The following is a 110,203-nucleotide window of genomic DNA, read 5'->3' on the forward strand; positions in this document are numbered from 1 at the left end:
AGGCCCTCGTACTGGGCGTACTCGGGGCTTCGGCCGGTGCGGCGAGAGGGCGTGCCGGGCGCCGTGGGCGCCGTGCGGGACTTTCGCAACACCCCCTAGGGCCGTCCTGCGGATCAGCGCCGGACGGGCGCCCGGCATCCGTTCCGTCCCGGCGCCCGCCCGAACGTCCGGTCCGCCCCCGGCCGTCCCCGGCGTCCCGAGCGCCCGGGTCCGTCCCCCGGGACGATCCGGGCGGACCGGGCGGCTCCGTAAACGGCTGGTCATGTTCGCGCCGAGAGCCTGGTCAAGCGGGCTGCCCGTACACAAGGATCACGCCACACCCCTGCCACCGTTCCCCGACGAGAGGACGTCCATGACCCGCCGCACCACCCGCGGCCTGCTCGCCGCGGCCACTGCCACCGTGGCTGTGTTCACCCTGGCCGGCCCTGCCTCCGCACGCCCCGTGGTCTCCGGAGGCTCCGGATCCGGGCAGCCGCAGGCCCGCGTCTTCATGGTCAACCCGGTGCAGGCCACCGGCGACCAGAACCTCACCGACGGCAAGGATTCGGCCACCGCCGTGCCCGCCTCGGCGTACGCCGTCGTCGCCCTGCGCAACCTGGACGGCAGCGGCGCCCTGTCCGGCAAGTGGGTCTCCGTACGCTCCGAGACCGGCGGCGCCGCGCAGCTGTCGAAGGCCACCTCGTACGACCGCGCCGACGACGAGTTCGAGCAGGTCATGGCCTACTTCTGGGTGGACCGGGCGCAGGGGTACCTGCAGAGCCTGGGCTTCGGCACCGAACTGCCCGGCGCGAACGACCGGGTCCAGCCGGTCCGGATCAACCAGTGGGGTGCGGACAACTCCTTCTTCACGGACAAGAAGGCGGAGATCCGCTTCGGCAAGGGCGAGGTGGACGACGCCGAGGACGCCGAGGTGGTCCTGCACGAGTACGGGCACGCGGTGCACCACGCCCAGGTGCCCGGCTTCGGCACGTCTCCGGAGGCGGGGGCGATCGGCGAGGCGTTCGGCGACTACCTGGCCGTGCAGGTCGGCAACCACGCGGCCGCCGCGTTCGGCTGGCCGGTGCGGGCGAACGAGGCCTGCGTGGCGGACTGGGACTCCGTGTCCTACAGCCCGGCCCCGCACTGCCTGCGGCGCATCGACGGCACCAAGACGTACGCGGACCGCACCGGGGAGGTGCACGCGGACGGCGAGATCTGGTCCCGTGCGCTCTTCGACATCCGCGGCGCCCTGGGGTCGCGCACCGCGGACCGGATCATCGTCAACGCGCAGTTCGGGTTCCGGCCGGACACCGACTTCCGGGACGCTGCGCTGACGACGATCGACACGGCGCAGCGCATGTACGGCGCGGCCGCGGCCGGTGCCGTGCGCGAGGCCTTCCGGGCGCGCGGGATTCCCGGCATCGCGTAGCGCCCGGCGGCGGGGGGCCCACTGCCCCGTACGCGCCGCCCCGACCCGCCGGGATGCCTCCGGTCGGACGGGGCGGCGCGTTCGTGTGATGGGATCCTGACCGGCCCGGCCTCGTACAGGAGGCCGGGGAACAGCGGATCAGGATCGGGGAACGGGCAAGATGCGCACAACGGTTGGCGCGGTGGCAGGGCTCGTGGCGGCGGCCGCGCTGCTGACGGGCTGCGGGAGCGACGGCGGCGACACCGGCACGTCGGGGGCCGGGCCGGCCGCGGAGTCGGGCCCCGAGGGAGGCTCGCAGTCCGGGTCGAAGGGCGGGGCGGCCTCGCGCGGCGCCGCGCACGAGGTGGTCCTGTCGGTCGAGGGCTCGGGCACGACCCAGGTCATGTACAACGCCGCCGACAGCGGCTTCTCGCAGCAGACGCTGCCGTGGAAGAAGACCGAGAAGGTCGAACTCACCGCGGCCGAACAGCGGGTGGGCTACCTGGTGTCGGTGATCCCGGGCAGCGTCGAGGGCCCGGACGGTCGGCTGGTGCAGGCGCCGTGCACCATCACGGTCGACGGCAGGCAGGTGGCCGACAACGACGGCGGGAAGAACCCGAAGGGCTGCTCCTACACGATCAAGTAGCGGCGGGCTCCTCCGGAGCGACCGGTGGGCACCGGCCAGGGTGGCCGAACCAGGGCCTGTGCCCGTCGGGCCACACCGGGCACACTGGGACGAAAGGGGTTTCCCGAGACCTGTGTGTCCCGTGGTGGAGGAGTGACTGTGGCCGTCCCGATCATCATCGACTGCGATCCCGGACACGACGACGCCCTTGCGATCATGCTGGCGGCCGGCGATCCGGCAGTCGACCTGCTGGCCATCACCACCGTGGCGGGCAACCAGACGCTGGAGAAGACCACCCTGAACGCCCGCCGGGTGTGCACGGTGGCGGGCATTGCCGGTGTCCCCGTCGCCGCCGGCTGCGACCGCCCGCTCCGGGGTCCGCAGCTGGTGGCCGCCGACGTGCACGGCGAATCCGGCCTGGACGGGCCGGAGTTCCCGGAGCCCACGGTGCCGGTGGCGGCCGAGCACGCCGTCGACCTGATCCACCGGATCCTGGCCGAGCACCCGGAGCCGGTGACGCTCGTGCCCACCGCCCCGCTCACCAACATCGCGCTGCTGCTGACGCGTTACCCCGAGGACGCCGCCCGGATCCGCGAGATCGTGCTGATGGGCGGCTCGACGGAACGCGGAAACCGCACTCCCGCCGCCGAGTTCAACATCTACGCGGACCCGGAGGCCGCCGACATCGTGTTCCGCAGCGGCGTCCCGATCACCATGTGCGGGCTGAACGTCACGCACCAGGCGCTCGCCACACCCGGTGTGCTGGCCCGCTTCGCCGCCCTCGACAGCGAACTCGGCCGGATCTGCCATGCGTTGATGACGTTCTTCGCGAGCACCTACCGGGAGCTGTGGGGCTTCGAAAGCCCGCCGGTCCACGATCCGGTGGCGGTGGCCCGGGTGCTCGACCCGAAGATCGTGCGGTGCGTCGACGCGAACGTGGTGGTGGAGCTCCACGGCGAGTACACCCGCGGGGCGACCGTGGTCGATCCGCACGGCTATCTGGACCGGCCGGTGAACGCGCAGGTGGCGGTGGCCCTGGACCAGGAGCTGTTCTGGTCCAGGCTGCTCGACGCGGTCACGGCCCTGGGCGCCCGGCGGGGGGCCGCGGGCTGACGCAGGCCGCCCGGGGTCCGGCTTCCGTATCGGGCCCTACAGCGGGTCGCCGAGCGGTCCGTGCTCCTCCTCCAGGTTCGCCGCCCAGTGCGCGGCGAAGTCCGGCCGGCTGCCGTCCGCGTCGGTGAACCCGTACTCCACGTACAGGCCCCAGGTGGCCAGCGCCCGGCCGGACTTGGCCATGACGCCGGGGTCCGCGGCCAGGGCGGCGACGGCCCGGCCCAGGTAGGCGGGCGTCTCGGAGTGGGAGAAGTTCGGGTCGACGGCCGCGCCGTCGCGCCAGGTCTCCTCGGTCACGCCGAAGTGCTCCAGCAGGGCTTCCGAGCGCAGGAAGCCGGGCGTGATCGCGACGGCCGCGACGCCGTGGGGCCTGAGTTCCGCGGCCTGTGCGACGGCCAGCCGGATCACGGAGGACTTCGCCAGGTCGTAGAAGAACGAGCCGCGGTAGCGGGCCGTGTTGCCGTCGGTGACCTCCACGACCAGCCCGCTGCGGCGGGCCACCATCAGCGGCAGCAGGAAGCGGCTGGTGATCACGTGGGTGTCGACGGCCCGGCGCAGCAGCCGGAAGCCGGTGTCGAGGTCCTGCTCCCAGAGCGGATGCTCCCAGTCGGTCAACGAGTCGCCGCCCCATACGCAGTTGACGAGCACGTCGAGCCGGCCGTCCTGCTCGGCGGCGATCCGGCCGGCCAGCGCCTGCACCTCCTGCGGGCTGCTGTGGTCGCACCGGACGGGGATGCCGAGGCCGCCGGCGGCCGTGACGCGGTCCGCGGTCTCCTCGATGGTCTCCGGGCGGTCGAGGTCGGAGCGGCCGGCGGAGCTGCTGCGGCCGGTGACGTAGACGGTGGCCCCGGCGGCGCCGAGTTCCACGGCGATGCCGCGGCCGCCGCCGCGGGTGCCGCCCGCCACCAGGGCGACCCGGCCGGCCAGGGGTGCGCGGCCGGGCGCCGTGGGCGTTGCGTCGGTGCTCATGCTTCCTCCGGGAGGTCGGTGAGGCCGGGGCGGGGGACGGTCCGGTGCGGCGCGAGGGCCTGTTCCAGTTCGTGGCCGACCCGGGCGGCGAGGCTGCCGTCGCGTTCCAGGGCCCAGGTCAGGCCGGCGCCGGCGGTCACGGCCTGCACGGTGCGGACGAGGGCCGCGGCATCGGTGCCGGGCCGCAGTTCGCCGTCGGCGACGGCCCGGGTGAGCAGTGCCGCGAGGGACCGCTGCCGGGCCCGGTGCACCGCCAGGGCCCGTGCGTACAGCTCGGGGTCGTTGAGGTCCAGGCAGAGGAAGGCCAGGTGGTGGGCGAAGCGCTGCGGCGTGTCCACGTCGGCCAGCGACTCGGCGACCAGGGCGGTGAGCGCGTCCAGGGCACTGCCGCCCGGCTCCCCGGCCGGGGCGGCGGCCGCGGCCCCGGCCTCGGCTTCCTGGACGGCCCGGTCGGCCAAGGCGAGGAACAGCCCCTTCTTGGAGCCGAACCGCTGCACGAGGGTGCCGGGCACCAGGCCCACTTCGCGCGCCACGGCGGCCAGCGTCAGCCCGGCGGGTCCCAGCCGCCCGATGACGTCGACCGCCGCACGCAGGATGGCCTCATCCGTGGTCCCCCGGGGACGTCCCACCGCTGCCGCTCCTCGCTCGACGGATTAATGAATGACTGTGCATTTATTAAAGCACACCGCAGCCGGGCGCGGGCAGTGCGGTCGCGGGATTGCCGGGCGGAAATCCGGGCACGCGCGGGGCATCGATCCGGGGAGTGGCCGATGACGAGCGCAGCGGACGGGACCGGCACGAAGTCGGGCCGGCGGGAGACACCCGACGAGCGGGCCGACCGGCAGTGGCAGGAGCTGATGCAGGAGATCCGCGTCGCCCAGACGGGCGTGCAGATCCTGCTGGGCTTCCTGCTCACGGTGGTGTTCACGCCGCGCTACGCGACGCTCGGCGGCACCGACAAGACGATCTACATCGTCACGGTCGTGCTGGGTTCGCTGGCCACCGGTGCGCTGATCGGGCCGGTGGCGTTCCACCGGATCGTGGCCGGGCGGCGGATCAAGCCGCAGGCGGTGGCCTGGGCCTCGCGGCTGACCTTCGCCGGGATCCTGCTGCTGCTCGCCACTCTGACCAGTGCGCTGCTGCTGATCCTGCGGGTGGCCACGCACGACGCCCTGGCGCCCGCGGTCGTCGCCGGGGTGCTCCTCTGGTACCTCCTGTGCTGGTTCGCGCTGCCGCTGTGGGCCCGCGGCCGGTACACCACGAAGGAGGAATGAGGCTGCGGCGGCGGGGGTAGCCGCGCGGTGGACTCCGAGGAGGCGCCCCATGGACGGATCCGGACTGTCGGACCGCGAGCGGCAGGAGCTGCGGGCCATCGAGACCGAGCTGGCCCACGACCGTACGCTCGCGCAGCTGATGCGCCGGCCGGACACCCGGCGCACGGTGTGGGCCCTGTGCGTCCTGGGACCGGTGAGCCTGGCGCTGTTCCTGGCAGCCTGCCTGACCGTGACCGAGCCGGTGATCTGGGCCTTCGCCGGTTCCTGGATGCTCACCGTGGCCGCCGCACTGCCCCTGGTGGGGCACTGGTGGCGCCGGCGCTGGCAGCGCCGGGCCCGGGCCGCCGGCGCCGGTACGCAGTGACGGAGCCCGGGGCGCACGACGCCCGGGGCGCACGTCGGCCGAGGCGCACGACGGCCGCCGGTACGGGATGACGGGCTACGGGGGCGACACGACGGTGAACAGTGCGCCGTCGGGGTCGCGCAGTTCGACGGATCGGCCGGTCGCGGACTCGCGCACGACGGAGGCGGTGCGGCCGCCGAGCCGGGTGGCGGTCTCGACGGCGGCCTCCAGGTCGGGGACGGCGAAGTGCACGTGCCAGCGCGGCCGCACCTGCGGGTCCGGGGCCGCTTCGACGGCCCCGCCGCTGATCCGGGCGACCGTGTCGGTCCCGCGGCGCACCACCACGCGGCCCTGCTCGTACGCGACGTCGCAGCATCCGGGCCGCTCGCAGGCCCAGTCGAGCACCTCGCCGTAGAAGACGGCGGCGGCGAAGGCGTCCCGGGTGCGGAGTTCGAGCCAGGCCGGGGCGGTGCCGCGGCCGACGGTCCAGTCAGGGATCACCTCCCCCTGCCAGAAGCCGAAGACCGCGCCGTCCGGGTCGGCGGCGAGCGCGGCCCGGCCGGTGCCGAAGGAGAGCGGCCCGACGGCCGTGGTGCCGCCCCGCTCGCGGATCCGCGCGGCGGTGCCGTCGGCGTCGTCGACGGCGAAGTACGGGGTCCAGGCCACCGGCACGCCCAGCTGTTCGGCGAGCGCGCCGATGCCGGCCACCGGGGCCCCGTCGCGGAAGGCGACGGAGAAGCCCTCGCCGAGACGGGTGCGGCGGAACAGCCAGCCGAGCACGGCGCCGTAGAACTGCTGCGAGGCGCCCAGGTCCCGGGCCATCAGACTGACCCAGCACGGGGCGCCGAACACCTCGTGACTTGACGTCGACACAGCCGCGACCTCCAGGCCTCGGAAGGCGTCCGAGCCCTAGAGCGCGTCCGGGCCCTTCTCGGTGAGCCGGCGTTCCTGCTCGCTCTGGCGGAGCAGCCGTTCGGCCTTGTCCTGGAGCCGGCGGCGCTCCTGCGGTTCGGTGGCGCGTTCGGCCGCGTCCTTCAGCTCCTGGGCCTTGGCCCTCAGCTGGTCGGGCCTGCTTCCGGGTTCACCTGCAGCCATGGCGGGTCGGCTCCTCGGCGTCGGTCGGCGGTGCTGACCCCTCCAGCCAACCATGATCACGGGCGCTGCGCATGCGGACCGCGCACCGGCCGTGACCGGCCCCGCACCGCCGGATTCACTTCACGGCGTAGTCCGCGAGCGGACCGGCCAGCAGGGCGAAGGTGCGGCGCGCGGACTCCGCGACGGTCTCCGCGATGCGGTCGTCGTCGAGGCCGTCGAGGGTGAGTTCCATGATCTGCTGGAACAGTACGCGGTGGGCGGCGCCGAGCTGGGCGGCCGCCGCCCGGGGGGTGATGTCGCCGGGGTCCGCGCCCGTTTCGGCGGCGAGCACGGCGGCGAGCGCGGCCTCGCGCAGGTCGTGGAGGTCGCGCAGCCGGGCCAGCAGGGTGGGGCTGTCCGCGATCATGCGGGCGAAGACGGGGCCGGAGAAGCCGATCACCGGGTCGCGCCGGTCCACGGCCGCGGAGAAGGCCCGAGCCAGCGCGGCGAGTGCGGACTCGCCGGGCGCACGGCCGGTGAAGCCGTCCGCGAGGCCCGCGACGAACTCCTCGTGCCGGTCGAGGGCCAGGTCCTCCTTGCGGGCGAAGTAGTTGGTCACGGTCTTCTTGGCCACCCGGGCCGCGGCGGCGATCTCGGCGATGGTCGTCGCCTCGAAGCCGCGGTCGAGGAAGAGCCTGGTCGCGTGGTCGGAGATGAGCCTTCTCGTCTCCTGCTTCTTGGACTCGCGCAGTCCCACCGGTGCCCCCGGTCCGTCGCTCATGAAGAAATCTTAGCCCCGACATAAGTTTTCTCTTGACGCATTGGAGTGGATCGACGTATTTTTATGTCGGGCGTAAGTTTGACTGCTCGCCGGCACCTGCCGGCGTGCTCCCCCGCGCCCCGTCCTGCCCCTCTGCGAAAGGCACCGATGCCCGCCTCCACCCCGCTGCCCGCCACTTCCGCCCCCACCGGGACCCCGGCCGCGTTCGATCCGGCCACGGAGTTCGACCGCCAGGTGCAGACCCTCGTCGACCTGGGCTACCCGGAGCTCGCCGGGCTCACCGAGGCCGCCTTCCGGGCGCTCCTCGGACCGCTGCGCGGACCGGTGACGGCACGGGCGGCGGACATGCAGCCGCCCACCGAGGGCCGGGTGCCGTTCCTCCTGGTGGTCACCCGGGCCCTGGTCCCCCTGGAGCGGTCGGTGCCGTTGACCACCCTCGCCGGGAAGAAGCTCCCCGGCGTCATCGAGCGCTTCTACGCCCCCGGTGAGCTGGAGCGGTTCGTCAACCTGGAGGAGCTCGGCCTCCCGGACGGCTCCGTGTACGCGGTCTTCGACGTCGACCGCGGCGAGGAGTTCTGCGACGTGGTGCCCCTCGACGCGATGGCCGCCGTCCAAAGCCGCGGCCGCACGCCGCTGACCATCGAGGAGGGCGTCGCGCTCGTCACCCTCCACCCGCAGTCCCTCGCCAAGAACAAGTGCTTCTCGCTGGCCGGCAGCCGGCTGGGCGACAAGCGCGTGCCCGCCCTGTGGATCAGCAAGAACGCCCCGAAGCTCGGCTGGTGCTGGGAGGGCAACCCGCACACCTGGCTGGGCCTGGCCTCGGCCGGCAGCCGGACGCCCTGACCCCGCCCCGACCCCACCGGTGCCCCGCCCCGCCCCGGCCCGCCCGGCCGGGCCGGGGCGCCGCCGTTTCACCGCGGGTCCGGTCTCATGGCGCGTCCCCCTGCCAGTCGAAGTGCGCCGGATCGTGCGGCCGCGGCTCGTACAGGGCCCGGCCGCCCGGTCCGTACCGCCCGATCTCGGTCATCAGCAGCGCCCCCTCGGCGCGGTCCCCGGCGCTCCAGCCGGTGACGTCCAGCAGCAGCCCGTCCAGCGGGCCGCCGACCAGTTCGACGTAACTGTGCCCCGGGCGCGGTCCCGGGTCCGGGTCGTCGTGGTCGGCGCCGTAGACCCGGCCGCGCATGATCTGCTCGTCCATACCGCCACCATGCCAGCGGCCACTGACAGAGGGCCCCCGGCCGTCCCCAAGGGCGCGCGTCGTGCGGCGACTTCCGGCCCGTGCGCCCGGGCGCCCCTTCCGGTCTGCCGCCGGTCCTGCCAGAGTGCCCGCACCGGCGGGCCGGCGTGGTTCCCGGCCCGAGCCACCACCCACCCCCACCTCCGAGGAGCGCACATGGCCGACGAGCAGCCGCTGGTGCTGGACCCGCAGGGCGCCGACCGGGAGCGCGAGCACGCCGAGCTGCGGCGCCGCGGCCCGCTGACCCGGGTCGACGTCCTGGGGGTGACGGCCTGGTCGGTCGCTGAACCGGCGCTGCTGAAAAGGCTCCTGACGGATCCCCGGCTGTCCAAGGACGCGGCCCGGCACTGGCCGCTGTTCCCCGACGAGATCGTGGGCAAGTGGCCGCTCGCGCACTGGGTGGGCGTCACCAACATGTTCACCGCCCACGGCACCGACCACCAGCGGCTGCGCCGCCTCGTCGCGCCCGCGTTCGCGGTCCGCCGGATGAACGCGCTCGCCCCGCGCATCGGGCAGATCACCGACGCGCTCCTCACCGGCCTCGCCGCCCTGCCCGCGGACCGGCCCGCGGACCTGCGCGAGATGTTCGCCTTCCCGCTGCCGATCCGCGTCATCGGCCTGCTGCTGGGGCTGCCCGAACGGATGCGGCACTCCTTCGGCGACCACGTGAACGCCGTCTTCGACACGACGCTCGACGCCGACCGGGCCGCCGCCAACATGGCGGAGCTGTACGAGGTGCTGGACGGTCTCGTCAAGAGCAAGCGGGCGGAACCGGCGGACGACCTGGCCTCGGCGCTGATCGCCACGCGCGACACCGAGGGCGACGGCAGCGCACTGACCGAGCAGGAACTCCTGGACACCCTGCTGCTGGTGATCAGCGCCGGCTACGAGACCACCGTCAACCTGCTCGACCAGGCCGTGACCGCCCTGCTCGGCCACCCGTACCAGCTGGAACTGCTGCGCTCCGGGCGGGCGTCCTGGGAGCGGGCGATCGAGGAGACCCTGCGCTTCCAGGCCCCGATCGCCCACGTCCCGATGTACTACGCCGTCGAGGACATCCCCGTCGGCGACGGCCTGCGGATCCGCGCCGGCGAGGCCGTGCTGCCGTCGTACGGGGCGGCCGGCCGGGACCCGGGCGTGCACGGGGAGACCGCCGACGCCTTCGACATCACCCGGGCCCGCACCGACCACCTGTCGTTCGGGCACGGCGCGCACTACTGCATCGGCGCGCACCTGGCGCGCCTGGAAGCGGGCACCGCCCTGCCGGCGCTGTTCGCCCGCTTCCCCGCGCTCAGGCTCGCCGAACCGGCCGGCGGCCTGCCGCCGCTGCCGTCGCTGATCGCCAACGGCCACCGGCGGCTTCCGGTGTTCCTGCACGGCTGACCGGCAGCCGCCCCGCCAGCCCGCTCCCCGGCTGCTCGGAACCGGGCTACTGCGCCGCTTCGTCCAGCAGCAGGCCCACCAGCGCCTGCGGTTCGGAGAACATCGGCCAGTGGCCCGCGTCGAGCTTGGCCAGCGACCAGTTCGGGCCGGCCACCAGTTCCAGGACGGCGTCGAACGGCTCGTACCCGTCGAGGGTGCACTTGACGTAGGTGGCCGGCAGGCCGCCCAACGGGCTCGCCATGACGGCCGGTTCGGTGAGGGTGGCGCCCGGGTGCGGGGTCGAGCGGGACACGATCTCGGCGATGTCCGCCTCGGCCAGGCCCTGGCCCTCGTAGTCCGCGGCGCCGAGCGGCGGCCAGAAACCGCTGTGCGCCTCGATCGCCGCCGCCACCGCGGCCCCGCCCCCGCCGGGCCACTGGGACACGAAGGACTCGCCCTCGCCGGGGATGTTGGAGTCGAGGAAGACCACCCGGGAGAGCCGGTCGCCGAGCCGGGCGGCGGCCTGGCCCACGGGTATGCCCGCGTAGCTGTGCCCGACGAGCACGACCTCGTGCAGGTCGTGCCGCAGCACCTCGTCGACGACGTCCTGGACGTGGGTCTGCTGCCCGGCCGGTTCGCCGGTCCGGTCGGCCAGGCCCGAGAGGGTGAGGGGGTACGCGCCGTGTCCGGCCTCACGGAGTCCGGGGACCACCCGGTCCCACGCCCACGAGCCGAGCCATGCGCCTGCCACGAGTACGTAGTTCGCCATGTCCCCACCGTAGTCGGGGGGTCTGACAACGGTCCCGGGACTACCGGCGGCCAACGGCGCGCGGGGGCGGGCCGGGGCGCGGGGGCGGCGGGTACGGGAGGTGCACGGCGGACGGGTCGTCCGCGCGGGTCACCGGCAGGCCGCCGCGGGCGAAGCAGTGGGCGAACTCGACGGGCTCGTCACATGCGAGCGTGGTCACGGGCTCGTCGCCGTACGGCGGGACCTGCGGGGCGATCCGGTAGCCGACCGAGGTGACGGTGCCGTCCCGGGTGCGGTCGGGGACGCCGGCGAACCCGTCCGAGCCGGCGGCCCACCGGCCCCGGATCAGCCAGGTGTTGAGCAGGACCAGCCGCCCGGGGCCCGGGCAGTGCCAGCGGAACCGGGTGACGGCCATTTCCGAGCCGATGCTCTCGAACCGGCTCCAGCCGGAGCCGTCCGGCAGGAACACCAGGTCACTGGTCTCCATGGCTCCGACGTCGTAGGGGGCGCTGTACCACGGCCCGGTCAGCCGTTCGTCGAGGAATGCCGTCACCTGCGCATTCTCCGACAGGGCGGGACCGCCACCGCAGGCGGGCCCGCGTGCACCGTGGTGTCATACAGGGAGGCAGGCCTCGCAGGCGGCGGCACGGACCCGGGCGGACCGATGGGCACTCCTGAGACGGGAGCCGCAGCCGGTACGCCGGCTGCGGCCGCACAGCACGGCGACCGGCACGCCAACTGGCTGGAGCTGTTCTTCGACCTGGTCTTCGTCGCGCTGGCCGCGCAGCTCTCGCACCAGTTGCACGGCGACCCGGGGGCCGCCGACTTCGCCGTGTTCTTCGCGCTGTACTTCCCTCCGTGGTGGCTGTGGGCCAACATCACGGTGTCGGCGAACCTGTTCGCGGACGACAGCGCCCGGCACCGGCTGCTGATGCTGTCGGGCATGCTCTGCCTGGCCGTCATGGCGGCCGCGGTGCCGGAGGCCGACGGCGACCGCGCGGCGGCCTACGCCCTCGGCTACGCCGGCACCCGGCTGGTGCTGCTGGGCCTGTGGTGGCCGGCGACCCGCGGGACGGGCCCGCGGCGGGTGCCCCGGTGGCGGCCGCTGACCTACTGCCTGGCCGCCGCCGTGCTGTGGGCGGTGTCCGCGGCGGTGCCCTCGCCGGGCCGGTACGTCATGTGGGCGGTGCTGATCGCCGCCGAAATGGTGCTGCTGCTGACGGCGCGCGGCACCGGCATGCCGCGCGACCTGCACACGGGCCACTTCATCGAGCGGGTGGGCCTGTTCGTCATCATCGTGCTGGGCGAGTCGGTGATCACCCTGGTGAGCGCCGCCGACCACACGTGGACCGTCCGGGCCGGGGTGACCGGCGTGCTGGGGTTCGTGCTGCTGGCCGTGCTGTGGTGGTCGTACTTCGATTTCGGTTCCGCGTCCGCGGAGATGGTGTTCGGGGCGGCCGACGGGCGGACCGCGTACTTCCTGGCCCGGGACATCGGCGGGTTCCTGCACTTCTTCGTGACGGCGGCCGTGCTGTGCATGGCCGGCGGGCTGGCCACCGCCGTCGAGGAGGCCGGCCACGGGCACCTGCCGCACGGCGCCCTGTGGGCGCTGGCGGGCGGGCTCGCGCTGTACCACGCGGCGCACGCGGCGATCGCCCTGCGCTACGGCCGGCCGATGCGGAGCGTGGCCGTGTGGGCCCTGCCCGGCATCGTGGTGCCGGCGCTCGTCATCCTGGCCGGCGACCACCTCGCGCCATGGCTGGTGGTGCTGGTGCTGACCGCCGAGGCGACCGCGCACCTGCTGTACGCGCGGTTCGTCGGGCGGCGCCGGGCGGCCCGGGGCACCCCCGCGGTCACTTAATCGGTTCGGTGCGGACCCGGAGGTCGGCACAATGTACGGGTGATCATCTACGGATCGACCGACCGAGAGCCCGGACCGGAGCGCTACGGGCGCCTGCGGGTGCAGACCGACGACCTCACCCCCGCCGCCTGGCTCACCGAGCGGCGGCCGGGCCACGGGGCCTTCGGCACCGTCGCCGGGGTGTCCGCCCCCGGCTTCCCCGCGTACGCGCGCGTCCTGCACCCGGCCCACCTCGACGAGCAGCCGGTGCGCTGGGAGACCGTCGGAGCCGCGTACCGGCGGAAACCGTCCGGCGGCACCTGCTGGCACGACCTGATCGGGGTCACGCGGGACGAGTCGTACGGGGACGTGTACCTGCCCGGCGTCTGGGACGAGGGGCCCGGTGAAGGGCCCACGCCGCCGGACGTGGCGCGCGCCCTGATCGCCGTACTGGCCCGGCACACCGGCACGCCCGACCGGTGCTGGTTCGCGCTGTGGGAGGGCTACGGGCGCTGGGAGTGGGGCGGCGTGCCCCGGTTCGAGACCCCGCACCGGGACAAGGTGCTGATGGCGGGGGCGCTGGCGGACGCGGACTCGCCGGAGTCGCTGGACCCGTTCGCGGAGCTGCCCGACCTGTGGTGGCCCGAGGACCGGGCCTGGTGCGTGGGCGGCGACACCGATCTGAAGAGCACGTACGTCGGCGGCTCGGAGGCCCTGATCGCGGACCTGGTCGCCGACCCCGCGCTGGAGGCCCACCGCGTGGCGGACACCGACCCGGTGGACTAGCCGACCCGGTGGACCAGCCGGACCGGTGGACCAGCCGACCCGGTGGACCAGCCGGACCGGTGGCCGCCGGGCGTCACCGCGGAGTCGTGACCTGCATGAGGTCCGGGCCGGGGGTTTCGCCCGGGTCCGGTGCACCCGTCGGGTCGGGCGCCGGTACGGCGGGATCCGGTACGGCGGGGGCGGCCGGGGCCGGGCGCAGCGGCGGGGTCGCGAGCGGGCTGCCGTCCCGTGCCAGCAGGGCGAGGAGGACCAGGGAGTCGGTCCAGCCCAGCGGGGCGACCTGGGACGGGAAGCCCTTGTCGGTGACGGTCTCGGGCAGTTCGCCGAGGTGGTTCTGGGTGCCGAGGACGTAGTCGAGGACGCGGTTGCCCTTGTCCCGCTGGCCGAGGTGCAGCCAGGCCAGCGCGAAGAACGACGTGCTGGCGGTCCAGGCCGAGTTGCTCCAGGCGTGGTCGGGGTCGTCGCCCGGACGGAGGCCGCCGTTCGGGAGCAGCAGCGCCTGCCAGGTCTCGTCGAGGGCGGCGGGCAGGTCCGGCGGCGCGGCGTTGAACGGCGGTGCCATGAACGCCGCCGCACTGTCGCGGCCGTGGGCGCCGTCGATGGTGCGCTGGTAACCGAGCGGGGCGAAGCGGTCGGCGATCCCCGCGGACAGCCGCCGGGCGGCCGCGGACCAGCGGTCGGCGTCGGCGGTGCGGCCGAGGACGAGGGCCAGGTCGGCGGCGGCGTTGAGGCCGGAGAGCAGGGGGGCCGCGGTGCCGATGGTGACGGTGGTGGCCATCAGCTCCCAGTAGTCCGGGGAGGCGGGCGGCAGGCCGTTCGCGTCGAGGGAGGCGGCCGCGTGGTCGGCGGCCTTGCCGATCATCGGGTAGAGGGCGGCGAGCCGGGTGTTCCGGGTGTCGGCGGGGGCGGTCCGGTACCACTGCCAGGTCGCCCACGGGAGCCAGCCGTTGGCGTCGAGCTGCCAGCGGCGGGCGTCGGGCGGGCCGGAGCCGTCGAGCTTGGTGCGTGCCTCCCAGGTGCCGTCGGCGCGCTGGGTGGTGGCGTTGTACCGGAGGATCCGGTAGGCCTCCTCGTCGTGGCCGGTGTGCGCGAAGGCGACGGCGGCGAAGCTGGAGTCCCGCGGCCAGGAGTACTCCCAGGGCGGTGACCAGCCGGCGGCGAACGAGCCGTTGGACTGGAGCAGGGCGCGCATGGCGAGCAGGGCGCGGGCGGCGGTCGCGCGGGCGGCTCCGCTGCCGGGGACGGTGCCGGCGGCGAGCCAGGCCCGGGAGGCGTCGATCTGCTGCCAGGCGGAGGGGTCGCCGGCGGGTACGACGACGGACTTGGCGGCGCCCGCGGGCAGGTAGCGCCAGCGGCCGGACGGCAGCCGCAGGACGTGGCTGCCCTCCAGGTAGACGGCGCCGACGGCGAACTGCGGCAGGACGCCCTCGGTGGCGGTGAGGTTGGAGAGCACGCCGGAGGTGCGGGCCTTGAGTGCGGTGGCGGGTACGAAGCACTGCTCGGTCTCGCCGCAGCGGGCGGCTCCGGCGGGGTTGATGTGGAAGGCGAGCCGGGAGTCGTAGGCGTGCCAGCCGCCCCAGTACGCCTTGTCGTAGTTCCACGCGGTCAGCGAGCCGGGGGTGGCGGCGAGGGTGCCGTACCAGCGGACCTGGGCGCCGGCCGGGGTGGTGGCGCGGGCGTGCAGGTAGTACCGGGTGCCGGGGCGGACGGCGGCGTTCAGCGCGAGTTCGAGCCAGCCGGTGCCGGCGCCGCCGAGTGCGGCGAGGTCGGCGGTGGCGGTGGCGACGGCGCTCGCGGACCGGTCCCGCTGGGTGCGGATCTGCACGGTGAGGGTGCCGGAGGCGGCGGCGCTGGAGAGGTAGAGGCCGACCCGGGTGATCTTCGTGTCGGCGGTGGTGAACTCCTGCGCCGCCGCGTTGTTGTCGGCGGTGATGCTGAACAGGGCGGTCTCGTGGTTCGCCTGCCGGTCGTAGACCGCGGCGGCGGCCCGCAGCGGTGCCGGTCCGGCGGCGGGCCGGGCGGGGCCGGCCGGATGCGCCGGCCGCAGTCCGGGGCCGGCCCCGAGCAAGGACGCGGCCAGCACGGCCGACAGGGTCGCGTACGCCGCGTAGGTGGCGCCGTGGTACGCGGAAACAGAGCGTGATACCGCTGAATGTGGCCGCATGCCTGCACTATGCGCCGGGTCGCGCACCGCGCGCGGCGGTCCGGCGACCGGCCCGGCGGTGCGGTCCCGCGCCCGGGTTGGGCGTACCCGGCTGGTTTCCGGATGCCGGCGTTGGGCCGAACGGGTCGCGGCCGTCCGGACCGCGGGGGCGGGCTGCCCGGGCCGGCCGGCAGCGGGCGTCGCGGAGGGTGACGAAGACCCTGCGCGCCGCCCGCTGCCGGGCGGCTGCCGGCGGGAGCCGGGCGTCAGGACCCGGCGGGCCAGCGGATCTGCGGGGAGCGGTGGTAGTTGATGCCGAGGGCCTTCCAGCGCGGGCCCTGGGCGGCGAGCCGCTCGTCGAAGGCGCCGACGTCGTGGGTGCTCCACGGGGACCAGCCCAGTTCGGCGAGGGCGGGCAGCCGCGGGAAGGCCATGTAGTCGATGTGGGCGGAGGTCACGAGGGTCTCGGACCACAGGGGGGCCTCGACCCCGGCGACGGAGGCCTCGCCGACACCGTCGAGCCGGGTGGCGGGGTTCCAGTCGTAGGCCTTGTTGACCTCGATGTAGCCGGCCCAGGACAGGCCGAGCGGGGTGTTCCGGTCGTACTTCATGTCGAGGTAGGCGACGTTGGCCGGGGACATGATCACCTTGGTGCCGCGGGCGGCCGCGGCGGCGGTGGCGGCGTGGGTGCGGCCGGTGCCCCAGTACTGGGCGACGGTGCCCGGCAGCAGGGTGGCGTTGGTGACGTCGTGCCAGCCGACGACGGTCTTGCCGTGCCGGGCGACGGTCTGCTGGGCGCGGCCGATGAACGTGCGGTAGTCGGCGGGGGTGGTGGAGGAGGCCTCGTCGCCGCCGATGTGGATCCAGGGGCCGGGGGTGAGGGCCGCGATCTCGCCGATGACGTCGTCGATGAAGTCGTACGTGACCTCCAGCGGCACGCACAGCGAGCTGAAGCCGACGTTGGTGCCGGTGTACAGCGGGGGTGCGACGCCGTTGCAGTTCAGGCGGGCATACGAGGCGAGGGCGGCGTTGGTGTGGCCGGGCATGTCGATCTCGGGGACGACGGTGATGTAACGGGCGGCTGCGTAGGCGACGATCGCGGAGTAGTCGGCCTTGGTGTAGTGGCCGCCGGGGCCGCCGCCGACCTGGGTGCTGCCGCCGTGGGCGGCGAGGTTGGGCCAGCTGTCGATGGCGATGCGCCAGCCCTGGTCGTCGGACAGGTGCAGGTGCAAGGCGTTGATCTTGTACAGGGCGAGCTGGTCGATGTACCGCTTGACCTGGGCGACCGTGAAGAAGTGGCGGGCGACGTCGAGCATCGCTCCGCGGTAGCCGAAGCGGGGGCGGTCGGTGACGATGCCGCCGGGCACGGCCCACGGGCCGGGCTGCGCGGTCTTGGCCATCACCTTCGCGGGCAGCAGCTGGAGCAGGGTCTGCACGCCGTGGAACAGGCCGGCGGGGTGGGTGGCGCGGATGACGACGCCGGTGGCGGTGGTGGTGAGCTGGTAGCCCTCGGCGCCGACGGTGGGCGGGGCGCCGCTGAGCAGCAGGGCGATGGTGCCGGAGGTGCCGCCGGTGGTGGCGACGGGGACGGGAAAGCCGGTGGACGTGCGCAGGATGCGGGCCAGGTGGTCGGCGACGGGTGTGCCGGCGGCGGTGTCGGTGGTGACGCCGGTGGCGGTGGTGAGGGTGAAGCCGGGGCCGGTGGCGACGGTGCTCGCAGGGGCGGGCACGACGGTGTTGGGCAGGGCTCCGGTGATCGAGGGCCGGGGGCCGCGGGCCGGGGCGGCGGGGGCCGGGGCCGCGGCGGCGGGCTGCGCGGTGCGGGCGTGGCCGGGGCCGGCCTGGGCGGGCCGGGCCTGGAGGGCGCTGCCGGCGAGCAGCAGGCCGAGCGCGGCCGCCGTGCTGACCAGGGCGTGTCGTAAGGGCATGGGTGCTCTTCCTCCTGGGCACTGCGGGGTCGTCGGCAGTCTCCCCTTCCGAGGGGCCCGGTACTCAGGCGGAGTTGAGTACGTACGCGCTCACGGCGGACCGGTCGGCGGCGGAGGGTGGGGGCATGGGGAAGCAGCTCACCGCATCCGAACTGGCCGCCGCGACACCGGACTCCCGCGACCGGTACGTCGATCTGCTGCGGGTCGCCTCGCTGGGGACGGTCGTCCTCGGGCACTGGCTGATGGCGGCGGTCACCGACGACGGCATCGGGAACCTGCTGGCCGTGGTGCCGCAACTCCAGCTGCTGACGTGGGTGTTGCAGGTGATGCCGGTGTTCTTCTTCGTGGGCGGTTTCTCGCATGCGCTGGCGTACCGGTCGCTGGCGCGCCGGCTGCCCGGGCCTGCGGTGTACGCGGTGTTCCTGCGGTCCCGGATGCGGCGGCTGCTGCGGCCCACGCTGGTGTTCGTGCTGGTGTGGGGGGCGGCCGCGCTGGTGGTGCAGCTCGCGGGCGGCGGGCGGGGCGGGCTGGGTGCGGCAGCGCTGCGGCTGGTCACGCAGCCGCTGTGGTTCATCGGGATCTACCTGGGGATGGCGGCGTTCACGCCGGTGCTGCTGCGGCTGCACGAGCGGTACGGGTGGGGGGCGTTCGGGGGTCTGGCCGCGGCGGCGGTCGCGGTGGACGTGCTGCGGTTCGCGGGCGGGGTGCCGTACGCGGAGTTCCTGAACTTCGCGTTCGTCTGGCTCGCGGTGCACCAGCTGGGGTTCCTGCGGGCGGACGGGCGGATCGGGCGGCCGGTGCTGCTCGCCGGGGCGGGGCTGGTGGCGGCGGTGCTGCTGGTGCGGTTCGGCCCGTACCCGCTGTCCATGGTGGGCATGCCGGGCGAGAAGGTGTCCAACATGGCGCCGCCGACTTCGGCGCTGCTGGCGCACGGGCTGTGGCTGGCCGGGGCGGTGGAGCTGCTGCGGGGGCCGGCGGGGCGGCTGCTGGCGCGGCCCGCGGTGTGGCGGCGGGTCGTGGCGGCGAACGGGCTGGCGATGACGGCGTTCCTGTGGCATCTGACGGGGATGCTCGGCGTGTACGGGATCCAGCTCGCGGCGGGGTTCGCGCTGCCGGTGCCGGCTTCGGGGGCGTGGTGGGGGCAGGTGCCGGTGCGGGTGGCGGGGGCGGTGGTCCTGACGGCGGTGCTGGTGGCCGTCTTCCACCGCTTCGACTCACCGTCGCCGGTGCCGGCGTCCGGCTCCCCGGCCCTTGCCACGGGCGGTGTGGTCCTGGCCGTGCTCGGCACCCTCGGCCTGTCCGCCACCGGCCTGGCCGGCCTCCTCGATTCCCACACGGCCACCGTCCTCGTCCTCCCCCTCACCGCCCCCGCCGCCACCGCGCTCCTCCTGACGGCCTGGACCACGACGTCCCGCCGCTGACGCCGGGCGGGCAGCGGGCCTCCCCTCCCGGCCCGGCCTGCCCACCGGGTGGGCCCATCCGCCTGCCGTGGCCGGCGGCCCATCGGGCGGGGCAAAATCCAGCCCCTCCGGCGTTTGAGGAGCGGGGTTTGGGGCGGAGCCCCAAGAACTGCAACCCGGCTGGCGCCGGGCACCGGGCCCTGCCCGGACCCGCTCCTCAAACACCGGAGGGGCTGGATTGGCCCGGCCCGGTCCGGAGGCCGCGCAGGGGGCCGGATTAGCCCGGTCCGGTCCGGACGGTCGCGCGGGGGCCGGAAGGGCCTGGTCCGGACGGTCGCGCGGGGCCCTAGGCCCGGCGGAGGGAGTCCGCGGCGGCCGTGGCGATGACGGCGGCGACCGTGGAGAGGGCCGGGGAGTCGAGTTTCCACTGCTGCCAGTAGAGGGGGACGTCGACGGGACCGGCCCCGGGGAGCGGCACGACGGCCCCCGCAGCAAGCATCGGCACGGCATGCGGCTCCGGCACCAGCCCCCACCCCAGCCCCGCCGCCACCGCCTCGCTGAAGCCCTGCGACGCGGGAATGAAGTGCCGCACCGGCCCGGCCCCGGCCGCAGACCCGGTGAGGTCCCGGACGAACGCGTCCTGGAGATCGTCCCGCCGGTCGAAGACGACGACCGGCGCCCGACGCAGGCACGACGCCAGGTCGCCGCCGAGGTACCGCGCGACGAACCCCGGTGCCGCCACCGGCAGGTACCGCGCGAGCCCCAGCCTCCGCACACTGCACCCCGCCACCGGATCCGGCGAGGAGGTCACCGCCGCCATGACCTGGCCCTCCCGCAGCAGCGAGGTCGTGTGCGATTCGTCCTCGCGGTGCAGCTCGAAGCAGATCGGCGGGTCCTGCGGCACCCGGCTCAGCGCCGGCAGGAACCACGTGGCGAGCGAATCCGCGTTGACGGCGATCGGCAGCCGCGCCGGCTCGCCCCGCCCGTCGGCGAGCCCGAGCTCGGCCCGCGCGTCCCGCTCCAGCCGGGCCAGCTGCCGCGCGTACCGGACGACGACCGCCCCGGACTCGGTGGCCCGCACCGGCTTGGTCCGCATCAGCAGGACCCGCCCGGTCCGCTGCTCCAGCGCCTTGACCCGCTGGCTGACGGCCGACGGCGTCACGTGCAGCACGGCGGCCGCCGCGTCGAAGGTGCCCTCGTCGACCACGGCGAGAAGGGTACGGACCTGGTCCAGCGGCAGCTCGTCCATCACGACAGCTAAGGATACGTAAGAATCTTTAGCTGTACTCACCTCCCGTGGCTCCATACGGTCAAGGCATGACCCAAGGCATCACCGCAGCAGCCCTCGCCGGTTTCGGCACCGGACTCTCCCTCATCGTCGCCATCGGCGCCCAGAACGCGTTCGTCCTGAGGCAGGGGGTCCGCCGGCACGCCGTGCTCGCGGTGGTCGCGATCTGCGCCGTGTCCGATGCCCTGCTCATCACCCTCGGGGTGGCCGGAGTCGGGGCCGCCGTCACCGCCTGGCCGGCCGCACTGACCGTGGTCGGTCTGGCGGGCGGCGCCTTCCTCGTCGGCTACGGCGTCCTGGCCGCGCGCCGGGCCCTGAAGCCGGCCCCGGACGGCGGCGGCCTCAGCACCGCCGGCAAGGCGGCCGGCTCCGCCCGCGCCGCGGTGCTGACCTGCCTGGCGATGACCTGGCTCAACCCGCACGTGTACCTGGACACCGTGCTGCTGGTCGGCACCCTGGCCTCGGACCGCGGCGACTTCCGCTGGGCGTTCGGCGTGGGCGCGGCCCTGGCCAGCCTGACCTGGTTCACCACCCTCGGCTACGGCGCCCGCCTCCTCAGCGGCGTCCTGTCGAAGCCGGCCGCCTGGCGGGTCCTGGACGGCCTGGTGGCCGCCACGATGCTCGCCATGGGCGGCATGCTCCTGGCCGGCGCCTGACCGGTCAGAGCTCCAGCAGGCCCGCCGCCGTGGGCCGGAACCCGCACTCCCGGTAGAACGCCTCCAGGTGCGGCTCGTAGTCGACGTGCAGCCACTGCGCCCCGGCCGCCCGCGCCCCGTCGGCGGCGGCCCGCACCAGCCGCACGCCGAGGCCGCGGCGGCGCTCGTCGGGGTGCACGGTCGGGTCGAGGACGAAGGCGTGTGCGCCACCGTCCCCGGCCACGTTCACGTACCCGACGAGCCGGCCGTCCCGCCGCGCCGTGACCCACAGCAGACTCCGCGCCAGCACCGGCGCGAACGAGGTGTCCCGGTGCCCCTCCCACGCAACCCCGAACAACCCGTTGAGCTCCCCGTCCGTCACCGCGCCCCGCACGTCCAGCACCACGCCACCACACGCCGCATCCACGACCACCATGCCCGGCACCCTCTCAGACAACCACCGGACGCCCCGCCTCCGCCGCGGACACCCGCAGGCAGCGGGGTGCGCAGGTGACCCTACGGCTCGTGCACGGTGATGGCGGTGACCGGGCAGGCTCGGGCGGCTTCGTGGAGGAGGGGGTGGCGGGGTGGGTGGGAGGCGCGGGGCAGGGGTTCGCTCAGGCCGTCGTCGTCCTGGGTGAACAGGGTGGGGGCGGTCAGGGCGCACTGGCCGGCGCCGATGCACCGGTCCCGGTCGACCTCGACCCGGATCCCGGCCGCGGTCGCCGTCCGGGCAGCCGCTTCCGGCTCCGCCGCCGTCCCGGCGCCCGCCGGCTCGTTCTCGTTCACGTCGGGCATGCCGTCCTCACCAGGTCACCGGGAGTTCGAGGAGGCCCTGGATGGTGTCGCCCGGTTTGAAGGGGACGGATTCCGGGGGGACGGCGAGGCGGAGGCCGGGGAGGCGGGTGAAGAGGGTGCCGAGGGCGATCTCCATCTCGGCGCGGGCCAGGTTCTGGCCCAGGCACTGGTGGATGCCGAAGCCGAAGGCGATGTGGTGGCGGGGCGAGCGCCGCCAGTCGAGGGCGTCCGGGTCCTCGTAGACGGCGGCGTCCCGGTTGATGACCGAGGTCGGGAAGACCAGGCCGTCCCCGGCCCGTACGGTGACGCCGGCGATCTCGATGTCGGCGACGGCCACCCGCAGCATGCCGTCGGCGATCGACAGGAAGCGCATCAGCTCCTCGACGGCGGTCGGCAGCAGCGCCGGCTCCGCCCGCAGCTGCGCCAGCTGCTCGGGATGGCCGAGGAGCGTGAAGGCGGCCAGCGCGATCATGTTGGCGGTGGTCTCGTGGCCCGCGACCAGCAGGATGGTGGCCAGGGCGACGAGTTCCTCCCGGTCGGTCTCCCCGGTGGCGAGCCGGTCGGCGATCAGCTCGTCGAGCAGTCCCTCCCCCGGCTCCCGCCGCTTGCGCTCGATGAGCTCGCCGAGGTACGCGTCCAGCCGGTCGAGCGCCTCCTGCACGTCCTCGGGCCCCGGACCGCGCAGCAGCCGCCGGGACTGCGCCTCGAAGAACTCGTGGTCCTCGTACGGCACTCCGAGCAGGGCGCAGATCACCATGGACGGCACCGGCAGGGCGAAGGCCCCGACGAGTTCGGCGCCCGGACCGGCGGCGACCATCTCGTCGAGGAGCCGGTCGACCGTCTGCTGGATCCGCGGCCGCAGCTCCGCGGTCCGCTTGAGGGTGAAGCTCGGGATCAGCATCCGCCGCTGGGCGTTGTGCTTGGGGTCGTCGACACCGAGCAGGGCGGCGGGGCGCCGCCTGATCTCCCGCGAGCGGGCGGCGGGGAAGGGGAAGCCGTCGCGGTCCGGGCTGGAGGAGAGCCGCGGGTCGGAGAGGAGTTCACGGGCGGCCGCGTGACCGGTGACCGCCCACACCGCACGGCCGTCGTAGAGGCTCATACGCGCCATCGGGCGTTCCTCACGGAGCGGCCGGTATGCGGTGGGCGGGTGGTAGGGGCAGCTGCGGTCCTGGGGGAAGGCGACGGGATCGGACATCTGTGTCATGAAATGCCTCGCTCACGTGGGTCCTTGGTACCACTCCCATTACATGCCTGGGGCACCTATGCCACGTACACCCATTTCGGCCAAACCACCCCACACGGCCCACCCCGCTCCTCCGAACGGATGTAATACGACAAACAGGACATGCCGCAACGACCCGGGCAACCAAGCCATATGAACACTTGATGCCATCGTCGCAGGAGCGGTCGGCCAAGCGGCCGCAGCCGAACCGACGATGGGGGAACGATGGCGTTCCGTTCGCGATCCACGCACTCCGCACAGCCCGGCCGCCCCGCCGACCCCGCGGCCCGGACGACCGGCACCCGCACGGCGAGCACCCGTACGACCGGGCGCCGGCTGGGCAGGCTCGCCGCCGTGCTCGGCGCCGGGGTGCTGGCCCTGCCGGCCGGCGCGGCGGGCGCCGACGAGACGCCGGCGGGCCGTCAGGTCCCCTACCGCGAGGTCGAGGTGACCGTGCCCCCGGACTGGCAGGTCGTCAGCTTCGACAAGACCCCGCACGCGTGCCTGCGCCTGGACAAACCGGCACTGTATCTCGGCCATGCCGGCGACCAGACCGACTGCGCTGCCTCCGCCGTCGCCCGCGACCGCGGCGACACCCTCCATCTGGAGCCGGCCGACGGCGCACCGGAACGCGCGGACATCCCCACGGTGACCGTGCACCCCGGCGAGCGGCTGCCGGACCGGCTGCCCGATGCGCCCAGCCGCGAGCTGCGCTTCGTCCTCGAACGGCAGGGCCTGGTCGCCACCGTCGGCTACGGCGCCTCCCCCGACCGGGTCGTCGGCATCGTGGCCGACGTCCTCGCGCAGGACCGGGAGTCCGGCGGCGACTGGCGCACGCCGCGCACCACCCGGCCGGCCGTCCGGGCCCCGGTGGTGCCGGGCGCGTTCCGCGGCCGGGCGTTCGACGCGTGCACGGCGCCCAGTCCGTCCCAGATGCGCGCGTGGCGCACCGGCTCCCCGTACCGCGGCATCGGGGTGTACATCGGCGGGCCGGCCCGGGCCTGCGCGCAGAACGAGCTGACCCCGGACTGGGTGAGCGCGCACTCCGCGGCCGGCTGGCACCTGATGCCGATCTGGGTGGGCCCGCAGCCGTGGTCCGGCTCGAGCGGCCTGTCCACGTCCGCCGCGACGGCCGCCGCGCAGGGCCGGACGGCGGCCGACGGGGCGGCGGCAGCGGCCGCCCGGCTGGGGCTGGGCAAGGGCACAGTGCTCTACAACGACGTGGAGAACTACAGCGACCGGGCCAAGTGGGACCGCCCGGTCCTCGCCTACCTCGACGCCTGGACCCGGCGGGTCCGCGAGCACGGCTACCGGTCGGGTGCGTACGTGGCCAAGTCCTCGGGGGTGCAGGCGCTCAGCGCCCAGTACACGAAGGGCACGTACGCCATGCCTGACGTGCTGTGGACGGCGTACTGGAACGGCTCGGCGGACACCGGCAACGCCTCCATGGGCCTGCCGGCCGGCAGCACGCAGTGGCCGGGGGCGCGGCGGGCGCACCAGTACGCGGGCAACGTGCCGGAGACGTACGGCGGGGTGCGGATCGCCATCGACCGCAACCAGCTGGACGTCGGCGGCCCCGCGGGCGTCCCCGACCCTGCCCTCTCTGTGAACGACCCGCGCCTGATGGCGTCCGTCGACCTCACCGGCGACGGCCGCGCCGACCTGGCCGCCGTCCACCCGGACGGCACCCTGCACTCGTACGTGGCGGACGCCGGCGGCAAGCTGACGTACGGGCAGCGACTGTGGCCCGACCGGACGTGGGGCAGCGTACGGCTGCTGGCCGGCGGCGACTTCACCGGCACCGGTGAGGCCCAGCTGGCGGCGGTGTGGGCGGACGGCTCCCTGCACCTGTACGCGGCGGGCGAGGACGGCGTGCTGCGGCACGTCCGGCAGATGTGGGCGGACCGGAGCTGGCGCAACATCCGCCGGCTGGCCACCTGGCACGGCGGGGACGGCCGGGACGGGCTGGCGGCGGTGTGGAACAACGGCACGCTGCACCGCTATCAGGGCCGGGCCGACGGAACCCTGGGCGGGCGGGTGCAGCTGGGGCACGACGGCACCTGGCGCAGCGTCCGGCACATCGCCACCGGCCGGTTCACGGCGTCCGGTGCCACCGACCTGGTCGCGGTGTGGTGGGACGGCTCGCTGCGGCTCTACCCGGGAAGCGCGGCGGGCACCGTGGGCGCCTCCCGGCCGATGTGGCCGGACCGGACCTGGGGCACCATGCGCACGGTGGTGGCCGGCGACTTCAACGGCAGCGGCACGTCCGACGTGATGGCCTACTGGCACAGCCGCAGCCTGCGACTGTACGCCGGGCCGGGCAACGGCACGCTCCGGACGGGCGTGGTCGCCGCCCGGTAGGTCTGTTTTCGGCCAGTCAACCGAGGGCATCGCGCGCCGGAACCCGTCCGGCGCGCGATCCCTTCCGAGGTGAAAGGCGTGGCAGCAGGATCATCACCCGGGGGACGGCGGCCGGATGCCGCGCGGGGCAGCGGCCCGGAGTATGGGATCCGGCCAGTTCCGGGGCGTCACAGAAGCGTCGCGCGTGGCACATTGGCCTCCCTGACCGGGTGCCTGCCAGAATCTCCGCGCCGTTGCGGACATGCGCTCCGCGGGGGCGCCGGCGCGGGTCCGCGCGCTGCCGGCGGCCGACACCCGGCAGGAAACCGCCCGACCCGTCCGACCCGTTCGTCACTTCCGACTCATGAAGGATCACCATGACCGCAGCAACCGACCCCGGCGCCCGGCGCCGCCGCCTGCGCGGTGCCGCCGTGGCCGTCCTGGCCCTGGCGCTCACCACCACCGCGTGCTCCTCGCTCGGCCGGACGGCCGTCGGGCCCGTGATGTACGAGTCGGCGGCCAAGCCGGCCACGCACGCGGAGGCGGACGCGCACGCCGAGGAGGGGCAGCAGGCCGAGGCGGCCGAGGAGGGCGGCGGGCACCTGGCCATCGCGGTCACCAGCCCGTCCGTGAAGGGGTGTCACCGCCTGGCCGGCGGTGCCAACCTGGTGCAGAACGGCACGTTGATCGACATGCGGCTGTACGAGAACGACGACTGCAAGGGCGCGTTCACGTACCTGGGCACGAGCCTGGAGGACCGGGTCGCACCGGACGCCCGGCCGTGGCGCAGCTACTCGTTCGTGCACTGACGCCGGACGTGCGCCGCCGGGGGTGCGCCCCGGCGGCGCGCGCACGTCCGTCCGGCGCCCGGACCGTCGTCGGACAGCCCGTCAGCGGGCGGCGCGTCCGACGGCGCGGGCCCACAGGACGAGGGGAACCTGGAGCGGCAGCCGGGCGAGGGCCAGCGCGGGGGCGGGGGCGGGGCGGTCGCGCCAGTCGTAGGCCATCTTGATGTTGGCGGGGAAGACACCGGCGAAGAAGAGGGCGGCGGCCCGGGCGCCGGCGCTGCGGGTCGCGGGGATCGCGACGGCGGCCGCGAGGGCGAGTTCGACCGCGCCGCTGGCGTGCGTCCAGGCCCGGGCGGAACCCGGCAGCGACTCGGGGACCAGGGCGTCGAACTGACGGGGCACCGCGAAGTGCGCCACGCCGGCCGTGGCGAGCAGCCCGGCGAGGGCCAGGGCGGAACGGGGCGAGCGGGGCGCGGCAGCGGGACGGGTGGCCATGGGACTCCTCGGAGCGCGGCGAAGACGGTACGGACAGACGGACGAACTGGCGGACGAGCAGCGGGCGCGAACAGCAGACCGAACCCGACCTACCAGCGGGTAGCATGCCGCAGCCGCCCGGCTTCGCGCCATGCCCCGCCCGGCGGCGATGACACCGCCCCGCGCGAGCGGGCGGTCCCCGGGCCCGCGGCCCCGGCTGAGCCCCTTGCACGCCGTACCTGAGTACGGGCACTCATGTCCCAGGCGGACGGGCGGGCGGAGACTGGGAGCATCCCGCTTCCGTCCGTCGAGAGGAGACCGCCGTGTTCGGTCCGCCCCCTCAGCCGCTGCCGGTGCCGGTGCCCACCGGGCCCGCCGACCGGGTCCTCGCCGCCGTGGCCGGTGTCCTGTGGGCGCTGACCTTCGGATCGGTGGGCCTGCTCGCGGTGTTCGTCCTGTTCGTGGCCGTCTGGGGCGCCTCGGCGGGCGAGGACGTCACGGTGCTGCTGGTGGTGCCCCCGCTGGTGATCGCCGGTGCGTGGGTGCTGCTCGCCCTCGTCTACCGGGCGCCGGGGATCCGGCGGCTGTCCAAGCCGGCCCGGTTCGCCCTCCTCGGCGCGCTGGCCTGCCCGGCTCCGCTGACGGCGCTGTTCGTGCTGTTCGGCCGCTGACGGCGGGCGCACGCGCGGGCGGCCGGAACCCGCCGGTGGCCTGCGTTCCTGCGCGCTCGGCCCCGGGCCCGGCCGCCGTGCGGCGGGACGCGTCGCTCCGGGGCGGTGGCCCGCACCGCCCGGAGGCGCCGGCTCAGGCCGGCTTCGCGTAGTTCCCGAATCCCGTCCAGTCGAGGGCCACCACGGGATCATCGCCGACGACCCACGCGTCGTGTCCGGGAGCCACCTCCATGAAGTCCCCGGCGGCGTACTCGCCTTCTTCCCCGTCGTCCATGACGACGTGTATCCGCCCGCTCACGACGTAGCCGGTGTGTGCGGACTGGCAGCTGTCGGTGCCAGCGATCGGCTTCACGTGCTCCGACCAGCGCCATCCCGGCTCGAACACGGCCCGGCCGACCGCGCCGCCGGACGTCTGCAGCAGGTCCAGCCTGCCCTTGTTGTCGCCGAACGGGCGGGTCTCGTCCGCGGCGTCGAAGCTCTTGCGCACCAGTCCGGTCATGCCGCATCACCCTCGCGGGGAGGAGTCACCCCGAGTACGAGATTATTTTACGCCGGGACCCCCGCTCCGGCGTTCTGCGCTTCTCCCTGACCCGGCGCGCCGGACGCCCCTAGGCTGGTCTGTCATCGTCACGACGACCCGCTGAGAGCCGCCCGTGTCTGAATCGAGCAATCCTCTCGCCCACCGCACCACGCTGACGCTCCCTCAGGGACAGGACGTACTGCGGCACATACGCCGGATCACCGGGGCGTGGCTGAACCGGAAGTTCGGCCGCGTGGTGCCCATGGCCTCCGGCCTCCACCACCTCGACGGCATACGGGTGCTGCTGTCGCAGGTCGCCTACCGGCCGGACGGCGCGGAGAGCGCCATGCGGCTCCAGTTACGCGAGGACACCACCGAGGCGACCTGGCGCACCACCGTCACGGCCGTGGAGGCCGACGACGGCGCCCCGGCCGCGGTCACGGTCGCCCTGGAGTGCTTCGCCAACCCCGGCCACCTGCCCGAGCCGGCCCGGCCCCGGCTGGTCGAGCAGCTGGTGGACGCGCTGCCCTGCACCGACGGCAGCACCCCGCTCACCCTGGATCCGCTGCGGATCCACGCCGGCGACGTGCCCCGGCTGATCGACGTGCTGTGCGACCCGGACCGGCGGCTGCCGGCGGTGGTGGCCGCCCGGCCGCTGCGCGAGGACCGGCTGTGGGCCGCCCGGCTGGCGAAGGCCATGCCGAAGTGCGCCGGGGACGCGTCGCTCTACCTGCTGGAGACGGTGCCCGCGATCGACGCCTTCCGGGCGGCCGCCGAACACCACCGGGTGGCGCCGGGCGCCGTCCGGACCTTCCTGCCGGAGGTGGACCCGGCCTGGCCGGCGGACGCGCCCCGGCACCGCTACTCGACGGTGGGCCGACTCGCCGACCGGCACGGCACCGCCTCCTGGGACACGATCGTGCGCATGGTCCAGCGGATCGCCACGGAGAACCCGCTGCCGGACGCGCTGCGGACCATCGGCTTCCCGGACGGCGAGCAGCAGCGCCGCGACCAGAGGCGGGCGGCGCTGCACACGGCGCACAGCGGGGAGGAGACGCTGACGCTGCGCGAGCAGGTGAAGGAGCTGACCGCCCTGCTGGAGATGGCCGACGAGGAGATCGAGCAGCGCCGCAGCTCCGAGGAGCTGGCGCTGCGGACCGTCGCCTCGCTGGAGCGGGTGCTGCGGGGCGGCCGGACGCTGTGGGAGCAGGACATGGAGGAGCACCTGCTGGCGCTGGAGGAGACCGAGCGGGCCCGCGCCGAGGCGGACGTGCTGCGCGCCCGGCTGGCCCGGACGGGGCGGGTGGCGGAGACGGTGATCGTGGAGCCGCTGCCGTCGCAGCCGACGAGCTTCGAGCAGCTCTGGGACCAGCGCGCCGTGTTCGAACACGTGGTGGTGACCGCGGAGCAGCAGCACGCACTCGCGCTGGACGAGTCGGACCGCAGCCGGGTGTGGGCGGCGAAGGTGTGGTCGGCGCTGCGGGCGCTGGACCGGTACGGCCGGGACGCGCACGAGGGCTTCCACGGCGGGTTCTACGAGCACTGCCAGTCGGACCGGTCGCAGTGGCCGGTCAAGAAGGTGGCCATGGCGGAGACGGGGGCGACGATGGCGAAGTACGGCGACCAGCGGACCCTGCCGGTGCCGACGGCGTACGCACCGTGCGGCCGGGCGCCGATGCAGCCCCATCTGAAGATCGACAACAAGGGTGAGTCACCACGGGTCCACTTCCTCGACGACACCAAGGGGGCCACCGGAAAGGTGATCGTCGGGTACATAGGCGCGCACCTCACCAACACCAAGACGAACTAGCGGTGGCCGTCGGCGGGCGGTGCGGGGCGCCCTGTCCGGGCCCATAGGATCGGGGCGGCCCGGGCGCTCAGGCCCGGTCCGCAGCACGTACGAACCTGGGGGGTTCGCATGGTCCGACAGGGCGCCGCAGACGGACGAGGGGACCGGCCGGAGGGGGCCGCACGGAGGTCCCGGAAGGTCCGGTGGGGGGCGGCGGGCGCGGTCCTGGCCGCCGGACTGGCCGCGGGGGTGCTGCTCCCGGCCGCGCAGGCGACCGCCCCGGACGGGGCGGCGGGCACGGCCGGGGCGGCGGCCCCGCGGGTGGTGCTCCCCCGCGGGAACGCCGCCTTCGACTACCAGATCGGCGGGGCGTACACCCCGGCCGCCGACGTCAAGGTGGTCTCACGGGACCGGTCGGACAAGCCCGCGAAGGGCCGGTACAACATCTGCTACGTCAACGGCTACCAGGCACAGCCGGAGGAGCTGCGCTGGTGGCAGAAGCGCCACCCGGACCTGCTGCTGAAGGACCGCGACGGGCGGTACGTCGTGGACGGGGCGTGGAACGAGGTGCTGCTCGACATCTCGTCGGCGGCCAAGCGGAAGCGGCTGGCCGCGATCGTCGGCGCGTGGTTCGACGGGTGTGCGCGCAGCGGCTACCGGGCGGTCGAGCCCGACAACCTGGATTCGTTCTCGCGGTCCAAGCGGTACCTGTCGAAGGCGGACAGCACGGCGTTCGCGGTACTGCTCGCCAAGCGGGCGCACGCCGCCGGGCTGGCCATCGGACAGAAGAACACTCCCGAGATGCTGGCGGACCGGGGGCGCATCGGCTTCGACTTCGCGGTGGCCGAGGAGTGCGGCCGCTACGCCGAGTGCGGGGCGTACCGGGCGGTGTACGGCGGCCGGGTCTACGTGATCGAGTACCGGCACCGCGACTTCACGAAGGCGTGTGCGGCCTGGGCGCGGACGCTGTCCGTGGTCGAGCGCAACCGGGACGTCCGTACGCCGCGCAAGGCCGGGTACGTGCGCAACGCGTGCTGAGCGGTGCCGGCCAGCGGGTCAGGGGCGGGGGGACAGCTCGGCCATGGGGTTCCAGCCCTGGCCGGGCACCTCGACGTGGATGATCTCCGGGGTCGTGGCGATGGCTCCGGCCATGGTCTCCATGCCGGCGGCGAAGTGGTCGGAGGCCACGTGCACCCGGCCGGCCTCGGCGTCGGCGAAGCCCTCCAGGAGGGTGTAGCAGTTCGGGTCGTCGACGCTGCGCGACCAGTCGTAGAAGAGGTTGCCGGGCTCGTTGCGGGTGGCGCGGGTGAAGTCGTCCACGATCGTGAGCCAGTCGTCGCTGTGCTCGGGGCGGACCTGGAACCTGACGGCGATGAAGATCATGCGGCCAGCGTGCCGGGCGGGGCGGCCGGGGTGCACGCCGGCGCGGGCCGGATTCCGGCAGGGCCGGAAAACGGGGTCAGCCGGCCGGCAGCAGGGCGGCCGCGGCCCCGGTGACCGCGGCGGTGAGCGCGAGGCGGCGGCGCCGGAAGTCGGCGGTGGGCAGCGACACCGACAGGGCGTGCACGGCGCCGTCGTCGCGGGGCTGCGGGAGGGCCACGGCGAGGCAGGTGTACGCGGGGTCGGCCTCGCCGACGGAGACGGCGAAGCCCTGGGCGCGGACCGTGGCCAGTTCGGCTTCGAACCGGTCGGCGCTGGTGATGGTGCGGTCGGTGAGGCGGACCATGCCGTGGTCGGCCAGGTAGCGGCGGCGGGCCGGCCGGGGCAGCTCGGCCAGCAGCGCCTTGCCGTGGGCGGTGGCGTGGGCGCGCGCCTCCTGGCCCGGGGTGAACGGGTTGGCGGTGTCGGTGACCGGTGCGGTGGTGTCCACTACGGTGATCAGGCCGCCGCGGTAGGCGGTGTAGTAGGCCTCGGCGCCGGTGGCGCGGCGCAGCCGGGGCAGGACGTCGGCGATGCCGGGGGCGGGCCGCAGGTGGCGCTGGAACGAGCGCTGCAGTCCGGGGATCCGGGGGCCGAGCGCGTACCCCTGCGGGGTGCGGACGAGGTGGCCGCGGGCGGTCAGCGGACCCAGCAGGTGGTAGGCCGTGGACAGCGAGCAGCCGACCGTGCGGGCCAGCGCCTTGGCGGTGACCGGCCCCGGGGCCGCGGCGACGGCGTCGAGCAGGTCGAGCGCACGGTCGACGGACTGCGGGCCGGTGAGCGGCATGTCGGGGTTCCCGGGAGGTGGACGGCGGCGGACCTCCGAGGCTACCCGGCGCGGCGGCCGGCGACTCACGGCGTGGGGGCGCCGGGCCCCGGGCCGGGCGGGGCGGCGCCGGGCCGGGGAATCCGGGCGGGGCGGGGCCGGACTCGGGGCGGCTGCTCAGCGGGGGCGGTCCGGGGTGTGGTGGCGGCCGAGGAGTTCGGCCAGACCGCGGCGGGTGGCCGCGATGACGATGCGGTCGTCGGGTTTGAGGACGTAGTCGGGCGGCAGGGCCCAGACCAGTTCGGAGGTGGCGGCCGCGCCGGTGTGGCGCTGCGCCGAGGCGTCGCGGGCGATGACCCGCCAGGAGCCCGGGCGGAACGCCGCGGCGACGCTGCGGCCCGCCAGCAGCGGATGGCCGTCCACCTCCACGGCGGCGAACAGCAGGATCCGCCGCTCCACCGGGATCGCCCCGAGGATCTGCCGGCCCATCATGGCCCCGGCGAACTCGGGCGCCGCCATGAAGGTGACGCTGCGGCTGCGGGTCAGCGCGGTGGGGTGCGCGGCGCGCAGCGTGCGGTAGACGGCGGTGGCGAACTCGTCGTCGTACAGCCGCAGTACGGCCCGGATCCCGCCGTTGCCGGCGCGGGCGTAGAGGGCGGCCTCCAGGTTGGTGGTGTCGGAGCTGGTGAGTGCGAGGAGGGAGTGCGCGCGGTGCACGTTGGCGGCCTCCAGCACGCCTTCCTCGGTCACGTCGCCCAGCACCACCGGCACCCGCAGGCTGCGGGCCAGCGCCAGGCCGCGGGCCTCGGGGTCGCTCTCCACGCACACCACGGGGATCTTCAGCTCCCGCAGCCGGGCCAGCACCCGGGTGCCGATCTTGCCGAGGCCGAGCAGCACCACGTGGCCCGACTGTCCGCGCGGCGGGCGGCGCAGTGCGCTGGCGGTGCGGAACGCGCCGAGCGCTTCGAAGGCGGCGGCGACCAGGACGGGCAGCATCAGGAGGCCGACGAGCCCGGACAGGAGCTGGAGCACCTGGCGCTGGGTGGGCATCCCGATGGCGGGCTCGTTGATGGCGAAGATGTCGAGCAGCGTCACGTACGCGGCGTGCAGCGGGTGGTCGCCGGTGGTGAGCCAGGAGGTGAGGGCGAGGGCGGCGACCGCGCCGGCGAGTCCGCCCAGCGTCCAGCGGAGGCGGGGCGAGAACAGCGATCCCACCGGCAGCAGCGCAGGACGCAGCCGGCGGCCGCCCTCGTCGGCGCCCTGGTGGGTGACGGCCTCCAGGGCGACGATGCGGCGGCCGGCGGCAGCGGCCACCGCCCGGTCGTCGGGCAGCAGTTGCGGGCCGGTGTCCCCGCTGATCTCCGAACCGTCGGCGCCGGCCGGGTCGTTGGCGGTGGAGGACAGCAGGGCGAGGGTGCACAGGCCGGGGTCGGCGACGCGGCCCGGCTCGGCGGGGGTGCGTTCCACGGCGCGCAGCAGCAGGCCGTCGGCCTGGACGACCTTGCTGGTGCCGGCGACGGCACTGGCCGCGAGCGCGGGAGCGGCCGTGTCGGCTTCGGAGAGCACGGTGGTGACGGAACCCAGGCGCCGCGGGTCCAGTCCGGGTTCGGCGACGATCGCCGCCTGGTCGAGCAGGGCTTCCAGGTGCCGGCCCAGCTTGCGGTTGTAGAGGCGTACGACGAGCCGCAGGTGCGGGTTGAGGCGGCGGGCCAGCAGGGCGGCGCGGAGGTTGGTCTCGTCGTCCTCGTGGACGAGGGCGAGGGCGGCGGCGTCCGCGACGCCGGCGGACGTGAGCACGGCGTCGTCGGCCTCGTCGGCTTCCAGCAGGCGCAGTTCGGGCAGCCGGGGCGGGGCGGGTGCGGGCGTGCGGCTCCGGCCGAGCGGGTTGCGGCCCGGCAGCCCTGTGCCGGGGCGGGGTTGGCGGGTCTCGCGCGGCCGGGGTGCGCGGTCCGCGGGCATGACGAGGACGACCTGCTCCTCGTAGACGTACCGCAGTTCGGCGGCGAGCCGGCGGGCGAGTCCGTCGTCGCCGCAGACGATCATGTGCCCGGCGGGTGCCGGCTGCGCGTCCGGTAAGGGCTGGGAGGGTATCGGGGCCACGGGCCCAGCATGCCGTACGGGTCCGACGGAGCCGCGGTCACGGGGCACCCCCGGGCCGGTCAGGTGAGGCGCAGGTCGACGAACGGCACGGTGTCGCCGGGGAGTACGTACCGTTCCGTTTCGACGAAGCCGCGGGCCCGGGCGAAGGCCAGCCCGTCCTCGTTGGTGGCGAGGACGCAGGTGTCGACGTCCTCGGCGCCGAACCGGCGGGCGACGGCGAGGGCGTGGCCGTACAGCGCGGTGCCGAGGCCGCGGCGCCGGTGTCCGGGCAGGATGCGGGCGATGACGGTGGCCGCGGGCGAGCCGTCGGCGGGCGGCCGGACGGTGGCGCAGCCGACGAGTTCGCCGTCCAGGTACGCCACGTCGAGACGGTTGCGCCCGGCGCGTTCGCGGACCTCGTCGAGGGTGAGCGGGGCGGTGGGGATGACGGTGTTGTGCACGGTCTGCCAGTCCCGCAGGGCCGTTTCGTCCGTGCCGGCGGCCTGCTCGATACGAAGATCGCTCATCGCAGCAGGAAACCCGGCGGACCGCGGCCCGTCAACCGGTTACGGCGCGTGCGGTCCGGCGGGTCACCGGTCGACCGGCAGCCCCCGTGGTTCCTTGATCCGCTTCATGATGATCTGCGAGTTGACCTCGGTGACCCCGGCGAGGGTGGTGAGCCGTTCGATCCACAGGCGTTCGTACGCGGCGAGGTCGGCGACCGCGATGCGCAGCAGGCAGCCGGGGCTGCCGAACAGCCGGTACGCCTCGATGACGTCCGGGATGTCCTGGAGCGCCGCCTCGAAGGCCTCGACGGTCTCGCGGTCGCGGCGGACCTCGATGGAGACGAGGACTTCGAAGCCGCGGCCGACCGCCGCCGGGTCCACGACCGCGCGGTACCCCTGGATCACCCCGTCCTGTTCGAGCTGCCGGACCCGCCGCATGCACGGCGAGGCGCTGAGGCCGACGCGCTGGGCGAGTTCCTGGTTGCTCAGCCGGCCGTCCTGCTGCAGCTCGCGCAGGATGTGGAGGTCGATTCTGTCCATGCGCCCATGATGCCGTCCGCGGGTGCGGCGGCCGGGCCCCGCGGGCGCCGTGCGGGACTTTCGCAACACCCCCTACACCGGGCGGACGGTGCGCGGGCCGGCGCAGCGGGCGCCGGCCGCCTGGACGCGGGCGCGCAGGGCGCGGTCCGCGGTGACGACGACGCAGTCGCGGTCGGCGTGGCGGGCGGCGAGTTCGGCGATCAGGTCGTCGCCCTCGCCGGGCGCGTCCAGCACCTGTACGCCGGGTACGGAGGCCACGCCGCGGGCGGCGCCTTCGACGACGAGCAGGATCTCCTCACCCTGCTGCCGTTCGGCGAGCCGGTCGCGGAGCCGTTCGACGGCCGCCTTGCGGTCGCGCCACCAGCCGTCGGGGACCGATCCGACGACGTTGGCGCCGTCGACGACGAGCACGGTGGCGGGGCTGCCGGTCTCACTCTCTTGCTGCACGCGGGCCTCCCGGTTCCGCGGCCGTCAGCCGTGCAGCCGGGCGAGGAGGTCCCGGCCCGCGGGCCAGTCGCCCAGTCCGGAGGCCGAGTTGAGGTGTCCGTGGGCGCCGGCCACGACGAGCTGCGCGCCCCAGGCGGCCGCGAACTCCGCCGCGCGCCCGGCCGGGCACCACGGGTCGTCCGAACTGGCGACGACGAGGGCGGGGAACGGCAGCGGCCTGCGCGGGACCGGGCAGAAGCCGTCGAGGGCGGCCACGCCGGCGTTCTCGATGTCGGGGGGCGCGACCAGCAGCGCACCGGTCACGGTCCGCCCGGCCCGCCCGGCGCGCTCGACGGCCCAGTGGACGGCGAGGACGCAGCCCAGGCTGTGGGCGACCAGGACGACGGGGCCGTCGGGGGCGGCGGCGAGCGCCCCGTCGAGCGCGTCCAGCCAGTCCGGGAGCGCCGGGCGGTCCCAGTCGGCCTGCTCCACGCGCAGGAAGGCGGGGTCGGCGGCCTCCCAGCGGCTCTGCCAGTGCTCCGGCCCGGAACCCTCGTAGCCGGGCAGGACGAGGAAGTGCGGCGGTGCGCTCACGGTGCGGCCTCCAAGATCGTCGGACTCGCCGATGCTATCCGGCCACCGCGTACCGGTTCCGGTCGGGCGGTACGGCCCGGGGAGTGGCCGGGATCACAGCGCCGGGGCGGGCCGGGGCGGAATGCCGGGGCGCTCCCGGCGGCTGTCGCCTACTGCGCACGCGGCCCGGCCCGGGACGCGTGCCCGGTACCGCCCCCCACGCCCCGACATCCGGTTCCACAGAGGAGCACCCCTCGTGAGCGTCACTGCGCCCGCCGCCTCGCGCGCGGCCGAGATCCTGTCCCGCCCCCTCACCCTGAACGGGCTGACCGTCCCCAACCGCATCGCCATGGCGCCGATGACGCGCATGTTCTCGCCGGGCGGCGTCCCCGGCGAGGACGTGGCCGGCTACTACGCCCGCCGCGCCGCCGCCGGCGTGGGCCTCGTCGTCACCGAGGGCACGTACGTCGGTCACGCCTCGGCCGGGCAGAGCGACCGGGTGCCGCGGTTCCACGGCGAGGAGCAGCTGGCGGGATGGGCGAAGGTGGCCGAGGCCGTGCACGCGGCGGGCGGGACGATCGTTCCGCAGCTGTGGCACATCGGCATGGTCCGCGAGCAGGGCCAGCCGCCGTTCGCCGACGCCCCCGCGGTCGGTCCGTCGGGCCTGCGGCTGGACGGCACCGAGGGCGCCGGGCGGGCGATGACGCGCACCGACCTGGACGAGGTGATCGGGGCCTTCGCGGAGGCGGCTGCCGCGGCCGAGCGGATCGGGTTCGACGGGGTCGAGCTGCACGGTGCGCACGGCTACCTCATCGACCAGTTCCTGTGGTCGGGCACGAACCGCCGCACCGACGCGTACGGCGGCGACCCGGTGGCGCGGGCGGCGTTCGCGGCGGAGATCGTGGCGGCGGTCCGGGCGGCCGTGTCGCCGGAGTTCCCCGTCGTCTTCCGCTACTCGCAGTGGAAGCAGGAGGCGTACGACGCGCGGCTGGCGGAGAGTCCGCAGGAGCTGGAGTCGATCCTGGGCCCGCTTGCCGCCGCCGGTGTGGACGCCTTCCACGCGTCGACCCGGCGTTACTGGATACCGGAGTTCGAGGGGTCCGATCTGAACCTGGCGGGCTGGACGAAGAAGCTGACGGGCAAGCCGGCCATCACGGTCGGGTCGGTCGGCCTCGACGGGGACTTCATCCGCGCGTTCGCGGGCGAGGGCGCTCCGCTCAACGGGATCGACGAACTGCTCGACCGGATGGAGCGGGACGAGTTCGACATGGTCGCCGTCGGCCGGGCGCTGCTCCAGGACCCCCGGTGGGCGGCCAAGGTGCTCGCCGGCCGCTTCGAGGACCTGTCCCCGTACGACCCGCGGTCGCTGCGCACCCTGAGCTGAATCGGGCCCTCCGGCGGCCGGACGCGGGCGTCTGCCGGACCTGGGCTCGCGCGCCGGGTGTCCGTACCCCGGCGCGCGGGCCCGCCCGTTGCCCCGCGGTCCTGCCGGCCGGCGTCCCTGCCGGCCGGCGTCCCTGCGGGTCAGCAGTCGGCGAAGACGGAGCTCATGCGGTCGTTGTGGGCGGCGGCCAGGCCGCCCTGGAACCAGCCGGGGACCGTGCCCATGTAGCCGGTGTAGTTGCCGCCGCTGTAGATGTGGATGCGGGTGGGCGTGCGGTTCCACGCGGAGCTGGCGCGGTCGTCGAACCAGGACGGGACCACGTGGTGCCCGCAGCTGGGCACGATCCACAGCCAGCCCCCGCCGCCCGCGTTCTGGAAGAAGCACGAGCCGCCGCCGCAGTCCGAGTACGCCTTGGCCTCGAAGTCGCCGCCGCTGTACCAGCGGACGTCCGACGGGCCCGCCGTCCGGGTGACGGTGGTGGCCGCGCCCGAGGTGCGGCCGGCGGCGGTCGCGGTGGCCGTCGGGGCGGCCAGGCCGACCACGGCCGCGGCGGCCACGGCCAGGGCGGCAAGACGCTTGTTCATGATTCCTCCCCATTGCTTCCGGTTTGCTGTGGCTTCACTGTGCCGTGGGAGGGTGACGCCTGTCTTTGGCAGCGGGTGCACGCCTTCGGAGCGTCGGGCCTGATCTCGCGCGGGGCGGTCCCGTAGGCCCGCCGGAAGGCGCGGCTGAAGTCGGCCTGGTGCCGGAAGCCCCAGCGCAGGGCGGTCTCGCCGATGGTGCGGTGGCTCATCGCGGGGTCGGCCAGGTCGGCGCGGCAGTGCTCCAGGCGGCGGCGCCGGATGGTCGCGGCCACGGTGTCCGGAGCCCCGCGGAAGAGCAGGTGGAGGGCCCGCACGGACAGGTGGTGGTGGGCGGCGATGGCCGCCGGGCCCAGGTCCGGGTCGCCCAGGTGGCGGTCGATGTACGCGCTGATGCGGGTCAGCAGGACGGTCCGCGGATCCATGGCCGGCGGACGCACGGAGTCGGTCGGCAGCACGGCGGTTGCCCCCTCGGGTGGTGGATGCGTCGGTGCGGTCCACCCAACCGGCGGCCCCGGGCGCGGACGGGTCGGCGCCAGGTCGCCCCCGGGACGCGGCCCGGTCGGATCCTGGCGCCGGCCGTGCGTCAGCCGGCCGTGCGTCAGCCGGCCGTGCGTCAGCCGGCCGGTGCGGCCCGGTGCGCCCCGGGGGCGGCGGTGGCGCGGAGGACCGCCGGGGGGCGGTGGCCGGCTCGGGCGAAGGCCCCGGTCACCGCGCGGGTGACGGTCCCGGCCGCTTCGGCGGGGGTGAGGGCGATGACCGAGCCGCCGAAGCCGCCGCCGGTCATGCGGGCGCCCAGGGCGCCGGCGGCGAGGGCCGCGGACACTGCCAGGTCGGTTTCCGGGCAGGAGACCCGGTAGTCGTCGCGGAGCGAGGCGTGGCCGGCGGTGAGGACGGGGCCCAGGTCGGCGGCGCGGCCCGCGGACAGCAGGGCGACGGCTTCGCCGACGCGGGCGTTCTCCGTCACCACGTGCCGTACCAGGGGAACCAGTTCGGGCGGCAGTGCGCCGAGGGCCGGGGGCAGGTCGCCCGGCGGCAGGTCGCGCAGGGCGGGCAGCCCGAGGAGGCCGGCCGCGCGCTCGCATCCGGCCCGCAGTGCCGCGTACGCCCCGTCGCCGAGGTCGTGGCTGACGCGGGTGTCGATGACGAGCAGGCCGAGGCCCTCGGCGGCGAGGTCGAACGGCACCTGCCGCAGCGCGAGGCTGCGGCTGTCCAGGTGCAGGGCGGCCCCCTCCGTGCAGCAGAGGGACGCGATCTGGTCCATGATCCCGCAGGGCACGCCCGCGAAGGCGTTCTCCGCGCGCTGCGCCAGCCCGGCCAGCTCGGTCCGCGGCAGGCCGAGAGTGTGGAGATCGTCGCAGGCGAGGGCGACGGCGCATTCGAGGGCCGCGGAGGAGGACAGCCCGGCGCCGGCGGGCACGGTGCTGTCGACGTGCAGGTCGAGGCCGCCGACCGGATGGCCGGCCTCCCGCAGGGCCCACAGCACCCCGGCCGGATAGCGGGCCCAGCCGTCGGCCGCACCCGGTGCGAGTGCCTCCGTGTCGAGTACGGTGACGCGGCCGTCGCCACGGGTGCTGTGCAGGCGCAGCAGCCCGTCGGTGCGGGGCCGGACCGCCACCACGGTGGTCTGCGGCAGCGCCATCGGGAGGGCGAACCCGTCGTTGTAGTCGGTGTGTTCGCCGATGAGGTTGATCCGGCCGGGGGCGGCCCACACACCGGCCGGCGGCTCGCCGAAGACCTGCCGGAACGCGGCGCCGGTGGCGGCGGGCAGGCTCATGCGAGGGCCTCGCGCAGGCGGGCGGCGGCGGTCTCGGGGCTGATGTCGTTGATGAAGGCCTCCGCGCCGGACTCCGCGCCCGCCAGCACCTTCAGCTTGTCGGCGGCCCGCCGGACCGTGAACAGCTCCAGGTGCAGGGCGAGTTCCCCGCCGCCGTGGCGGGGCGCCTGGTGCCAGGCGGAGATGTACGGGGTGGGCCGGGCACCGGCAGCGGCGCCCGGTCCGGTGAACAGCCGGTCGAAGCGGCGCAGCAAGTCCAGGTAGAGGTGGGGGAATTCGGCCCGCTCGGCCTCGTTCAGACGGGTGAGGTCGGGGACCCGGCGGTGCGGGTACAGGTGGACCTCGTACGGCCAGCGGGCGGCGTACGGGACGAAGGCGGTCCAGTGCTCGCCGGCAGCCACGATGCGCTCGGGGGCGTTGCGGGCGGCGGCAAGCAGGTCTTCGAAGAGGTTGCCGCCGGTGGCGGCGCGGTGCGCGGCGGCCGCGGCGGTCATCTTGGCGGTGCGCGGGGTGACGAAGGGGAACGCGTAGACCTGGCCGTGCGGATGACTGAGCGTCACGCCGATCTCGGCGCCGCGGTTCTCGAAGCAGTAGACCTGCTCCACCCCCGGCAGCGCGCCGAGTTCGGCGGTGCGGTCGGTCCACGCGTCGAGCACGAGCCGGGCCCGCCCGGGGGTGAGGCCCGCGAAGCCGCCGTCGTGTTCGGGGGTGAAGCAGACCACCTCGCAGCGGCCGGCGGCCCCGGAGAGGGAGGGGAAGCGGTTCTCGAAGACGACGACCTCGTAGTCGGCGTCGGGGATCTCGCTGGGCCGTCCGGGCCGGGTGGGGCACAGCGGGCAGGCGTCGGCGGGCGGCAGGTGAGTACGGCCCTGCCGGTGCGAGGCGATGGTGATCCAGTCACCGGTGGCCTCGTCGCGGCGCAGCTCGGGGCTGCTGCGGACGGGGTCGAGGGGGCGCAGGTCGGGAGCGTTGCGTACGGCGTCCGCGGCGGAGTCGTAGTAGATCAGCTCACGACCGTCGGCGAGTTTCGTGATGCTCTTCTTCACCCGCCAAGAATAAACAACATCACATAGAATTCAACAGAATCGATCGTGTTAGGTTGAGGCGAACCCCAGGAGGCATCCGTGGCCGAGCAGCCGGCGCAACTGGCCCACCAGCGCAGGGCCTTCATCCTCGCGGCGGTCCGGCGCGACGGCGCGGTGCGGGTGGCGGAGCTGGTCGAGCAGCTGGGCGTCTCGGACATGACCGTCCGCCGCGACCTCGACGCGCTGGCCCGCCGCGGTGCGGTGGAGAAGGTCTACGGCGGTGCGGTCGCCACGGGATCCGCGGCCCGTGGCGAGGAGCCGGACTTCGAAGCCAAGTCGGGCCTCCAGGAGGACGCGAAGGCCGCGATCGCCGACGCGGCGGCGGCCCTGGTGGAGCCGGGCAGCGTGGTGGCGGTCTCGGCCGGCACCACCGCGCACGCGGTGGCCGCCAGGCTGCTGGCGGCAGGCGTACCGGACCTGACGATCGTGACCAACTCGCTGCCGGTCGCCGACCTGGTCCGCGGCGCCGCCCGCGAGCCCGGCACCGGAGCGCCCACCCTGCTGCTGACCGGAGGCTCCCCCACCCCCTCGGCCGCCCTCGTGGGCCCGCTGGCCGATCTGGTGATCGGCTCGCTCCACGCCGACCTGCTGGTCCTCGGCGCGCACGGCGTGTCGGAGCGGGCCGGGCTGACCACACCCAACCTCGCGGAGGCGCAGACCAACCGGGCCCTGGTCGCCTCGGCCCGCCGGACGGTCGTGGTGGCCGACCACAGCAAGTGGGGCGTGGTGGGCCTCAGCGGTTTCGCCGCGCTGACGGAGGCGGACTGGTTCGTGACGGACGAGGCCCTGCCCGAGACGGCCCGGGAGGTGCTGGCGGAGGCGGTGGGCGAACTGGTCGTCGCCCCGGCGACGACCAGGGCGGCGGCCCCGGCAGCACCCGTGGCCCCGGCGGCACCGTCGTCCCACTGACCGGGCGGCCTGCCGGGCCGCTCCGGCGATGTTGGATCTTGTTTGATTCGTGGTGCGGATACCGGAGCCTCAGCCCGCCGTGCCCGCCCCCACCGCGCTCGTCTCGCCGATCTCCCCGTCCCTCAGCTCCAGCACCCGGTCGGCCAGCCCCAGCAGCTGCGGATCGTGGGTGGCGACGAGCGCCGTGGTCCCCTCGCTGCGGACCACCGAGCGCAGCAGCTCCATGACCGCGAGCCCGGTCTGCGCGTCGAGCTGCCCGGTCGGCTCGTCGGCGATCAGCAGCTTGGGCCGGTTGGCGAGGGCGCGGGCGATGGCCACGCGCTGCTGCTGGCCGCCGGAGAGTTCGTCGGGCCGCTGCGCGGCGTGGTCACCGAGGCCGACCAACTCCAGCAGGAGCGCGACCCGTTCGTCGCGCTCCCGCGGATCGGCCTTGCGCAGCCGCAGCGGCACGCCGACGTTCTCGGCCGCGGTGAGGATGGGGATGAGGCCGAAGCCCTGGAAGATGAACCCGATCCGGTCCCGGCGCAGCGCCAGCAGTCCGTCCTCGCCGAGGCCGGTCAGCTCGGTGCCGTCGATCACGATCCGCCCGCTGTCCGCGGTGTCCAGCCCGCCGACCAGGTTGAGCAGCGTGGTCTTGCCGGAGCCCGAGCGGCCCTTGAGCGCGACCAGTTCGCCGCGTCCGATCTCGAACGAGACCCCGCGCAGTGCGTGCACCGCCGCCGGCCCGCTGCCGTACGAGCGGTGCAGGTCCGTCACCGTGACCATGGCGCTGCCGTCCGCGCCGCCGCGTCCCTCCGGGCCCGGCCCGGCCCCGTCCGCCGGGTCCGTGTGCATGTCCGGCCGGACCGTGTGCTCCGTCATCGCTGGTGCTCCCCCGTACGTCCCTCGGTCGGCGCCCAGTATGGGCAGGCGCCCGCGCCGGGGGCAACGATCCGGGCCTACAGGGTGACATTCCGGTTATCGGATGGGATGTTGCACAGAACGGATTCCTGATAGAAAGCCGTACCGAGCGGGGCATGGTACGGGGGCTGGTAGTTCGTGACGGGGTTCATCTTTCTGCGTGCGGGAGCGCACCGGCTGCTGCTCGCCGCCGCGCTGCTCGCCGTACTGCTGACGACGTGTGTGCTCGCGGCCCTGGCCGCCTTCTCCGGTTCCGTGGGCGACGCCGCGCTGCGCGAGACCCTGCGCGGCCGGGCCGCCGCCGCGGCGGCGCTGGTCGTCACCGCGGACGTCGCCGGGCCGCGCCGGGACGCGGCGCAGCAGGCCGCCGAGCGCGGCGCCCGGGAGACCTTCGCCGGACTGCCCGTCACGCTGCGGAAGATGGAGCGCTCGGGCCCGTACGCCCTGCCGCGCTCCCTGCGGGCCGCCTCCGACCGCACGGGCGACCCGGACCTGACGCACCTGGCCGCGCTCGACCGGTCCCGGGTCGTCCTGGTGGCGGGCGCGCTGCCCGGGCCGGCGCCGGCGGACCGCCGGCAGCCGGTGCCGGTGGCGCTGCCCGCGGTCGCCGCGGACCTGCTGAAGGTCCGGCCGGGCGCCCGGATCTCGCTCACCGACCGGCTCTCCGGCGGCCCCCTGACCGTCCAGGTCACCGGCGTCTACAAGGCGGCCGACACCGCCGATCCGTACTGGCAGCTGGATCCGGTCGGCGGGCGCGGCATGCGCAAGCTGGTGTTCACCACCTACGGGCCGCTGCTCGCCGATCCGTCGGCGCTGGCGCCGGGCCGGGTCGCGGAGGGCAGCACCGGCTGGCTGGCCACCGCCGACTTCGCGGGCCTGACCACCGACCGGATCGGCGCGCTGAAGGCCGCCGCGGTCCGCGGGCCGGAACGGCTCGACGCGGACCCCGCGTTCGCCGGCAAGTCGACGTCGGTCACCGGTCTGCCCGTGGTGCTGGAGCGCACCGAGCAGGCCCTGCTGGTGGCCCGTTCCACGCTGCTGATGGTGGCGGTGCAGCTGGTGCTGCTCGCCGGGTACGCACTGCTGCTGGTGGCGCGGCTGCTCAGCGTGGAACGGTCCGGCGAAACGAGTCTGCTGCGGGCCCGCGGGGCCTCGCGCGGGCGGATCGCGGGTCTGGCAGCGGTGGAGGCGCTGCTGCTGGCGGTGCCGGCGGCGGTCGTCGCCCCGCTGGCCGCGGGACCGCTGGCGGGCCGGTTCGCGCCCAGTGCCCTGGGTTCCGCATCCGGCCTCCGGCTGGGCGCGGTGCCGCCGTGGCCGGTGTGGCTGGTGGCCGCCGGCGTGGCCGCATGCTGTGCGGTGGCCGTGGTCTCGCCGGCGCTGGCCGCCGCCGGGGCGACGGTACGACTGCGGCGGATGCGCGGCGGCTCGCTGCCGGGGCCGGTCCGGGCCGGTGCCGATGTGGCGCTGCTCCTCGTCGCGGGCGTCGCCTACTGGCAGTTGCAGCGGCAGACCGGCAGCGGGGTGCTGAGCGGTGACCGCGAGGGCGACCTCGGGGTGGACCCGCTGCTGGTCGCGGCGCCCGCACTGGCGCTGCTGGCGGGCACGGTCGTGACGCTGCGGCTGCTGCCGCCGGCCGCCCGGCTGGCCGAGCGGCGGGCCGCCGGCGGCCGCGGGCTGGTGACGGCGCTGGCGGGCTGGCAGTTCAGCCGCCGCCCGCTGCGCGGCGCCGGCCCGGTGCTGCTGCTGGTGCTCGCCGTGTCGATGGGCATGCTGGCCATCGGGCAGGGCGCCTCGTGGGACCGTTCGCAGCGCGACCAGGCCGACTTCCGCACCGGCGCCTCGGTACGGGTCCTCGACGCGCGTCCCGGCGGTCTCGGCCGCGCCGGGGAGTACGCGGCCGCGCCGGGCGTGCGGGCCGTCGCGCCCGCCCACCGGGCGTCCGTCGGGCTGCCCGGCAGCCGCACCGGCACCGTCGTCGCCCTGGACACGGCGCACGCGCAGGAGGGTCTGCTGCTGCGCCCGGACCTGGCGGGCGGGCACCCGGACGCAGTGCTGCGGGCGGTCGCGCCCGACGCGCGGCAGGTCCGGCCGGTGCTGCCGCTGCCCGCCGGCACCCGGCAGCTGGCCGTCGACGTACGCCTGTCCGCCGACGGGAAGCCGGGCGGCCGGTCCCCGTCCGGGCTGGTGTCGGAGGTCGCCCTGCTGCTGACCGACGGGCACGGGCTGAGCCACCGGGTGGAGGCCGGGAGGGTACCGGTCGACGGACGCCCGCACCGGGTCACCGTCGACCTGGGCGCGGCCGGCGCGGGTGCCGGCCGGAAGGCCGGGCCGGGCACGCTGGAGCTGACCGGGCTGCGGCTGGCCTCCGCCGGCCCGGAGCAGGACACCGAGTTCCACCGGCTGCGCGTGGAGCGGCTGCTGGCCGCCGGACCGGCCGGCGGGCTCCGTCCGCTCACCGCCCTGCCGGGTCTGAAGTGGCAGGGCGTCGTCACGAGCAACGTCCTCGGCGAGGGCAGTGCCGAGCTCCGGCTGGAGCCGGGCGCCTCGTCCGCCGCGGCGCTGCTGGACATGGCGTACCAGACCGGTTCGGAACCGCGGACCGGCGCCCGGTTCGCGGTCCGCTTCGACCTGGAGCGGCCGGCCGGCGACGGACAGATCGCGGCCGTCGCCACCGATGCGTTCCTGCGGGCCTCCGGTGCCCGGCCGGGCCAGGACGTCGACGTCGAACTCGCCGGGCAGAGCCTGCGGGTCAAGGTCGTCCGCGCGGTCCGCGAGCTGCCCACCGGAGGTCTTGGCGCCACGGACTCCGCGGCCGCCCCGGCGGCGGCCGACGGCGGCGCGCTGCTGCTGGACCTGCGGGCCGTCAACGCCGCGCTGCTGCGCAAGGCGGGCACCCCGCTTCCGGCCACCGAGTGGTGGCTGAGCGCGGCGCCCGGCGCCTCCGCGGACCTCGCCGAGGTGCTGCGGGCCCGCCCCGGCACCGAGCCCGGTCAGGTGCTCGTCCGTGCGGAGACCGCCGCCGGTCTGCTGGGCGATCCGCTCGGCGCCGGACCGCGGGCCGCGCTGCTGGCCGTGGCGGTGGCCGCCGCGCTGCTGGCCGCGGTCGGGTTCGCGGTGAGCGCGGCCGGTTCACTGCGGGAACGTTCCGCCGAGATCGCCGTGCTGCGGGCGCTGGGCGCGCCGCAGCGGGGCCTGGCCCGGATGGTGGCCGCCGAGCAGGGCGTGCTGATCGCGCTCGGACTGCTGGCCGGCACGGCGCTGGGCACCGCGCTGGCCCGGGCGGTGGTCCCGCTGGTGGTGCTGACCGCACAGGCGGCCGCGCCGGTGCCCGAGGTCCTCGTCGAACTGCCGGTGTCCCAGGTGGCGCTGCTCCTGGCGGGGGTCGCGGCGGTGCCGCTGCTGCTCACCGCCGCCGTCGCGGTCCGCCGCACCGATCCGGCGGTGTCGCTCCGCCACCAGGGGGAGAACTGAGATGGCCGACCGAACCCCGCCCCCTCCCGGCGGCACCCGCCGGGCGCGGACCGTGGCGCCCTGGGTGCGGACCCGGCTGGTGTCCGCTCCGGGCGCGGCCCTCGCCTTCGCCGTCCTGGTGCTGGTGTCCGCGTTCCTCGCGGCCGTGCTGCCGCGCGCCGTGGACGCGTACGAGACCGACGGGCTGCGGCGGGAGATCGCCGGCGCCCGGCCGGACACGAGCGCGCTGAAGCTGGTGTCGCCGCAGCTCAGGCCGGATCTCCCGATGTCGGCCCGCGAGGACGGGCTGCGGCCCGCGCCGCTCGCGCAGACCTACCGGGCGGCGCTCGCCGCGCTCCCCGCCCCGCTGCGCGCGGACCCACGGCAGTCGGCGTACGGGGTGCGCAGCCGCGGGGCGCTGACGGCCGCCGACTCCTGGCTGCCGCGGCCGAACGGGGTGCCGCCCCGCTTCACGTTCTTCGCCCAGTCCGACCTGGCCGCGCACTCCGTGGTCCGCTCGGGCCGGCTGCCGGCCGGCGGGGCCACGGTGACCGCCGGGACCAGGGAGCTGGAGGCCGCGGTCACCGAGGAAACGGCCCGCGCCCTGCGCCTGAAGGCCGGTTCGGTGGTGCGCTTCGGCAGCGTCCCGGACCCGCTGATGACCGTACGGATCACCGGCGTGGTCCGCCCGCAACAGCCCGCCCGGTCGTACTGGTCGGCCGAGCCGCTGCTACGGACGCCCGGACTGCGTGTCCTGCCGGGCAGCGAACCCCCGGCCCTCTACTGGGAGGGCGGCCTGCTGATCGCCCCGGACGCCGCGCCGGCCCTGCTGGCCGGCGACCTGGTGGCCATGCCGGAGCGGTACTGGCACTTCGCGCCCGACGGCGGCCGGCTGACCGGCCGGGACACCGACGCCCTGCTCGACCGCCTGGCCTCGCTGGAGGGCGGACCCGAACTGCTGCGGATGCGGGGACTGGCCGACGACACCGCGGTGGTGTCCACCGGCCTGGAGGAGGTCCTCGCCGACCACGTCGCGCTGCGCACGGCGATCGGACGGCTGGTGGGCGTGGCCGTGTTCGGCATCGCGGCCGTGGCCGCGGTGGTGCTGGCGATGGCCGGCGGCCTGGCGCTGACCCGGCGCAACGCCGAACTGGCCCTGCTGCGTTCGCGTGGCGGCTCGCTCGCCGGGATCGCCGGCCGGCTGCTCGGCGAGACCGCGGTGGTCGCACTGCCCGCGGCGGGCCTCGGCCTGCTGGCGGCGGTCCTGCTGGTGCCCGGGGCGCGGCTGCTGCCCGCTGTCCTCGGCGCTGCCGCCGTGGCCGTGCTGGCCTGCGCGGTGCTGCCGCTGCGGGCCGCGGTGCGGCACCGCCGGCCGCAGCCCCGCGGCGGCCGCGAGGACCTGGTGCGGGCCCGGCCCGGCCGGCGCCGCCTGGTCGCCGAACTGACCGTGCTGGTCCTGGCCGCCGGGTCGGTCGCCGCGCTCCGGCGGCGCGGCGCGGACGGCGGGGACCTGCTGGTGACGGCCTCGCCGGTGCTGGTCGGCCTGATCGCCGCGCTGGTGCTGGTACGGCTGTACCCGCTGCCGCTGCGGCTGCTGGCCGGTCCGGCCGGCCGGCTGCGCGGCGCGATCGCCTTCCTGTCGCTGGCGCGGGCCGGCCGGTCCGCGGCCACCGGCGCGCTGCCGGTGCTGGCGCTGCTGATCGCGCTGACCACGGCCGCGTTCGGCGGGTCGGTACTCGCCGGCATCGCCGACACCCGGGACCGGGCGGCGCTGCTGTCGACCGGCGCGGACGCCCTGGTCTCCTCGTCCGGCGAGGGCGTCGCCCTGCCTGCGGGCACCGACCAGGCACTGCGGGGCGCGCCGGGGGTCCGCGCGGTGACGGCGGTCCGGGTGGAGCGCACCGCCCGCCTGTACCGCGGCGGCGGGATCACCGAGAACCGGCCGCTGACCGTCATCGCCGTCGAACCGCAGCCGTACGCGGCGCTGTCCGCGCGGGTCGGCATCGGGGCGTTCCCGGCCGGGGCGCTCGGCGGCACCGGCGAGGTGCTGCACGCGGTCGCCTCCCCCGACGTGGCGGAGCGGCTGGGCCGCGGGACGCGCACGCTCCGCCTGCAGGGCCGGGACGTCACCGTACGGGTGGCCGAGGTGCGGCCGCACACGCCGGCCGCGCCCCGGTCCGGGTTCCTGCTGGTGGACGCGGCCCGGTTGAAGCCGCAGCCGCCGACGGCCCTGCTGGTGACCGGCTCCGGCCTGTCGGCCGGGGCGCTGCGGGCGGCGGCCGGGGCGCCCGGTGCGGACCTCGCGGTACGGGTGCGCAGCGAGGCCCGGGCGGCGCTGACGGACTCTCCGCTCCAGGTGGGCGCCACCCGGATCTATGCGGCCGCGGCCCTCGCGGGGGCCGGGTTCGGGGTGATCGCGCTGGTGCTGGCGCTGCTGCAGTCGGCCCGGGAGCGCACGGCGCTGCTGGCCCGGCTGCGGACGATGGGCCTGACCACCCGCCAGGGCCGGCGGCTGCTGGGCCTGGAGGCACTCCCGCAGGCGCTGCTGGCGGCCGGCGGCGGGCTGCTGGTGGGCTGGGCCACGGTGGCGCTGCTCGCACCGGGCATCGACCTGCCGCGTCTGGCGCTGGCCGCCGCGCCGGGCGGGGCGGTCTCCGTGGACGGCGCCGGTCTGCGGGCCGACGCCTGGTCGCTGCTGCTGCCGGCGGCCGCGGTGGTGCTGCTGGCGGGCGCGGTGGCCGCCGGCCAGGCCTGGTGGGCGGGCCGCCGCGGATCGATCACGGAACTCAGAGCAGGAGACGGACGATGACAGACACCACGGCGGCCGTGCAGCCGAGCCTCGGCGAGCTGGAGCGGCGGGCGGCGGCCCGGCGGGACCGGCCCTCGTACGGTCATGACGCGCTGATCGCCTGCGACCGGCTGGTGCGCATCTTCACCACCGACGGGGTGGAGGTGCAGGCGCTCCAGGGGCTCGACCTGCTGGTGCAGGACGGCGAGCTGATGGCGCTGGTCGGGGCGTCCGGCAGCGGCAAGTCGACCTTGATGAACATCCTGGCGGGGCTGGACGTGCCGACGGCCGGGGCGGCGAAGGTCGCGGGCCGGGACCTGCTGGCCATGGACGCGAAGGCGCGGCTGGCGTACCGGCGCGAGGTGGTCGGCTTCGTCTGGCAGCAGACGGCCCGCAACCTGCTGCCGTACCTGACGGCCGCCCAGAACGTGGCGCTGCCGATGCAGTTGCGGGGCCGGGGGCGGCCGCGGAAGGCGGCGATGGCGGAGCGGGCCCGGGAGCTGCTGTCGATGCTGGGCGTCGGCGAGTGCGCGGACCGGCGGCCGGTGCAGCTGTCCGGCGGGCAGCAGCAGCGGGTGGCGATCGCGGTCGCCCTCGCCAACAGCCCCGCGGTGCTGCTGGCGGACGAGCCGACGGGCGAGCTGGACTCGGCGACCGGCGAGCAGGTGTTCGCGGCGTTCCGCCGGGCCAACGAGGAGCTGGGCACGACGATCGTGATCGTCACGCACGACCAGGCGGTCGCCGACGAGGTCCGCCGCACGGTCGCGATCCGCGACGGCCGTACGTCCTCGGAGGTGCTGCGGCGTACGGAGGTGGACGCGCAGGGCCAGGAGTCGCTGGTGGCCCGCGAGTACGCGATGCTCGACCGGGCGGGCCGGCTCCAGCTGCCCGCCGAGTACACCGCGGCGCTCGCCATGGAGCACCGGGTGATGCTGGAACTGGAGCAGGACCACATCGGGGTGTGGCCGGACGCGCCGGCCGGGGAGCGGGGGGCGGACGGCGGGGCGTGAGGGCCGCTGCCTCAGCGGTCCGCGCCGGCCGGGATGCGGAACGTGGACGGGTCCGGGTAGGTGGCCCGCTCCGCCCTGAGGACCTGCTCGACGCCGGCGGTGAACTCCGCGTCGAAGAAGCCCGTGGCGAGCAGCAGGTGCAGCGCTTCGACGGTCTGGCCGAGCAGCGGGCGGGCCATGCGGGCGCCGCCGCCGGACACCCCGGCGTACCCGGTGCGCGCCTGCGCGAGCCTCGGGTGGGCGCGGTCGCCGAGGCCGGCGGTGGCGTAGCCGGTGACCTGGGCGAGTTCGGCGAGGAACCGGCGGGTGCCGCGGGCCATCTCCTCGGCGCCCTGGAGGGTCTGCACGGCGCCGCCGGCCACCTTGAAGTCGTCGCCGGTGCGCTGGAGGCCGCGGCCTTCGTACACGGCGAGCGCCTCGTCGAGCAGCCCGGCCGCCGTGTCGACCGCCCTCATCGCGGCCACGAGCTCTTCGATGTCCAGGTCCTGCGCCACTTCGCTGCCTCCTGATCCGGAACGTGCTGGACAGACCGTAGGAGGCGGGGCGTGCCCAAGGGAACACCTGTGCACGGAGTGATTGCGGGGCGCCCCCTCGTGACGGGGCGCCCCGCGGGCGGGTGCCTCAGCCGCGGGCGGCGAAGGCCTTGGTGAAGGCGAGCGGGGCCTGGAGTATCGAGGAGCAGGTGGCGTCGGCCTGGTTCTTGGCGCCGCCGGGGCACTGCCGGTCGCGGGCACCGGACCACATGGAGAGCCAGGCGAGGCCCTTGCTGCGGGCGAAGGCCGTCAGCTGTCCTGCGTCCTCGACGGTGAACACCTCGGTCGTGACGTCGTTGACGCCGATCATCGGGGTGACCGCCACGGTCTTCCAGGCGGCCGTGTCGGACAGCCCGAGCACGCTCTTGACCTGGGCCTGGGTCGCGGTCGCGGCCTGGATGGCGTACCCGCCCATGTCCCCGCTGTACGCGGGGCCGTAGTCCATCGCCATGATGTTGACGGCGGAGATCCTCACTCCGTTGCGCCGGGCGTCGGCGAGCAGGTCGATGCCGGGCTGGGTGAGACCCTCGGGCATCACGGGGAGGGTGAAGGAGACGTCGAGGCCCGGGTGCTTCTTCTGCAGGAGGGCGATGGCCTGCGCCCGGCGGGTGTTGGCGGCGGTGTCGGGCAGCGCCGCGCCCTCGATGTCGAAGTCGGCCTTGGTGAGCCCGTAGGTCTCGACGACCTTGCCGTACGCGGCGGCCAGCTCGGCGGCGGAGGTGCAGGCCAGGCCGAGTTCGGAGCCGGCGGCGCCGCCGAAGGAGACCCGGACGTCGCCGCCCTTGGCGCGCAGCGCCCCGATCTGCGAGGCGACCCGGTCCGAGGCGAGGTCGGTGACGCCGCCCCAGCGCGGGGTGCAGCCGCCGCCGGAGGTGACGAAGGCGAGGTTGAACTCCTTGACGCCGGTCTGCGCGGCGGTGCCGAGCAGGTCGAACGCCGGGTGGAGCGAGGTGTCGACGTACGGGGCGAAGCCGGCGGACTTCCCGCCGCCGGAGGGCCGGGTCGGGGTGGCGGTGGGCTTCGCGGTGGGCTCGGTGGTCGGCCTGACGGTCGGCTTCGCGGTCGGCTTGACGGTCGGCTGGACCGTGGCGGTCGGCTTCGTGGTGGGGCGGCCGCCGGGTTCGGGGGTGCTGCCGGATCCGGCGGAGCACTTCACCTTGTTGATGCGGCAGCCGGTCGGGCTGCCGGGCGCGCGCTCGGCGGAGGTGACGAAGCCGACGGTCACGGAGGCGCCGGGGGCGATGCCCTGCCGGTCCCACTGCGCCGGGCGGACGGTGACGTGGCTCCCCTTGACGGTCTTCTCGCCGTTCCAGAGCGAGGCGAGCGCGGTGCCGGCCGGGAGGTCGAACTCCAGCGTCCAGTCGGTGAGCGGCTCGTCGCCGCGGTTGGTGATGACGTACTGGCCGGTGTAGCCGGTGCCCCAGCTGCTCGCCCGGGTGAAGGCGGCGCCGACGGAGGCGGCCTGCGCGGTCCCGGTGAGCGCGACGGCAACGCCGCCGACGGCCGCGGCGACCGCCACGGCCCCCACCGCCTTCGCGGTGCCGCTCGCCCTGCGACGGTGTGAATTGCTGCCCATGACGTGCCTGCCTCTGCGGTACGGGGGTGGAGGACCGGACAGCACGCTAGCGACCACAATTCGGACATCAGCCCGAACCGGTGCCCCGGCCACGGTTCTTGAGCTCGGCTTAAGGCACCCATCGGAGCGCTTTAACCAGGCCTGTCACGCCTACCCCGGGCTCCGCCCCGCATCGCTTGCCACACGGCCCCGCTCCGTCAGCCCGTTCGCCCCATCCGTTCACGCAGCCAGCCGGGCAGGGCGTACCGGCACCAGCCTTCGATCCCGGGGACGGGGCTCCCGCTCACCGCCCCGCCGGGCGCGTACGCCGCCACCGGGACGACGGCCGGAACGCCGGTGGACGGGCTCTCCGCCGGCGCGCCCGACGAGGCGTCCTGCGCGGGAGCCGCGGGGGCCGGCCCCCCGGGGGCGGCCGACGAGGCGTCCCGCGCAGGGGCGGCAGCGGCCGGACCCCGCCGCTGCGGAGCCCCGCGCGCCGGAGCGGCACGGGGCGGCCCCCACGCGCGGGCCCCCGGCACCTGGGCGCCGGGCAGTGCCGCACGTGCCGGCGCGAGGCTCCGCCCCGCCCCCGCCACGGGCACGAAGTGCCGTGACAGGGCCCGGTCGTTGCCGCTGAGGCCGGCGGCGTAGGCGGTTCCGTCGGGGAGGAGGGTCACCGCGCGGGCCTCCGCGTAGGGGCCGTGGGGCAGAGGGGGGGTGTGTCGGCCGCTGGGGCGGCCGTCGGGGCGGTGGCGGGTGACGGTGAAGCCGGCGGGGGTGCGGCCGGCGGTGAGGATCCGGCCGGCGGGACCGACCGCCACGTCGTACGCGCGGGAGAAGGACGGCGGTCCGGACCCGGCGGGGGCGGGCCGGGCGGCCGGCCCGAAGGACGGGTCGGGGCGGCCGTCCGGGCCGAAGCGCAGGAGCGCTTCCGCGGGGCCGGCGTACCCGGCGGCGATCAGCCGGCCGTCGGGGTGCAGGGCCACGCCTCGGATGCCGTCCTCGGCGGGGGTGCCGGTGGTGACGCGGCCGCCGGTCCCGAAGGCGGGGTCGAGCCGGCCGTCGGCACGGTAGCGGGCCAGCGCGAAGTCGGCGGCGAACTCCGGTGCGGCGAAACCCGACTGGCCGGCGGCGACGACCCCGCCGTCCGGCAGCAGCACCAGGTCGTACGCCGTCGCCCCGCCGCCCGGGAAGGCCGTCACCACCCGCCCGCCGTGCCCGAACCCCGGGTCCGGAGTGCCGTCGGCGCGCAGCCGGAGCAGCGCGAAGTCCGGCCCGGCGCGCCCCGCGACCACGATCCGCCCGTCCGGCCGCACCGCCACCGCATGGGCCTCCGCGGTGCCGCCCGGGAACGCGGCGAGCACCCGCCCGCCGGTACCGAACCCCGGGTCCGGCCGCCCGTCCGGCAACAGCCGGGCCACCGCGAACCGGCAGCACCCGCGGCCCGGCCCCGAGCTGCGGCCCACCACGAGGATCCGGCCGTCCCGCTGCACGGCCGCCCCGTCCGCCACGTCGTCGCCGCCGAGGTCGGCGAGGGCGGCCCCGCCCGTCCCGAACCCGCGGTCGAGGGCGCCGTCCGGCCGGTGCCGCACCACCGCGAAGTCCCCCGGCCGGCCGGCCGCCCAACGGGTCCCCACGGTGAGGATCCGCCCGTCGGCCTGCACCGCGAGGTCCTGCACGTCTTCGGTACCGGCCAGGTCGGTCAGCACCCGGCCGTCGCGCCCGAACCCCGGATCGGGCGCCGCGGGCGCCGGCGCCGCCCGCACCGCGCCCGGCGGTACGAGGGCGAAGGCGAGCAGGAGCACCGCGGCGCACCTGCGGCGGCCGGGCCGGGCCGGTCTGACTGCGGACATGAGGACCCCTCTGGCTTGCGCGGAGACTGCCCGTACCCTTCGGCCCGCGCGGCCCCGATCCGTAGGGCAATGGCCCCGACTTCCCCCTCCGGTACGGGAGTTCCACCCGGCCGGGTGAGCCGCCGCCGCTCCGGACGGGCGCCGTGTTGACCACGGGCGGGCGCGCGGGCCCGGCGGCTGCTCCGTCCGAGTCCTCTTGGGTGACCCGTTCGGCCGCAGACCCGAGTCCATGATCATCCTTTCGGCCCGGCAACCGGTCTGATGCTCTCCAGGCGGCGGCAGAAACCGGGAGGGCAGCGGTGACCAGGACGCGGGTACGACGGGCGCGGGTGTGGAGTGCGACGGCCGCGGTGACGGGGGCCTTGCTGGTCGTCGCCGCAGCCCCCGGGCGGGCGCCGGGCAGCGGCAACTCCCCCGGCGGGCAGCCCGATCGGGGCGCGAACGCCCCGGTGGCCGTGCTGGTCGGCCGGGTGCTCGCCACGGACGGCGGCCGGGCGGGGAGTCCGGCCGCCGCCCCGTGCGCCGTCGGTGCGTTCCGGTCCGGGGTGTGTCCCGGCTGGCGCCGGCAGACGGTCCTGGCCACGGTCGGCGGGGCCGGCCGCCTGCTGCCCGAGGCGCTGCCCGCCGGTGTCCCCCGCACGCTGCTCGACCACGGCGCGCCGACCTCCGCGGCCGGACCGTTCGAGATCGCGCTGGCCCGGCGGGGCGTGCTCGGCGAGGTGACCGTACGGGACGGCCACGGGCGCCATCTGGGCGGCGAGTTGAGCGCGGACGGGCAGCGCTGGTCGGCCACCGACCCGCTGCGTGCGGGCGAGACGTACACGGTGCACGTCGGTGCCGAGAACGGGGCGGGCACGCCGGTCGGGGCGACGATGGCGTTCGCGACCGCCCCGGCGGCCGACGACGACCGGCTGACGGTGTCCTTCGGCCCGCGCTCCGGCACGTACGGCGCCGGGCAGGTCCTGACGGCCGACCTCAGCCATCCGGTGCCCGCCGCCGACCGGGACGGGCGGTCCCGGGTGGAGCGGGCGCTGCGGGTGACCTCGGAGCCACGGGTGGAGGGCTCCTGGCACTGGGTGGACGCGCAGACCCTGCACTACCGGCCGCGTGCGTACTGGCCCGCGCACACGGTGATCCTGGTGCGCAGCGGCCTGGACGGGGTGGAGTTCGGCAACGGCCGGCACGGCGGGCCGTCCGAGCCGCTGCGGCTGGTGATCGGGGACCGGGTGGAGGCGGTCACCGATTCGGCCGCCCACCGGATGACCGTGCGGCGCAACGGCCGGCTGCTGCGGACCCTGCCGGTGACGACCGGGAAGGCCGGGTTCCGCACCCGCAGCGGCATCAAGGTGGTGCTGCGCAAGGAGCCGAAGGTGCGGATGCGCGGGGATTCCGTGGGCATCAAGCGGGGCACCCGGGAGTTCTACGACCTGAAGGTGTACTGGGCCACCCGGGTGACGTGGAGCGGCGAGTACATCCACGCCGCCCCGTGGTCGGTGGACGCGCAGGGCGAGGAGAACGTCAGCCACGGGTGCACGGGCATGAGCACGGCGGACGCGGCGTGGTTCTTCCGTACGGTCCGCGAGGGCGACGTCGTCGAGGTGGTCAACAGCGGCGGGGCACCGATGACTCCGTTCGGGAACGGATTCGGGGACTGGAACCTCGACTGGCGGTCCTGGCTGGCCGGCAGCGCGCTCGTCGGGCCTCCGCAGTTGCAGACGGACACGCAGGTCAGCGCGGGTCCGGCGGCTCCGGTGCAGCCGTCGGCGGTGCGCCTGCAGCCCAGGACGTGAGCGTGAGCCCCGCCCTCGGCCGGGTCAATGCCGGGCCCCGGCCGGTGCCCGCGGTTTCATCGTCGCTGTCCGAAAAGCCCCCTTCATCCGGGAGTGGAAAATGCGCATCCGTACCACCATCGCCGCCCTGTGCCTGGCCGCCGCGGGAGTCGTCGGCGCGACCGGTTCCGCCGTCGCCGACGCGCACGCCGAGGGCATCGCGGTGGGCTCCCCCGGCGTGCTGTCGGGCAACGTCGTGCAGATCCCCATCCACATTCCGATCAATCTGTGCGGCAACTCGGTGAATGTGATCGGCGCGCTGAATCCGGCGGCCGGGAACGTGTGCATCAACAAGTGACGGCCTGCGGCCCCGCGGTGGCGACACCGCGGGGCCGCTCCGGTGCACCTGCACCCGGGCGGGCGCACTGCCCGCGACCCGCCCTCCAACCTCTCGGGAGTCCCCCATGCGACCTGCGTCCGCTCGCGCGGCAATCCACGTACTGACCACAACGATCGTCGCGGCGGGACTGCTCACCGCCGCGCCCGCGCACGCCTCGGACCTGCCGGTCTTCTCGTGCCGCGTCAACGGCGCCGACGCACCGCCCTCGCGCATGGTGCAGGGCACCTCCGGCCCCGACCGGATCGAATGCGAGAACGACGTGCGGAACGTCGTGATCTGGGGCGCCGGCGGCAACGACTACATCCGCGTCAAGGGGATGGTCGTCAACGCGCAGGTGCTCGGCGGCGACGGCGACGACAGCATCCAGGTGAACAACCTCGTGCCCGCCACCGGCGACTCCATGGTGCGCGGCGACGACGGCAACGACACGATCATCACCGCCCTCGTGTACGGCAGTGCCGAGCACGGCGCCGAGGTCCGCGGCGACATGGGCGACGACACGATCACCACGGGCAGCGTCATGGGCCAGCCGGGTGAATTCCAGCGCGGTGGCGGCCAGGTCTTCGGCAACGACGGCCAGGACCGGATCACCACCGGCACGGTCGACCTCGGCGGCCGGGTGCTCGGCGGCAGCGAGGACGACGTGATCGAGCCGAAGGCGGTCGGCGTGGAGTCCGCCGGCATCATCATGGGCGGCCCCGGGCGGGACAAGATCCGCGGCAGGGAAGACACCCAGCTGGTGATCGGGCCGGGCTACGGCCAGGTCGACGGCGGCCCCGCTGCCGACGAGTGCAAGGTCCGGCACTCCTCGACCGGGGAGCGGATCCGCAGCACCCTCTCCGGCTGCCCCTGACCGGCATCCGGGCCGCATGACGCCGCCGCCCGGGCGGAGCCGGTGAACGGCTCCCGCCCGGGCGGCGGTACTTCGTGTGCGAGAGGCCCGTCAGCCGAACCTCCGGTGGGCGTGGACCTGCCAGGACTGGGCCGGATGTGCCGGGCCCGGCCGGCTGCGGGTCCACGTCGGGCGGTGCAGTGGCGGCGCGGGCCGGCCACCGGACGCGTGCCGGTGCCGGTGCCGCGCCACCGCGAGCAGGGCGGCGGTGAGCGCCGCCAGTTCTATGTGGTCCGGGTCGCCCCCGGTGACCCGTATCTCGTGGCGGCCCGTCACCAGGTCACCGGCAGGGTCCGCGGCCCGCGGATCAGTGCGCCGGTCTGCCATTCGAGGCTTTCGGCGGGCACCGCGAGGGCCAGCTTCGGGTACCGGTCGAGGAGCGTTTCGAGGATGATCTCGGACTCCATCCGGGCCAGCATCGAGCCCACGCAGTGGTGCGGGCCGTTGCCGAACGACATGTGGGCGATCGGCCCGCGGTCGAAGTCGAGGGTGTCCGGGTCGGAGAACATCGCCGGGTCGCGGTTGGCCGCCAGGTAGGAGGCGTAGACCGCCTCACCCGAACGGATCAGCACCCCGCCCATTTCCACGTCCTCCGTGGCGACGCGCGGCAGGCCCACGCCGCTGCGGTGCGGGATGAACCGGAGGAGCTCGTCGACGGCCTGCGGGATCATCCCCCGGTCGGCGCGCAGCCGTGCCAGGTGCTCCGGATGGGTGAGAAGCGCGAACACCATGTTGGCGCTGTTGTTGCGGACCGCGTGGGCGCCGCTCACGAGGATCGCGGTGGCGATGGACACCGCCTCGTCCTCCGCGATCTCGCCCGCCAGGGTGGCGGCGGCGAGGACCCCGCCGAGGTCGTCCTGCGGGTCCTCCCGGCGCAGTGCCAGCAGGTCCACCATGCAGTCGCGGACGGTCTTCTGGGCGCCGGCGCTGCGGGACGGCGCGGCTCCCGGCGCCATGATCATGTCGGCCCAGGAGGTCATGTGCCGGCGCACCTCCTCGGGCACTCCGAGCAGGTCGCTGACCACGATCAGCGGGAACGGGCCGTGCAGGTGCTCGACCAGGTCGGCGGGGGCGCCCGCGCGCTCCATGCCGTCGAGCAGGTCGTCGCAGGTCTGCTGGGCGACGGGCCGCAGCCGCAGCATGCTCTTGCCGGTGAACGCGCGGGCCACGACCCGGCGCATCACGTTGAGCCGCGGCGGGTCGGCGTAGTTCATCGAGGCCTTCAGCGAGGCGATGGCGTGCGGGGACGAGCTGGTGACCATGCGGCCGACCAGTTCGCCGCGGCTGAACCGGGGGTCGGTCGTGACCTGCTTGACGTGCTCGTACCGCGTCATCAGCCAGGCGGCGTCCTGGCCGTACGGGAGCTTGATGCGGGCGGCGCCGGTCTCGCGCAGCCGGTCGTGCAGGAACGGGTCGAAGTCCAGGGCCTCGAAGTCGTCCAGGCTCCAGAAGTGGACGCCGCCGTCCGCTGCGGGGCAGCCGCCGGGCGGTGCCGCGGGCTGCTGCCGGACCGCCGTGTCGGGATCTGACGTCATGGTGGTTCTCCCGTGTGTCGTCACGCACCGTGGTGCGCCACCGCAGGGCGCGGTGGAGGAATCCCTCCCCGATTTCCAGTCGACCGGCCCGGAGCGGCCCACGGATCACCGGATTGGCCCAGGTCCCGGCGGAACTCCTCGACGCGCGCAAACTGCCGCCGTCCGTGAGGCTTTTGCAGAACGCGAAAGGAGACCCCACGCGATGGCTACTCTGTGCAGACCAACGGTGTCCGTGCCCGAGCATGTGATCACCATGGAGCAGACGCTTGATCTCGCCCGCTCCGTTCACGCGGACCACCCGCAGCTCGACCTCGCGCTGCGGCTCATCCGGAACACCGGAGTCGAGAAGCGGCACATCGTGCAGCCCATCGAGGAGACCCTCAGACACCCCGGCTTCGAGTACCGCAACGCGATCTACGAGGCCGAGGCGAAGCGGCGGGTGCCGCCGGTCGTGTCGGAGGCGCTGGAGAACGCCGGCCTGCGGGCGTCCGACATCGACGCGATCGTCTACGTGTCGTGCACGGGCTTCATGATGCCGTCGCTGACGGCGTGGCTGATCAACCGCATGGGGTTCCGGACCGACTGCCGTCAGGTGCCCATCGCGCAGCTGGGCTGCGCCGCGGGCGGTGCGGCGATCAACCGGGCGCACGACTTCTGCACGGCCTACCCGGGGGCCAACGCCCTCGTCGTGGCCTGCGAGTTCTGCTCCCTGTGCTACCAGCCGGGCGACCTGGAGGTCGGCAACCTGCTGTCGAACGGGCTGTTCGGCGACGGGGTGGCGGCGGCCGTGGTGCGCGGCACCGGCGGCACCGGCATCGACCTCCAGCGCAACGGCTCGTACCTGGTGCCCAACACCGAGGACTGGATCGCGTACGACGTCCGTTCCACGGGGTTCCACTTCAAGCTGGACCGGAGGGTGCCGGGCACCATGGAGCCGCTGGCTCCGGCGCTGCAGGAACTCGCCCACCAGCACGGGTGGGACGCCGCCGACCTGGACTTCTACATCGTCCACGCGGGCGGTCCGCGGATCCTCGACGACCTGAGCAAGTTCCTCGGAGTGCCGGCGGAGGCGTTCCGCTTCAGTCGGGCCACGCTCACCGAGTACGGCAACATCGCGAGTGCGGTGGTGCTGGACGCGCTGCGCCGGCTGTTCGAGGCGGGCGGTGCGGCGGACACGGCGCGCGGTCTGCTGGCCGGTTTCGGGCCGGGCATCACGGCGGAGATCTCGCTGGGCTGCTGGACCTCCGAGGAGGACCAGGAGCTGGCGGAGCTCACCGAGGCGATGGACCGGGAGTCGCTGCATGTCGACTGAGACGGCGGGCGCCGGCACCGGTACGGGCACCTGTGGTGCCGGTACCGGCGCCGCCGGCGCCCCGGCACCGCCCCCGGTTCGGGACTGGCCGGCCCAGGACCTCACCGGGGTGGACTTCGACCCGGTGCTGGCCCGGCTGATGCGAGAGGGCCCGGTGACCCGGATCCGGCTGCCGAACGGCAACGGCTGGGCGTGGCTCGTGTCCCGGTACGAGGACGTGCGGATGGTGACGAACGACCGGCGGTTCAGCCGGAAGGCCGTCGTGTCGCACAACGTCACCCGGTTGGCCCCGCACTTCATCCCGGTGGACGGGGCGGTCGGGTTCGAGGACCCGCCGGACCACACCCGGCTGCGCCGGGCCGTCGCACCCGCGTTCACCACGCGGGGTGTGGAGCGGCTGCGGGAGCGGGCGAAGGAAATGCTCGACGAGCTGGTGGACGGGATGCTGCGGGACGGTCCGCCCGCGGACCTGACGGAGCGGATGCTGGCCCCGTTCCCGCTGGCGGTGGTGTGCGAGCTGATGGGCGTGCCGGCCGCGGACCGGCCGCAGATGCACGACTGGACGATGCTGATCCTGTCGTCGTCGGCGGGCGCGTCCCGCAGCGAGCAGGCGAAGGACGCGATGTCGGCGTACTTCGCGGAGCTGCTGGAGCGGCGCCGCGGCAGCGGCGGCGAGGACATCGTCGGGCTGCTGGCCGCGGCGGTGGCGCAGGGCGACGTGACCGCTTCGGAGGCGGTGGGGCTGGCCCTGCTGATCCAGATCGGCGGCGAGGCCGTCACCAACAACACCGGCAACATGGCGTACATCCTGCTGAGCCGGCCGGAGCTTGCGCAGCGGCTGCGGGAGCGTCCGGACTTGCGGCCGACCGCCCTCGACGAGCTGCTCCGCTACATCCCGCACCGCAGTGCGGTGGGGCTGTCGCGGATCGCGATGGAGGACGTGACCGTGGCCGGGCACCGGATCCGTGCGGGCGAGGCGGTGTACGTCTCGTACCTGGCGGCGAACCGGGATCCGGAGGTGTTCCCCGAGCCGGAGGAGATCGTGCTGGACCGGACTCCGAACCCGCACGTCGCGTTCGGGTACGGGCCGCACTACTGCCTGGGCGGCCTGCTGGCCCGGCTGGAGTCGGAGCTGATGGTCGACGCGCTGCTGGACCGGTTCCCGGGACTGCGGCTCGCGGTGCCGGAGCCGGAGCTGCGGTGGCGGCCGGGGGCGCTGATCCGCGGTCCCGAGGGATTGCCGGTGACCTGGTGACGGTCTTCGCGCACTCTCCGGACGGTCTGCTGGTGCCCGCCGGGCACGGGCGGCAGCTGGTCACGCCGGCCCACGAGATCACGTTCAAGGTGACGGGCGAGCACTCGCGGGTGGCGTCCAGTTTCGAGGTCGTGGTGCCGCCGGGTTTCGACGTGGGTGCCCATGTGCACGCGCACAGCGAGGAGTTGTTCTACGTGCTCGAAGGGGAACTGGAGGTGCTGGCCTTCGAGCCGCGGATCCGGACCAGCGACGACTGGAAGAACTGGCGGTCGGTGACCGGGCGCCGGCCGGTGCATGCCGGTCCGGGCACGGTGATCGTGGTGCCGCCGGGCTGTCCGCACGCGTTCGCCAACCGGTCGGGTGAGCCGGCGCGGATGTTCTTCCAGTCCTCGCCGCCGCCCGACCACGAGCGGTACTTCGAGGAGCTGTTCGCCATCCTGTCGGCTCCGGGACCGGTGGACGAGTCGGCGATCGCGGGGCTGCGGACCCGTTACGACATCGAGCAGCTGACCCCGTTGCGCCACCGGCACTGAATCCGCGTACACAGCGCCCCCGTCCGGTGTCCGCCGGGCGGGGGCGCCGTGGTGCCCTGCGGGCGCGGGCGGCTCAGTAGGCGCCGAAGACGTTGTCGATCGAACCGTAGCGGGCGGCCGCGTAGTTGCAGGCCGCGGTGATGTTGGCGACGGGGTCGTAGGAGTCGGTCGAGGTGCCGGGCACGTGGTAGGCGCGGAACGTCGGGTCGATCACCTGGAGCAGGCCCTTGGAGGGGATGCCGGCGGCGGCGTTGGAGTCCCAGTTGTTGATGGCGAGGGGGTTGCCGGAGGACTCGCGCATGATGTTGCGGTGGATGCCCGCGTAGGTGCCGGGGATGCCGTGGCGGGCCATCACGGCCAGCGATTCGCGGATCCAGCCGTCGAGGTTGTCCGGGTAGGCCACGGCCTTCGGGGCGGCGGCGGGGCGGGCCGAGCGGTCGGCGCGGGCCGGGGCGGCGGCGCGGCCGGCGGCGGGCTTGGCCTTGGCGGGCTTCGCCTTGGCGGGGTTGGGGGCGCCGAGGGTCAGTTTGAGGCCGGGGCGGATGAGCGCGGGGTCGGCGCCGATGACGTTCCTGTTGTCCTGGTACAGCTTCTTCCAGCCGCCGCGGACGTTCTTCGAACTGGCGATGCCGGCAAGGGAGTCGCCCGCTTTGACGGAATACGTTGCGGTGGCCGCAGCAGGGGCGGCCACGGGGACCGCCTTTGCGGTGGCGACCGAATGCGCGGCCTGCGTCGGCGCATTCAGGGTGGTGGCGTCTGCCACACCGGCTGCGGCCAGCGGGAGGACGAGGGCGGCGCCGCCCGTGCCGGCGGCGGCGAGGCCGCGGCTGAGCGGGCTGTTCTTCGGACGGCGGTGCTTACCCCGTGCGGACATGCCTGTTTCCTCTCCGACGCCTGCGAGGTGAGCTGTCGGGTTCGGGCTGGAGCTGCCCGGCCGCACGGCATGTGCGGCTTCACCCCTAGCCGTCCCGGATCCGGGACGGCGGCTTGCCTGGTTCCCCCGCTCCTGCCGTGTCGCGCGTGGGTGGGTTCGGTGTCCGGGCGGCGGCAGGATTCGGAGTTCCGCTCGGATTGACGGTGACGCTAAGGGAAGCGGGGCAACCAGAACAAGACATGAATTGCATGAGGAAATGAAATCGAATGATCCAAGGAAAGAGGATCATTCCGGACGCCCCGGACGCCCCGCCAAGTTCCGGGCGGGACAAGGGCTCCGGCCGCCCCCGCCGCCCGCACCCGGGGGCGGCACGTGACCCACCTCACGGGCCGCAGGCCGAATGCGGCATGAGTGGATATGCCCGTATGAAAAAGCCGAATTCGGACACCACTCCCCCTGTCGGTGCGCGCCCGGCTGGGCGATCCTGTGGCGGGAAGATCCACCGGGGACCGCGGGGCGGATCCGGGCGGCGAGGGGACGGACGTGGGCGTGGACGTGGACGCCGGTACGGGCGCGGGCGGCGGGAGCGCGGTGCGGATCGAGCGCGACGGTCCGGTGTTCACGGTCGTGCTGGACCGTCCGGAGGTGCGCAACGCCGTCGACGGCCCGACGGCCGCCGCGCTGGCGGCGGCCTTCCGGGCGTTCGAGGCCGACCCGGAGGCGGCGGTGGCCGTGCTGTGGGGCGCGGGCGGCACCTTCTGCGCCGGAGCCGACCTGAAGGCGGTGGGCGGCGAGCGGGGCAACCGGGTGTCCGAGGACGGCGACGGCCCCATGGGACCCACCCGAATGGACCTGAACAAACCGGTCATCGCCGCGATCTCCGGTCACGCCGTGGCGGGCGGTCTGGAGCTGGCGCTCTGGTGCGACCTGCGGGTGGCCGAGGAGGACGCCGCCCTCGGGGTGTTCTGCCGCCGCTGGGGCGTGCCGCTGATCGACGGCGGTACCGTGCGGCTGCCCCGGCTGATCGGCGAGAGCCGGGCCATGGACCTGATCCTCACCGGGCGTGCCGTCCCGGCGGCCGAGGCGTACGGAATGGGACTGGTGAACCGGCTCGTGCCGGCGGGGCGGGCCCGGGCGGCGGCCGAGGCCCTGGCACGCGAGATCGCCGCCTTCCCGCAGCTGTGCCTGCGGCACGACCGGCGGTCCGTACGGGAGCAGCACGGGCTGGACGAGGTGGCGGCACTGCGCGGCGAGCTGCGGCACGGCCTGGTGCCACTGGCGGCAGGGGAGACGCAGGCGGGCGCGGACCGGTTCGCCTCGGGGGCGGGCCGGCACGGCAGCTTCACGGACTGATCCGGTCCCGGCGGCCGGCCCCCGCCCCGCCGGCGCCCGCCCCGCGGCCCCCGCCCCGCCGGCGCCCGTCCCGTCAGCGCCCGCCCATCACCCGGGTGAACTCGTCGGGGCCGACGGCGAATCCGCGCACCTCCAGGTCGGCGGTCCAGCCGCCCGAGCCGTCGCGGGTGAAGACGGCGACGGTCGCGGCGCCGGCGTCCGCCACCGCGGCCAGGTCGTCCAGGGCCAGGTCCTCGGCGCCCTCGCGGATCCGGATCCCGGTGCCGGGTACGGCGGCGAAGGTCTTCGCGCCGTCGCCCTGGATGACCACGCCGACCACCACGCGCGCCGTCCGGTCGGCCATCCGGTCGAGTTCGACCGTCATCACCTCGTCGTAGCCGAAGCCCTGGCCGGTGCGGCTGTCCCGGTTGAGGGTGATGGTGCCGTCGGGCGACCGGCGGCCGAAGTGCACCAGGTGAACGGGATCACCGTACGGGTCGTCCGCGCCGTAGACCGCGGCGATCACATCGAGGTCGTGGGCCGGTGCACCGGACGGGCTGGGGTCCCACTTCAGTGCGATCTCCACCCTGGCCAGGCTCTTGCGGACACCGGTCATGGAACTCCCCTTCATCAGTGGCGCGTTGCCCGCCCATGCTGCCACGACCTCCCGAACTCCGGTGCGATCGCCTGTGTGTTCCCGGCCATGGCGGCCGACCGCCGCTCCCCCGTGCGCCGTTCGGGTGGGCGGCCGCGCCGTGCGGGCGGCGGTGCGGCGGGTCCGGCGGCCCGGGTGGCACAAGTGGGGTCATGACGATCGGTCGGCGCGCGGTGCTGCGCGGGGCGGCGGCTCTGGCCGCCATGGGGGCGGGGGCGGTACCTGTGGACGGGACACCCCGGCCGGCGGACCCGGACCTCGGCGCCCTGGCCGCCGACCTGGACGGCCTGCTGGTCCGGCCCGGCGACCCCGCGTACCCGGAGGCCCGCCGCCTCTACCAGCCCCGGTACGACGCGGTCGCGCCGGCCGCGGTCGCCTATCCGGCGCACGACCGGGACGTGGCCACCTGTCTCGGGTTCGCCCGCCGCACCGGTGTGCCGGTCGTCCCGCGCGGCGGCGGCCACTCGTACGCGGGCTGGTCCACCGGAACCGGGCTCGTCGTGGACGTGTCGGCGCTGGACCGGCTGGTCCCGGCCGCCGGCGGGGTGACGGTGGGCGCCGGGGTGCGGCTGGGCGACCTGCACGCCGGGGTGGCCGCCGCGGGCGCCGCCCTGCCCGCCGGGCTGTGCCCGAGCGTGGGCGTCGCGGGCCTCGCCCTGGGCGGTGGGCTCGGCGTGGCGAGCCGGGCCTACGGGACCACGAGCGACCAGCTCACCGGTGCCCGGGTGGTCACCGCCGACGGGCGGGTCCGCGAGGTGGACGGGCGGCAGGACGCGGACCTCTTCTGGGCGCTGCGCGGGGCGGGCGCGGCCGGGTTCGGCATCGTGACCGAGTTCCGGTTCCGCACCCGGCCGGCCGTGGACTGCGCCTTCGCCGAGCTGCACTGGCCCTGGCGGGACGCGGGTGCGCTGCTGCGGGGCTGGCAGCGCTGGCAGGCCGCGCTGCCCGACCCGTACTGGAGCCAGGTGGAGTGCACGGTGACGGGCGGGCCGCTGCCGGCGCCGGTGGTGCGGGTGGTGGGCCTGGACGGCGTACGGGAGCTGGAGGAGCGGCTGACCGCGCTCGTCGGCCTGGTCGGGGCGGAGCCGCGGGACCGGTGGGTGGTGGTGCGCGGCCATGCGGAGACGATGCGGGCGATGTCGGGCTGTGCGGAGCTGTCCGCCGCGCAGTGCCGGCTGCCGGGGTCGCTGCCCGGCCGCGGGCCGCAGGGCCGGCTGGGCCGGGAGGACTACGCAGCGCGTTCGGACTTCTGGCCGGCGGGAGGGCTGCCGAATCCGGCGGTGGACGCGGTGCTGGCGGCGGTGGCCCGGTACGCGGCCTCGGCGGCGCCGGGCGGGGCGGGGGTGGTGCAGTTCGACGGGGTGTGCGGGGGTGCGGTGAACCGGGTGGCGGCGGCGGACACGGCGTTCGTGCACCGCGACTCCGCCTTCCTCGCGCAGTACCTGGCGTACTGGCCGGCGGACGCGGACCGGACGGCGGCGGACCGGCAGCAGGCCTGGCTGGACCGGCTCTGGTCGGACCTGCGGCCGTGGGCGGGCGGCTCGGCGTACCAGAACTACGCCGACCCGAAGCTGCCCGGCTGGGCGGCGGCCCACTACGGCGCGAACCTGCCGCGGCTGCGCGCGGTGAAGGCCCGGTACGACCCGGACGAGCTGTTCCGCTCCCCGCAGGGGGTCCGGCCGTAGGGTCGTGCGCCTCCGCCCGCCGTGCCCGGGGATCGGCGCCCCGGGCTTCCCGTGGCCGGCGTCGCCGGCCCGGAACCCCGGGGCGCCGGACCTCAGGCGAGGCCGGCCAGCAGTTCCGCGAACTCCTGCGGCCGGCTGAAGTAGCCGACGTGCGAAGCGTCGAGGGTGCGGACGTCGAAGGGGTTGTGCGGGGTCAGCTCGTCCGCCTTGCGGATCATGTGGTCCTGGACGGCCGGCGGGATGCTCCGGTCCGCGGAGAGCCGGACGAAGGTGTGCGGAACGCGTCCCCATCCGTCGGCCCGGACCACCGCACCCGCCTCCAGCACCGCGTAGTTCTCGTCCGGGTCCAGGGAGTCCAGCAGCAGCCGGAACTGGTGGTCGGTGGCATCGGCCATGACGGCGGCCTTCAGCTCCGCGAACAGCTGCGGGTCGCCGTGGGCACTGCGCCAGTTCAGCCGGGCCACCCCCGGATCCCGCCCCGCGGGGCCGGGCACGGTGATGCGCGCGGCGAGGGCGTCGAGCAGGTTGTCGTCGGCCACGTCCCACGGCTCGGTGAGCATGGCCGGGTCGCTGAGGCAGGCTGCCGACAGGTAGACGACGCGGTGGAGCAGTTCCGGTGCGGCGTTGGCGACGGCGCTGACCGTCAGACCGCCGAAGCTGCTGCCGACCAGGACCACGGGTCCCGCCGCGGCGAGGGGGCGGACGGCGGCCAGCACGTGGCGCACGTTGTCCTGCAACGTGACGCCCTGCATCGGCGACGGGGCGGCAGCCAGTGCGGTGAGGTCCTGTGGCTGCCGGTAGTAGGCGGCGGGGACGTCGGCCAGGTCTCCGTGGCCGGGCAGGTCGACGGCATGGGAGCGGTGTCCGAGCAGGGCGAGTTCGTTCTGCAGCGGGCCCCAGGCCCGGGCGTTGCCGGAGCCGCCGTGAATGCAGACGAACGTGGGGCGCAGCGGTGCGCGCATGGTGGAGATCCTCGTCATCCGGAGGTGAACGGTGGACGTCGGACCCGGTTGCCGGCGGCGGCCGGCGCCGGGTCAGCGCGTCGACCGGGTGCGCGCGGCCTGCCAGTTGTGGATGACGGAACTCATGGGGTGATCGTACGTACCGCGGGCCGGCCCGGCGAGGGATTTCCGGCGGCGCCGGCCGCGGACCGCCCCTCAGGAACGCGGGACGCTCGGTCGCGGGTAGGTGCGGGACTGCTTGACGCTGCCGAAGGCGAAGCTGGACTCGATCGAGGCGATGCCGGGGATGGCGTGGATCCGGGTGCGGACCAGCGCCTCGTACGCCTCCAGGCTCTCGATGACGATCCGCATCAGGTAGTCGCTGCTGCCGGCCATCAGGTAGCAGTCCTGGATGTGCTCGATGAGGCCGACGTGCTCCTCGAAGAGCCGGACTGCTTCACCCGTGTGCCGTTCCAGGCGGACCCGGACGAACACGGTGATCGGCAGGCCGAAGGCGGACTGGTCGACCATCGCGGTGTAGCCGCGGATCAGGCCGGCCTCCTCCAGCCGGCGGACCCGCCGCAGGCAGGGGGACGGGGAGAGCTGGACGCGGTCGGCGAGGTCCTGGTTGGAGAGCCGGCCGTCGGTCTGGAGCTCCCGGATGATGTGCAGGTCGACCGCGTCCATGGCCTTCACGTGCCGGCTCCCGTCCCGTTTCTGTCCCGTTTTCCGCCGAAGCGTGCCGAGTCTTTTCTGATTATTGGCAGATTCTGCCCCAACAGTAGGCCTGAGGGGCAGAACTAGCAATCGGCTGCCCCCGGAGAAGACCTAGCGTTGCGGGGTGGGCAGAGTGCCCGGTACGCATTCGGGAGGACGCCCGTTGGCCACGATCGACACCCGGGACACGCGGAGCACCCCGGTCCGGGGTGCGGACCGCGGCAGGTCCCCGCAGGCGGTGGGCATGGCGGCGCTGCTGCTGACGGTCACCATCTGGGCGGCCTTCGCGCTCAGCGCCCGCGCGCTGAGCTCCTCGACCCTGCTGCCGGCCGACGCGGCGCTGCTCCGCTACGGGCTGCCGCTGCTGGTGCTGGCGCCCGCGCTGTGGCGCCGCCGCCGGGCGATCGCCGCGGTCCGGCCCGCCGCCGCCCTCAAGGTGGCCTGTGGCGCCGGCGTCCCCTTCTTCCTGGCCGCCATGCAGGGCGGCTCCCTCACCTCGGCCGCATTCGTCGGCTCGCTGGTGCCGGGCATGGTGCCGCTGTTCGTCGCCGGCCTGATGGCCGCGAACGGGCGCGGGCTGCCCCGGGGCGGCCAGGTCGCCGGCCTCGCCCTGATCGCGGCCGGCGTGCTCGCCCTGGTCTGGCGGTACGTCGTCCCCGTCGACGGGGACGTGCTGGCGGGCGCCGGACTGCTGCTGGTCGCGAGCGGCCTGTGGGCCCTGTACACCGTGGGCCTCAAGGAGGTCGAGCTGGACCCGGTGGGCTCCATCGGCCTGCTGTGCCTGCCCTCGTTCGCGGTCATCGCCCTGCTCGCCCTCACCGGGGTGCTGCCGACCGGCATGGCCCACGCGGCCGGCAGCGACATCCTGCTGTTCCTGGTGGTGCAGGGCTTCGGCGTCGGGCTGTGCGCCGGACTGCTGTACGCCTTCGCCATCCGCCGGGTCGGCGCCGAGCGCAGCTCGGTGGTCGGCAGCCTCAGCCCGGTCCTGGTGGTCCTGCTGGCCGTCCCGCTGCTCGGCGAGTCGCCCACCACCGCCGTCCTCGTCGGCGTTCCCCTCATCACCGCCGGCGTCGCGCTCGCCAACCGACGCCCTCGAACCAAGGTTTCCGCCGATGCTTGAGCTGCTCCCGCCCCCGCCCGTCGACCCGCTGTGGGACCTGGCCGCCGAGTTCGGTGCCGACCCGCGGCCCGAGCGCCTCAACCTGGTGCTCGGCGTGTACCGCGACCACACCGGCGTCACTCCCGTGATGGGCGCGGTCCGCGAGGCGGAGGCCCGGCTCGCCGCCCGGGCCGAGTCCAAGGAGTACCGCGGGCTGTCCGGCAACGCCGCCTTCAACCGGGCCATGCTGGCGACCGTGCTCGGCTCCCCCGAGCTGACCGCCCGGGCGACGGCCGTGCAGACCGTCGCGGGCACCGGCGCGCTGCGGCTGCTGGCGGACCTGATCTGCCGCACCCGGCCCGGCACGACCGTGTGGATCAGCGACCCGGCGTACGTCAACCACCGGCCGATCATGGAGGCCGCGGGGCTGGCGGTGCGCCCGTACCGCTGGGTGGACGCGGCCGGCGGCTTCGACCGCGAGGGCATGCTCGGCGACCTGGCGCAGGCGCAGCGCGACGATGTCGTGCTGCTCCAGGGCTGCTGCCACAACCCGTCCGGGGTCGATCCGTCGGCGGACGCCTGGGCGGACCTGGCCGCGCTGGCCGGGCACAACGGCTGGGTGCCGCTGGTGGACCTGGCGTACCACGGGCTCGGCGACGGCATGGAGGCCGACCTGGCGCCGGCCCGGATGCTGGCCGCGCGGGTGCCGGAGATGCTGGTCGCGATCAGCTGCTCGAAGAACTTCGGCCTGTACAGCGACCGGACGGGCTGTGCGATCGTGCTCGGGCCGTCGGCGCGGTCGCTGCGGCACGTGGAGACGGCGCTGCAGAACGCGGCGCGGACGCTCTACTCGATGCCGCCGGAGCACGGTGCGGCCGTGGTCACCACGATCCTGGAGGACCCGGGGCTGCGGACCGCGTGGCGGGCCGAGCTGGAGGTGATGCGCGGCCGGATCACCGCCAACCGCACCGATCTGACGGCGCACCTGGCCAACCTGGGCCACGAGGGAACGGCGCGGGTGCTGGAAGGGCAGAAGGGCATGTTCTCGATGCTGCCGCTCGACGCCGGGCAGATGGCGGACCTTCGGACCCGCTTCGCCGTGTACGGCACCACCTCCGGCCGGATCAACATCGCCGGCATACCCGCCCATCGGATCCCGTACCTGGCCCGGTCGGTGGCGGCGGTGCTGGGCGGCTGACCGCTTCCGAGGCGTGCCGGCGGGGCTCGCGGGTACGGGCCCCGCGCACCGGAATGATCTTCGTGGCGGCCCCCCTCGCGGGTGCGTCACACCCGTGTGATCGGATGTGGGCATGACGAGGACGCTGTACCTGTTCTGCTCCGCCGCCCCGCCCGTGTTCGACGTGGCCCGGGTGATCGAGGACGCGCAAGCGCGCGGCTGGGACGTGTGCCTCGGCCTGACCCCGTCGGCGGCCGGCTGGCTGGCCGAGAGCCTGGACGGGCTGGCGGTGCTCACCGGGCACCCGGTGCGCTGGCACTACCGGCACCCGGCCGAGCTGAGCCCGTGGCCCGACCCGGACGCCGTCCTGCTGGCACCCGCGACGTTCAACACGATGAACGCGTGGGCGCTCGGGCTCACCGACACCTACGTGGTGGGCGTGGTCGCCGAGGGCATCGGCAAGCGCATCCCCATGGTGACCGTGCCGTGCGTGAACACCGCCTTCGCGGTGCACCCGCAGTTCGAGCGGTCCCTCGCCACCCTGCGGACCGCCGGGGTTCAGGTGCTGTACGGCGAGGAGGGTCTGCGGCCCGCCGAGCCGGGCGCCGGGCTGCCGGACGGCTTCCCGTGGCAGCTCGCGCTCGACGCGGTGGACGCCACGGCGGCCGCCGGCATCTGAGGTACCGGCCGCGGGGTCAGGGGCGGCGTCCCCGGCCCCGCGCGGCCAGTGCGACGGTCGCGGTCACCGCCCCCGCGGCCAGCAGTCCCCCGCGGGACCGCCAGGACAGCACCGACCAGCGGGACTGCGCGGACAGCAGGGAGCCGGTGCTCAGCCAGGAACCCGCCGACAGGGCGGAGAGCGCGGAGCCGATCGAGGCCGCCGACAGGACGCTGCCGACCGAGGCGACGGACAGCACCGAGCCCACGGACCCGATCGACAGGACCGAGCCGACCGATCCGATGGACAGGACGGAGTCCTGGGACCAGAGGGAGAGAAACGATCCTCCGGGCCGGCCGCAAGGGGCGCGGCCCGCCTGCTCGGCCCCGTCGTCCGCCGGGCCCGTCGCCGGGTCTTCGTCCGTCCGCGCGTGCTGATGCGTCGTCATGTCCGCATCCTGCCAGAGGCGGCACGCCCCCGTGCGGCGTCCGGAGCACCGGGCCGGGCGGGTGCCATGGTGGACGGATGACTCCCCGAGACGTTTCCCCCGGCCCGTCCCACGACCGGGGCGGGCCCGTCGTCGTCGCCGTCGACGGTTCCGACCACAGCCTCAAGGCCCTGGACTGGGCCCTCGCCGCCGGCCGGGCCGCGGGGGCCGAGGTGGTGGTCGCCCATGTGCTGCCCGACCACGCGCAGATCTGGCAGGCCCGGCGCACCGCCGTGCTCGGGGAGCCGGATGACCCGGCCCCGGATCCGGTGGCCGAGGCGGTGCGGCGGTCCCTCGACGGCCGCGGCGACCTGCCGCCCGTCCGGTACGCGTCCCTGGCCGGCGCGGTGCCCGACGCCCTGGAGGAGCAGGCCCTGCGGGCCCGGATGCTGGTCATGGGGTCCCGCGGGCGCGGCGGCTTCGCCAGCCTGCTGCTCGGCTCGAACAGCCGGGTGTGCGCGACCCGGGCCGCCTGCCCGGTGGTGGTCGTGCCGCACGCGGCCCGCGCCGCCAACCTCGCGGGCGGCCCGGCCGTGGCCCGGGTGGTGCTGGGCCTGAACCCGGCCGAGACCGCCGACGACGCCGTCGGCTTCGCGTTCGCCCGGGCCGCCGAGCACGCCATGCCGCTGACGGTGGTCTCCGCGTTCCTCGACCCGGTGGCGGCGCTGCCGCTGTTCGGGACGCCCGGGGCCGCGATGGCCGGGGTGCCGCTGGAGGACCCGGCGCCGCTGATCCGGGAGCTGGAACGGGCCCAGCAGGAGCGGCTGGCACCGTTCCGGGCGGCGCACCCGGGGGTGGCCGTCGCCTCCGAGGTGGGTGCGGGCGACGCCGCCGGGCAGCTGGTGGCGCACTCCGAGACCGCCGCCCTGCTGGTCGTCGGCCGGCACCGCACCCGCCGGCACGCCGACTCCCTGCTCATGGGCTCGGTCGCGAACGCGGCCCTGCTGCACGCCCGCTGCCCGGTCGCCGTCGTCCCCGCGTCCTGACCCCGCCCCGGCTCCGCTGCGCGGGGCTTTGCCGCCCTCCCCCGGCACGGCACAATCACGTACGTGATCGACGAGGACCCGTACCTGTGGCTGGAGGACGTCACCGGCCCGGCCGCGCTGGCGTGGGTGCGCGAGCGCACCGCCGAGACCGAGCGGGCGGTGGTCTGCGACCCCGGCTTCGCCGCTTTGAAGGCCGAGCTGCGGGAGGTGCTCGACGCCCGGGACCGGATCGTGTACCCGCGCCGGCGGGGCCCGTACCTGTACGGCTTCTGGCAGGACGCCGAGCACGTCCGCGGGCTGTGGCGGCGCACCACGCTGGCCGAGTACCGCCGGCCGGAGCCCGTCTGGGAGGTGCTGCTCGACCTCGACGCGCTCGCGGAGGCGGAGGGCGAGCCGTGGGTGTGGGCCGGGGCGCAGGTGCTGTACCCGGAGTACCGGCACGCCCTGGTGACGCTGTCCCGGGACGGCGCGGACGCGGTGGTGGTGCGGGAGTTCGACCTGGCCGACCGGACGTTCCCGGCGGACGGGTTCCGGCTGCCGGAGGCCAAGACCTCGGTGGCCTGGATCGACCGGGACCACCTGTTCGTCGGCACCGACACCGGGCCGGGGTCGATGACCGCCTCGGGATATCCCCGTACGGTACGGCGCTGGCGCCGCGGCACCCCGCTGTCGGAGGCGGAGCTCGTGCACGAGGTGGCCGGGGAGGACCTGTCCACGGCCGCGTGGCGCGACCACACCGAGGGGTTCACCCGGGACTTCGTGGTGCGGCAGCGGGACTTCTGGCACAGCGAGCTGTCCGAGCTGGCCCCGGACGGCCGGCTGCTGCCGGTGGACGTGCCGGCGGACGCCTGGGCGGACGTCCACCGCGAATGGCTGCTGGTCACGCCGAGGTCCCCGTGGCTGGGGCATCCGGAGGGCACCCTGCTGGCCTTCCGGTACGAGGAGTTCCGCGCCGGGGACCGGGAGCCGGTGGTGCTGTTCGCGCCGGACGCGCACACGGCGCTGACCGGCTGCGTGTGGACCCGCAACCACCTGATCCTGGAGATCCTGCACGACGTCGCCGCCCGGCTGGAGGTCCTCACCCCGGCCGCCGCCGGCGACTGGCACCGGGAGCCGGCGGCCGGTCTGCCGCCGCTCGCGTCCGCGACGGTGACCGACACCGACCCGGACAGCGACGAGTACTTCCTCGACGTCACCGGCTACCTCCAGCCCTCCACCCTGTACCGCGGCGAGATCGGCGGCGGGCAGGAGGTCGTCGGGCGGGCGCCGGCCCGCTTCGGCACGGACGGGCTGTCGGTGCGGCGGCACTTCGCGGTGTCGGCGGACGGCACCCGGGTGCCGTACTTCGTGACCGGGCCCGCGCCGGAGTCGGGGCCGCGGCCGGCGCTGCTCACCGGCTACGGCGGCTTCCAGTCCTCGCTGACGCCGTACTACAGCGCGGTCCGCGGCCGGGCCTGGCTGGCCCGGGGCGGCACGTACGTGGTCGCCAACATCCGCGGCGGCGGCGAGTACGGGCCGCAGTGGCACCGCAGTGCGCTGCGGGCGGACCGGGTGCGGGCCTTCGAGGACTTCGCGGCGGTGGCCGGGGACCTGGTGCGGCGGGGCCTGACCACCCCGTCCGGGCTGGGCATCGAGGGCGGCAGCAACGGCGGGCTGCTGATGGGCGCCATGCTGACCCGCTACCCGCACCTGTTCGGGGCGGTGGTCGCGAACGTGCCGCTGCTCGACATGCTGCGCTTCCACCGGCTGCTCGCCGGGGCCAGCTGGGTGGCCGAGTACGGCGATCCCGACGATCCGGCGGACCGGCCGCACCTGGCGGACATCTCCCCGTACCACCGGCTGCGGGCCGGTGCGCACTATCCGCCGGTGCTGCTGACCACGTCGACGCGGGACGACCGGGTGCATCCGGGGCACGCCCGCAAGGCGGCGGCGCGGCTGCGGGAGCTGGGGCACCGGGTGTTCTTCCACGAGCAGACCGGCGGCGGGCACAGCGGCGCGTCGGACCACGAGCAGATCGCCTTCCACGAGGCACTCGTGCACACCTTCCTGCGGCTGCACCTGGCGGTGGAGTGAGTACCTGAGTACCCGGGTCGAGCCGGGCTGAGTATCCGGCCCGATGGGCGGGCCCGCGGCGGCTGGTCGAATGGCGGCATGACTTCGGAAGACCTGCGCAGCCCCCGCCTCCGGCACGTGACCGTGGCCGGCACCGCCCTCGCGGCCGCCCTGCTGCCGCTGGCGGCGGGGATGCTGCTGGCGCGCTCGGTGTCCGGGGACCCGATGGCGCCCGTGAACGCGCTGATCGCGGGCGGCGGCCAGCGGGCCCGGGTGACCCGCGCGGAGCTGCGGACCTGCCGGCACCGGGCGCTGCGCCGGGTGTCAGCGCGCAGGTCCGCCCCCGGCGCCGGGGGCGACGGGGGCGGACGTCGGGCGGTGGCGGTTACTGCGGGCCGAAGGTGAGCGTCAGCTGCGGAGTGCCCTCCGCGGCGGCCGCTTCGGAAGACCACAGCCACAGGGCGTCGCTGCCGCTGCCGGTGAGCGCGAGGCTGTACGGGCCGCCCAGTGCGGCGGCGACCGCCGCGGTGTTCAGGGCGGCGGTGTGGACCGCCGAGCCGTCGGGGATCCCCGCGAAGCTGCCGAGGGCGGTGCCGCCGAGGGCCGGACGGTCGGCGTAGGTGGTGCCGGCCTCGGTCCAGGCGCCGGTGACCGGGACGACGCGGACGGTGTCGGCGGTGCCGGCTCCGGTCGTGCTGCTGGTCTTGATCCGGAGGGTGGCGGACTTCAGCACGGTGCCGGCGGGTGCCTGCGGGAGGCTGAAGCGGAGGTAGCTCTCGTAGAGGGCGGAGCCGCGGACGGCGAGCGAACCGGAGGTGCCGAAGTTGGTGGTCGGGGCGCCCGCGTTGGCGTAGGTGTCCTCGGCGGCCGTGACGGTGGTGACCGAGTCGGCCGGGGCCTTGGCCAGGGTGTGGTGGTTCTGCACCTGGGCCGCGGTGAGGACGGTCGGGTAGACGGCGGTTTCGTCGAGCTGGCCGGCGAAGAAGGTGCTGGTCGGGGCGTTGGGCCAGCCGGCGAGGCTGTCGCCGCCTGCGTGCCAGTAGCCGGCGACGCCCTGGTGGCCGGTGGCGCTGTGGGTGCCCTTGGCCTGCCCGTCGACGTACAGGACCATGCCGCCCGGGCCCTGGGTGCCGACGACGTGGTGCCAGGTGTTGTCGTTGTACGCGGTGCCGGCGGCGGTGGTGATGGTGCGGAACCCGCCGCTGTAGGCGCCGAAGACGAGCCGGCCGTCGTTGGTGAGGTAGAGGTGCTTGTCGTAGCGGCCGCTGCTGCGGGTGGTGTTGTTGCCGAAGCCGAGCAGCTTGCCGCCGCGGGTGGTGGTCGTCTTGAACCACGTCTCCAGGGTGTAGCTGCTGCCGACGCTGGTCCGGCGGTCGCTGTGGATCTGGGTGTTGGTGCCGTTGAAGCCGATCGCCGTGCTCGGGCCGGTGACCGCGCCGGGGCTCTGGCGCAGGGCCGGGGCGTTGACGTGCAGGCCGCTGGTGTTGCCGGACACCGAGGAGTCGGCGACGTACGGCAGGACGCCGTCGTCGTAGCGCCAGTACAGGCCGGCGCCGTCGGCGCGGACCCGGTCGGGGTAGGCCTGGACGGTGGTGGGCACGGTGACGGTGGCGGTGGCGGACTGGGCGCTGGTGTTGCCGGCCGCGTCGACGGCGGTGACCCGGTAGGTGTACGTCTGCCCGGCGGTGACCGCGGTGTCGGTCCACGATGCCTGGGGGCGCTGGAAGAACAGCGAATCGGCGGCGACCGTGGCGACGGGGGTGGCGGCGCCGTTGCGGTGGATCCGGTAGGTGAGGCGGCTGTCGTCGAGGTCGAGGCTGGTGCGCCAGCGGACCTGGACCTCGCCGGGCCGGACGCTCGCGGCGCTGGCCACCGGGGTGGTCGGGGCGCCGGTGTCGCCGGTGGAGGCGAAGCGGGTGAGGCCCTGCTGGGCGCGGCCGTTGACGGTGGTGAACTCGCCGCCGACCCACAGGTAGCGGACGCCGTTCTTGGCGCCGACGGTCATGACGCGGGGGCCGAGGCTCTCGCCGATGCCGTCGTTGGTGTCGGGGGCCCAGCCGAGCTTGCCGGTGCCGGTGGTGGGCTGGGCGAGCAGGTGGTAACGCCGGCCGTCGGGGAACTCGCCGACGCTGGAGCAGTCGTGCGCGTGCGAGGCGCTGTAGAGGACGCTGTCGTACGACAGGACGGCCTGGGTGGCGCCCAGGCAGGTGTCGCGCCAGACCTGGTTGAAGCCGTTGTAGGTGAGGCCGATGCGGCCGTCGAAGACGCCGCCGCCGCTGCCTTCGTTGGCGGTGTAGTAGCCGGTGGCGTCGGTCTCGATGTCCTTGACCACGGAGTTGTTGTGGATGAATCCGGCCGGGTAGGTCTTGGTGACGGCGCCGGTGGTGGCGTCGGCGACGGCGAGGGCGTGGCTGCCGGCTCCGTTGACGGTGAAGAAGTCGCCGCCGAGCAGGACGTTCTTGCCGTCGGGGGTGACTTCGACGGCGCGGCCGGGTTCGTCGGCGTTCACGGTGAAGGGTTTGAGGGCGCCGTCGGTGGCGCCGACCGCGGCGAACCGCCGGCGGCTCTGTCCGGAGACGGTGAGGAAGTCGCCGGCCGCGTAGACGGTGTCGCCGGTGACGGCGAGGGCCCGGACGGTGGCGGCGAACGCGGGCCGGAAGCCGGCCTTGGGCGTGCAGGTGGCCACGTCGATGGCGGTGATGCTGCTGACGGGCATGCCGTTGACCGCGCCGAAGTAGCCGGCGGCGTACAGGGTCTTCTCGTCGGGTGACAGGACCAGGGCGCGGACGGTGGCGGTGCCGCTGCCGATGGTGAAGGAGAGCTTGCAGGAGGTGGGTGCGCCGGTCGCGGCGTCGAAGGCGGCGAAGTTGACGGCCTGCTGCTCGGTGCCGGCGCTGCCGTCGGGCGGGCGGACCACCGAGAAGGTGCCGCCGGCGAAGACGGTGGTGCCGGTCTGGGCGAGGGCCCAGACGATTCCGTTGGGCTGCCAGGTCGGCAGTTCGTCGGCGGTGAAGGCGACGGGCGGTGTGATGGCCGCGGCCTGCGGTGCGAGCAGGGCGGCGGTGCCGGCGGCGGTCAGGGACAGGGCGAGAGCGGCCGCGAGCCCTCTTGATCCACGCATGAACCCCCCAGGGTAGGTGCCCGGTGCGATGGCTTGAAACAGATGCGGATGAGGCTGACTACGGGCGCAGAATAGGTCCGATCGGCTGTTCGTATGCACGGTTTGGCCCATCGGATGCCGAATCGGTCCCTACGGCTCGTGACGCCTTCATGATCCCTTCTCGGTCGGCACGTCGAGGTACGTGCCCAGGGCGCGGAAGGCGCCGCGCTCGGCCCGGTAGAGGAAACTGGTGCGCAGGTGGGCGATGAGATGCGTGACGGGGACGAATTCCAGCCGCTTGGCGATGCCGTCGTACGGGGAGTTGAAGACCCGGACGGCCAGGGCGGGCCGGGTGACGTCGTCGGGGGTCAGCCCGCCGAGGGCGGTGGCCAGCAGGCCGACGGCGTCGTGCGCCTCGGCGGCCCAGCGGCCGGGCGCGGTCCGGTACGCGGCGCGGTGGGCGGCGGTGAACTCCCTGGCGGCGGGGGTGGCCGTGGTGACGGGGTCGATGAACAGGGCGGCGAACACCCAGCCCTCGGCGGCCGGGCCGGCCTCTTCCAGGAAGGCGGGGGTCATGACGTGCTGGAGGGCGGCGCGGGCGCCGGTGAATCCGGCTGCGGCGAGGGCCCGGGCCAGCCGGCCGGCGCGGGCCGGGGCGGTGCCGGCGTAGACGACTCCGTCGGCGCGGGCGGCCCGTACGGCGGCGGCTGCCGAGGGGAAGGGGTCGGCCTGGGAGCCCAGTTCGTGGACGGTCACGGCGCCCTCGGCGGGCGGTGCCTCCCGGAGGTCGCGCGCGAGCATCTCGGCGAGGGCGCCGCCCTGCGGGTCGTACACCACGCAGGTGCGGGGCGAGCGGCGGACCGCGCTCAGGTAGTGGATCACCGGGATGCTCAGGACGTCGTCGTCGGGCCGGGTCAGGCACACGGTCCGCCGGACCGAGAGGGCGGCGGACTCGCCGGCGTCCTGGGAGACGACCAGCAGCGGCAGGCCTGCCGCGTCGCAGGCGACGGCGAGGGGTTCCGCGGCGCCGGGCCAGGTGGGGCCGAGCACGCCGAGCACGGCGGGGTCGGCGACCAGTTCCGCGGCGGCCCGCCGGGCGCCGTCGGCGGTGCCGCGGTCGTCGGCGACGCGCAGGGCCAGCCGGAACGTCTTGTCGGGGCGGGCGTTGTGCCGGTCGACGGCGAGCTGGGCGCCGCGCCGGTGGGCGAGGCCGCCGGCCCGGCCGGGTCCGCTGAGGTCGGCCTGGAGGCCGAGCGTGCGGAGCGGCACCGGGCCGCGGCTGGCGGGGGCGGTGGGGGTGCCGCCGGAGTCGGGGCGGGTGGTCAGCCACAGGACGGGGGCGCCGAGCGCGACGAGCGCGCCGGTGGCCAGCAGGGCGCGGCGGCCGGGCCGGCGGCCCGCGGCCGGGCCGTCGACGGCGGTGACGGGTTCGGCGGGGCCGCCGCGGGTGGGTTCGGGGGCGGGCAGGTCCAGGGCGCGGGCGGAGCGTTCGGCGATCAGGCGGGGCAGGGCGGGCGGCAGCCAGTCGCGGGCCGGGTCGGCGGCCGCGGTCAGGGTGCGGCGGACCTCCTCGGCGGTGGGCCGCAGGCCGGGGTCCTTGGCGAGGCAGGCTGCGACCGTGGCGGCCAGCTCCGCGGGTACGGCGTCCAGGCCGGGGTCGTCGTGGACGGTGCGGTAGACGACGGCGGCGGGGTGTCCGGTGCCGAAGGGGCCGCGGCCGGTGGCGGCGAAGCAGAGCACGCAGCCGAGCGCGAACACGTCGGCGGCCGGGCCGGCGCCGGGTCCGGTGGCGCGGGCCTGTTCGGGGGCGAGGTAGCCGGGGGTGCCGACGAGTGCGTCGGTGACGGTGAGCGCGGTGCCGCCCGAGAGCCGGGCGATGCCGAAGTCGATGAGCCGGGGACCGTCGAGGGCCAGCAGGATGTTGCCGGGCTTGACGTCCCGGTGGACCATGCCGGCGTCGTGCACCGCGGTCAGCGCCTCGGCGAGGCGGGCGCCGAGGATCCGTACGGTCGGCACCGGCAGCGGCCCGTGCAGGGCGACCGCCTCGGCGAGCGAGGGTGCGGGCACGAAGGGAGTGGCGAGCCAGGGCTCCCGGGCCTCCGGGTCGGCGCCGGTGACCTCGACCACCCACGGGCTGCGCACCCGGGCGGCGATCGCGGCCTCCCGCCGGAACCGGGCCCGGAACCCGGGATCGGCGGCGTGCTCGGCCCGGATCACCTTGAGCGCGACCAGGATGCCCGCCGGGGTCCGCCCCAGGTACACGGTCCCCATGCCGCCGGCCCCCAGCCGCCCGAGCAGCCGGTGCCCGCCGATCGCCGACGGGTCGGACGGGGTGAGGGGCCGCACGCCGGCCTAGGCCTGCGGGGCCGAGGGCGCGGGGCCGACGTAGCGGACGGCGCCCCGTTCGATGCGGTGGAGGTAGGAGACGGGGGTCTTGGTGCGGAACTCCTCGTCGAAGGCGTACGAACGGGCCAGGCCGCGGTGGTCGGTCTTGGCGAGGGCGGTGAGCAGGTCGGCGCGGGCCGGGCGGCGGCCGGCGCGGGCCAGCTGCGCCAGCTGTCCGGCGACCAGCCCCGCCACGTCGTACGCCTCGGCCGTCCACACGCCGGGGGCGGTGCCGTACGCCGTGCGGTGGGCGCGGACCAGCGCGGCGGTCTGCGGGGTGTCGGTTCCGGTGTACGGGGTGAGGAACTGCCAGCCCTCGCCGGACGGGCCCGCGCGGCGGACGAACTCGTCGCCGAGGACGGCGTAGTCGGCGGCCCGCGGCCCCCGGAACCCGGCGGCGTCGAGCTGCCGGGCGGCTTCGGCGGCGCCCTGCGCGGAGCCCGTGTAGAAGAACCCGTCGATGCCGTGGCCGAGCATGTCCTTGAGGACCGGGGCGAGGTCGGCGTCGCCGCGCGGGACGACCCGCGGGTAGGCGCGGCCCCCGTAGGCGGTGACGGTGGCGTCCACGAGGTAGGCGAGCTGCCAGGCGTCGGTGTCGCCGTCCCGGTCGCAGAGCACGCCGAGGGTGCGCACCTTCTGCTCACCGACGAGCCGCATGTTGATGGCGCCGATGTGCGAGGTGGACACCGGGCAGGCCTGGAAGAAGGAGCGGCGGTCCGCGATCCCGAAGACGAGGCCGGCGGCGGAGACGGTGATCAGGGGCACGGAGGCCTGGCCGTACTGCTCCAGGACGGGCCCCACGGAGGCGTTCGCGGTCGGTCCGACCACGGCGAACACGTCGCGGTCGCCGATCAGCGCGGCGGCCGCCCCGGGCGAGCGGGCCGGGTCGCCGCCGTCGTCGGCGGTGCGGACGGCCAGGGTGAACGGTTTGTCCTTGCGGGCGTTGAACGCGGCGACGGCGAGCCGGACGCCGCGCTCCTGCGCGCGGCCGGCGGCGCGGCCGGGCCCGGACAGGTCGGCGTGCACGCCGATGACCCAGCGCCGGGGCGGCGGGCCGGCCGGTGTGGACGGCTGGTCGTCGCGTCCGGCGAGGTAGGCGGTGAGGCCGCCGGCCGCGGCGAGGACGGCGGCGCCGCCGGCGAGGGCGAGGAATCGGCGGCGGCCGGCCGGTGCGGGCGGCTCCACGGTGGCGGCCGGGTCGGCGAGGGTCTCCTCGATGCCGGGGAGGGCGAGCAGCAGGGCGGCGCGTTCGGCGATGGTGGCGACGACCGGGTCGGGCAGCCAGTCGGCGGAGCCGCCGGGCACGTCCTCGGCGAGCTGCCGGTCGAGTTCGGCGGCGGTGGGGCGGGCGTCCGGGTCCTTGGCCAGGCAGGCCTGGAGGAGGGCGGCGAGTTCGCGGTCGGCGATGCCGTCGGGGCCGAAGGAGGGCTCGTCGTGGACGGTGCGGTACAGCAGCGCGTCGACGGCGCCGGTGCCGAACGGCGGCTGTCCAGTGGCCGCGTACGCCAGCAGGCAGCCGAGCGAGAACACGTCGCCGGGCGGTCCGGCGGGCCGGCCGGCGGCCTGTTCGGGCGAGAGGAAGCCGGGGGTGCCGACGATGACGTCGGCGGCGGTGAGGGCGGTGTCCTCGCCGCCGCGGGCGATGCCGAAGTCGATGAGCCGCGGGCCGTCCACGCCGAGCAGTACGTTGCCGGGCTTGACGTCGCGGTGGACGAGGTCGCGGTCGTGGAGGACGGCGAGGGCCTTGGCGAGCGCGGAGCCGAGGACGCGGACGCTGCGCGCGGGCAGCGCGCCGTGGGCGGCGACGGCCTCGGCGAGCGAGGGGCCTGGGACGAAGGCGGTGGCCAGCCAGGGTTCGGCGGCGTCCGGGTCGGCGCCCATCACCTCGACCACCCAGGGGCTGCGCACCCGGGCGGCGATCGCGGCCTCGCGGCGGAAGCGGGCCCGGAAGTCGGACTCGTCGGCGAGGTCGGCCCGGATCACCTTGACCGCGGCGAGTGCGCCCTCCTCGGTCCGGCCGAGGTAGACCACGCCCATGCCGCCGGCGCCGAGGCGGCCGAGGAGCCGGTAGCCGGCGATCCGGGACGGGTCCGTGTGCAGCAGGGGTTCCATCAGCCCGCCTTCCCCAGCTGGTCCTTGGCGCGCTGCATCATCCATGAGGTGCCCTGCACCATGAGGGGTGCCAGCTCCTGGGAGGTCAGACCGGCGGACGCCTTGGCGGACACGGCCACGGTGACGGGCCCGTACTGGCCCTGCCCCCAGGTGTACGGGAAGGGGCCGCGGTTGCCCGGTCCGTAGTGTTCGCCGTACTCGTTGAAGGCGTCCTCGGTCCAGGCGTTGGTGCCCTCGCCGTAGAGGAGGGTGGTGCCGATCAGTCGGGTGAGGCGTTCGTCGTTGCGCAGCTGCTGCTCGGGGCAGCGCATGATCTCTTCCATGGCCCGGGCGACCTCCCAGGCGGATTCCTCGCGGGAGCGGTGCACGGTCACGGTGGCGCTCAGTTCGACGCGGCCGCGGCCCTGCCGGGCCGGGATGTGGAAGTAGCGGGTGCGGGTGGCCAGGACGTCGGCGGGCAGCGGGCCGGTCTGCCAGATGCAGTCCGCGTCGAGCACGGGGTAGCGCGCCGGGTCGCTCTCGTACGGGGTGTTGGGGCGGACGCCGGGGCCCATCAGCCGGCTGTCGGCGATGATGCGGCCGAGGAGGGCGCGGGCGTCGGTCCGGTTCTTCGGCACCTTCGCCTCGTCGACCGGTGGCACGGTGACGGTGGGGGCGGGTGTCGCGGACGGGCTCGCGGTGGACGGGGAGGCCGTACCGGGCGGGCCGGACGTCCGGCCGGACGGGGTGGCTCCGGCGGCGCGCGAGGCGGTGCCCTCCGAGCATCCCGCCAGGGCGAGCAGGGCGGCGAGCGCGCAGGCCACGGCGCCCGTTGTGCTGTGTCCGATTCTCACAAGACCCCCCAACCCGCTTGATCCTACGCGGCGTTGGGAGCCGTCGACAGGTGATTCGGAGCACCCGTGGGAGCGGTCCGCGCGGCGGCCGTGGTGCGCCCCGGGCCGGGCGGGCGGCGGCGGTTACGATCTTGCAGATCAGGCGGCATGCGCACGCCGGTGGACCTCGTCGAAGGGTGGCCCCGATGGACGGCACGACCTCGCAGCCGGGCGGCCGGCCCTCGGCATCCGACGCCGTGCCCGCAGCGCCGCCGGGGCCGCTGGTCGGCGCCGGCTGGCTCGCGGCCCGGCTCGGCACGCCGGGGCTGGTGGTGCTGGACGCGTCGGTCGGTGCGCAGCGCGGGGCGGGCCGGCGGATCCCGGGCGCCCGGCCGTTCGACATCGACGGCGCCCTGTCCGACCACGGCGCGCCGGTCCCGCACACGATGCCGTCGCCGGAACGGTTCGCCGAGGAGATGCGGGCGCTGGGCGTGGACGACGGGTCGGTCGTGGTCGTGTATGACGCGGCGGGGATCTACTCCAGTGCGCGGGCCTGGTGGATGCTGCGGGCGATGGGCTTCGACCGGGCGGCCGTGCTCGACGGCGGGCTGCCCGGCTGGGAGGGCGCGGGCCTGCCGGTGGCGGACGGCCCGCCGCAGTACGCGGGGCCGCCCGGCGGTTTCACCGCCCGGCCGCGCCCGGGGCTGGTGGTGGACGCCGTCGCGGTGGCCGCAGCGCTGACCGCTGCGGACACGGCCGTGCTGGACGCCCGTACCCGTGAGCGGTTCGAAGGGAAGGCTCCCGAGCCGCGGCCGGGGCTGCGCGGCGGGCACATGCCCGGCGCGGTCAGCCTGCCCTTCGGCGAACTCCAGGACGGGGCGGGGCGGATGCTGCCGCCGGGGGTGCTGCGCACCGCGTTCGAGGAGGCGGCCGGGGAGCGGGAGCGGCTGGTGTTCAGCTGCGGCTCGGGTGTCACCGCGTGCGTGCTGGCGCTGGGCGCCGAGCTGGCCGGCTACCGGGACACCGCCGTGTACGACGGGTCGTGGAGCGAGTGGGGGCTGCCGTCGGGGCGCCCGGTGGCGACCGGGCCGGCCGCGCCGCACCGGCCGTGAGCGCTGCGGCGGCCGGGCCGGTCGTGGTGGTGATGGGGGTGTCGGGTACCGGGAAGTCCACGGTGGGGCGGCTGCTGGCGGATGCCCTGGGGGTTCCGTACGCGGAGGGCGACGACTTCCATCCGCAGGCGAACGTCGCGAAGATGGCGGCCGGCGTTCCGCTGGACGACGCGGACCGGGCGCCGTGGCTGGACGCGGTGGGCCGGTGGGCGCGGGGGCGGTCGGGTCCGGGCGGGGTGGTCTCGTGCTCCGCGCTGCGGCGGGCGTACCGGGACCGGCTGCGGGCGGCCGCGCCGGGCCTCGTGTTCGTCCACCTCACGGGCGACCGGGCGCTGATCGAGGCGCGGATGGCGGAGCGGGCCGGCCATTTCATGCCGGTGTCGCTGCTCGGCTCGCAGTTCGCCCTGCTGGAGCCGCTGGCTGCGGACGAGCCGGGGGCGGCGGTGCCGGTGTCGGGGACGGCGGCCGAGGTGACGGCCCGGGCGCTGGCGGCGGTGCGGGGTGCAGGACCGTTCCTGTAGCTCATGCCGGGTCGTTGGCGGGTCCTGACACGCTCACTTTCGGGTGAGGGTGCCGGGGCTCGGGCCGGGGCGGCGCCAGGGTGGCGGCCATGATCACTTCTGCGCTGCGACGGCGTGCCGTCGCCCTCACCGCCGTGCTCGCCGCCGCCCTGCTGCCGACCGCCGCCGCCCATTCCGCCCCCGCGACCGCACCGGCGCGCGAGGGCGCTCCGGCGGCGGGTGCGTCGCCCTTCCGTGCTGCCGCGCCGGCCAACTCCTGCCCGCGGGTGACCGACCACCTGTTCGCCGCGGCCGACCGGAGCGTCCGGCTCGAACGCATCACCCCGTCGCCGTCGTGGCGGATCAACTGCAAGCAGCTGTACCGCTCGGACAGCCGTCCGCCGGAGGTCGTCTTCGAGTCCGGCTTCCACCCGCGGGACACGGTGAACGGGCAGTACGACATCGAGCAGTACGTCCTGGTCAACCAGCCCTCGCCGTACGTCTCCACGTCGTACGACCACGACCTGTACAAGACGTGGTGGAAGAGCGGCTGGAACTACTACATCGACGCCCCCGGCGGCGTGGACGTGAACCTGACCATCGGCGACACGCACAAGTGGGCCTCCCAGGTGGAGGTGGCCTTCCCCGGCGGCATCGCCCGCTCGTTCATCGTCGGCGTCTGTCCGGTCGACAAGGTCAACAAGACCGAAATCATGTCCGACTGCGTGGACAACCCCCACTACGAGCCCTGGCGCAACACCTTCCCGAACTGACCCCCCGCCCCCGCCAGGGGCGCGGGGAACTGCGCGACCGGCCCCCGCCGGCCCGCGGAATCACCCGGCCCCGCGCCCCGCAACACGCCCCCCAACACGCGCCGCCGTGCGCGCCGCCGTCTCGGAGAAGGCCGGTACGCATCCCGTACCGCCCCGCCCCGACACCGACAGGGACGCGGCGGACAGCCCGTGCGCCACGGCGAGGCCGAGCTCGTCGCCGAGCGCCAGCCGCGCCGTCACGGTGCCGGTGAAGCAGTCACCGGCACCGGTCGCGTCCACGACCGCCGGGTTCACCGGCACCTCCAGCCCCACCGCGCCCTCCCCCCGGTCCAGGAAGAACCGCCCGGCCCCGCTGGTCACCGCCACGACCGGCGCCCCCAGCGCCCGCACCCGCGCCGCGGCCACGACCGGGTCCACGGTCCCCAGCAGTGCCCCCGCGTCCCCCGGGCACGAGAGCTTGACCAGCCCCGCCAGCGGCGCCAGCTCCGCCAGGAGCGCCGCGGCCGCCGCCCGGTCCCCCAGCCGCGCCCGATAGTTGACGTCGTACGAGACGTGCCCGCCGGCTTCGTGCACCACCCGCGCCGCCGCCGGCACCGCCGCCCGGCCGGATGCGGACAGCGCCCCCGTCACCCCGCTCGTGACCAGCGCCCCGCACCCGGCCAGCAGCGGACGCCACTCCTCCACGTGCTCCGGGGCCAGCGTCGAGCCGGCGCTGCCGGTTCGCCAGTAGACGAACTCCCGGTCCCCGGCCGCGTCGGACGCCAGCAGGTAGGCCCCGTTGGGCCGGGGAGCCGTGCACACGGCGGAGACATCGATGCCCAGCTCCCCCGCCCGCGCCAGCAGCGGCCCGCTCAGCTCGTCGTCACCGACCACCGCCAGCAGCCCGGTGCGCGCACCCGCGGCCGCCGCGGCCGCCGCCGCGTTCAGCGCGTCACCGGAGAACGACAGCCGCGCCGCGCCGCCGTCCCGCACCTCGTGCAGCGGGCTGTCCGCGTGGACCTCGACCAGCACCTCACCCATCACCAGGACGTCGTACGGCTCCCCTCCGGTCCCGTTCACGGCGTCCCGCCACAGCATCCGCACGGCCGCGCGACGGCCGCGAACACCCCGGCCAGGGCGGCCGCTCCGGCCGGCAGCCCGGAGCCGATGCCGACCGCGTCGGCGCCCTCGTCGAGCCACGCCCCGACGTCCTCGGGCCGGATCCCCCCGGTCGGCACCAGCAGCGCCGGCGGCAGGACGGGCCGCAGCGAGCGCAGGTAGCGGGGCCCGACCGCATGCGCGGGAAACACCTTCGCGGCCCCGTACCGGGCCGCCGCCGCGATCTCCCCCGGTGTGAAGCCGCCCTCGACGAACACCGCGCCCCGCCGCTCGGCGACCGCCCGCACCGCGGGCGCGGGGAACGGCGAGACGAGGAACGCCGCCCCGGCGTCCAGCGCGGCCTCCGCCTGCCCGGTCGTGCTCACCGTCCCCACGCCGATGACGGCCGGCCGTCCGGCCGGGTCGGCGAGCGCGGCCGCCGCGGTCACCGCCCCGGCCCACCCGGGCGTGGACGTGGTCAGCTCGACCACCCGCCCGCCCGCCGCGACGAGGGCCGCGGCCCTGGCCACCGCCTCGTCCGGACCGGCACTGCGCAGCACCGGCAGCAGGCGCTGCGCCGCGAGCGCCGCCAGCGGATGACAGGACATGACACCCTCCCCCTCCACGCATTTGTTCCACGTAACGGAACCGAGTACCGTGTAACAGAACTCTTGGCGAGGACTCTACACAGGGACGGGACACCGATGGCGGCCGAACAGCAGGAATCCGCACGGCCCGCCCCCCGCGGCGGCCGCACCTCCACCGCCGGCACCGCCCTGGAGAAGTCGCTGCGCATCCTGGAGGCGGTGGCCGCGCCCGGCGGCCCGCACCGGCTCACCGACATCGCCCGCGCCGCCGCCGTCCCCAAGTCGAGCACGCACCGGATCCTGACCGCGCTCGCCGGACAGGGTTACGTACGGTCCGCCGACGAGGTCCGGTACGCCGCCGGGCCGCGGCTGCGCACGCTGGCCGCGGAGGTCTCGGCCGGGGAGCCGGCGGGGATCGGGCAGGTGCTGGGCCGGCTCCGGCAGGCCACCGGGCAGACCGTCCACCTGGCCCTGCACAGCGGGGAGACGGTGACGTACATCCGGAAGCTGGAGGACCACGCCCGCCCGTTCCGGACCGCCTCCCGCACCGGCATGCGAATGCCGCTGCACACCACCGCCATCGGCAAGTGCGTGCTGGCCGGGCTGCCGGCCGCCGAGGCGGACGCCCTGCTCGACGCCGCCGGTCTGCCCGGCCGCACCCCGGCCTCGCTGACCACCCGGGAGGCCCTGCGCGCCGACCTGGACGCGGTCCGGTCGCGCGGCTGGGCGCTGGACGACGAGGAGAACGAGCCGGGGATCCGCTGCATCGGTGCCGCCGTGCTCGACCCGTCGGGCCGCCCGGTGGGCGGGGTCAGCGTCACGACGGTCACCTTCCTGGTGCCGCGCCAGGAGCTCGAGTCGTACGCGCCGGCGCTGCGGGAGGCGGCGGCCGCGCTGGCCCCGCTGCTCTGACCGCGGCGCTCCGGCCCCGCGCGCGTCAGCCCGTACGCCCGCGGAAGGTGCTGCGGTACTCCCGCGGGGGCACGCCGACCCGCCGGGTGAACGGCGGGCGCAGCGAGACCGCGGAGGCGAATCCGCAGCGGACGGCGATCTCGTCCACCGGCAGGCCGGTCTCCTCCAGCAGCTGCTGGGCCGCGAGGATCCGCTGGTCGAGGAGCCAGCGCAGCGGGGTGGTGCCGGTGGCCCCGGCGAACCGGCGGGCGAACGAGCGTTCCGACATGTGGCCCAGCGCGCCCATGCTGCGGACGGTCCAGGGCCGGCCCAGGTCGGCGAGGACCCGGCTGCGGACCCCGGCGAGCGGGTCGGCCGCGGCGTCGGCCTCCGGGACCGGGGAGGGGATGAACTGGGCCTGGCCACCCGCCCGGAACGGCGCGGTGACCATGGCCCGGGCGATGGCCGCGGCGGTCTGCTGGCCGTGCGCGGAGCGGACCAGGTGCAGGCACAGGTCGATGCCCGCGGCCACCCCGGCGGAGCTCCAGATGCCGTCGTCCCCGGTGAACAGCACCTCGGGCCGTACGTCGGCGGCCGGGTGGCGGCGGGCGAGTTCGGCGGTGAGGGCCCAGTGGGTGGTGACGGCCCGCCCGTCGAGCAGCCCGGCCTCGCCGAGGACGAAGGCTCCCGCGCACAGCGAGGCGAGCGGGGTGCCCCGGGCGTGGACGGCGCGCAGGACGTCGAGCACGGCCGGCGGGGTGGCGGCCGCCGGGTCGGTGATCCCGGGGATCATGACCAGGTCGCAGTCGAGCAGGGCTGCCAGGGGGTGGTCGGGCACCCGCTCCAGCCCGCCGCCGAGCCGGACCCGCGCGCCGTCGGGCCCGCAGACCCGCAGGTCGAAGCGGGGTCCGTGGCCGGCCGCGCGCTCGGCCCACACCTCCCCGATCACCGCGTAGTCGAAGGCGCGCACGCCGTCGAAGACGAGGCAGCCCACCGTGCGGAACTCCGGAACGTCCATGGCGGGAATGTATCGATCGGCGGCTGCCTCGATGATCACGGCCCCCGGCGGTGCCGCCCGAGGATGGGGTCATGACGAACACGAGCGCTTTCGGCGCCCCCCTGACCCTCGACTCCGACGCCGTCCTCATCGTGGTGGACGTCCAGCAGGGCTTTGACGACGCGGAGTTCTGGGGCGTGCGGGACAACCCGGACGCCGAGAAGAACATCGCGGCGATCGCCGCCGCCTGGCAGGACTCCGGCCGTCCGGTGGTGGTGGTCCGGCACGCCTCGGACGGCGGGCCGCTGCAGCCGGGCACCCCGGGGCACGAGCTGAAGCCGGAGGCCGCCGGGATCCGCGCCGACCTGCACATCACCAAGACGGTCAACAGCGCCTTCTACGGCACCCCCGACCTGCACGCCTGGCTCGGCGAGCGGGGCGCCCGGCAGGTGGTGGTGACCGGGATCATGACCAACGTGTGCAACGAGTCGACGGCCCGGATGGCCGGGAACCTCGGATACGACACGGTGTTCCCGATCGACGCCATGCACACGTTCGGCCTGACCGGTCCGGACGGCGTGACCGTGCCGGCGGAGGAGCTCGCCCGCGGGACCGCCGCCGTCCTGCACGCGATGCGGTTCGCGAAGGTGGTCACCACGGAGGCGGTGCTGGCCGCGGCGGTCTGACCGCCGGCCGCCGCGGACCCGGCCCTGATCCGCCGGACTCGCCCCAGGTCAGTCCGCGGCGAGTCCGGCCGGCACCGCGGCCCGCAGGGCTTCGGTGACGGCGGCCACCGCGGGATGGGCGGCGGCCCCGCTGCGGAAGGCGATCCGGGTACGGCGCTGCACCGGCAGCCGGTCCAGGCGCACCGCCGGCCCGTGGTCCACCACGCCGAGCTGCGGTACGACGGCCACCCCCTGCCCGGCGGCCACCAGGGCCAGCACGGTGGCGAACTCGTCGACCTGGTGCCGGATCCGCGGGGTGAACCCGGCGGCCTGGCAGGCCCGTACGGCCATGGCGTGGCAGAGGGTGCCGGGGGTGGCGGTGATCCACGGCGCGTCGCGCCAGCGGGCGAGGCCCCCAGGGTCGCCGGCGGGCAGCGGGGCGGCGGGCGCGGCGGGCGACGCCAGGTACATGGCCTCGGTGAACAGGGCGGCGGTGGTCACCCCGGTCTCCTCGGGGCAGGGCACGAAGTCGTACTCGTGGACCAGGGCCACGTCCAGGTCGCCGGCCCGCAGGGCGTGGGCCACGGCGGCGGGGTCGGTCTCCGAGACCATCGGTTCCAGCCCGGGGTGGCGGGCGGCGAGGACCGTGAGGGCGGCCGGGACGATGGCCCGGGTGGCCGTGGGGAACGCGCCGATCCGCAGCGGTCCCGACAGGCCGTGCCGGGCGCCGGCGAGTTCGGCGGCGGCCTGTTCGAGGCGTTCCAGCACGGCGTCGGCGTGCCGGACCAGGTTCTCGCCCGCAGGCGTCAACCGGACCCGGCGGCCGGTCCGTTCCAGGAGCGGCAGGCCCGCCTCCCGTTCGAGGGCGCTGAGTTGCTGGGAGACCGCCGAGGGGGTGAAGGCGAGGGCTTCGGCCACGGCGGCGATGGTGCCGCGCACGGCGAGTTCGCGCAGCAGGCGCAGGCGTCGGACATCGAGCATCAGCTCAGCTTACGTTTGGGAACAGAAATGCGAACTGGACCTGAGCGTTCTGGCCCGGCGACCCTCGGAGGCATGACTCAGAAGACCCCGGCCGTCCACGGGACCGCCTTCCTGCACGGCATCCACGTACCGCTCGTCACCCCCTTCACCGCCGCCGGCGCCGTCGCGTACGAGGCGCTGGAGGGGCTGGCGCACCAGGCGATCGACGGGGGTGCGGCCGGGATCACGGCGCTCGGCACCACCGCGGAGGCCGCCACCCTGGTGGCGGCCGAGCGGGACGGGGTGGTGGACGTGTGCGCCCGGGTGTGCCGGGAGCGCGGGGCCGCCCTGCTGGTGGGGGCCGGGGGCGGCGGTACGCGGGCGGCCGGGGCGGCGCTCGCGGGGCTGGCGCGGTGGCCGGAGGTGGCCGGGGCGCTGGTGCTGGTGCCGCCGTTCACGCGGCCGACGCCGGAGGGCGTGGTGGCCCACTTCGCCCGGCTCGCGGCGACGGCTCCGGTGCCGCTGGTCGTCTACCACGTCCCGTACCGCACCGGGCTGCCGCTCGACGCGGGGACGCTGCGGACGATCGGGGCGCTGCCGGGGGTGGCGGGCGTCAAGTACGCGGCCGGGCTGGACGACGCGGCGGTGGCGCTGCTGGGCGACCTGCCGGCGGGGTTCGAGGTGCTCGCCGGGGACGACGTGCTGCTGTCGCCGATGCTGGCGCTGGGGGCGGCCGGCGGAATCCTGGCGTCGGCTCACCTGGCCACGGACCGGTTCGTCGAACTGGCCGCCGCCTGGCGGGCCGGCGAGAACGGCCGGGCCCGCGCGCTCGGGCACGCGCTGGCCCGGCTGTCGGCCGCCGCCTTCGCGGAACCCAACCCGACGGTCGTCAAGGGCGTGCTGCACGCGCAGGGCCGCATCCCGACCGCGGACGTCCGGCTGCCGCTGCTGCCCGCGGGCCGTCAGGCGGTGGACGCCGCCCTCACCTGCCTGGCCGAGCTGGGCTGACGGGCCTTCGGGAGCGTACGGCCGGGCAGCCGGACGGGCCGGCTGCCCGGCGCGGCGGGTCAGGCGGGACGGCGGAACAAGGCCGTCCACAGGAAGGGTTCGCCGAAGTGCGGGGAGTCCGCGGGCTCGTCCGTCATCCGGCGGAACTCCACCTCCTGGAGGTCGGAGAAGATCAGGCGCAGCGAGGCGTCGGTGTAGGCGAGGCCGCCGTGCAGGGCGGACTGGCGGTAGAGGTCGGCGTCCGGGATCTCGGAGCCCATCGCGCCGGCGGCGAAGCAGGTGAGGGCGAAGTGCCCGCCGGGGGCGAGCACCCGGTCCAGCAGGGCCAGATAGCTGACGCGCCGGTGCGGGGGCAGGTGGTGGAAGCAGCCCGAGTCGTAGACGAGGTCGTACGGGCCGCTCAGCTCGGCCGTGGTCAGTTCGAACGCGTCGCCGCAGTGGAAGCGGACGCCGGAACCGGCCTCGCGGGCGCGGTCGCGGGCCCAGTCCAGCGCGGCCGGTGACAGGTCGACGGCGTCGACGTCGAAGCCGCGGGCGTCCAGGTGGAGGGCGTTGCGGCCGGGGCCGCAGCCGAGGTCGAGCGCCCGGCCCGGGGTGACGAGCCCCCGGTCGAGGTAGCCGGTCAGGTTCTCGTCGGGCTTGGCCACGAAGAACGGCACGTCCCGGGTGCGGTCCGCGTAGAACGCGTCCCACCACGGCGCGGCACCCTCGGTCCAGCGGTCGGCCTCTGCCGCGAACAGCCCGTCGAGCAGCTTCATCACGTCTTCGACCGAGCGTATGGTGCGGTCCATCAACTCCCCTTTCGCCAGGGGTTGAACGCTACGGCCCTGCCGGGAAAAAGCCCAGCTCAGGGCCGCTCCAAGGAAGTTGACGGAAGGTCTCGGGCGGGCGCTGGGCGCACTGCGGGCCCGGGGTCCGAGAGCACCCCCGCACCCGGGGGCGAACGGGCGCGTGCGACCCCGCCGCGGGCCGTGGCGGGGGTGTTCCGGGCGCCGCCGGGCGGGGTTTTTCGCGGCGGGAACTGCCGGACAGGGCCTACACGCCTTCGGCGGCGGTGGCCGCGTCCAGGGCGGTGGTGAGGCGGTCGAGGCGGGCTCGGAGGTCGACGATGTCGGCGAGGCCGAAGCCGGTGGCGGCGGCGATCCGGCGGGGCACCTCTGCGGCCCGCTCGCGCAGCGCGGCGCCGGCGGCGGTGGGCGAGATGTGCACGGAGCGCTCGTCCTCGGCGCTGCGTTCGCGGGTGACGAGGCCGGCCGCCTCCAGCCGCTTGAGCAGCGGGGAGAGCGTGCCCGAGTCGAGGCGCAGGCTGCGGCCGAGCTCCTTGACCGGGACGGTGCCCTGCTCCCAGAGGACCAGCATCACCAGGTACTGCGGGTAGGTGAGGCCGAGGTCCTTGAGGAGGACCCGGTAGAGGCTCCCGAACGCGCGGGACGCGGCGTTCAGCGAGAAGCAGATCTGTCCGTCGAGGCGCAGGAAGTCCTGGTCGGAGGGGGTGTCTGCGAGGCGCTCGGTCATGGCATCCAGGATACCTCGCCGACCATTGAGTTGTGCACAACTTAATTGTGTGCTCTATTTATGGGGCGGCACCGCGAGGGGCCGCCCCCGTCACACCCCGAGAGGAACGCATCGATGGACGCGCTGTACACCGCTGTCGCCACCGCCAACGGCCGTGAGGGCCGCGCCGTCAGCTCCGACGGCCAGATCGACCTGGCCCTGGCGATGCCGCCGGCCCTGGGCGGCAACGGCCAGGGCACCAACCCCGAGCAGCTCTTCGCCGCCGGCTACGCGGCCTGCTTCGCCAGCGCCCTCGGCCTGGTCGGCCGCCAGTCCGGCGTCGACACCAGCGAGATCTCCGTGACCGCGGAGACGTCCATCGGCAAGGACACCGACGGCGGCTTCGGCCTCGCCGTGACCCTGCGCGTCGAGCTTCCCGAGGCCCTGCTCGGCGAGACGGGCCGACTGCTGGTCAAGAAGGCGCACGAGGTCTGCCCGTACTCCAAGGCGACCCGCGGCAACATCCCGGTCGAGCTCGTCGTCGAGTAGTCGGGCAGTCCGGCAGCCGGCAGCGGCCGGCTCAGGCGGAGGCCAGCACCGTCTCCACGGTGTCGGCCTCCGCCGCCGTCTTGTCGGGGCGGTACCGGACCACGCGGGCGAAGCGGAGCGTGACCCCGGCCGGGTAGCGCGGCGAGCGCTGGAGTCCGTCGTACGCGATCTCCACGACGAGCTCCGGGCGCACCCGCACCGTGAACCCGTCGTCGGACACCGCCAGGGCCGTGAGCCGGGCGGTCTGGTCGCGGAGCACGGCGTCGGTGAGCCCCTTGAAGGTCTTGCCGAGCATCACGAAACCGCCGTCCGCAGTGCGCGCCCCGAGGTGCAGGTTGGACAGGAACCCGGTGCGGCGGCCGTGGCCCCGTTCTGCGGCCAGGACCACCAGGTCCAGGGTGTGCACCGGTTTGACCTTGAGCCAGTGGCGGCCGCGGCGGCCGGCCGAGTACGGCGATTCGAGCGCCTTGACCACCACGCCCTCGTGACCGCGGGCGAGCGCCGCCGCCCAGAACGCCTCGGCCGCACCGGCGTCCGCGGCCGGGTCGGACACCGCCAGCCGCCGGACCCGGGCCGACGGCGGGACCAGCCGGTCCAGCAGGGCGTGCCGTTCCCGCAGCGGGAGGTCGAGCAGTTCCTGCCCGTCGGCGACGAGGACGTCGAAGAACGCCGGGCTGAGCGGCAGCGCGGCCTGCGCCGCGGCCACGTCCAGCCGGGAGCCGACCCGGCCCGCCACGTCCTGGAACGCCACCGGCCGGCCTTCCGCGTCCAGCGCGATGGCCTCGCCGTCGAGGATGAAGTCGCCGCCCGGCAGGGTCCGTGCGAGGGCGGCGACCTCGGGCAGCCGGTCCGTGATCTCCGCCAGTGACCGGGTGTACGCGCGGACGGTGCCGGCCGTGCGGTGCACCTGTACGCGGATCCCGTCGAGCTTCTCCTCCACGCTGCACGGGCCGAGCGCGGTCAGCGCCTCGGTCACCGACTTCGCGGTGTGCGCGAGCATGGGCTGGACCGGGCGGCCGACGGTGACGGTGAACGCCGCCAGGGCCGCGGGCCCGCCGGCGAGCACCGCCTCGGCCACCGGGGGCAGCGCCCCGGCGTGCATCACGGCCCGCCGCAGGTCCCCGGCGGGCACCCCGGCGGCCTCGGCGACCCCTTCGAGCGCGAGTGCGGCGAGGGCGCCCTGCCGTACCTCGCCGGAGATCAGGCGGATCAGGAACTCCTGCTCGGGGGCGGTGGCGCGGCCGAGCAGCGCGGTGAGGACGTGCCGTCGGCGGGCCTGGGATCCGGGGCCGGATTCGGCGGCCAGGTCCGTCAGCGCCGCGTCCACGGCCGTCACGGTCAGGACGGGCTCGTCGGATGCCGGGACCGGCTCGGCGAGCAGCCGCCGGCCCACGCCCAACCGCCCTTGCGGCAGTTCCCCGGCCAGGTAGGCCACGACGAGCCCCGCCTCTTCCACCGGCGCCCCGCCGAACAACCGGGCCAGCGCGCTCACCTTCCCACCCCGCCCGGCGGTGTCGGCAACTTCCCGGGAAACCCGCGCCACGTCCCCAATCAACACCCCACCATCGTCCCGCCCGACCGCCGGATCGGCCCGCTGAGCGGTGTCCCACCGTGCAGGGGCTCCGCCCCCACACCCCCGGTCCTCAAACGCCGGACGGGCTGGATTTCCCCAGCCGGGACCTCGTCCGCGGGATGCGGCGGGGCAAAAACCACGCCCTGCCCTCGTCCGCCGGATGCGGCGGGGCGAAATTCAGCCTCGCCGGCGATTGAGGCGCGGGGGTCCGGGGGCGGAGCCCCCGATCTTTGAGCCCCGTCGGCGGCTGAGGCGCGGGGTCCGGGGGCGGAGCCCCGGGACTGGGGCGCGCCGGTCAAGGGGGCGCGCATCACAAGACGGGCTGGCCGTACGCGCGTGGTACGGGCAGCCTGAAGCCATGGACTCCGCACAGGCACCGGCAACGAAGGACCGCCCCGTCCGGCTCCGGACGGCCCGCGGCCGCTGGGTCCTGTTCACCACCGTCCTCGGCTCCAGCATGGCCCTGCTCGACTCGACCGTCGTCAACGTCGCCCTCCCCCGCATCGGCGAAGACCTCGGCGCAGACCTGGCCACCCTCCAGTGGACGGTCAACGCGTACATGCTCACCCTGGCGGGCCTGATCCTCGTCGGCGGCGCCCTCGGCGACCGCTTCGGCCGCCGAAGGATCTTCGTACTCGGCGTGGCCTGGTTCGGTGCCGGCTCCCTCCTGTGCGGCCTGGCCCCGAACGCCGCCGTGCTGGTCGCCGCCCGCGCCCTGCAGGGGATCGGCGGCGCCCTCCTGACCCCCGGCTCACTCGCCCTCATCCAGTCCTCCCTCGCCCCCGAGGACCGTGGCCGGGCCGTCGGCCTGTGGTCGGGTCTCGGCGGGGTCGGCGCGGCCGTCGGCCCGTTCCTCGGCGGCTGGCTGGTGGACGGTCCGGGCTGGCGCTGGGTGTTCCTGCTGAACGTCCCCCTGGCCGCACTCTGCGTACCGATCGCCCTGCGGCACGTACCGGAGTCGCGCGACCCGGAGGCCACCGGCCGCTTCGACCTCGCCGGTGCGGCCCTCGGCGCCCTGGCCCTTGCCCTGGTCACGTACGCGCTGATCGAGGGCGGCTCGCCGGCCGGATACGCGACGGCCGTGGCGGGCGTACTGCTGGCGGGCGTGTTCGTGGTGGTGGAGCGGCGGCGCCGGGACCCGATGGTGCCGCCGGACATCTTCTCGTCACGGCTGTTCACCGCCGTCAACGTGGTGACGCTGTGCGTGTACGCGGCGCTCGGCGGCTTCTTCTTCCTCGCCGTCCTCCAGCTCCAGGTGGTGTGCGGCTACTCGGCTCTCGGCGCGGGCGCGGCGCTGCTGCCGACGACGGCGCTGATGCTGGTGCTGTCGGCGCGTGCGGGCGAGCTCGGGGAGCGCATCGGGCCACGGATCCCGCTGACGGCCGGCCCGCTGCTGTGCGCCGCGGGCATGCTGCTGATGGTGCGGGCGGGGCCGGACGCCTCGTACCTGCCGGACGTGCTGCCGGCGCTGCTCGTGCTGGGCCTCGGCATGGTGACGCTGGTGGCGCCGCTGACCGCGACGGTCCTGTCGTCGGTGCCGACCGCGCGGGCCGGGCTGGCGAGCGGCATCAACAACGCGGCGGCGCGGGCGGCCGGCCTGCTGGCCGTGGCGGCGCTGCCGCTGCTGGCGGGGATGGGACCGGAGGCGTACCGGTCGTCGGCGGAGTTCGACAGCGCGTTCCGGACGGCCATGTACTGGTGTGCGGGGCTGCTGGTGCTGGGCGCGCTGCTGGCCTGGACGACCGTACGCCCGGCCCGGGAGGCCGGCTGCCATCCGCAGTGCCGCACGTACTGCACGGTGGCGGCGCCGCCGCTGGAACCGCCGCAGGGGTGACGGGCCGTGTGCTGGAGTGCGACGGCGGACCTGGTCGCGGGATCCGTGATCACGGCGGCGGGCGGGTACTGCGTGGTCCGGACGGTACGCGCCCGGCGGCTGCGGGAGCTGCCGGTGGCGGGACTGCCGGTACTGCTGGGGGTGCACCAGCTGGTCGAGGCGGCGGTCTGGTCGGGTGGCGGCGGCACCGGGCCGGCGACCACCGCCTGGGCGGTGATCGCCTTTCCGGTGGCGGCGCTCTGGGTGCCGCTGGCCGTCCTGATCGCCGGGCCGGCACGGCCCCGGCTGTGGTGGCCGGTCGGGGCGGGGCTGCTGGTGGCGGGCTTTCTGGCGTACCGGATGGCGCTGCGGCCGGTGTCGGCGGAGATCCGGGGCCATACGGTGGGCTACGGCCTGGAGGTCCCGTACGCGGGCCTCGTCCTCGGGGCGTACCTCCTCGCCACGGTCGGGGCGCTGCTGCTGTCCCCCGCGCGGCTGCTCCGCCTCCTCGGCGCCCTGGTCGCAGCCGGCGCCGTGATCTGCGCAGCCCTCTGGCACACCGAATTCGTCTCGACGTGGTGCGCCTTCGCCGCCGCCGCCACCCTCCTCCTCACCTTCGGCCTCCACCCGCTCGGGGGCTCCGCCCCCGGACCACCGGTCCTCGAACGCCGGACGGGCTGAAGGGTGCCCCCCGGTGGGCAAACCGTTGTTCGGGAGGGGGCGGGGTGGGGAAGGACTCCCGGAGGGTCAGCCGGCCCAGGGGGCCATGGGGTACCAGATCAGGTCCCGGCGGGCCAGGATCCGGACGTCCCAGTAGAGCAGCATGAAGACCCCCGCAGCGACGAACGCGGCGGCCATCAGCGCCGACGTCCGGCTCGGCCGGGCCGTCAGCCACCGGCCGAGGCGGTCGCCGAAGAGACCGGCGACCAGCAGGAACAGCAGCGAGACGACCACGATGTTCCCGACCGCCTGGAGCCCGAACGCCACCGCCCCGTACAGCGGGTTGTGGCTCTCGGCCGCGTCCCGGAACAGCTGCCGGAACAACCCGTAGGGCCGCCCCAGCTGGAACGCCCCCACCAGCGCCCCCATGAACAGCATCGGTGCGTGGGGGAACCTCTCGGTCAGCCCCGCCAGCGGATCCCGCACCAGCCCGGCCGCCGCCAGTCCGAGGTACGTCATGACCAGGCCGAGCACCCCGTACACCACCATGGCCTGGATCAGCCGGCCCGAGAACCCGCCGCCGGACCCGCCCGTGGACTGCTCGAACTGCGGCATCCCCGTCCCGGCGAGTGCCGCCACCGCTCCGTACAGCGCGGACACGGACACCGCCCCGACCGCCAGCCAGCCGAGCGGCCGCACCAGCTGGGCGAGGCGCCCGCGGCGCGTCTGCACCTGCCCGGCCAGCGGGGCCATGGCGCTGAACACGGCCACGTTGCACGCGGTGAACGTGCCCGCGACGCCGGTCGCGAGGGCGAAGGCGATCCCGGCGAGCGCGCCGTTGATCGGCGCGTCCTTGGCGGGATGGCCGAGCAGCGCCCCCGCCACGTTCCCGCCGATGGTCTTGTCGACGAACTCGGCCGACCAGACCACCGTGAGCGCGAACCCGAACAGCGCCCCGACGATCAGGACCAGGGTTCTCCGGCGCGGCGGATGCCCGTTGAAGAGGAACGACGCGGAGCGCGCGCCGAGGGACGAGTCGGTGCGCTCCGCCCTGGAACGCGCTGCTGGGCCGCCGGCAAGCTGGGTCATGAGACAGTTCCTCCCACACGAGTGTTCTTACATGACTGGTGCGTTCGAAGCGTTCGAGGCCACACCGTAGGGGCCGACGTCCCCCCGCGGCAGAGCGCACATTCCGCCAACACTCTTCTCTTTCACGCCAGTTGCCGACCTGCTCGGCCGCCGCCCGTAGCCTGTGCGCCATGGACCCGACGGATCACCCCGCGCGCCCCGCCGGCACCACCGCCCCGGCCCGGGGTTCCTTCGTCATCCCCCGATGATGGCAGCGCGGCCCGGCCCGGCGTCAGGCTCGCGGTGTCAGAGGTGGGTGACAGCGGGGAGCCAGCCCCCGGAACCAGCCCCCCGGCCGCCACGTCACAGGAGCAGCGCCCGGGCCCGGCCCCGGATCCGGGGCGGCGAACGGGGAGGAACGATGGTGCACTTCGCTGCGAGATCGGTCCGCACGGCGGCGGCAACGGCCGCGCTCTGCCTGCTGGCGGCCGGCTGCGGGACGGCCGGAGCAACGGGAGGTACGGGCGAGACCGGCGAGACGGGCGGTTCGGGCGGTACGGTCCGCACGCCGAAGGCCCTGCCGCAGGCTCCGCGGAAGCCCGGCCCCGGCGGGACCTGCCCGACGATCGAGATCGGCGGGCCCGCCCCGACCACGATCGACGGGACGCCCGCGAACATCGAGGAGGCGATGACCACCTCCGAAGCACTGGCCCGGATCGTCGAAGCGCCCGACAGCCGGTTCGCGGACACCTATGGAGAGATGATCAACGACCATCCGGCCGGCCGGGTCGCCGTGTGCGTCACCGACCTGACGCGCGGCCGCGAACTACTGGCCGCGGCGCAGCAGGCGTCCCCGAAGGCGGACCTGACCCGGGCGGACCTGTACACGTGCCCCTTCCCGCGGCGAACGCTCGAAGCGGCCCGGGACCGGGTGAGCATGGAGACGGGCGCGTACAGCTTCCCGGTGATCATGGTGGGCCCCGGGGATGCGTGCGCCGGCCTCAACGTGGGCAGCACGGCCGCCGGTGCCGCGTCGGAGGGTTTCCGCGCCGAGCTGTCGAAGGTCGCGGGCGTCCCCGTCAAGGTCGAGCACCGCGACATGCCCAGCCTTCTCGGCTGACGGGCCGGGCCGCCGTCGCGGCCCGGCCCCGGCCGTGTTCTCCGTGCAGGAGGTCAGGGAAGATACGCCTCGATCGCGGCGGCGCCCTTCTCCTCGATCATGCGCTTGGCGCGCTCCAGCCGCTCGGGGGTGACATCGGCTCCCGTGGCCATCACCAGGTCCTCGGGGTCGAAGGGCCGCTCGCCTCCGCTGTAGAGGCGCTGCGGCCGCGGCGGCTGGTTCTTGTCCTCCGGCGCATCCTTCATGGCGGTCCACCTCGCTCGGTGTGGTGCAGAAGTACTTCCCCCGAGCGTAGACACACCGCCGCCGCCGCGCACCCCCCGGCGGGCGGGGTCCGGCGGCCCGGGTCGCGTCATCCGCCGTTCACCTGCATGTCCCTCGTTGCGCATTTTGAGGCTTTACCGTCGGTTCCTGCCGATTCCACCAACGGGAGGCGCGATCATGGGCATCGACTGGGCCCTCGCAGCCGCGGTCTTCTTCCTCGGCTTCTGCGCCGCTGTCGCGGCGATGACCGTGTTCGGGGTGGCCGTACGGCTGCGCCGCCGGTCCGCACGCAGGACCGGCCCCCTCGGAGCACCCGCACCTACGGGTGCGTGGCCCAAGGAGGTCGGCCGGTGGCGCTGAGCCGCAGGAGCGGGACCCGATCCGGCAGACGGGCCCGGCCCTCCGGTCAGTGCGTCATCGGGCTCAGAAGCGGCCGGCCGGAACCGGGAAGCGCGACGGGCCCGACTGCGGGAGCTCCATGCGGTCGGCGGTCGGGGCCGCCTTGCAGGTGACGTTGCGGGCCGGCAGCCTGCCGGTCAGCAGGTACGAGTTCACCGAGGAGTCGGCGCAGGTGTTCCTGGCGAAGAGGTACACGCCGTGGCCCTCGCCCTCGTCCACCGTGACCATCCGCGAGCCCTTCATGGCGCGGTGCAGGCCGAGCCCGCTGACCAGCGGGGTCTGCGAGTCCCACTCGTTCTGGACGGCCAGCACGCCGACCTTGTTCGCGACCTCGGTGGCGGGCTCGATGCCCTTCTTCCAGTAGGCGCACGGCATGATGTTCGAGCCGAAGTCGCCGTACAGCGGGTAGCGGACCTTGTCGCGCAGCGCGTCGCGGCGGTACTGCGCCGGGTCCCGCGGCCAGTTCCGGGTGTCGGTGCAGATCACCGCGAGGAAGGCGGCCTCGCCGTTGTCGGCGGGCACGCCCGCGAACGCGGCACCCTTCGCGGGGCCCGCGGTCTCGCGCGGGGCCGGCAGGGTGGCCGGGCGGCCGGCGGCGGCCTCCTTGAGGGCCACGACGAACTCCGAGGCGTCCTTCACGCTGAAGAACACACCGCGCGCGGAGCGGATGTCGTCACCGTTGATCTTCTCCTCGCCGATCACGATCGGCGTCTTGTTGGCGCGCTTGACCAGGTCCCAGAAGGTCTTGCGCACCGCGGCCGGCGTGCTGCCCAGGTGGTACTGGCCGTCCCGCGCGGCGCTCCAGCGGGTCCAGCGGTCGAAGGCCGGCTCGGCGCCCTCGGCCCAGACCTGGATCATGCCGCGCCACACGCGCTTCGGGTCCACGCTGCTGTCCAGCACGAACCGGTCGGTGCGCGCGGGGAACAGCTGGGTGTAGACGGCGCCGAGATAGGTGCCGTACGAGTAGCCCAGGTACGAGATCTTGCGCTCGCCGAGCACGCCGCGGATGACGTCCATGTCGCGGGCCGTGTTGCGCGTGGTGATGTGCGGCAGCAGGTCGCCCGACTTGGCCTCGCACTTGGCGGCCACGCGCTTGGCCCAGGCGACGTCCTTCTGGAACGTCTCCTTCTTGTACACGCGCGGCAGCCGGCTGTCCTCGCGGGTCAGCCCGCAGGTCACCGGGGTGCTGAGGCCGACGCCGCGCGGGTCGAAGCCGATCAGGTCGTAGCTCTCGCGCACCTTCTTGGGCAGCATCTCCAGGCCCATGAGCGGCATGGTCAGGCCGGAGCCGCCGGGGCCGCCCGGGTTGAAGAGCAGGACACCGTGCCGCTTGGGGCTGGTGCTCTTGATCCGGGAGATCGCGACGTCGATCTTGCGGCCGGACGGCTTGCGGTAGTCCAGGGGGACCTTGATGGTCGCGCACTGGAACTCGGCCGGCGCCTGCCGGTCGCAGCGCTTCCAGGTGGGCGTCTGGCGGAGATACCCGTCGGCGGCCGTGGGGGCGGGGGCGGCCTGGGCGGGCGCGAGGCCGGGCACGAGGGTGGCGGTGAGACCCACGGCCAGCAGCGACGCGATTCTGCGCATGCGCACGAGAGCCGGTTCCTTTCGGAGTCGGAGCAGGACATGCCCACCCTGGTACGTCGCACGCCCGAGCGAATCAGCCCACGGGACAGGACTCTCTACGACTCCAGGATGATCAGACAAGCCGTCAAGTATGAGATGAATACCGGACATTGGCCGGCACCGGACGAAATGGCTCCGTTTCCGTCGGGTCCGCCCGGCCCCGGCGCCCGCCCGGCACGTAGGATCGGCCGGATGCACGCGCCCGGCCCCGCCCCCGCACCGCCTTCCGCCCACGCCCCCGCACCGCCCTCCGCCCACGCCCCCGACCCGTACGTACGGGTCCGCGGCGCCCGCGAGCACAACCTGCGCAACGTGGACGTGGACATCCCGCGGGACGCGCTCACGGTGTTCACCGGAGTGTCCGGATCCGGCAAGTCCTCCCTCGCCTTCGGCACGCTCTACGCGGAGGCCCAGCGGCGGTACTTCGAGTCGGTCGCGCCCTACGCCCGGCGGCTGATCCACCAGGTGGGCGCGCCCGCGGTCGGCGAGATCACGGGGCTGCCGCCCGCCGTCTCGCTGGAGCAGCGGCGCAGCACCCCCGGCTCGCGGTCCTCGGTCGGCACCGTGACCCTGCTGTCCAACTCGCTGCGCATGCTGTTCTCGCGGGCCGGCAGTCACCCGCCCGGCGCGCCCCGGCTGGACTCGGACGCCTTCTCCCCCAACACGGTGGCGGGCGCCTGCCCCGGCTGCCACGGGCTCGGCCGGATCCACCGGACCTCGGAGGAACTCCTCGTCCCCGACCCCTCGCTGAGCATCCGCGACGGCGCGGTCGCCGCCTGGCCGGGGGCCTGGCAGGGCAAGAACCTCCGCGACATCCTGGCCACCCTCGGGTACGACGTGGACCGGCCGTGGCGGGAGCTGCCGGCGGCGGACCGGCAGTGGATCCTCTTCACCCCCGAGCAGCCGGTCGTCACGGTGCACCCGGTGCGCGAGGCGGACCGCATCCAGCGGCCGTACCAGGGCACGTACGCGAGCGCCGAGCGGTACGTGATGAAGACGTTCTCCGACACGAAGAGCGCCACCCTGCGGGCGAAGGCGGAACGCTTCCTGACCAGCGCCGCGTGCCCGGACTGCGGCGGCAGCCGGCTGCGCCCCGAGGCCATGGCCGTCACCTTCGCCGGCCGCACCATCGCGGAACTGGCCGCGCTGCCGCTGACCGGACTCGCCGAGCTGCTGGCCGGTCCGGCGAGCGGCGCGGAGGGGCCGGCGCGGGTGCTGGCCGAGGACCTGCTCGCCCGGATCGGGCCGGTCACCGAGCTGGGCCTGGGCTACCTGAGCCTGGACCGGACGGCGCCGACGCTCTCGGCGGGCGAGCTGCAGCGGTTGCGGCTCGCGACGCAGCTGCGCTCCGGGCTGTTCGGGGTGGTGTACGTCCTCGACGAGCCGTCGGCGGGACTGCACCCGGCGGACACGGAGGCGCTGCTCGGGGTGCTGGACCGGCTGAAGGCGGCGGGGAACACGGTGTTCGTGGTCGAGCACCACCTCGACGTGGTGCGGCACGCGGACTGGCTGGTGGATGTGGGTCCGCGGGCGGGCGAGCACGGCGGCCGGGTGCTGCACAGCGGGCCGCCGGCGGCGCTGGCGCAGGTGCCGGCATCGGCGACCGGCCGCTACCTGTTCGGCCGCGAGCCCGCGCCGCGGCGGCCGGCGCGCACCCCGTCGGGGTGGCTGCGGCTGAGCGGGGTGAGCCGCAACAACCTGCGGGACCTGGACGCCGAGTTCCCGCTGGGCGTGCTCACCGCGGTGACCGGGGTCTCCGGCTCCGGCAAGTCGACCCTCGTCGGGCAGGTGCTGGCCGAGGAGGCGGCCGGGCGGATCGCGGCGGGCGGGCCGGGGCCGGTGACCCGGCTGGTCGAGGTGGACCAGAAGCCGATCGGTCGGACCCCGCGCTCCAACCTGGCCACGTACACAGGTCTGTTCGACGTCGTGCGCAAGATCTTCGCCGGGACAGCGGAGGCGCGGGCGCGCGGCTACCGGGCCGGCCGGTTCTCGTTCAACGTGCCCGGCGGCCGCTGCGAGACCTGCCAGGGCGAGGGGTTCGTCTCGGTGGAGCTGCTGTTCCTGCCCAGTACGTACGCGCCCTGCCCGGAGTGCGGCGGCGCCCGGTACAACGCGGAGACGCTGGAGGTCCGCCACGAGGGCCGCAGCATCGCCGAGGTGCTGGAGCTGACCGTGGAGGCCGCGGCCGCGTTCTTCGCGGGTGTCCCGGCGGCGGCCCGCTGCCTGCGCGCACTGGAGGACGTCGGGCTCGGCTACCTGCGGCTCGGCCAGCCCGCCACCGAGCTGTCGGGCGGTGAGGCGCAGCGCATCAAGCTGGCGGCGGAACTGCGCGGCACCGCGCCGCGCGGCCGCGACCACACGCTGTACCTGCTGGACGAGCCGACCACGGGCCTGCACCCGGCCGATGTGGAGGTGCTGGTGCGGCAGTTGCACGGGCTGGTGGACGCGGGCCACTCGGTGGTGGTCGTCGAGCACGACATGACGGTGGCCGCCGGCGCCGACTGGGTCATCGACCTGGGCCCCGGCGGCGGCGCCGAGGGCGGCCGCATCGTCGCCGCGGGCCCGCCGCCGCAGGTCGCCGCCGGCTCCGGTGCCACGGCCCGCCACCTGTCCCGCGCACTCGCGCAGGCGGCCGGGGCCGGGGACTGACGGCCCTCCGGCCGTCAGACGGCCGGCCGGGGCGGCAGCCGGAATCCGGCGAACAGGCCGTCGGTGGCGCGGTGCGCCAGCCGGGCCGGGAGGGCGCGCAGGGCAAGGTTGCGGGCGGCGACGGCGAGCGGGTTGCGGAGGGCTGCGACCCGGCCGGCGCGGCGGGCGCGGACCCGGATGGCGTCGGTGCGGGCGAGCCGGGCCGCGGTGTAGGCGGCGAGGGCGGCCGGCAGGTCTGCCGGGTCGGTGCCGTGTCCGACCAGGTGGGCGAGGACCGCGGCGTCCTCGACGGCCTGGCAGCCGCCCTGTCCGAGGTTGGGCGTCATGGCGTGGGCGGCGTCGCCGAGCCAGGCGGTGCGGCCGTCGTGGAGCCGCGGCAGCGGGCCGGCCAGGTCGTACAGGTCGTGCTGGAGCAGCGTGGCGGGGTCGAGGCGGCGCAGCAGTTCCGGGACGGGCGCGTGCCAGTCGCCGTGGCGGCGCAGCAGGACGCCCCGGGGGTCGTCGGGGCGGTGGCCTTCGGGAGCGGCCGCGGTGGCGTAGACGTAGACCCGGCCGTCGGCGAGCGGCACCATCCCGAACCGGCAGGCCGGACCCCAGGTTTCGGAGGCGGCGAGGTCCGGCAGGCCGTCGGCGGGCAGGACGGTCCGCCAGGCGGTCTCGCCGCTGTAGCGGAGGCCGGAGTGGCCGGGGAAGTGCCGGGCGCGCAGGGCGCTGCGGATGCCGTCGGCGGCCACCACGAGGTCGGCGACCAGTTCTCCCGCCGTCGTGTGCACCCGTGCGGTACGGCCCTGGTCTTCGGTGCCGGTGACGGCGGCCCGGTACCGGACGGTTCCGGGCGGGAGGGCGGCGGTGAGGGCGTCGCCGAGGCCGGCGCGGTGGACCGCGAGGGCGGGGCGGCCGTAACGGGCGGTCAGGGCGGCGGTGTCGGTACGGCTGAGCCAGCGGCCGTCGGGGCTGCGCAGCCCGGCGGCGGCGGGGACGGCGTCGCCGAGGGAGCGGGTGACGTCGAGTCCGGCGGCTTCCAGGGCCCGGAGGGCGTTGGGGGCGAGGACGATCCCGGCGCCGGCGGCCGTGGGGCCGTCGGCGCGTTCGCAGACGGTGACCCGCCAGCCCCGGCGGTGCAGGGCGACCGCCGCCGTGAGCCCGCCGATCCCCGCCCCCGCGACCACTGCATGGCGCTGTCCCACGGCACACCTCTCCCCACCCGGAGGCTCTACACCTGTAGAGCCGACATGCCCTCACTCTACAGCTGTAGAGTGAGGGCATGTCCACTGCCGCCGCCGCTTCCGACCGCCGCACGCTCATCGCCGACACCGCCATCGCCCTGGTCGCCGCCGCGGGTCTGCGCGGGCTCACCCATCGCGCCGTGGACAGCGCGGCGGCCCTCCCGGCGGGGAGCACCTCGTACTACTTCCGCACCCGGACCGCCCTGATCGGCGCCTGCTACCGGCGGCTGGCGGAGCTGGACCTGGCCGACGCGGAGGACGACGGCGGAGCCCTGGCGGGGCCGGGCGGGCCGGCCGGCCCCCCGGACCGGGACGCCGTGGCGGCCGCGCTCGCCGCGATGCTGCACCGCTGGCTCACCACCGGCCGCGCCCGCCAGCTGGCCCGCTACGAGCTGAGCCTGGAGGCCGCCCGCACGCCCGAGCTGGAGGCCGACCTCCACGAGGCCGGGCGGGCCGCCCGGTCCCGGGCCGCCGACCTGCTCGGCGCACTCGGCGCCACCGATCCCCGGGCCTCGGCCGAACTCCTGGTCGCCTGGGCCGACGGCCTGCTCTACGACCGGCTGGCGGGCGCCCTCGCCCGCTCCCGCCCGGCCCCGGACCGGGCCGAACTCGCCGCGGTCTGCCGCCGCATGCTCGACGCGGCGCTCGCCCCCTGACCGGTCGCGGTCAGGCGTCGCCGGCCAGCAGTTCCTGGGGCAGTTCGCGGAAGTCCCAGGTGCCGGCGCGCCGGGTGAAGGTCCACACCAGGTCGTGGCGGGCGGGCCAGCCGGCCGGCACGCCCAGGACCCGGTCCGCGCCGAGGGCCCGGACCAGCCCCGGGATCCCGGCGTGCTCCCAGCAGACGAGCACCGGCATCGGGGCGGCCAGCACCGCCCGGGCGAGCGCCGCCTCCTGCCCGGGCCCGAGGTCGGTGCGGACCCGGACGCCCGTGTCCCGGGCCAGCGCCGCGACGGTCTGCCGGGAGCGGGCGGCGCCGCCGGCGGCGAACAGCGCGGCCGGGCGGGGCAGCCGGGCGCCCCGGGCCGGCCCGAACAGCAGCGGCAGCGCCTCGGCGCGCCGGTGACCGCGCCCGGCCAGCGAGCCGGCGTCCGGATCGCCGTCCTCGTCCTCCCCGAAGTCCCCGGCGTACGGACCCTCCGCGTGCCGGATGACCATGACCAGGGCGTCCCGGGCGGCGGGCGCGCCGGGGGCGGGCCCGGCCCCCGGCCCGGCCGGGGCCTCGGCCGTACAGCCGGCCGCCAGCGGGGCGAGGGCGGCCAGCACGCTCCTGCGCCGTACTCCTTCTGCCATGGGCCCACTGTCCGCCATGGCCCGGAGCCCGCCGGGGCGCGGCGCGGGGTCCCGGCGGACGGTCAGCCGATCGGCGCACCGGGCTCCGGCGGCCGCGCGCCGCGGTTCAGCGGCGGACCGTGCGGTTCGCCCGCAGCCACTCCTTGTTCATGGCGGCGATCGACGGCAGCGGTATCCCCTTGGGGCAGGCGGTGGCGCACTCGCCGGTGAGGGTGCAGCCGCCGAAGCCCTCCGCGTCCATCTGCGCGACCATGTCCAGCACCCGGGTCTCCCGCTCCGGCGAGCCCTGCGGCAGCGCGCCCAGGTGGTTGACCTTGGCGGAGGTGAACAGCATCGCCGAGCCGTTCGGGCAGGCCGCCACGCAGGCGCCGCAGCCGATGCACTCGGCGTGCTCGAAGGCGCGGTCGGCGTCCGCCTTGGGCACGGCGGTCGCGTGCGCCTCGGGCGCGGAGCCGGTGGCCACCGTGACGTAGCCGCCGGCCTGGATGATCCGGTCGAACGCGCTGCGGTCCACCACCAGGTCCCTGACCACGGGGAAGGCGGCGGCCCGCCACGGCTCGACGTCGATGGTGTCGCCGTCCCGGAAGGAACGCATGTGCAGCTGGCAGGCGGTGGTGCGCTCGGGCCCGTGGGCGTCGCCGTTGATGACGAGGCTGCAGGCGCCGCAGATGCCCTCGCGGCAGTCGTGGTCGAAGGCGACCGGCTCCTCGCCGCGCAGGATCAGGTCCTCGTTGAGGGTGTCGAGCATCTCCAGGAAGGACATGTCGCGCGAGATGCCGTCCACCTCGTACGTGACCATCGCCCCGGGGGTCTCGGGGTGCTGCTGGCGCCAGACGCGCAGGTTGAGCTTCATGCGTAGCTCCGCTGGGTGGGGTGGACGTACTCGAAGACGAGGTCTTCGCGGTGCAGGACGGGGGCGGCGCCGGGGGCGGTGAACTCCCAGGCGGCCGCGTAGGAGAAGGCGTCGTCGCGGCGGGCGGCCTCGCCGTCGGGGGTCTGGGACTCCTCGCGGAAGTGGCCGCCGCAGGACTCCTCGCGGTGCAGTGCGTCGAGGCACATCAGCTCGGCCAGCTCCAGGTAGTCGACGACCCGGTTGGCCTTCTCCAGCGTCTGGTTGAGCTGTGCCCCGGTGCCCGGCACCCTGACCCGCTGCCAGAACTCCTCGCGGAGGGCGGGGATGCGGGCGAGCGCCTTGCGCAGTCCGGCTTCGGTGCGGGCCATTCCGCAGTACTCCCACATGAGTTCGCCGATCTCGCGGTGGAAGGAGTCCGGCGTGCGGTCGCCGTCGGCGGCGAGCAGCCGGTCGATGCGCTCGCGGGTCTCGCGCACCGCGGCCGCCGCCTCGGGGTGGCCGGCGTCCACCGGTTCGGGGTGCGGGTTCCGGGCGAGGTAGTCGTTGACGGTGGCCGGCAGCACGAAGTAGCCGTCGGCGAGGCCCTGCATGAGGGCGGAGGCGCCGAGCCGGTTGGCCCCGTGGTCGGAGAAGTTGGCCTCGCCGATCGCGAACAGGCCGGGCACGGTGGTCTGGAGGTCGTAGTCGACCCACAGCCCGCCCATCGTGTAGTGCACGGCGGGATAGATCCGCATCGGCACCTCGTACGGGTCCTCGGCGGTGATCCGCTCGTACATCTCGAAGAGGTTGCCGTACTTCTCGGCCACCTTCTCCCTGCCCAGCCGGCGGATGGCGTCGGCGAAGTCGAGGTAGACCCCCTGGCCGCCGGGGCCGACGCCGCGGCCCTCGTCGCAGACGTTCTTCGCGGCGCGGGAGGCGATGTCGCGGGGCACCAGGTTGCCGAAGGCGGGGTAGATGCGCTCCAGGTAGTAGTCGCGCTCCGCCTCGGGGATCTCGTGGGCGGGCCGGGTGTCGCCCTTCGCCTTCGGCACCCAGATCCGGCCGTCGTTGCGCAGCGACTCGCTCATCAGGGTCAGCTTGGACTGGTGGTCGCCGGTGCGCGGGATGCAGGTGGGGTGGATCTGCGTGAAGCAGGGGTTGGCGAAGTACGCGCCGCGCCGGTGGGCCCGCCAGACGGCCGTGGCGTTGGAGTTCATGGCGTTGGTGGACAGGTAGAAGACGTTGCCGTAGCCGCCTGTGGCGAGGACGACCGCGTCCGCGAAGTGCGTGGACACCTCGCCGGTGACGAGGTCCCGGGCGACGATGCCGCGGGCCCGGCCGTCGACGGTGATCAGGTCGAGCATCTCGGTGCGGGCGTGCATCTCGACGTTCCCCGCGGCGATCTGGCGGGACAGCGCCTGGTAGGCGCCGAGCAGCAGCTGCTGTCCGGTCTGGCCGCGGGCGTAGAAGGTGCGGGAGACCTGTACGCCGCCGAAGGAGCGGGTGTCGAGCAGGCCGCCGTACTCGCGGGCGAAGGGCACGCCCTGGGCCACGCACTGGTCGATGATCTCCACGGAGACCTGGGCGAGGCGGTGCACGTTGGACTCGCGGGCGCGGAAGTCTCCGCCCTTGACGGTGTCGTAGAAGAGCCGGTGCACGGAGTCGCCGTCGTTGCGGTAGTTCTTCGCGGCGTTGATGCCGCCCTGGGCGGCGATGGAGTGGGCCCGGCGCGGCGAGTCCGAGTAGCAGAACTGGACGACGCGGTAGCCCTGTTCGGCCAGGGTGGCGCCGGCCGAGCCGCCGGCGAGTCCGGTGCCGACGACGATGACCGTACGGCCGCGCCGGTTGGCGGGGTTGACCAGCCCGGCCTCGAAGCGGCGCCGGTCCCAGCGCTCGGCGACCGGGCCGTCGGGAGCCTTGGTGTCGGCGATCGGGTCGCCGGTGCGGTAGTGGCTGTAGTCGGGTCGGGTGTTCATGGTCAGTTCACCAGTCCGGTCATGACGGCGAGGGGTACGGAGACGAAGCCCGCGGTGATCACGAGGGCGAGCAGGTTCGCGAGGGCCTTGAGGGTGCGGTCGCGGCGGACGGTGCCGGCACCCAGGGTCTGGGCGGCGCTCCAGAAGCCGTGCCGGATGTGCAGGCCGAGGGCGAGCATCGCGGTCAGGTAGACCGTGTTGCCGTACCAGGTGGAGAAGGTGGCCACGACGTTCTCGTACGGCCGGCCCTCCTGGGCGTTCTCGTTGACCGTGAGGGTGGTCAGGTCGAGGAGGTGCCACACGATGAACAGGCCGAGGATGACCCCGCCCCAGCGCATGGTGCGGGTGGCGTAGCTCGCCCGCCGCCGGCGGTGCGCGTAGCCGACCGGGCGGGCCCGCAGGTCGCGGCGGCTGAGCCGGTACGCGCTGACGGCGTGCGCGAGGACGGCGGCGAGCAGCACGATGCGGGCGCCCCAGAGCCCCCAGTGGCTGTGCAGGAACGGTTCTCCCATGTGGCGCAACCAGCGCCCGTACGCGTTGAACTCGTCCGGGCCGAAGAAGATCTTCAGGTTGCCGAGCATGTGGACCACCAGGTAGCCGAGCATGATCAGTCCGGAGACCGCCATGACGGCCTTCATGCCGAGGGTCGAGCCCCAGAAG

At 75.2% G+C, this 110,203-nt stretch carries 105 protein-coding genes and 1 riboswitch (1 of these 106 cut by a window edge); of the genes, 48 read left to right on the top strand and 57 right to left on the bottom strand.

All coding sequences use genetic code 11. From position 1 onward, the window contains the following. Positions 1-352: 352 nt before the first annotated feature. The 3 genes from LG634_RS11005 (at position 353) to LG634_RS11015 (ending at position 3,125) form a co-directional block, all read left to right on the top strand. Positions 353-1,408: a M4 family metallopeptidase gene (locus tag LG634_RS11005; protein WP_226733533.1), complete on the top strand. Its 1,056-nt coding sequence runs from the start codon at positions 353-355 to the stop codon at positions 1,406-1,408. A gap of 160 nt (positions 1,409-1,568) precedes the next feature. Then, positions 1,569-2,033 (top strand): hypothetical protein, encoded by a 465-nt coding sequence (locus tag LG634_RS11010; RefSeq protein ID WP_226733534.1) that lies wholly within the window; start codon positions 1,569-1,571, stop codon positions 2,031-2,033. A 138-nt stretch (positions 2,034-2,171) separates the two neighbouring features. Then, entirely contained in the window at positions 2,172-3,125 is a 954-nt protein-coding gene (locus tag LG634_RS11015; RefSeq protein ID WP_226733535.1) for a nucleoside hydrolase, read from the top strand. Between the two features lie 36 nt (positions 3,126-3,161). On the opposite strand, the gene LG634_RS11020 is transcribed toward LG634_RS11015, so the two are convergent. Next, positions 3,162-4,094: an SDR family oxidoreductase gene (locus tag LG634_RS11020; RefSeq protein WP_226733536.1), complete on the bottom strand. Its 933-nt coding sequence runs from the start codon at positions 4,092-4,094 to the stop codon at positions 3,162-3,164. After that, positions 4,091-4,723 carry a TetR/AcrR family transcriptional regulator gene (locus LG634_RS11025; RefSeq protein ID WP_226733537.1) on the bottom strand — a complete coding sequence of 211 codons (633 nt, stop codon included), beginning with the start codon at positions 4,721-4,723 and terminating at the stop codon, positions 4,091-4,093. Before LG634_RS11025 ends, LG634_RS11020 begins: the two co-directional genes overlap by 4 nt. Positions 4,724-4,864: 141 nt before the next feature. Here LG634_RS11025 and LG634_RS11030 point away from each other — a divergent pair, with 141 nt between their 5' ends. Next, positions 4,865-5,368, top strand: coding sequence for a DUF6328 family protein (locus LG634_RS11030; protein WP_226733538.1), 504 nt, complete (start codon positions 4,865-4,867; stop codon positions 5,366-5,368). A gap of 49 nt (positions 5,369-5,417) precedes the next feature. Beyond that, complete coding sequence (locus LG634_RS11035; protein ID WP_226733539.1) at positions 5,418-5,732, top strand: DUF3040 domain-containing protein; 315 nt, start codon at positions 5,418-5,420, stop codon at positions 5,730-5,732. A 75-nt stretch (positions 5,733-5,807) separates the two neighbouring features. Here LG634_RS11035 and LG634_RS11040 read toward each other — a convergent pair whose 3' ends face one another. The 3 genes from LG634_RS11040 to LG634_RS11050 all read right to left on the bottom strand — a co-directional run bounded on the left by LG634_RS11040 (position 5,808) and on the right by LG634_RS11050 (position 7,566). Next, positions 5,808-6,533, bottom strand: a complete 726-nt coding sequence (locus LG634_RS11040) for a VOC family protein (protein WP_226733656.1) — start codon at positions 6,531-6,533, stop codon at positions 5,808-5,810. An 87-nt stretch (positions 6,534-6,620) separates the two neighbouring features. Next, a complete protein-coding gene (locus LG634_RS11045) occupies positions 6,621-6,806 on the bottom strand; it encodes a DUF6381 family protein (RefSeq protein WP_226733540.1) in 186 nt (61 codons plus the stop codon). A gap of 115 nt (positions 6,807-6,921) precedes the next feature. Then, a complete protein-coding gene (locus LG634_RS11050; protein ID WP_226733541.1) occupies positions 6,922-7,566 on the bottom strand; it encodes a TetR family transcriptional regulator in 645 nt (214 codons plus the stop codon). A 147-nt stretch (positions 7,567-7,713) separates the two neighbouring features. Here LG634_RS11050 and LG634_RS11055 point away from each other — a divergent pair, with 147 nt between their 5' ends. After that, positions 7,714-8,409 (top strand): DUF5701 family protein, encoded by a 696-nt coding sequence (locus LG634_RS11055; RefSeq protein ID WP_226733542.1) that lies wholly within the window; start codon positions 7,714-7,716, stop codon positions 8,407-8,409. 85 nt (positions 8,410-8,494) lie between these two features. Here LG634_RS11055 and LG634_RS11060 read toward each other — a convergent pair whose 3' ends face one another. Further along, positions 8,495-8,764 carry a hypothetical protein gene (locus LG634_RS11060; RefSeq protein WP_226733543.1) on the bottom strand — a complete coding sequence of 90 codons (270 nt, stop codon included), beginning with the start codon at positions 8,762-8,764 and terminating at the stop codon, positions 8,495-8,497. Between the two features lie 195 nt (positions 8,765-8,959). On the opposite strand from LG634_RS11060, the gene LG634_RS11065 reads away from it, so the two are divergent. Then, complete coding sequence (locus LG634_RS11065; protein ID WP_226733544.1) at positions 8,960-10,186, top strand: cytochrome P450 family protein; 1,227 nt, start codon at positions 8,960-8,962, stop codon at positions 10,184-10,186. Between the two features lie 46 nt (positions 10,187-10,232). On the opposite strand, the gene LG634_RS11070 is transcribed toward LG634_RS11065, so the two are convergent. Beyond that, positions 10,233-10,934, bottom strand: a complete 702-nt coding sequence (locus tag LG634_RS11070) for an alpha/beta fold hydrolase (protein WP_226733545.1) — start codon at positions 10,932-10,934, stop codon at positions 10,233-10,235. Between the two features lie 40 nt (positions 10,935-10,974). Further along, a complete protein-coding gene (locus LG634_RS11075) occupies positions 10,975-11,466 on the bottom strand; it encodes a hypothetical protein (protein ID WP_226733546.1) in 492 nt (163 codons plus the stop codon). Between the two features lie 111 nt (positions 11,467-11,577). Here LG634_RS11075 and LG634_RS11080 point away from each other — a divergent pair, with 111 nt between their 5' ends. Further along, positions 11,578-12,774: a low temperature requirement protein A gene (locus LG634_RS11080; RefSeq protein WP_226733547.1), complete on the top strand. Its 1,197-nt coding sequence runs from the start codon at positions 11,578-11,580 to the stop codon at positions 12,772-12,774. 39 nt (positions 12,775-12,813) lie between these two features. Beyond that, the gene (locus tag LG634_RS11085; RefSeq protein WP_226733548.1) at positions 12,814-13,539 is read left to right on the top strand and encodes a hypothetical protein; all 726 of its coding nucleotides are present in this window, start codon (positions 12,814-12,816) and stop codon (positions 13,537-13,539) included. Between the two features lie 73 nt (positions 13,540-13,612). Here LG634_RS11085 and LG634_RS37815 read toward each other — a convergent pair whose 3' ends face one another. Further along, the gene (locus tag LG634_RS37815; RefSeq protein WP_264202990.1) at positions 13,613-15,703 is read right to left on the bottom strand and encodes a glycoside hydrolase family 15 protein; all 2,091 of its coding nucleotides are present in this window, start codon (positions 15,701-15,703) and stop codon (positions 13,613-13,615) included. Between the two features lie 245 nt (positions 15,704-15,948). Then, positions 15,949-17,610 carry a beta-N-acetylhexosaminidase gene (locus LG634_RS11095; protein ID WP_226733549.1) on the bottom strand — a complete coding sequence of 554 codons (1,662 nt, stop codon included), beginning with the start codon at positions 17,608-17,610 and terminating at the stop codon, positions 15,949-15,951. A gap of 125 nt (positions 17,611-17,735) precedes the next feature. On the opposite strand from LG634_RS11095, the gene LG634_RS11100 reads away from it, so the two are divergent. After that, positions 17,736-19,031 carry an acyltransferase family protein gene (locus LG634_RS11100; protein WP_226733550.1) on the top strand — a complete coding sequence of 432 codons (1,296 nt, stop codon included), beginning with the start codon at positions 17,736-17,738 and terminating at the stop codon, positions 19,029-19,031. 325 nt (positions 19,032-19,356) lie between these two features. Here the strand turns inward: LG634_RS11100 and LG634_RS11105 are convergent, their stop codons facing one another. Further along, positions 19,357-20,259, bottom strand: a complete 903-nt coding sequence (locus tag LG634_RS11105) for a LysR family transcriptional regulator ArgP (RefSeq protein ID WP_226733657.1) — start codon at positions 20,257-20,259, stop codon at positions 19,357-19,359. A 68-nt stretch (positions 20,260-20,327) separates the two neighbouring features. Between LG634_RS11105 and LG634_RS11110 the strand changes: the two genes are divergently transcribed. After that, positions 20,328-20,954, top strand: coding sequence for a LysE/ArgO family amino acid transporter (locus tag LG634_RS11110; RefSeq protein ID WP_226733551.1), 627 nt, complete (start codon positions 20,328-20,330; stop codon positions 20,952-20,954). 4 nt (positions 20,955-20,958) lie between these two features. On the opposite strand, the gene LG634_RS11115 is transcribed toward LG634_RS11110, so the two are convergent. The 3 genes from LG634_RS11115 to LG634_RS11125 all read right to left on the bottom strand — a co-directional run bounded on the left by LG634_RS11115 (position 20,959) and on the right by LG634_RS11125 (position 22,935). Continuing rightward, complete coding sequence (locus tag LG634_RS11115) at positions 20,959-21,369, bottom strand: GNAT family N-acetyltransferase (RefSeq protein WP_226733552.1); 411 nt, start codon at positions 21,367-21,369, stop codon at positions 20,959-20,961. 80 nt (positions 21,370-21,449) lie between these two features. Beyond that, a complete protein-coding gene (locus LG634_RS11120; RefSeq protein WP_226733658.1) occupies positions 21,450-21,644 on the bottom strand; it encodes a ferredoxin in 195 nt (64 codons plus the stop codon). A gap of 94 nt (positions 21,645-21,738) precedes the next feature. Further along, a complete protein-coding gene (locus tag LG634_RS11125; RefSeq protein ID WP_226733553.1) occupies positions 21,739-22,935 on the bottom strand; it encodes a cytochrome P450 in 1,197 nt (398 codons plus the stop codon). A 243-nt stretch (positions 22,936-23,178) separates the two neighbouring features. Between LG634_RS11125 and LG634_RS11130 the strand changes: the two genes are divergently transcribed. Next, complete coding sequence (locus LG634_RS11130) at positions 23,179-25,314, top strand: glycoside hydrolase domain-containing protein (protein ID WP_226733554.1); 2,136 nt, start codon at positions 23,179-23,181, stop codon at positions 25,312-25,314. A gap of 356 nt (positions 25,315-25,670) precedes the next feature. Beyond that, on the top strand, positions 25,671-26,102 hold the full coding sequence (locus LG634_RS11135) for a hypothetical protein (RefSeq protein WP_226733555.1): 432 nt from the start codon (positions 25,671-25,673) through the stop codon (positions 26,100-26,102). An 81-nt stretch (positions 26,103-26,183) separates the two neighbouring features. Here the strand turns inward: LG634_RS11135 and LG634_RS11140 are convergent, their stop codons facing one another. Continuing rightward, positions 26,184-26,576, bottom strand: a complete 393-nt coding sequence (locus tag LG634_RS11140; protein WP_226733556.1) for a DoxX family protein — start codon at positions 26,574-26,576, stop codon at positions 26,184-26,186. A gap of 302 nt (positions 26,577-26,878) precedes the next feature. Here LG634_RS11140 and LG634_RS11145 point away from each other — a divergent pair, with 302 nt between their 5' ends. Then, a complete protein-coding gene (locus tag LG634_RS11145; RefSeq protein ID WP_226733557.1) occupies positions 26,879-27,226 on the top strand; it encodes a hypothetical protein in 348 nt (115 codons plus the stop codon). 133 nt (positions 27,227-27,359) lie between these two features. Here LG634_RS11145 and LG634_RS11150 read toward each other — a convergent pair whose 3' ends face one another. Further along, complete coding sequence (locus LG634_RS11150; protein WP_226733558.1) at positions 27,360-27,725, bottom strand: cupin domain-containing protein; 366 nt, start codon at positions 27,723-27,725, stop codon at positions 27,360-27,362. Between the two features lie 154 nt (positions 27,726-27,879). On the opposite strand from LG634_RS11150, the gene LG634_RS11155 reads away from it, so the two are divergent. Next, the gene (locus tag LG634_RS11155; RefSeq protein ID WP_226733559.1) at positions 27,880-29,556 is read left to right on the top strand and encodes a hypothetical protein; all 1,677 of its coding nucleotides are present in this window, start codon (positions 27,880-27,882) and stop codon (positions 29,554-29,556) included. A 108-nt stretch (positions 29,557-29,664) separates the two neighbouring features. Continuing rightward, the gene (locus LG634_RS11160; protein WP_226733560.1) at positions 29,665-30,573 is read left to right on the top strand and encodes an endo alpha-1,4 polygalactosaminidase; all 909 of its coding nucleotides are present in this window, start codon (positions 29,665-29,667) and stop codon (positions 30,571-30,573) included. An 18-nt stretch (positions 30,574-30,591) separates the two neighbouring features. Here the strand turns inward: LG634_RS11160 and LG634_RS11165 are convergent, their stop codons facing one another. From LG634_RS11165 to LG634_RS11195, 7 genes are all read right to left on the bottom strand, one after another. After that, on the bottom strand, positions 30,592-30,918 hold the full coding sequence (locus tag LG634_RS11165; RefSeq protein ID WP_226733561.1) for a putative quinol monooxygenase: 327 nt from the start codon (positions 30,916-30,918) through the stop codon (positions 30,592-30,594). 76 nt (positions 30,919-30,994) lie between these two features. Next, positions 30,995-31,741: an IclR family transcriptional regulator gene (locus LG634_RS11170; protein ID WP_226733562.1), complete on the bottom strand. Its 747-nt coding sequence runs from the start codon at positions 31,739-31,741 to the stop codon at positions 30,995-30,997. A 156-nt stretch (positions 31,742-31,897) separates the two neighbouring features. Beyond that, positions 31,898-33,763, bottom strand: a complete 1,866-nt coding sequence (locus LG634_RS11175) for a potassium channel family protein (protein ID WP_226733563.1) — start codon at positions 33,761-33,763, stop codon at positions 31,898-31,900. Between the two features lie 116 nt (positions 33,764-33,879). Continuing rightward, entirely contained in the window at positions 33,880-34,326 is a 447-nt protein-coding gene (locus LG634_RS11180; RefSeq protein WP_226733564.1) for a GNAT family N-acetyltransferase, read from the bottom strand. A 63-nt stretch (positions 34,327-34,389) separates the two neighbouring features. Continuing rightward, positions 34,390-34,845, bottom strand: coding sequence for an Lrp/AsnC family transcriptional regulator (locus tag LG634_RS11185; protein ID WP_226733565.1), 456 nt, complete (start codon positions 34,843-34,845; stop codon positions 34,390-34,392). Between the two features lie 72 nt (positions 34,846-34,917). Continuing rightward, entirely contained in the window at positions 34,918-35,292 is a 375-nt protein-coding gene (locus LG634_RS11190) for an NYN domain-containing protein (protein WP_226733566.1), read from the bottom strand. 24 nt (positions 35,293-35,316) lie between these two features. Next, positions 35,317-35,865 (bottom strand): RBBP9/YdeN family alpha/beta hydrolase, encoded by a 549-nt coding sequence (locus tag LG634_RS11195; protein ID WP_226733567.1) that lies wholly within the window; start codon positions 35,863-35,865, stop codon positions 35,317-35,319. Between the two features lie 235 nt (positions 35,866-36,100). On the opposite strand from LG634_RS11195, the gene LG634_RS11200 reads away from it, so the two are divergent. Then, the gene (locus LG634_RS11200) at positions 36,101-37,228 is read left to right on the top strand and encodes an NADH:flavin oxidoreductase (RefSeq protein WP_226733568.1); all 1,128 of its coding nucleotides are present in this window, start codon (positions 36,101-36,103) and stop codon (positions 37,226-37,228) included. A gap of 140 nt (positions 37,229-37,368) precedes the next feature. On the opposite strand, the gene LG634_RS11205 is transcribed toward LG634_RS11200, so the two are convergent. The 4 genes from LG634_RS11205 to galT all read right to left on the bottom strand — a co-directional run bounded on the left by LG634_RS11205 (position 37,369) and on the right by galT (position 40,632). Next, positions 37,369-37,812, bottom strand: coding sequence for a peptidase inhibitor family I36 protein (locus LG634_RS11205; protein WP_226733569.1), 444 nt, complete (start codon positions 37,810-37,812; stop codon positions 37,369-37,371). Continuing rightward, positions 37,809-38,267, bottom strand: a complete 459-nt coding sequence (locus LG634_RS11210) for a helix-turn-helix transcriptional regulator (protein ID WP_372482407.1) — start codon at positions 38,265-38,267, stop codon at positions 37,809-37,811. Before LG634_RS11210 ends, LG634_RS11205 begins: the two co-directional genes overlap by 4 nt. A gap of 158 nt (positions 38,268-38,425) precedes the next feature. Beyond that, the gene (gene galK, locus LG634_RS11215; protein WP_226733570.1) at positions 38,426-39,586 is read right to left on the bottom strand and encodes a galactokinase; all 1,161 of its coding nucleotides are present in this window, start codon (positions 39,584-39,586) and stop codon (positions 38,426-38,428) included. After that, positions 39,583-40,632 carry a galactose-1-phosphate uridylyltransferase gene (gene galT, locus LG634_RS11220; protein WP_226733571.1) on the bottom strand — a complete coding sequence of 350 codons (1,050 nt, stop codon included), beginning with the start codon at positions 40,630-40,632 and terminating at the stop codon, positions 39,583-39,585. The genes galK and galT overlap by 4 nt, the downstream gene beginning before the upstream one ends. Before the next feature lie 78 nt (positions 40,633-40,710). On the opposite strand from galT, the gene LG634_RS11225 reads away from it, so the two are divergent. After that, positions 40,711-41,580 carry a DeoR/GlpR family DNA-binding transcription regulator gene (locus LG634_RS11225; RefSeq protein WP_226733572.1) on the top strand — a complete coding sequence of 290 codons (870 nt, stop codon included), beginning with the start codon at positions 40,711-40,713 and terminating at the stop codon, positions 41,578-41,580. 69 nt (positions 41,581-41,649) lie between these two features. Here the strand turns inward: LG634_RS11225 and LG634_RS11230 are convergent, their stop codons facing one another. Next, positions 41,650-42,345: an ABC transporter ATP-binding protein gene (locus tag LG634_RS11230; RefSeq protein WP_226733659.1), complete on the bottom strand. Its 696-nt coding sequence runs from the start codon at positions 42,343-42,345 to the stop codon at positions 41,650-41,652. Positions 42,346-42,618: 273 nt separating this feature from the next. On the opposite strand from LG634_RS11230, the gene LG634_RS11235 reads away from it, so the two are divergent. Genes LG634_RS11235 through LG634_RS11245 form a run of 3 tightly spaced genes read left to right on the top strand, consistent with a single transcriptional unit; the run spans position 42,619 to position 49,728 of the window. Beyond that, positions 42,619-45,951, top strand: a complete 3,333-nt coding sequence (locus LG634_RS11235; protein ID WP_226733573.1) for an ABC transporter permease — start codon at positions 42,619-42,621, stop codon at positions 45,949-45,951. A 1-nt stretch (position 45,952) separates the two neighbouring features. Then, the gene (locus tag LG634_RS11240) at positions 45,953-48,739 is read left to right on the top strand and encodes an FtsX-like permease family protein (RefSeq protein WP_226733574.1); all 2,787 of its coding nucleotides are present in this window, start codon (positions 45,953-45,955) and stop codon (positions 48,737-48,739) included. After that, positions 48,736-49,728, top strand: coding sequence for an ABC transporter ATP-binding protein (locus LG634_RS11245; RefSeq protein WP_226733575.1), 993 nt, complete (start codon positions 48,736-48,738; stop codon positions 49,726-49,728). The genes LG634_RS11240 and LG634_RS11245 overlap by 4 nt, the downstream gene beginning before the upstream one ends. Positions 49,729-49,739: 11 nt before the next feature. On the opposite strand, the gene LG634_RS11250 is transcribed toward LG634_RS11245, so the two are convergent. The 3 genes from LG634_RS11250 to LG634_RS11260 form a co-directional block, all read right to left on the bottom strand. Beyond that, a complete protein-coding gene (locus tag LG634_RS11250) occupies positions 49,740-50,222 on the bottom strand; it encodes a hypothetical protein (RefSeq protein ID WP_226733576.1) in 483 nt (160 codons plus the stop codon). A 127-nt stretch (positions 50,223-50,349) separates the two neighbouring features. Next, complete coding sequence (locus LG634_RS11255; protein WP_226733577.1) at positions 50,350-51,837, bottom strand: cellulose binding domain-containing protein; 1,488 nt, start codon at positions 51,835-51,837, stop codon at positions 50,350-50,352. 197 nt (positions 51,838-52,034) lie between these two features. Further along, positions 52,035-53,669 carry a delta-60 repeat domain-containing protein gene (locus LG634_RS11260; RefSeq protein ID WP_226733578.1) on the bottom strand — a complete coding sequence of 545 codons (1,635 nt, stop codon included), beginning with the start codon at positions 53,667-53,669 and terminating at the stop codon, positions 52,035-52,037. Between the two features lie 299 nt (positions 53,670-53,968). Between LG634_RS11260 and LG634_RS11265 the strand changes: the two genes are divergently transcribed. The 3 genes from LG634_RS11265 to LG634_RS11275 all read left to right on the top strand — a co-directional run bounded on the left by LG634_RS11265 (position 53,969) and on the right by LG634_RS11275 (position 56,691). Then, a complete protein-coding gene (locus tag LG634_RS11265) occupies positions 53,969-55,459 on the top strand; it encodes a L,D-transpeptidase (RefSeq protein ID WP_226733579.1) in 1,491 nt (496 codons plus the stop codon). A gap of 100 nt (positions 55,460-55,559) precedes the next feature. After that, a complete protein-coding gene (locus LG634_RS11270; protein WP_226733580.1) occupies positions 55,560-55,796 on the top strand; it encodes a chaplin in 237 nt (78 codons plus the stop codon). Between the two features lie 106 nt (positions 55,797-55,902). Further along, positions 55,903-56,691, top strand: coding sequence for a hypothetical protein (locus tag LG634_RS11275; RefSeq protein WP_226733581.1), 789 nt, complete (start codon positions 55,903-55,905; stop codon positions 56,689-56,691). 90 nt (positions 56,692-56,781) lie between these two features. Here LG634_RS11275 and LG634_RS11280 read toward each other — a convergent pair whose 3' ends face one another. Both LG634_RS11280 and LG634_RS11285 read right to left on the bottom strand, forming a co-directional pair. Then, entirely contained in the window at positions 56,782-57,006 is a 225-nt protein-coding gene (locus LG634_RS11280) for an acyl-CoA carboxylase epsilon subunit (RefSeq protein WP_226733582.1), read from the bottom strand. Continuing rightward, on the bottom strand, positions 57,003-58,265 hold the full coding sequence (locus tag LG634_RS11285; protein WP_226733583.1) for a cytochrome P450: 1,263 nt from the start codon (positions 58,263-58,265) through the stop codon (positions 57,003-57,005). The genes LG634_RS11280 and LG634_RS11285 overlap by 4 nt, the downstream gene beginning before the upstream one ends. A 202-nt stretch (positions 58,266-58,467) precedes the next feature. On the opposite strand from LG634_RS11285, the gene LG634_RS11290 reads away from it, so the two are divergent. The 3 genes from LG634_RS11290 to LG634_RS11300 are packed head-to-tail and all read left to right on the top strand — an operon-like array spanning position 58,468 to position 61,365. After that, positions 58,468-59,577 carry a type III polyketide synthase gene (locus tag LG634_RS11290; RefSeq protein WP_226733584.1) on the top strand — a complete coding sequence of 370 codons (1,110 nt, stop codon included), beginning with the start codon at positions 58,468-58,470 and terminating at the stop codon, positions 59,575-59,577. Then, the gene (locus LG634_RS11295; RefSeq protein WP_226733585.1) at positions 59,567-60,832 is read left to right on the top strand and encodes a cytochrome P450; all 1,266 of its coding nucleotides are present in this window, start codon (positions 59,567-59,569) and stop codon (positions 60,830-60,832) included. The genes LG634_RS11290 and LG634_RS11295 overlap by 11 nt, the downstream gene beginning before the upstream one ends. Beyond that, positions 60,829-61,365 carry a cupin domain-containing protein gene (locus tag LG634_RS11300; RefSeq protein WP_226733586.1) on the top strand — a complete coding sequence of 179 codons (537 nt, stop codon included), beginning with the start codon at positions 60,829-60,831 and terminating at the stop codon, positions 61,363-61,365. The genes LG634_RS11295 and LG634_RS11300 overlap by 4 nt, the downstream gene beginning before the upstream one ends. Positions 61,366-61,438: 73 nt before the next feature. Here LG634_RS11300 and LG634_RS11305 read toward each other — a convergent pair whose 3' ends face one another. Next, positions 61,439-62,239: a transglycosylase SLT domain-containing protein gene (locus LG634_RS11305; RefSeq protein WP_226733587.1), complete on the bottom strand. Its 801-nt coding sequence runs from the start codon at positions 62,237-62,239 to the stop codon at positions 61,439-61,441. 2 nt (positions 62,240-62,241) lie between these two features. Further along, positions 62,242-62,402, bottom strand: a riboswitch (cyclic di-AMP (ydaO/yuaA leader). Between the two features lie 380 nt (positions 62,403-62,782). Between LG634_RS11305 and LG634_RS11310 the strand changes: the two genes are divergently transcribed. After that, positions 62,783-63,592 (top strand): crotonase/enoyl-CoA hydratase family protein, encoded by an 810-nt coding sequence (locus LG634_RS11310; protein WP_372482408.1) that lies wholly within the window; start codon positions 62,783-62,785, stop codon positions 63,590-63,592. 73 nt (positions 63,593-63,665) lie between these two features. Here LG634_RS11310 and LG634_RS11315 read toward each other — a convergent pair whose 3' ends face one another. Next, positions 63,666-64,187, bottom strand: coding sequence for a TerD family protein (locus LG634_RS11315; RefSeq protein WP_226733588.1), 522 nt, complete (start codon positions 64,185-64,187; stop codon positions 63,666-63,668). Between the two features lie 191 nt (positions 64,188-64,378). Here LG634_RS11315 and LG634_RS11320 point away from each other — a divergent pair, with 191 nt between their 5' ends. Continuing rightward, positions 64,379-65,911, top strand: a complete 1,533-nt coding sequence (locus LG634_RS11320; RefSeq protein ID WP_226733589.1) for an FAD-binding oxidoreductase — start codon at positions 64,379-64,381, stop codon at positions 65,909-65,911. A 92-nt stretch (positions 65,912-66,003) separates the two neighbouring features. Here the strand turns inward: LG634_RS11320 and LG634_RS11325 are convergent, their stop codons facing one another. Both LG634_RS11325 and LG634_RS11330 read right to left on the bottom strand, forming a co-directional pair. After that, positions 66,004-66,873 carry an alpha/beta hydrolase gene (locus LG634_RS11325; protein WP_226733590.1) on the bottom strand — a complete coding sequence of 290 codons (870 nt, stop codon included), beginning with the start codon at positions 66,871-66,873 and terminating at the stop codon, positions 66,004-66,006. A 195-nt stretch (positions 66,874-67,068) separates the two neighbouring features. Next, on the bottom strand, positions 67,069-67,539 hold the full coding sequence (locus LG634_RS11330; protein WP_226733661.1) for an Lrp/AsnC family transcriptional regulator: 471 nt from the start codon (positions 67,537-67,539) through the stop codon (positions 67,069-67,071). Positions 67,540-67,732: 193 nt separating this feature from the next. Here LG634_RS11330 and LG634_RS11335 point away from each other — a divergent pair, with 193 nt between their 5' ends. From LG634_RS11335 to LG634_RS11345, 3 genes are all read left to right on the top strand, one after another. Continuing rightward, a complete protein-coding gene (locus LG634_RS11335) occupies positions 67,733-68,689 on the top strand; it encodes an EamA family transporter (RefSeq protein ID WP_226733591.1) in 957 nt (318 codons plus the stop codon). After that, positions 68,682-69,866: an amino acid aminotransferase gene (locus tag LG634_RS11340; protein ID WP_226733592.1), complete on the top strand. Its 1,185-nt coding sequence runs from the start codon at positions 68,682-68,684 to the stop codon at positions 69,864-69,866. Before LG634_RS11335 ends, LG634_RS11340 begins: the two co-directional genes overlap by 8 nt. Before the next feature lie 112 nt (positions 69,867-69,978). Continuing rightward, positions 69,979-70,524, top strand: coding sequence for a flavoprotein (locus LG634_RS11345; RefSeq protein ID WP_226733593.1), 546 nt, complete (start codon positions 69,979-69,981; stop codon positions 70,522-70,524). 16 nt (positions 70,525-70,540) lie between these two features. Here LG634_RS11345 and LG634_RS11350 read toward each other — a convergent pair whose 3' ends face one another. Continuing rightward, entirely contained in the window at positions 70,541-70,813 is a 273-nt protein-coding gene (locus LG634_RS11350; RefSeq protein ID WP_226733662.1) for a hypothetical protein, read from the bottom strand. 215 nt (positions 70,814-71,028) lie between these two features. Between LG634_RS11350 and LG634_RS11355 the strand changes: the two genes are divergently transcribed. The 3 genes from LG634_RS11355 (at position 71,029) to LG634_RS11365 (ending at position 74,433) form a co-directional block, all read left to right on the top strand. Further along, on the top strand, positions 71,029-71,976 hold the full coding sequence (locus LG634_RS11355) for a universal stress protein (protein ID WP_226733594.1): 948 nt from the start codon (positions 71,029-71,031) through the stop codon (positions 71,974-71,976). Between the two features lie 63 nt (positions 71,977-72,039). Next, entirely contained in the window at positions 72,040-74,049 is a 2,010-nt protein-coding gene (locus tag LG634_RS11360; RefSeq protein ID WP_372482409.1) for a prolyl oligopeptidase family serine peptidase, read from the top strand. Positions 74,050-74,127: 78 nt separating this feature from the next. Then, positions 74,128-74,433 carry a hypothetical protein gene (locus LG634_RS11365; protein WP_226733595.1) on the top strand — a complete coding sequence of 102 codons (306 nt, stop codon included), beginning with the start codon at positions 74,128-74,130 and terminating at the stop codon, positions 74,431-74,433. Here the strand turns inward: LG634_RS11365 and LG634_RS11370 are convergent. From LG634_RS11370 to LG634_RS11385, 4 genes are all read right to left on the bottom strand, one after another. Next, positions 74,414-77,149, bottom strand: coding sequence for a CBM96 family carbohydrate-binding protein (locus tag LG634_RS11370; RefSeq protein WP_226733596.1), 2,736 nt, complete (start codon positions 77,147-77,149; stop codon positions 74,414-74,416). The two genes, LG634_RS11365 and LG634_RS11370, sit on opposite strands and share 20 nt — an antisense overlap. A gap of 147 nt (positions 77,150-77,296) precedes the next feature. Next, positions 77,297-79,474, bottom strand: a complete 2,178-nt coding sequence (locus tag LG634_RS11375) for a bifunctional serine/threonine-protein kinase/ABC transporter substrate-binding protein (RefSeq protein ID WP_226733597.1) — start codon at positions 79,472-79,474, stop codon at positions 77,297-77,299. Between the two features lie 6 nt (positions 79,475-79,480). Next, the gene (locus LG634_RS11380) at positions 79,481-81,625 is read right to left on the bottom strand and encodes a bifunctional serine/threonine-protein kinase/ABC transporter substrate-binding protein (protein WP_226733598.1); all 2,145 of its coding nucleotides are present in this window, start codon (positions 81,623-81,625) and stop codon (positions 79,481-79,483) included. Then, complete coding sequence (locus LG634_RS11385; protein ID WP_226733599.1) at positions 81,625-82,428, bottom strand: hypothetical protein; 804 nt, start codon at positions 82,426-82,428, stop codon at positions 81,625-81,627. The genes LG634_RS11380 and LG634_RS11385 overlap by 1 nt, the downstream gene beginning before the upstream one ends. Before the next feature lie 215 nt (positions 82,429-82,643). Here LG634_RS11385 and LG634_RS11390 point away from each other — a divergent pair, with 215 nt between their 5' ends. The 3 genes from LG634_RS11390 (at position 82,644) to LG634_RS11400 (ending at position 84,822) form a co-directional block, all read left to right on the top strand. After that, a complete protein-coding gene (locus LG634_RS11390; RefSeq protein WP_226733600.1) occupies positions 82,644-83,549 on the top strand; it encodes a sulfurtransferase in 906 nt (301 codons plus the stop codon). A 32-nt stretch (positions 83,550-83,581) separates the two neighbouring features. Next, positions 83,582-84,070 carry a gluconokinase gene (locus LG634_RS11395; RefSeq protein WP_226733664.1) on the top strand — a complete coding sequence of 163 codons (489 nt, stop codon included), beginning with the start codon at positions 83,582-83,584 and terminating at the stop codon, positions 84,068-84,070. Between the two features lie 89 nt (positions 84,071-84,159). Next, a complete protein-coding gene (locus LG634_RS11400; RefSeq protein WP_226733601.1) occupies positions 84,160-84,822 on the top strand; it encodes an ADP-ribosyltransferase in 663 nt (220 codons plus the stop codon). 60 nt (positions 84,823-84,882) lie between these two features. Here LG634_RS11400 and LG634_RS11405 read toward each other — a convergent pair whose 3' ends face one another. Together LG634_RS11405 and LG634_RS11410 are read right to left on the bottom strand one after the other, a co-directional pair. After that, entirely contained in the window at positions 84,883-85,881 is a 999-nt protein-coding gene (locus LG634_RS11405; protein WP_226733602.1) for a PfkB family carbohydrate kinase, read from the bottom strand. Beyond that, positions 85,878-86,507, bottom strand: coding sequence for a bifunctional 4-hydroxy-2-oxoglutarate aldolase/2-dehydro-3-deoxy-phosphogluconate aldolase (locus tag LG634_RS11410; RefSeq protein WP_226733603.1), 630 nt, complete (start codon positions 86,505-86,507; stop codon positions 85,878-85,880). The genes LG634_RS11405 and LG634_RS11410 overlap by 4 nt, the downstream gene beginning before the upstream one ends. Positions 86,508-86,603: 96 nt before the next feature. On the opposite strand from LG634_RS11410, the gene LG634_RS11415 reads away from it, so the two are divergent. After that, on the top strand, positions 86,604-87,398 hold the full coding sequence (locus tag LG634_RS11415) for an IclR family transcriptional regulator (RefSeq protein WP_226733604.1): 795 nt from the start codon (positions 86,604-86,606) through the stop codon (positions 87,396-87,398). 25 nt (positions 87,399-87,423) lie between these two features. On the opposite strand, the gene LG634_RS11420 is transcribed toward LG634_RS11415, so the two are convergent. Then, a complete protein-coding gene (locus LG634_RS11420; RefSeq protein WP_226733605.1) occupies positions 87,424-88,395 on the bottom strand; it encodes a GlxA family transcriptional regulator in 972 nt (323 codons plus the stop codon). 71 nt (positions 88,396-88,466) lie between these two features. On the opposite strand from LG634_RS11420, the gene LG634_RS11425 reads away from it, so the two are divergent. Then, entirely contained in the window at positions 88,467-89,060 is a 594-nt protein-coding gene (locus LG634_RS11425; protein ID WP_226733606.1) for a cysteine hydrolase family protein, read from the top strand. A 48-nt stretch (positions 89,061-89,108) separates the two neighbouring features. On the opposite strand, the gene LG634_RS11430 is transcribed toward LG634_RS11425, so the two are convergent. Next, positions 89,109-90,020 (bottom strand): LysR family transcriptional regulator, encoded by a 912-nt coding sequence (locus LG634_RS11430; protein ID WP_226733607.1) that lies wholly within the window; start codon positions 90,018-90,020, stop codon positions 89,109-89,111. A 72-nt stretch (positions 90,021-90,092) separates the two neighbouring features. Here LG634_RS11430 and LG634_RS11435 point away from each other — a divergent pair, with 72 nt between their 5' ends. Next, complete coding sequence (locus tag LG634_RS11435; RefSeq protein WP_226733608.1) at positions 90,093-91,007, top strand: dihydrodipicolinate synthase family protein; 915 nt, start codon at positions 90,093-90,095, stop codon at positions 91,005-91,007. 59 nt (positions 91,008-91,066) lie between these two features. Here LG634_RS11435 and LG634_RS11440 read toward each other — a convergent pair whose 3' ends face one another. Then, on the bottom strand, positions 91,067-91,798 hold the full coding sequence (locus LG634_RS11440; RefSeq protein WP_226733609.1) for a class I SAM-dependent methyltransferase: 732 nt from the start codon (positions 91,796-91,798) through the stop codon (positions 91,067-91,069). 244 nt (positions 91,799-92,042) lie between these two features. Beyond that, positions 92,043-92,522, bottom strand: a complete 480-nt coding sequence (locus tag LG634_RS11445) for a MarR family winged helix-turn-helix transcriptional regulator (protein ID WP_226733610.1) — start codon at positions 92,520-92,522, stop codon at positions 92,043-92,045. 114 nt (positions 92,523-92,636) lie between these two features. On the opposite strand from LG634_RS11445, the gene LG634_RS11450 reads away from it, so the two are divergent. Next, complete coding sequence (locus LG634_RS11450; protein ID WP_226733611.1) at positions 92,637-93,050, top strand: organic hydroperoxide resistance protein; 414 nt, start codon at positions 92,637-92,639, stop codon at positions 93,048-93,050. A gap of 31 nt (positions 93,051-93,081) precedes the next feature. On the opposite strand, the gene LG634_RS11455 is transcribed toward LG634_RS11450, so the two are convergent. After that, a complete protein-coding gene (locus tag LG634_RS11455; protein WP_226733612.1) occupies positions 93,082-94,608 on the bottom strand; it encodes an ATP-dependent DNA ligase in 1,527 nt (508 codons plus the stop codon). A gap of 373 nt (positions 94,609-94,981) precedes the next feature. On the opposite strand from LG634_RS11455, the gene LG634_RS11460 reads away from it, so the two are divergent. After that, positions 94,982-96,457: an MFS transporter gene (locus LG634_RS11460; RefSeq protein ID WP_226733613.1), complete on the top strand. Its 1,476-nt coding sequence runs from the start codon at positions 94,982-94,984 to the stop codon at positions 96,455-96,457. Between the two features lie 6 nt (positions 96,458-96,463). Next, on the top strand, positions 96,464-97,117 hold the full coding sequence (locus tag LG634_RS11465; protein ID WP_226733614.1) for a DUF6629 family protein: 654 nt from the start codon (positions 96,464-96,466) through the stop codon (positions 97,115-97,117). 66 nt (positions 97,118-97,183) lie between these two features. Here LG634_RS11465 and LG634_RS11470 read toward each other — a convergent pair whose 3' ends face one another. Further along, on the bottom strand, positions 97,184-98,185 hold the full coding sequence (locus LG634_RS11470) for a hypothetical protein (protein WP_226733615.1): 1,002 nt from the start codon (positions 98,183-98,185) through the stop codon (positions 97,184-97,186). 400 nt (positions 98,186-98,585) lie between these two features. On the opposite strand from LG634_RS11470, the gene LG634_RS11475 reads away from it, so the two are divergent. Further along, positions 98,586-99,284 (top strand): hypothetical protein, encoded by a 699-nt coding sequence (locus tag LG634_RS11475; protein WP_226733616.1) that lies wholly within the window; start codon positions 98,586-98,588, stop codon positions 99,282-99,284. 53 nt (positions 99,285-99,337) lie between these two features. Here the strand turns inward: LG634_RS11475 and LG634_RS11480 are convergent, their stop codons facing one another. Further along, positions 99,338-99,529: a hypothetical protein gene (locus LG634_RS11480; RefSeq protein ID WP_226733617.1), complete on the bottom strand. Its 192-nt coding sequence runs from the start codon at positions 99,527-99,529 to the stop codon at positions 99,338-99,340. Positions 99,530-99,725: 196 nt separating this feature from the next. On the opposite strand from LG634_RS11480, the gene LG634_RS11485 reads away from it, so the two are divergent. Further along, complete coding sequence (locus LG634_RS11485) at positions 99,726-99,908, top strand: hypothetical protein (RefSeq protein WP_226733618.1); 183 nt, start codon at positions 99,726-99,728, stop codon at positions 99,906-99,908. Between the two features lie 63 nt (positions 99,909-99,971). On the opposite strand, the gene LG634_RS11490 is transcribed toward LG634_RS11485, so the two are convergent. Then, entirely contained in the window at positions 99,972-101,537 is a 1,566-nt protein-coding gene (locus LG634_RS11490) for an alpha/beta hydrolase (RefSeq protein WP_226733619.1), read from the bottom strand. A 225-nt stretch (positions 101,538-101,762) separates the two neighbouring features. Between LG634_RS11490 and LG634_RS11495 the strand changes: the two genes are divergently transcribed. Next, positions 101,763-104,219 (top strand): excinuclease ABC subunit UvrA, encoded by a 2,457-nt coding sequence (locus LG634_RS11495; RefSeq protein ID WP_226733620.1) that lies wholly within the window; start codon positions 101,763-101,765, stop codon positions 104,217-104,219. Between the two features lie 14 nt (positions 104,220-104,233). Here the strand turns inward: LG634_RS11495 and LG634_RS11500 are convergent, their stop codons facing one another. Then, a complete protein-coding gene (locus LG634_RS11500) occupies positions 104,234-105,406 on the bottom strand; it encodes an FAD-dependent monooxygenase (protein WP_226733621.1) in 1,173 nt (390 codons plus the stop codon). A gap of 77 nt (positions 105,407-105,483) precedes the next feature. Here LG634_RS11500 and LG634_RS11505 point away from each other — a divergent pair, with 77 nt between their 5' ends. Then, positions 105,484-106,101, top strand: coding sequence for a TetR/AcrR family transcriptional regulator (locus LG634_RS11505; RefSeq protein WP_226733622.1), 618 nt, complete (start codon positions 105,484-105,486; stop codon positions 106,099-106,101). Between the two features lie 10 nt (positions 106,102-106,111). On the opposite strand, the gene LG634_RS11510 is transcribed toward LG634_RS11505, so the two are convergent. From LG634_RS11510 to LG634_RS11525, 4 genes are all read right to left on the bottom strand, one after another. Next, positions 106,112-106,735, bottom strand: coding sequence for a hypothetical protein (locus LG634_RS11510; protein ID WP_226733623.1), 624 nt, complete (start codon positions 106,733-106,735; stop codon positions 106,112-106,114). A 106-nt stretch (positions 106,736-106,841) separates the two neighbouring features. After that, on the bottom strand, positions 106,842-107,588 hold the full coding sequence (locus LG634_RS11515; protein ID WP_226733624.1) for a succinate dehydrogenase/fumarate reductase iron-sulfur subunit: 747 nt from the start codon (positions 107,586-107,588) through the stop codon (positions 106,842-106,844). Beyond that, positions 107,585-109,543 carry a fumarate reductase/succinate dehydrogenase flavoprotein subunit gene (locus tag LG634_RS11520; RefSeq protein WP_226733625.1) on the bottom strand — a complete coding sequence of 653 codons (1,959 nt, stop codon included), beginning with the start codon at positions 109,541-109,543 and terminating at the stop codon, positions 107,585-107,587. The genes LG634_RS11515 and LG634_RS11520 overlap by 4 nt, the downstream gene beginning before the upstream one ends. A 2-nt stretch (positions 109,544-109,545) precedes the next feature. Further along, positions 109,546-110,203 carry the 3' portion of a succinate dehydrogenase cytochrome b subunit gene (locus LG634_RS11525; protein ID WP_226733626.1) on the bottom strand. 62 nt of this gene lie beyond the right edge of the window, so the window shows 658 of its 720 coding nt (coding positions 63-720); its start codon lies beyond the right edge, outside the window; it ends in the stop codon at positions 109,546-109,548.

The organism is Streptomyces bambusae (assembly GCF_020532645.1).
GTDB classification, from domain to species: Bacteria; Actinomycetota; Actinomycetes; order Streptomycetales; family Streptomycetaceae; genus Streptomyces; species Streptomyces bambusae.

What these genes read in the sequence shown, in the direction of transcription:
- LG634_RS11005 (WP_226733533.1), top strand. Translation starts at nt 353, where the DNA reads ATGACCCGCCGCACCACCCGCGGCCTGCTCGCCGCGGCCACTGCCACC.
- LG634_RS11010 (WP_226733534.1), top strand. Translation starts at nt 1,569, where the DNA reads ATGCGCACAACGGTTGGCGCGGTGGCAGGGCTCGTGGCGGCGGCCGCG.
- LG634_RS11020 (WP_226733536.1), bottom strand. Translation starts at nt 4,094, where the DNA reads ATGAGCACCGACGCAACGCCCACGGCGCCCGGCCGCGCACCCCTGGCC.
- LG634_RS11030 (WP_226733538.1), top strand. Translation starts at nt 4,865, where the DNA reads ATGACGAGCGCAGCGGACGGGACCGGCACGAAGTCGGGCCGGCGGGAG.
- LG634_RS11035 (WP_226733539.1), top strand. Translation starts at nt 5,418, where the DNA reads ATGGACGGATCCGGACTGTCGGACCGCGAGCGGCAGGAGCTGCGGGCC.
- LG634_RS11040 (WP_226733656.1), bottom strand. Translation starts at nt 6,533, where the DNA reads ATGGCCCGGGACCTGGGCGCCTCGCAGCAGTTCTACGGCGCCGTGCTC.
- LG634_RS11045 (WP_226733540.1), bottom strand. Translation starts at nt 6,806, where the DNA reads ATGGCTGCAGGTGAACCCGGAAGCAGGCCCGACCAGCTGAGGGCCAAG.
- LG634_RS11050 (WP_226733541.1), bottom strand. Translation starts at nt 7,566, where the DNA reads ATGAGCGACGGACCGGGGGCACCGGTGGGACTGCGCGAGTCCAAGAAG.
- LG634_RS11055 (WP_226733542.1), top strand. Translation starts at nt 7,714, where the DNA reads ATGCCCGCCTCCACCCCGCTGCCCGCCACTTCCGCCCCCACCGGGACC.
- LG634_RS11060 (WP_226733543.1), bottom strand. Translation starts at nt 8,764, where the DNA reads ATGGACGAGCAGATCATGCGCGGCCGGGTCTACGGCGCCGACCACGAC.
- LG634_RS11065 (WP_226733544.1), top strand. Translation starts at nt 8,960, where the DNA reads ATGGCCGACGAGCAGCCGCTGGTGCTGGACCCGCAGGGCGCCGACCGG.
- LG634_RS11070 (WP_226733545.1), bottom strand. Translation starts at nt 10,934, where the DNA reads ATGGCGAACTACGTACTCGTGGCAGGCGCATGGCTCGGCTCGTGGGCG.
- LG634_RS11080 (WP_226733547.1), top strand. Translation starts at nt 11,578, where the DNA reads ATGGGCACTCCTGAGACGGGAGCCGCAGCCGGTACGCCGGCTGCGGCC.
- LG634_RS37815 (WP_264202990.1), bottom strand. Translation starts at nt 15,703, where the DNA reads ATGCGGCCACATTCAGCGGTATCACGCTCTGTTTCCGCGTACCACGGC.
- LG634_RS11095 (WP_226733549.1), bottom strand. Translation starts at nt 17,610, where the DNA reads ATGCCCTTACGACACGCCCTGGTCAGCACGGCGGCCGCGCTCGGCCTG.
- LG634_RS11100 (WP_226733550.1), top strand. Translation starts at nt 17,736, where the DNA reads ATGGGGAAGCAGCTCACCGCATCCGAACTGGCCGCCGCGACACCGGAC.
- LG634_RS11105 (WP_226733657.1), bottom strand. Translation starts at nt 20,259, where the DNA reads ATGGACGAGCTGCCGCTGGACCAGGTCCGTACCCTTCTCGCCGTGGTC.
- LG634_RS11110 (WP_226733551.1), top strand. Translation starts at nt 20,328, where the DNA reads ATGACCCAAGGCATCACCGCAGCAGCCCTCGCCGGTTTCGGCACCGGA.
- LG634_RS11115 (WP_226733552.1), bottom strand. Translation starts at nt 21,369, where the DNA reads ATGGTGGTCGTGGATGCGGCGTGTGGTGGCGTGGTGCTGGACGTGCGG.
- LG634_RS11125 (WP_226733553.1), bottom strand. Translation starts at nt 22,935, where the DNA reads ATGACACAGATGTCCGATCCCGTCGCCTTCCCCCAGGACCGCAGCTGC.
- LG634_RS11130 (WP_226733554.1), top strand. Translation starts at nt 23,179, where the DNA reads ATGGCGTTCCGTTCGCGATCCACGCACTCCGCACAGCCCGGCCGCCCC.
- LG634_RS11135 (WP_226733555.1), top strand. Translation starts at nt 25,671, where the DNA reads ATGACCGCAGCAACCGACCCCGGCGCCCGGCGCCGCCGCCTGCGCGGT.
- LG634_RS11140 (WP_226733556.1), bottom strand. Translation starts at nt 26,576, where the DNA reads ATGGCCACCCGTCCCGCTGCCGCGCCCCGCTCGCCCCGTTCCGCCCTG.
- LG634_RS11150 (WP_226733558.1), bottom strand. Translation starts at nt 27,725, where the DNA reads ATGACCGGACTGGTGCGCAAGAGCTTCGACGCCGCGGACGAGACCCGC.
- LG634_RS11160 (WP_226733560.1), top strand. Translation starts at nt 29,665, where the DNA reads ATGGTCCGACAGGGCGCCGCAGACGGACGAGGGGACCGGCCGGAGGGG.
- LG634_RS11165 (WP_226733561.1), bottom strand. Translation starts at nt 30,918, where the DNA reads ATGATCTTCATCGCCGTCAGGTTCCAGGTCCGCCCCGAGCACAGCGAC.
- LG634_RS11170 (WP_226733562.1), bottom strand. Translation starts at nt 31,741, where the DNA reads ATGCCGCTCACCGGCCCGCAGTCCGTCGACCGTGCGCTCGACCTGCTC.
- LG634_RS11175 (WP_226733563.1), bottom strand. Translation starts at nt 33,763, where the DNA reads ATGATCGTCTGCGGCGACGACGGACTCGCCCGCCGGCTCGCCGCCGAA.
- LG634_RS11180 (WP_226733564.1), bottom strand. Translation starts at nt 34,326, where the DNA reads ATGAGCGATCTTCGTATCGAGCAGGCCGCCGGCACGGACGAAACGGCC.
- LG634_RS11185 (WP_226733565.1), bottom strand. Translation starts at nt 34,845, where the DNA reads ATGGACAGAATCGACCTCCACATCCTGCGCGAGCTGCAGCAGGACGGC.
- LG634_RS11205 (WP_226733569.1), bottom strand. Translation starts at nt 37,812, where the DNA reads ATGAACAAGCGTCTTGCCGCCCTGGCCGTGGCCGCCGCGGCCGTGGTC.
- galK (WP_226733570.1), bottom strand. Translation starts at nt 39,586, where the DNA reads ATGAGCCTGCCCGCCGCCACCGGCGCCGCGTTCCGGCAGGTCTTCGGC.
- LG634_RS11230 (WP_226733659.1), bottom strand. Translation starts at nt 42,345, where the DNA reads ATGGTCACGGTGACGGACCTGCACCGCTCGTACGGCAGCGGGCCGGCG.
- LG634_RS11240 (WP_226733574.1), top strand. Translation starts at nt 45,953, where the DNA reads ATGGCCGACCGAACCCCGCCCCCTCCCGGCGGCACCCGCCGGGCGCGG.
- LG634_RS11245 (WP_226733575.1), top strand. Translation starts at nt 48,736, where the DNA reads ATGACAGACACCACGGCGGCCGTGCAGCCGAGCCTCGGCGAGCTGGAG.
- LG634_RS11255 (WP_226733577.1), bottom strand. Translation starts at nt 51,837, where the DNA reads ATGGGCAGCAATTCACACCGTCGCAGGGCGAGCGGCACCGCGAAGGCG.
- LG634_RS11260 (WP_226733578.1), bottom strand. Translation starts at nt 53,669, where the DNA reads ATGTCCGCAGTCAGACCGGCCCGGCCCGGCCGCCGCAGGTGCGCCGCG.
- LG634_RS11270 (WP_226733580.1), top strand. Translation starts at nt 55,560, where the DNA reads ATGCGCATCCGTACCACCATCGCCGCCCTGTGCCTGGCCGCCGCGGGA.
- LG634_RS11275 (WP_226733581.1), top strand. Translation starts at nt 55,903, where the DNA reads ATGCGACCTGCGTCCGCTCGCGCGGCAATCCACGTACTGACCACAACG.
- LG634_RS11285 (WP_226733583.1), bottom strand. Translation starts at nt 58,265, where the DNA reads ATGACGTCAGATCCCGACACGGCGGTCCGGCAGCAGCCCGCGGCACCG.
- LG634_RS11290 (WP_226733584.1), top strand. Translation starts at nt 58,468, where the DNA reads ATGGCTACTCTGTGCAGACCAACGGTGTCCGTGCCCGAGCATGTGATC.
- LG634_RS11295 (WP_226733585.1), top strand. Translation starts at nt 59,567, where the DNA reads ATGTCGACTGAGACGGCGGGCGCCGGCACCGGTACGGGCACCTGTGGT.
- LG634_RS11305 (WP_226733587.1), bottom strand. Translation starts at nt 62,239, where the DNA reads ATGTCCGCACGGGGTAAGCACCGCCGTCCGAAGAACAGCCCGCTCAGC.
- LG634_RS11315 (WP_226733588.1), bottom strand. Translation starts at nt 64,187, where the DNA reads ATGACCGGTGTCCGCAAGAGCCTGGCCAGGGTGGAGATCGCACTGAAG.
- LG634_RS11320 (WP_226733589.1), top strand. Translation starts at nt 64,379, where the DNA reads ATGACGATCGGTCGGCGCGCGGTGCTGCGCGGGGCGGCGGCTCTGGCC.
- LG634_RS11325 (WP_226733590.1), bottom strand. Translation starts at nt 66,873, where the DNA reads ATGCGCGCACCGCTGCGCCCCACGTTCGTCTGCATTCACGGCGGCTCC.
- LG634_RS11330 (WP_226733661.1), bottom strand. Translation starts at nt 67,539, where the DNA reads ATGGACGCGGTCGACCTGCACATCATCCGGGAGCTCCAGACCGACGGC.
- LG634_RS11340 (WP_226733592.1), top strand. Translation starts at nt 68,682, where the DNA reads ATGCTTGAGCTGCTCCCGCCCCCGCCCGTCGACCCGCTGTGGGACCTG.
- LG634_RS11345 (WP_226733593.1), top strand. Translation starts at nt 69,979, where the DNA reads ATGACGAGGACGCTGTACCTGTTCTGCTCCGCCGCCCCGCCCGTGTTC.
- LG634_RS11355 (WP_226733594.1), top strand. Translation starts at nt 71,029, where the DNA reads ATGACTCCCCGAGACGTTTCCCCCGGCCCGTCCCACGACCGGGGCGGG.
- LG634_RS11365 (WP_226733595.1), top strand. Translation starts at nt 74,128, where the DNA reads ATGACTTCGGAAGACCTGCGCAGCCCCCGCCTCCGGCACGTGACCGTG.
- LG634_RS11370 (WP_226733596.1), bottom strand. Translation starts at nt 77,149, where the DNA reads ATGCGTGGATCAAGAGGGCTCGCGGCCGCTCTCGCCCTGTCCCTGACC.
- LG634_RS11380 (WP_226733598.1), bottom strand. Translation starts at nt 81,625, where the DNA reads ATGGAACCCCTGCTGCACACGGACCCGTCCCGGATCGCCGGCTACCGG.
- LG634_RS11390 (WP_226733600.1), top strand. Translation starts at nt 82,644, where the DNA reads ATGGACGGCACGACCTCGCAGCCGGGCGGCCGGCCCTCGGCATCCGAC.
- LG634_RS11395 (WP_226733664.1), top strand. Translation starts at nt 83,582, where the DNA reads ATGGGGGTGTCGGGTACCGGGAAGTCCACGGTGGGGCGGCTGCTGGCG.
- LG634_RS11400 (WP_226733601.1), top strand. Translation starts at nt 84,160, where the DNA reads ATGATCACTTCTGCGCTGCGACGGCGTGCCGTCGCCCTCACCGCCGTG.
- LG634_RS11410 (WP_226733603.1), bottom strand. Translation starts at nt 86,507, where the DNA reads ATGTCCTGTCATCCGCTGGCGGCGCTCGCGGCGCAGCGCCTGCTGCCG.
- LG634_RS11415 (WP_226733604.1), top strand. Translation starts at nt 86,604, where the DNA reads ATGGCGGCCGAACAGCAGGAATCCGCACGGCCCGCCCCCCGCGGCGGC.
- LG634_RS11420 (WP_226733605.1), bottom strand. Translation starts at nt 88,395, where the DNA reads ATGGACGTTCCGGAGTTCCGCACGGTGGGCTGCCTCGTCTTCGACGGC.
- LG634_RS11425 (WP_226733606.1), top strand. Translation starts at nt 88,467, where the DNA reads ATGACGAACACGAGCGCTTTCGGCGCCCCCCTGACCCTCGACTCCGAC.
- LG634_RS11430 (WP_226733607.1), bottom strand. Translation starts at nt 90,020, where the DNA reads ATGCTCGATGTCCGACGCCTGCGCCTGCTGCGCGAACTCGCCGTGCGC.
- LG634_RS11435 (WP_226733608.1), top strand. Translation starts at nt 90,093, where the DNA reads ATGACTCAGAAGACCCCGGCCGTCCACGGGACCGCCTTCCTGCACGGC.
- LG634_RS11440 (WP_226733609.1), bottom strand. Translation starts at nt 91,798, where the DNA reads ATGGACCGCACCATACGCTCGGTCGAAGACGTGATGAAGCTGCTCGAC.
- LG634_RS11445 (WP_226733610.1), bottom strand. Translation starts at nt 92,522, where the DNA reads ATGACCGAGCGCCTCGCAGACACCCCCTCCGACCAGGACTTCCTGCGC.
- LG634_RS11450 (WP_226733611.1), top strand. Translation starts at nt 92,637, where the DNA reads ATGGACGCGCTGTACACCGCTGTCGCCACCGCCAACGGCCGTGAGGGC.
- LG634_RS11460 (WP_226733613.1), top strand. Translation starts at nt 94,982, where the DNA reads ATGGACTCCGCACAGGCACCGGCAACGAAGGACCGCCCCGTCCGGCTC.
- LG634_RS11470 (WP_226733615.1), bottom strand. Translation starts at nt 98,185, where the DNA reads ATGACCCAGCTTGCCGGCGGCCCAGCAGCGCGTTCCAGGGCGGAGCGC.
- LG634_RS11475 (WP_226733616.1), top strand. Translation starts at nt 98,586, where the DNA reads ATGGTGCACTTCGCTGCGAGATCGGTCCGCACGGCGGCGGCAACGGCC.
- LG634_RS11480 (WP_226733617.1), bottom strand. Translation starts at nt 99,529, where the DNA reads ATGAAGGATGCGCCGGAGGACAAGAACCAGCCGCCGCGGCCGCAGCGC.
- LG634_RS11485 (WP_226733618.1), top strand. Translation starts at nt 99,726, where the DNA reads ATGGGCATCGACTGGGCCCTCGCAGCCGCGGTCTTCTTCCTCGGCTTC.
- LG634_RS11495 (WP_226733620.1), top strand. Translation starts at nt 101,763, where the DNA reads ATGCACGCGCCCGGCCCCGCCCCCGCACCGCCTTCCGCCCACGCCCCC.
- LG634_RS11505 (WP_226733622.1), top strand. Translation starts at nt 105,484, where the DNA reads ATGTCCACTGCCGCCGCCGCTTCCGACCGCCGCACGCTCATCGCCGAC.
- LG634_RS11510 (WP_226733623.1), bottom strand. Translation starts at nt 106,735, where the DNA reads ATGGCAGAAGGAGTACGGCGCAGGAGCGTGCTGGCCGCCCTCGCCCCG.
- LG634_RS11515 (WP_226733624.1), bottom strand. Translation starts at nt 107,588, where the DNA reads ATGAAGCTCAACCTGCGCGTCTGGCGCCAGCAGCACCCCGAGACCCCC.
- LG634_RS11520 (WP_226733625.1), bottom strand. Translation starts at nt 109,543, where the DNA reads ATGAACACCCGACCCGACTACAGCCACTACCGCACCGGCGACCCGATC.